We start from the raw sequence: 97,745 nt of genomic DNA, 5'->3' as shown, positions 1-97,745 counted from the left end.
GGATCTGGAGGGGTTGTTCGATCCGGATCCGGAGGTGGTGGGGAAGTCGTATACGCGTCATGGGGGGTTCGTGTATGACGCGGGTGAGTTCGATGCGGCGTTCTTCGGGATGAGTCCGCGGAGTGCGTTGGCGACGGATCCGCAGCATCGGTTGTTCTTGGAGTCGTGCTGGGAGGCGTTGGAGCGGGCGGGGATCGATCCGGTGACGCTGCGGGGCAGCCGTACCGGCGTCTACGCCGGCAGTATGTACGAGCACTACTCCACCCGATTCCTGCACAAGGCGCCGGAGTCGGTCGAAGGCACTCTGTTCACCTCCAGCGCGTCCAGCGTCCTGGCGGGCCGCGTCTCCTACACTCTCGGCCTGGAGGGCCCGGCCCTCACCACCGACACCGCCTGCTCCTCCTCTCTGGTCGCGCTGCACCTGGCGGTGCAGGCCCTGCGACGCGGCGAGTGCTCGATGGCCCTGGCGGGCGGCGTGTCGGTGATGGCGACCCCCGCGCCGTTCGTGGAGTTCTCGCGCCAGCGCGCGCTGGCCCCCGACGGCCGCTGCAAGTCCTTCTCCTCGACCGCCGATGGTGCGGCGTGGGCGGAGGGTGTCGGGGTGCTGGTGCTGGAGCGGTTGTCGGAGGCGCGGCGCAACGGCCGGCGGATCCTGGCGGTGGTGCGGGGTTCGGCGGTGAACCAGGACGGCGCCTCCAACGGGATGACGGCGCCGAGCGGTCCGGCCCAGGAGCGGGTGATCCGTCAGGCGCTGGCCGACGCGTTGCTGGATACGCGGGACGTCGACGTCGTGGAGGCGCACGGCACCGGCACGACGTTGGGCGACCCGATCGAGGCGCAGGCGTTGCTGGCCACGTACGGGCGTGGACGTCCGGCTGAGCGGCCGGTGTGGCTGGGCTCGCTGAAGTCGAACATCGGTCACACCCAGGCAGCAGCAGGGGTGGCCGGTGTGATCAAGATGGTGAAAGCGCTGGAGCACCGGACGATGCCGCCGACGCTGCACGTCAAGGAGCCGACCCCGCACGTGGACTGGGAGTCCGGTGGGGTGCGGCTGCTGACCCAGGCGGTGGAGGTGCCGGGCGAGCGTCCGTTGCGGGCCGGGGTCTCCTCGTTCGGGGTCAGCGGTACGAACGCGCACGTGATCCTGGAGGGCGCGCCGGCCGAGCCGGAGGTGCCGGCCGGCGATGGTCCGCTCGTGTGGCCGGTGTCCGCCAGGTCGGCGGAGTCACTGCGGGCACAGGCCGCGCGGCTGGTCGCGTACGCGGAAAGCGCTTCTGACCGGGACCTGCCAGGCGCGGGCCGGGCGCTGGCCCGGCGCGCGAGCTTCGAGCACCGAGCCGTGATCGTGGCCGGGGACCGGCGGGAGTTGCTGGCGGGGCTGGCCGCGCTGGCGGAAGGCGGGTCCGACGCCGCGGTGGTGAGCGGGGTCGCGGCGCCCAACGTCCAGCCGGTGTTCGTGTTCCCCGGTCAGGGCTCGCAGTGGGCGGGCATGGCCGTGGACCTGCTGGACGAGGACGAGACGTTCCGGGCCGCCCTCCGCCGCTGCGAGGAGGCGCTGCGCCCGCACACCGGCTGGTCGGTCGAGGACGTGCTGCGCGGCGCGCCCGGCGCGCGGTCCCTGGACGGCACCGACGTGATCCAGCCCGTCCTGTTCGCGGTCATGGTCGCGCTGGCCGAGCTGTGGCGCTCCCTCGGCGTGCGGCCGTCCGCGGTGCTCGGCCACTCCCAGGGCGAGATCGCCGCCGCGTACGTCGCGGGCGCGCTCTCGCTGGAGGACGCCGCCAAGGTCGTGGCCCTGCGCAGCCAGGTGCTGACCCGGCTCGGCGGCACCGGCGGCATGCTCGCCGTGGCGCTGCCCGCGGCCAGGGCCCAGGAGCGGATCGAACCGTGGGCGGACCGGCTGTGGGTGGCCGTGCACAGCAGCCCCACCGGCTCGGTGGTGGCAGGAGAGGTCGCCGCCCTGGAGGAGTTCGCCGCCACGTGCGAGAACACCGTGCGGGTGCGCCGCATCGCGGTCGACTACGCCTCCCACACCCCGCACGTCGAGGCGCTGCGCGACGAGCTGATGGCCGCGCTGCGCGACGTGCGGCCGCGCGCCGCCGACGTCCGCTTCTGCTCCGCCCTCGCCGGCGCGTTCATCGACCCGGCCGAGCTGACCACCCGCTACTGGTACGACAACCTGCGCAACCCGGTACGGTTCGAGCAGGCCGTCAGTGCCGTCGCCGGAGCGGGCACCCCGCTGTTCGTCGAGGTCAGCCCGCATCCGGTGCTGGGCCCCGACACCGAGGCCATCTGCGAGGCCGCCGGCGTGCCCGCGGGCGTCTGCCACACGCTGCGGCGCGACACGGGCGACCGTCGCCGCTTCCTCACGGCGCTGGCCCACGCCTGGGTGCTCGGCGCCAAGGTCTCCTGGAGCGACGCGCTGCCCTCCGCGCCGCGTCCCCGCCACGAGCCGCCGACCTACGCCTTCGCCCGGCGCAGGTTCTGGCTCACCGGCGACCAGACCGGCCCCGTGTCCGGCGCGGGCATCGACGGCTCCCGCCACCCGCTGCTCGACGCCGTCGTGCCGGTGGCCGGGGACGGCTACGTGCTCACCGGCCGGATCTCCCTGCGCGGCGCTCCCTGGCTGGCGGGCCACGCGGTCGCGGGCCGCGTACTGCTTCCCGGCGCCGCCTTCGCCGACCTGGCCCTGGAAGCCGGCGCCCAGGCGGGCTGCGCCCGGCTCGACGAACTGGTCATCGAGGCTCCGCTGTTCCTTCCCGAGCAGGGCGCGGTCACCGTACAGATCACCGTCGACCCCCCGGACGCGGGACGGCGCCAGATCGCCGTCTACTCCCGCACCGGCGACGAGGACGACGCCTGGACCCGCCACGCCTCCGGTGTGCTCGCCGGGGACGTCCCGGGCCGTGGTGCGTGCGAGTGGGCCGGGGTGTGGCCACCCGTCGACGCGGTGGTGGTGGAGGTCGAGGGGGGTTACGAGCGGCTGGGGGAGCGGGGTTACGAGTACGGTGCGGCGTTCCAGGGGTTGCGGGCGTTGTGGCGTCGTGGTGAGGAGCTGTTCGCGGAGGTGGTGGCGCCGGAGGGCGTGGACGTGACCGGCTTCGGCGTCCATCCCGCCCTGCTGGACGCGTCCTTCCACCCCCTCGTGCTGGCCGTGGAGGACGACGAGTTGCGGCTGCCGTTCGCGTTCGGTGACGTCCGCCTGCACGCCTCCGAGTCCGCCGCGCTGCGCGTACGCCTCACGACCAGCGGCGAGGACGCCGTCGTCGAGGTGGCCGACACCGATGGCGCGCCGGTCCTGTCCATCGGCGCACTGCGCGCACGACCCGCCGACGTCCGCCCGTCCGCCTCGACCGGTCTGCCGCTGTACGGGGTGGAGTGGGCCGAGGTGGCTCCCTCCGTGCCGGGCTCGGTGGAGCCGGAGGTGGTGTGGTGTGTGAGCGGGTCGGCGGACGTTCCGGTGGCGGTGCGGGAGTTGACCTCGCGTGTGCTTGCGGCGGTGAAGGGTGCCGGGGCGTCGCCGGTCGTGTTCGCGACGCGGCCGGGGGATGTGGCCGGTTCGGCGGTGTGGGGGCTGGTGCGGTCGGCGCAGAGTGAGCAGCCGGGCCGGTTCGTGCTGGCGGAGGTGCCGGAGGGGTTCTCGGGCTGGGACGCGGTGCTGGCTTCGGGCGAGCCCCAGGTACGGGTGGTCGACGGCCGCATCCTGGCCCCTCGCCTGACCCGCCGCCCGACACCCACCACTTCCGCCACTCCCGATCAGACCTCCGCCCCAGCTTCCGACCAGACCCCTGTTCCAGCCTCCGACCAGGCCTCTGCGACGGCCTCCGGCCGGACGCCTGCGTCGGCCTCCGACCGGCTGCTCGCTGCGGCGTCCGCTGGGGTTTCTTCCGTGATGGCTGGTGCGGCGTCCGGCGGGGCTTCTTCCGTCAGGTCGGGTGCGGTGCTGGTGACCGGTGGCACCGGGGGACTTGGTGCTCTGGTGGCGCTGCGGCTGGTCGAACTGCACGGGGTGCGGGATCTGGTGCTGGTGTCGCGGCGTGGTCCTCGGGCCGAGGGCGCGACGGAGCTGGTGGCGAAGCTGGAAGGGGCCGGTGCCCGGGTGCGGGTGGTGGCCTGTGACGTGTCCGATCGTGCGCAGCTCGCTGACGTGGTGGCCTCGGCCGGGCCGCTGGCTGGTGTGGTGCACGCCGCCGGGGTGCTGGACGACGGCTTGGTCGAAGGGCTGACTCCCGAGCGAATCAGCGGGGTGCTGGGGCCGAAGGCGGACGCGGCCTGGTTCCTGCACGAGCTGACCCGTGATCTGGGGTTCTTCGTGCTGTTCTCCTCGCTCGCCGGGGTGCTGGGCAACGCAGGCCAGGGCAGCTACGCGGCGGCGAACGCCTTCCTGGACGGCTTGGCCGCCGCCAGGCGTGCGGCAGGGCTGCCGGCGGTGTCCGTGGCCTGGGGGCTCTGGGACGTGGAGTCCGGCATGACCGGCGCGATGGGGGCGACGGACAGGGCACGGCTGGCGCGTGCGGGGATCGCCCCGCTCGCGGTGGAGGAAGGGCTGGCGCTGTTCGACGCCGCCCTCGCGGACGCGGAGTCCGCGGTGGTGGCCGCCCGCTGGGATCCCGCCGGTCTGCGGGCGCGGGCGGAGAACGGTGAACTGCCCGGAATGCTGCGCGGCCTCGTACGCGTGCCGCGCCGTGCGGCGGGAGCCGGGGCCGGGAACGCGGGCCCGCTGGCGGCCCGGCTGCCGGCGCTGGGCAGGGACGAGGCGCTGCGACTGCTCACCGACACCGTACGAGACCACGTCGCGGCCGTGCTCGCCCACGGCGACCCGGCCCAGGTGGACGTGGACCAGGCGTTCAACCAGCTCGGCTTCGACTCACTGACGGCCGTCGAACTCCGCAACCGGCTCAACACCGACACCGGGCTGCGGCTGCCCGCGACGCTGGTCTTCGACCAGCCCACGGTCCGCTCGCTCTCGGCGTACCTGGCCGGAGTGCTCGTCCCGGCGCCGCCCTCGGCCGAGGACACCCTGCGCACCGCCCTGGAACGGGTCGACGACCTGCTGGCCGCGGCCAACGGCGAGGCGGAGAGCATGCGCGACCGGCTCGCCACCATCCTCCAGGGCGCGCTCACCAAGCTCGGCGGCGGCGGACAGCACGATGTCGGCGGCGTCATGGAGAAGATCGACTCCGCTTCCGACGAGGAGATCTTCGCCCTGATCGACAACGACCTGTGACCCATGACCACCTCGACCGGAAAGGCACGAAAGATGGGGACAGAGGACAAGCTCCGCGCCTACCTCAAGCGCGCCACGGTCGAGCTGGCCCAGGCGCGCGGCCGGCTCGCCGAGGCGGAGGAGCGCGCCCACGAGCCCATCGCGATCGTCGGCATGGCCTGCCGCTATCCCGGCGGCGGCGACACGGCCGAGGGCCTCTGGGAGCTGCTCAGCGAGGGCCGCAGCGCGGTGCGCGAGGTGCCGGCGAGCCGGTGGGACATCGACGACTACTACCACCCCGACCCGCGCACCCCCGGCGGCGTCTACACCAGGTACGGCACCTTCCTGGACGACATCACCGGCTGGGACGCCGAGTTCTTCGGCCTCTCGCCGCGCGAGGCGCTGCGCATGGACCCCCACCAGCGCCTGCTGCTGGAGCTGGTGTGGGAGGGCCTGGAGAACGCGGGCCTGTCGCCCGCGCGGCTGGCCGGCAGCCGCACCGGCGTGATGATCGGGCTCATGGACACCCTGCAGTACGGCCGGCTGCAGATCGAGAGGCAGGGCGGCGCCGCGCTCGCCGACCCCTACCTGGGCCAGGGCTCGGTGCCCAGCGTCGCCGCCGGGCGCATCGCGTACCAGCTCGACCTGAACGGCCCCACCCTCACGGTCGACACGGCCTGCTCGTCGTCGCTCATCGCGGTCCACCTGGCCTCCGAGAGCCTGCGCAGGGGCGAGTGCGACCTGGCCGTCGCCGCGGGCGCCTCGCTGACCATGCACCCGTCCCTCTACATCCAGGCGTGCGCGGGCCTGATGATGTGCTCCGACGGCCGGTGCAAGACCTTCGACGAGAGCGCCGACGGCTACGTCATGGGCGAGGGCGGCGGCCTGGTCGTGCTGGAGCGGCTGTCCAGCGCCGTCGCCGCGGGCCGCCGCATCCACGCCGTGCTGCGCGGCTCGGCGGTCAACCAGGACGGGCGCAGCAACGGGCTCACCGCCCCGAGCCGGCGCGCGCAGGCCGACGTGATCGGCCGCGCGCTCGCCGCCGCCCGCGTCTCACCGGACGACGTCGCCTACGTGGAGGCGCACGGCTCCGGCACCCGACTCGGGGACGCCATCGAGCTGTCCGCGCTGCACGACGTCTTCGGCCGTCGCTCGCCCGACCGGCCGCTGCGCGTCGGCGCGATCAAGACCAACATCGGGCACACCCAGGCCGCGGCGGGAGTCGCCGGTCTCATCAAGTCAGTGCTGATCCTGAAAAATGGGCAGATTCCGCCCAGCCTGCACCTGACCAACCCGGCCGCCGCCTTCCCCGAGAACGGCGCCATCCGCCCGGTCACCGGCCTGGAGCCGTTGCCGCAGGGGGACGGGCCGGCCCTGGCCGGAGTCAGCTCGTTCGGGCTGTCCGGCACGAACGCCCACCTGATCGTGGAGAAGGCGCCCCCGCCCGCCCCGCCGGAGACACCGGCGCGCGACACCGTCCACCTCCTGCCGCTGTCGGCCGGCAGCGCCGCCGCGCTGCGCGAGCAGGCCACCCGGCTGGCGGACTGGGTGAGCGCCCACCCCGGTGCGACCGTGCCCGACCTCGCCCACACGCTGCAGACCGGCCGGGCCGAGCTGGACCACCGCCGCGCCCTGGTCTGCGCCGACCTGGACGACGCCGTACGCGGGCTGCGCGCCGCAGCCGACAGCGGCGGGGGCCACCGGGTGAAGGGCCGGCCCCGCGTCGCGTTCCTGCTTCCCGGGGTCGGCGACCAGTACGCGGGACTCGGCCGGGAGCTGTACGCCAAGGAGCCGGTGTACGCCGAGGCGGTGGACAACTGCGTCGAGCTGGTCCTGCGCCGCTCGGGCACGGACCTGCGGCCCCTGTTCCTCGCTGAGACCTCGGCCGCCCCCGGCGATCTCGCCGCCCTGCTCGGCCGCACCGGCGAGGCGCCCGAGGCTCCCGGCCCCCTGGACCACGCCGAGGTGGCCCACCCCTTCCTCTTCACCGCCGAGTACGCGCTGGCGCGGCTGCTCGGGCACTGGGGCGTCACCCCGGACCTGCTCATCGGCTACAGCCTCGGCGAGTACGTGGCCGCGTGCCTGGCGGGGGTCTTCACCCTGGAGGACGCGCTGCACGTCGTGCTCGAACGGGCGCACCTGATCAACGCCGTGCCCGCCGGGCGGATGATCGCCGTCGCCGCGCCCGAGGAGCGCATCGTCCCCGTGCTCGTGAGCGGCGGGATCGACGTGGACGTCGCCGCGGGCAACGGGCCGTCGATGACCGTGCTGAGCGGGAGCCCCGCCGAGATCGAGGCGGCGTCTGCCGCCCTGGCCGGGGAGGGCATCGCCTGCCGGGCGCTGCGCTCCGCCCACGCCTTCCACTCCAGGCTGCTGCAGCCGGCCAGGGAGAAGCTCGCCGCGGTGCTCGACACCGTGCCGAGGCGGGCGCCGGCCGTCCCCGTCGTCTCCAACCTCACCGGCCTGCCGCTCACCGCCGAGCAGGCCACAGGCACCTCCTACTGGGCCGACCAGCTCGTCAGCACAGTCCGCTTCGCCGACGGCGTGCGCCACTGCGTGGACCAGGACGTGGACGCGTTCGTCGAACTGGGGCCCGGCCAGACGCTCGGCGGGCTGGTCAGGCAGAACCTGGCCGGCGGCTCCGGCGTCGCCGTGCTCGGCACCCTGCCGCCCCGCTGGACCGGCGGCGCTCCCCGCGACCCCCACGACGAACTGCTCCGGACCTGCGCCCGGCTCTGGGAGCTCGGCGCCGAGGTCACCTGGGAACGCACCCGCGCCGACGCGGGCCGCGTGCTCAGCCTGCCCACCTACCCCTTCCAGCGCACCCGCTTCTGGCCGGAGCAGATCACCCCAGTCGCCACCAGCCGCAACGGCGTCCCGCCCGCCGGGCCGGACGCCGCTCACGGGGCTCCCGCTGAGTTGGATGCCGCCCGAGGTCCCGCCACTGGCTCGGACGCCGATCGGTACGCCGGGTCCGCTGGGCCGGACGTCGACCTGGACACCGCGTCCGGTGGGGCGGACGACCGGCGCGACGGGGCCGAGCCCGCGGACTACACCTTCGTCCCCTCCTGGCGGCAGGATCCGGTCCGGGAAGCGCCCGCGGCCGGTCTGGACCTGACCGGTCCGCTCGTCGTGTTCGCCGACTCCGGCGGTGTGGGCTCGGCGCTCGCCGACCTGGCCGGCGCCTCCGTGGTCGAGGTGGTCGCGGGCGACGGGCCGCCGCGCCGCGAAGGCCGCCGCCTGACCCTCGACCCCGCCGTCCCCGCCCACTACGGGGCCGTCTTCGCCGACCTGCCGTCCGACGGACCCGTGCACGTCGCGTACCTGTGGAGCCTGGACGCCGGGACCGGCGGCCTCCCCGGCGACGAGGAGCTGAGGGCAGCCGTCGCCCACGGCTTCGACAGCCTCATGCTGACCATCCAGGCACTCGGCGACCTGCCCGCCGAGCGGGAGGTGCGGCTGCTGACGGTGACCGGCGGCGCCGCCGAGATCCTCGGCGGCGACATCCCGGCTCCCCACCAAGCCCTGGCCCACGGCCTCGGCCGCGCGGCCAGGCACGAGTACCCCGCCCTGACCTGGCGAGGCCTCGACCTCGACCCCGAAACCGTCGGCACACCCGCCCACGGACCGGCCCCGGAAGCCGGCACGGCGGCGGGGCAGGTCGCTCGTGAGCTGCTTCGCGAGTGGGACTCCGGCGCGGCGGACGACGATCCGGTGGCCGGGTGGCGGCGCGGGCGGCGCTGGGTGCGGGCGTGGGCCGAGGTCACCGCAGAGCCGTCGGCGTCCCCGGTGTGGCGGGCCGACGGCTCGTACCTGATCACGGGCGGGACGCGCGGGCTGGGCATGGCGCTCGCCAAGCATCTCGTCCGCGCGGGCGTACGGCGGCTCGCCCTGGTCGGCCGCACCCCGCTGGACCGCGAAGCCGGCGGCGAGCGGGCGGAGGGCGTACAGCGGACCCTGCGTGACGTAGCCGAACTGGAGGCCAGCGGGGCGGAGGTGCTGCTGCTCACCGCCGACGCCGGGGTGCCCGAGCAGCTCAGGGAGGCGCTGCGGCGCGGCCGGGAGCGGTTCGGCTCACTGACCGGCGTGATCCACGCCGCCGGGCTGCCCGCCGCCGGCCTGCTGAGCCGGCGCACCGTCGCCGAGGCAGGCCGGGTGCTCGCGCCCAAGGTGCTGGCCATGGGGCCGCTGGCCGAGCTGGTCGGCCCCACGACCCCCGCCGCCGAACGGCCGGAACTGCTCGTGCTGTACTCCTCCGCGGTCACCGCGTTCGGCGGCATCGGCGAGGGCGACTACTGCGCCGCCAACACCGTCCTCGACGCGTACGGGGACGCGCTGGCCGCCACAGCCCCGTCGACCAGGGTCGTGTCGGTCGCCTGGGGCCCCTGGCAGCACGACGTGTGGCAGTCGGAGAACCTCAAGTCGGCGGGCGGGCTGGCCAACCGGGTGGCCGCCTACCGCGCCCGGTACGGCTTCGCCGAGGACGCCGGCTGCGCCCTGCTGGACCGGATCGTGGCAGGCGGCCACGGCAACGTGATGGCGGTGCGACAGCCGCTGCGCGAGGTGCTGGCCGCCTGGACGGGCATGCTCGACCTGGACGACCTGGTCGGCGCCGCCTCCGCCGTACCCGAAGGGGAGCGGTTCCCGCGCCCGCAGCTGCGCACCGACTTCGCCGCGCCGCGCACCGCCGCGGAGGCCGAGATGGCCGAGCTGTGGGGCGCCTACCTGGGCATCGACGGCGTCGGCGTGCACGACCCGTTCTTCGACCTCGGCGGAAACTCGCTGGTCGGCATGGCCATGGTGCTCGCGATCGAGCAGCGGCTGGGGCGCCCGGTGCCGCCCGCGCTGCTGTTCGAGCACCCGACCATCGCGGAGTTCGCCGCCGCGCTCGACGGCGGCGGGGGCCGCCAGGAATCGCTCACCACGAGTTCGGCACGGGGGCAGCGGCGGCGCCGGGCCCGTTCCAGTAACCGGAAATGAGGCCGGAAATGAGGTCCGCAGACGTGATCGACGACATCGAGGCCGAGAGCTCCGGTACCGACATCGCCATCGTCGGCATGTCGGGCCGCTTCCCGGGGGCGTCCGACGTCGCCGAGCTGTGGTCCGCCATCCGGGCCGGCGTGTCCGGGATCACCCGCTTCACCGACGACGAGCTGCGCGCCGCCGGCGTCCCCGACGACCTGCTGGCCGACCCCGCGTACGTGAAGGCCGCGCCGGTGATCGAGGACGTCGAGCTGTTCGACGCGGCCTTCTTCGGGTTCAGCCCGAAGGAGGCGCAGATCCTCGACCCGCAGCACCGGCTGTTCCTGGAGCACAGCCACGCGGCCCTGGAGGACGCGGGCTGCGACCCCCGGCGCTTCGACGGCTCGATCGGGGTCTTCGGCGGCTGCGCGCACAGCTCGTACATGCAGAACAACCTGCTGCCCAGCGGCATCGGCGCGGTCATGGGCGACCTCGCGCTCGGGCTCGCCAACGACAAGGACTCGCTGACCACCCGCGTGGCGCACACGCTGGGGCTGTCCGGTCCGACCTACGGCGTGCAGAGCTACTGCTCGACGTCGCTGGTTGCCGTCTGCGCCGCCGCCACCAGCCTGGCCGGCTTCGAGTGCGACCTCGCCCTGGCCGGAGGCGTCGCGGTCAGCGTGCCGCAGCGCGTCGGCTACCTCTACCAGCAGGGCGGCATCTCCCCGCCGGACGGCGAGTGCCGCGCCTTCGACGCGACCGGACTCGGCGCCCCGCTCGGCAGCGGCGTCGGCGTGGTCGCGCTGCGCAGGCTGGAGGACGCGCTCGCCGACGGCGACCAGATCTACGCCGTCATGCGCGGCTGGGCGGTCAACAACGACGCCGGTCGCAAGGCCGGGTTCACCGCGCCCGGCGTGCAGGGCCAGGCCGCCGTGATGGCCGAGGCGCTGGCGAGCGCCGACCTGACGGCCGCCGACATCGACTACGTCGAGGCGCACGGCACCGGCACGGCGCTCGGCGACGCCGCCGAGCTGGCCGCGCTCCAGCAGGTCTTCCACGGGCAGTCGCTGCTGATCGGCTCGGTCAAGACCAATCTCGGCCACCTCGACCGGGCCGCCGGGGTCACCAACCTGATCAAGGCGGCGCTCGCGCTGCGCAACGACGAGATCCCCCCGACACTCAACCTCACCGAGCCCAACCAGCAGCTCGGCGCCGGTGACGCCCGGCTGGAGGTGGTCACCCGGCGGCGCGCCTGGCCGCGCGAGTCGGGACACATCCGCCGGGCCGGGGTGAGCGCGTTCGGCATCGGCGGCACCAACGCGCACGTCGTGCTGGAGGAGGCGCCGCTGGTCCCGAGGACGGAGGAGGAGCCGCGCCCCGAGCCGCTGGTGTGGTCGGCCCGCACGGCCGCCGCCGCCGACGAGATGACCGAACGCCTCGCCGCGCACCTCGCCGGGCCGCTCGGCGGGACGCGCCTCGCCGACGTGGCCCACACGCTGCAGAGCGGGCGGCAGGTCTTCGGCCACCGCAGGATGCTGGTGGCCTCGTCCACCGCCGAGGCCGCCGAAGGCCTCCGCGACGGGGCGGTGCTGGGCCGGACGGAGAGCCGCGCCGACCGGCCCGTCGCCTTCCTCATCGCCGGGACCGGCGAGCAGTACCCGGGCATGGCCGCCGAGCTGTACCGCACCGAGCCCGTCTTCCGTAAGGCGCTCGACGAGTGCCGCACCGTCCTGCGGGGCCTGATGGGCGGGACCGACCCGCTCGCCGAGATGCTGGCCCCGCGCGCCGAGGCCGGCGGTCTGGGCGCGCTGCTCGGCCGCGGCCCGGCCGCCGCGGCGACCCCGACCGCCGTGCTCCAGCCCGCGCTGTTCGCGGTCGAGTACGCGCTCGCCACCCTCGTGCAGTCGTGGGGCGTCCGGCCCGCCATCCTGGCCGGCTACAGCCTCGGGGAGTACGTCGCCGCGTGCCTGGCCGGGGTGCTGTCGCCGGAGTCGGCGCTGGCCCTGGTGGCGCACCGCGCGCGGCTCATCGGCGCGCTGCCCGAAGGCTCGATGAGCGCCGTCCCGCTGTCGGCCGCCGAGGCCCGCGAGCGCCTGGCGCGGGCCGGGATCGCCGGCGTGGACGTCGCCGCCGTGAGCGGTCCCGAGCTGACCGTGCTGGCGGGCGAACCGCACGCCATGGCGGCCGTGCGGGCCCTGCTGGAGGCCGACGCGGTGCCGTGCCGGCCGCTGGCCACCACGCACGCCTTCCACTCGGCCATGATGGAGCCTCTCCGCGAGCCGCTCACGGCGTGGATCGCGGAGAACGTGACGCTGCGCGCGCCGCGCGTGCCGTACGTGTCCAACGTGACCGGCACCCTGGCCACCGCCGAGCAGGTCACCGACCCTGCCTACTGGGCCGAGCACATGTGCGCGCCGGTCCAGTTCGACGCCGTGCTGGCCACCCTGCTGCGGGAGGAGGACGAGGCGGCGCTGCTGGAGATCGGGCCCGGCCAGTCGCTCGGCGCGATGGCCCGGGGGCACCGCGACTGCGCCCGCGAGCGCTGGCCGCTGGTCGTCGGCACGCTGCCGGGAGCCCAGGACCCGCGCCCGGCCACCGCCGTGCTGGCCGAGGCCGTGGGGCGGCTCTGGCTGGCGGGCGTGCCGGTCGACTGGGCCGGCTACCGTCAGGACCGGCCGGTCGCCAAGGTCGGCCTCCCCACCTACCCCTTCCAGCGCCTCCGCTACTGGGTCGACCCACCCGCTGCCGACCGCCCCGCCACCCCGCACACCGTCGTCCCTGGTGCCGCCACACGCACCGCCGCCGATCCCGCCTCGGGCGTCCTTGGTGTTTCCTCCGGCACCGCGTCGGGCGTCCTCTCCGGTGCCGCTTCGGGCGTCGTCAGAGGTGCTGTCTCCGGCGATGGGTCCGAGCCGCATGTGCGGTTGATGGCCGCGCGGTGGACGGCCGCGCCGGAGTCGCCGCCCCCGTCCGTGCCGGTTGCCCGCTGCGTGCTGCTGGCGGGCCGCGCCGAGGTGGCCGGGGTTCTGGCCCGTACGCTCGACGCCGACGGGCTCGACGTGGTGACCGTCACCTCGTCGGACGCCTTCGCCGAGACGCCGGACGGTTACGCCATTGACCCCGGGTCGGCGGCCTGCCATGCCGAGCTGGCGGGACGGCTGGCCGATGGCGCCCCCACCGTCCTGGTGGACCTGCGCATCCTCGACAGGGAAGATCCCTCCGCCGACGGCCGCGACGAGCTGCCGCCCCTGGCCCGCCTGCTCGACGCCTGGGGCGACTCCGGCGGCGGGGCCCGGATCATCCTGGCCACCTCGGGCGGCCAGGCCGTCACGGAGGGCGAGGTGCCCCACCCCGCCCAGGCCGCCGCCGCTGCCCTGCCGATGGTCGGCAACCAGGAGTACCTGAACCTCGACTGCGCCGCCGTGGACCTCGACCCGGCGGCGTCCCCCGCCGAGCTCGCCGCCGCCCTCGCCGCCGAGATCCGCCGCCCCTCCGGCGAGGTCTTCACCGCCTACCGCGACGGCCACCGCCTGATCCGCACCTTCACCCCCGAGATCCCCGCCCAGGCTCCGGAAGTCCCCGCCCAGGCTTTCGGAGAGCCCGGGCAGGCGGCCGCGCGGTCGACTGGGCCCGCTACAGCGCCCTCGCGCGCAGCCGCGGAGGTCGGCGCGGGGTTCGCGTCGGAGCCCAGCCAGGGCGGGTTCACGGTTCGCCGGGGTGGGGCGTATCTGATCACCGGTGGGCTCGGGGACGTGGGGTTGCTCGTGGCCGAGCACCTGGTCCGGGCCGGTGCGGGGAGGCTGATTCTGACGAGCCGGGGCGGGGTGCCCGAGGAGGACGGCGACCCCCGCCGGGAGGGGGTGCGCCGGTTGCGGGAGCTGGGCGCCGAGGTGCTCACCCCGCTGGTCGACGTGACGGACGCCGCCGCCATGCGCGCGATACTCGACGGCGACGTGCGGGTGGACGGCGTGGTGCACGCCGCCGCCGACACCGGCCAGGACACCTTCCGCCCGCTGCGCGACCTGGACGCCGAAGCCGTCGAGCGGCACTTCGCCGCCAAGGTGGGCGGCGCGCTGGTCCTGGAGCGGGTGCTGGACGAGCTGCCCGCCGACCGGGCGCCCGGCTTCTGCCTGCTGTTCTCGTCCACCTCCGCCGTGCTGGGCGGCATCGCCTTCGCGAGCTACGCGGCCGCCAACGCCGCGCTGACCGCGATCGGCCGCCGCAACCACTCCCGCCGCACCCGATGGCTGAGCGCCGCCTGGGACACCTGGTCGGTCACCCTCGGCCGGGTGGAAGGCGGCCTCGGCGCGGCGATGGCCGCCCACTCCATGACCGCCGAGCAGGCGCTCGCCGCCTTCGACGAGCTGCTGGCCGCCGCCCGGCCCAGCCTCGTGGTGGCCGCGGGCGGCCTGGACGACCGGCTGCCGCACGCCATGCCCGCCGACTTCGCCGGCCCGGAAACGGGTGCGGGGAGCGGCGACCGGTTTCCCCGCCCGGAACTGCCCCAGCCCTACACTCCGCCGCTGTCCCCGGTGGAACGCGACCTGGCCGGCCTGTGGTCGGAGGTGCTCGGCGTCGAGCCGGTGGGCACCCGGGACAACTTCTTCGACCTGGGCGGCAATTCGCTGGTCGCGCTCCAGATGCTCGCGCTGGTGAAGAAGCGGTTCGGCGTCGCGGTGCCGACCGTCTCGCTGTTCGAGGCGCCGACCGTGGCCACCCTGGCGGCGATCCTCGACGAGCGCGGCGCGAACAAGCCGGCCGCCGCCCGGCCCGCGCTCCGCGTCGCCGAGGCGCCTCCCCGCGACGCGGGCGAGCCCGCCGACGACCGGCGGATCGCGATCGTCGGCATGGCCGGCCGCTTCCCGGGCGCGTCCGACGTCGGCCAGTTCTGGCGCAACCTGCGCGAAGGCGTCGAGTCCATCACGTTCTTCTCCGAGGAGGAACTGCTCGCCGCCGGGGCCGACCCGGAGCAGATCAAGGACCCGGCGTACGTGCCCGCCCGGCCGGTGCTGGACGACATCAGCGGCTTCGACGCGTCCTTCTTCGGCATGAGCCCCCGGATGGCCGCGATCAACGATCCGCAGCAGCGCGCCTTCCTGGAGGTGTGCTGGGAGGCGCTGGAGCAGGCCGGGTACGCCGCGCCCGAGCACCGGGGCCGCGTCGGCGTGTTCGGCGGCGCCAACATCAGCACCTACCTGCTGCGGATGACCGACCACCTGCTCGGCGGCGGCCAGCAGGAGGTCAGCGACTTCGAGGTCATCATGGGCAACGACAAGGACGCCCTGACCACGACCGTCTCGTACCTGCTCGACCTGTACGGCCCGAGCGTGGCCGTACAGACCTTCTGCTCCACCTCACTGGTCGCCGCCCACCTGGCGGTGCGGAGCCTGCGCGACGGCGAGTGCGAGCTGGCGCTGGCGGGCGGCGTCTCGATCCGGGTGCCCGACCGGGTGGGCCACCTGTTCGGCCCCGGCGGGCAGGAGTCGCCGGACGGGCACGTGCGCGCCTTCGACGCCCGCGCCAGGGGCAGCATGTTCGGCGACGGCGCGGCGGCCGTGCTGCTCAAGCGGCTGCCCGACGCGGTGCGCGACGGCGACCACATCTGGGCGGTGATCCGCGGCTCCGCCATGAACAACGACGGCGCGCTCAAGGTCGGCTACACCGCGCCCAGCGTCGTCGGCCAGGCCCGGGTGATCGCCGACGCGATGGCCGACGCGGGCGTCACCGGCGAGGACATCAGCTACGTCGAGGCGCACGGCACGGCCACCGAGCTGGGCGACCCGATCGAGGTGGCCGCGCTGACCCGCGCCTTCGGCCCCACCAGGGACAAGGGGTACTGCCCCATCGGGTCGGTGAAGACCAACGTCGGGCACCTGGACCGGGCGGCCGGCGCGAGCGGCCTGATCAAGACGTCGCTCGCGGCCCGCGAGGGCGTGATCCCGCCCAGCCTGCACTACACCAGCCCCAACCCTGACATCGACTTCGACGACAGCCCGTTCTACGTCAACGCCGAGCTGTCCCCGTGGCGCACCCGCGACGGACGCCCGCGCATCGCGGGCCTCAACTCCCTGGGCATGGGAGGCACCAACGTGCACATGGTCATCGAGGAGCCGCCCCGCCGGCCCGATCCGGGGCCGTCGGCCCGCCGCTACCAGGTGCTGCCCGTCTCGGCCCGCAACGCCCCCGCGGCCGACGCCGCGGTGCGGCGGCTCGGCGAGCACCTGGCCGCCGAGCCGGGTGCGCGGCTGGCCGACGTGGCCTACACGCTCCAGGCCGGGCGCAAGACGTTCGAGCACCGGCGGGCGCTGGTCGCCGCCGACGGCGCCGCCGCCGCGGCCGTCCTCACCGGGTCGCGCCGGGAAGGACTGCTGGGCCGGGTGGAGACCGTGCAGGGCCGCCGGACGGGCTTCCTGCTGGCGGGTGTCGGCGAGCAGTACCCCGGCCTGGCCGGTGACCTCTACCGGCACGAACCCGCCTTCCGCGCCGCGCTGGACGAGTGCCTGGCGCTGCTGGAGAACCACCTCGGCGACGCCGGCCTCGCCGACCTCCTGACCGGCGACCGCGAGGCGGGCGCCGACCTGGCCACCTTGCTCGGCCGTACGCCCACCGGCGGGGCAAGCCCGAACGGCGCGCTCACGAACCGGTCGCCGGCCGGCGGGGAGGGCTCGAACGGCACGTTCGGGGATCGGGCGTCCGCTGGTAGGGAAGGGCGGAACGCGGCGCTGCAGCGCACTGAAGTGGTGCAGCCCGCGCTGTTCGCCGTCGAGTACGCGTTGGCGCGCACCCTGATGTCCTGGGGTCTGCAGCCCGCGATCATGCTGGGTTACAGCCTCGGCGAGTACGTCGCCGCCTGCCTCGCGGGAGTCCTGTCGCTGCCCGACGCCATCGCCCTGGTGACGCACCGGGCGCGGCTGATCTCGGGGCTGCCGCCGGGCGCCATGCTGGCGGTGTCGCTCCCGGCGGACGCCGTGCGCCGGCGTTTCCGGCTGGAGGAGCGCGGGCTCGACGTCGGCGCCGTGAACGGCCCAGGGACGGTCGTCGTCGCCGGGCCGGTGGACGCGGTCGAGTCGCTGGCCGCGGACCTGCGGAGGGCCGGGATCGCGTGCCGCCCGCTGGAGACCACCCACGCGTTCCACTCCCGCATGCTGGAGCCGCTGGGCGACGAGCTGACCCAGTGGATCAAGGCCGAGGTCACGCTCAACCCGCCCGCTCTCCCGTACGTCTCGAACGTGACCGGCGCCCTGGCCGACGCCGAGCTGGTGTGCGACCCCGGTTACTGGGCCAGGCACATGTGCGCGACCGTACGGTTCCAGGACGGGATCGAGACGCTGCTGGCCGAGCCGGAGCTCGCCCTGGTCGAGATCGGCCCCGGACAGTCGCTGGGCGCGCTGGTGCGCGCGGGTGGCTGCCCGGCGGAGCGCTGGCCCCTGATCACCCACACGCTGCCCGCCGCGAGCGACGCCAGGCCGGGCGACGAGGCGCTGGCGGACTGCCTCGCCCGGCTCTGGCTCGGCGGCGTCACCGTCGACTGGGACGCCTATCACGGGCGCGTCGAGGGCGCCGACCTCGCGGGGCTGCCCGGGCGGATCCCGCTGCCCACGTATCCGTTCCAGCGGCAGCGCTACTGGATCGACCCGCCCGCCCGGCGTGAGATCGACCGGGGGGCGGCCGAGCCTGAGGACCTGTTCGAGGCCATCACCAGCCTGCCCAAGCTGCCCGAGGACGAGTGGCTCTACCTGCCCGTGTGGCGGCAGACGGCGCCGCCCGCCCCGGTGGAGCGGACGCCCGGCTCGTGGCTGGTCTTCACCCGCGACGGGCTCGCCGACGAGGTGCTGGCGGCCCTGCGCGGGACCGGCGCCGCCGTCACGCCGGTCCGCCCGGGCGAGGCGTACGCGGCCACCGCCGACGGCCACACGGTCAGGCCGGGCCACGTCGCCGACATGCTCGCCGTACTGCGCGACCTGCGCACCGCAGGACGGCCCCTGGAGCGGGTCCTGCACCTGTGGAACCTGGAGCCTGCGACGCACGAGCCCGGCGTCCAGGACACCGGCGTCCGCGACACCGACATTGCGTACGGTCTGCACACGCTTGTCGCGCTTGCCCGGGCGGCCGGTGAGTCCGGTATCGGTGAATGGTCGCTCGACGTGGCCGTATCCGGGACCCAGCAGGTGCTGGGCCAGGAGGTGGCCCATCCCGCCGGCGCCACGCTGCTCGGGCCGTCCCTGGTGATCCCGCTGGAGTACCCAGGAGTGACCACCCGCCTGATTGACCTCCCGGCGGGCCCGTCCGCGCGTGACCTCAGCGGTCTGGCCGCCGAGCTGGCCCGCCCGCAGGAGGACCGCACGGTGGCGCTGCGCCACGGCCGCCGCTACGTCCCCGACTACGCCCGCATGCCCGCCCCGCCGCTCCCCGCCGGCCCGGCCGCCGACGTCACCGGGCTGCGCCGGGGAGGCGTCTACCTGATCACCGGCGGGCTGGGCGGCATCGCGCTCGGCCTGGCCGGGCACCTGGCCCGTGACTACGGGGCCAAGCTCGTGCTGCTGGCCAGGCGCGGCCTGCCACCGCGAGCCGACTGGCCCGCCGTCCTGTCCGGCGAACGCCCCGCGGACGAGGTCACCCGGGACAGGGTGCGGCAGGTGACCGAGCTGGTCGCGCTGGGAGCGGAGGTCGAGGTCGTCACCGGCGACGCCGCGAGCGCCCGGGACGTGCGCCGGGCCGTCGAGGCGGCGACCGAGCGCTTCGGCGTGCTGCACGGCGTGCTGCACGCCGCCGGCGTCCCGGCCATGGGACTGATGCAGTTCAAACGGCCCGAAGAGCTGGACGAGGTGCTCGCCCCCAAGATCGGCGGAACGCTGGCGCTGGCCGAGGCGCTGCGCGTCGGCCGGCCGGACGAGGTCGAGCTGGACCTCCTGGTGCTGTTCTCCTCCATCACCTCCGCCACCGGCGGCGGCCCCGGCCAGGTGGACTACTGCGCCGCCAACGCCTTCCTGGACGGCTACGCCTGCCGTCTCGCCGCGACCGGGCGCCGGGTGGTGTCCGTCGGCTGGGGCGAGTGGACGTGGAACGCCTGGGAGGCCGGGCTCGACGGGTACGAGGAGGCGCTGCGCGACTTCTTCAGGAAGAACCGGGCCCGCGTCGGGATCGGGTTCGCCGACGGCTGGCGTTCGCTGCTGCGGGCGCTGGCGACCGGCGAGCCGCGGGTCGTCGTGTCCACGCAGGACTTCCCCACGCTGGTGTCCGGCAGTTCCCGCTTCACCCTGGAGGCGGTCACCTCTCCCGCCATCGGCGGCGGCGGCGAGCGCCATCCCCGGCCCGAGCTGGTCACGTCCTACCAGGAGCCCGACGGGGCCACCGAGGAGGCCATCGCCGCGATCTGGGGCGAGTCGCTCCGGCTCGACCAGGTCGGCGTGCTGGACAACTACTTCGAACTGGGCGGCAACTCGCTGCTCGGCGTCGCCATCGTGGCCGCGGTCCGGCGCGCGTTCGAGCTGCCGGAGCTGCCGCCGCACATCCTCTACGAGGCGCCGACCGTGGCCGCGCTGAGCCGCACCGTCGACGCGCTCGTCTCGGGCGCGGCCACGGCCGCCTCCGACGGCGGCAGCCAGGTGCGGGCCCAGCTGCGGCGTTCGGGCCTGGAGGCCTCGGCCGCCCGCAGACGCCGCTGACCACCGGACCCAAGGAGCGAAACGATGAGCAGAACGGAGATGACATGACTGTGACCGGGGTGATCGGCGCCGGCGTCATGGGAGTCGGCGTCGCCCAGAACCTCGCCGCGACGGGGCACGACGTCGTGCTCGTCGACAAGGACGAGAAGACGCTCGCCGCCGCGCTGGCGGCCATCACGCGCAACACCCGGATGAGCCGCCTCATGGGCGGTCCCGCCCTGGACCCCGACGAGGTGCTGTCCAGGATCACCACCGCCGTCGGCGCCGCCGGCGCGGCCAAGGCGGAGATCGTCATCGAGAACGTGACGGAGAACTGGGACGTCAAGCGGGAGGTGTACGAGACGCTCGACGCCGAGTGCGGCCCCGGCACCGTCTTCGTGGTCAACACCTCCGCCATCCCGATCACCAAGGTCGCCGCCGTCACCGGCCGCCCCGACAGGGTGATCGGCGTGCACTTCATGAACCCGGTGCCGGCCAAGCCGGTCGTGGAGCTGATCCCCGGCTTCCACACCTCGCCGGAGACGATCGAGCGCACCGAGAACCTGCTGCGCGCCATGGGCAAGAAGGCCGTGCGCGTCAAGGACTCGTCCGGCTTCGTCTCCAACCGGGTGCTCATGCTCACCGTGAACGAGGCGGCCTACCTGGTGCACGAGGGCGTGGCGGACGCCGCGTCGGTGGACGAGGTGTTCCGCGGCTGCTTCGGCCACCCCATGGGACCGCTGGAGACCGCCGACCTGATCGGCGTCGACACGATCCTCTACAGCGTCGAGGTGCTCTACGAGCACTACGCCGACAGCAAGTACCGCCCCTGCCCGCTGCTGAAGCAGATGACGGACGCGGGGCTGCACGGCCGCAAGTCCGGCAGGGGTTTCTACACGTACGCGTCAACGAACTGAAAGGGAGCCATATCCATGTCTGCTACCGCGAAGGACCAGATCCTCGCCTTCGTCCGCGAGCGTTACCCGCAGGCGGAGATCGACGCATCGCAGGACATCTTCGCCCTCGGCTTCGTCAACTCGCTGTTCGCGATGGAGCTGGTGATGTTCGTGGAGAAGACCTTCGAGCTCACCATCCCCAACGAGGAGCTGCGGATCGACAACTTCCGCACCGCCGAGTCGATGGCGAGCCTGGTGGCCAAGCTCTCGGCCGACCTGGCCGCCGCGTGACGCTCACCGACCCGGCGCCGGCCCTCGGGACGGGCGCCGGGCAGGTCACCGACCGCCGTTCGGCCCGCGCGTTCGTCGACACGCACGTCGTCCCGTACGCCGACGCGTACGACCGGGTGGGCCGCGTCCCCGAGGAGCTCATCGAACGGGTCGCCGAGGCGGGCCTGTGGGCGCCCTTCCTGCCGGCCGGCTCGGGCGGCGCCGGGATGGACATGGTCACGCTGGGGGAGGTGCACGAGGAGGTGGGGCGCGGCTGCTCCTCGCTGCGCAGCCTCCTCACCGTCCACACCATGGTGGCGTGGACGGTGCAGCGGTGGGGCACCGCCGCCCAGCGCGAACGGTGGACGCCCGCACTCGGCAGCGGCGACGTGCTCGGCGCGTTCTGCCTGTCGGAACCCGGCGCCGGCAGCGACACCTCGGCGATCACCACGACCGCCGTCGAGTCCGGCGGCGGCTGGGTGCTCAACGGGGTCAAGAAGTGGACCACGGGCGGCCAGCGGGCGGACCTGTTCCTGGTGTTCGCCCGCACGGCCGCCAGCATCGGCGCCTTCCTGGTGAGCAGGGACGCGCCGGGGGTCCGGGTCAAGCCCATCGACGACATGCTCGGCACCCGCGCCTCGATGCTGGCGGAGATCTCCTTCGACGACGTCGTGCTCGGGCCGGACGCGCTGCTCGGCCCGAGCGGCTTCACCGCCGGCATGGTGCTCACCGGCACCCTCGACCTGGGCCGCTACAGCGTGGCCGCGGGGTCGGTGGGCATCCTCCAGGCGTGCCTGGAGGCGTCCTCCGCGTACGCCGCGCACCGCAGGGTTGGCGGCTCGGCGCTGCGGGAGCTGCCGCTGATCCAGGCCAAGCTGTCCGACATGGTGACCGACGCGCGGGCGGCCAGGCTGCTGCTCGCCGAGGCCGGCCGCCTGAAGGACGCCGGCGACTCGGCGACGCTCATGGCCACCTGGATCGCGAAGTACTTCGCCTCCACGGCCGCCGTCCGGCACGCGGCCGAGGCCGTGCAGATCCACGGCGCCAACGGGTGCAGCCCGGACTTCCCGGTGGCGCGCCTGTACCGCGACGCCAAGGTGATGGAGATCATCGAGGGCAGCAACGAGATCCAGCGGATCACCATCGCCGGCCAGGCGGAAAGGGAGAAGACGACATGTCCGTGACAACCGCGGCCACCGCCGCGGCCCCGCTCCCGGAGAAGCCGAAACAGGGCCGCATCAAGTGCATCGTGTGGGACCTCGACAACACCCTGTGGAACGGGGTGCTCCTGGAGGACGGCGACGTCACCGTACGGCCCGCCGTCGTCGAGCGGATCCACGAGCTGGACCGCATGGGCATCCTGCACTCCGTCGCCAGCAAGAACGACAGGGACGCGGCCATGGAGAAGCTGCGTGCCCTCGGGCTGGAGGAGATGTTCCTCTATCCGCAGATCAACTGGAACCCGAAGTCCGACTCCATCCGGCACATCGCCAAGGCGCTCAACCTCGGCCTGGACGCCTTCGCGTTCGTCGACGACCAGGAGTTCGAGCGCGCCGAGGTGGCCCACGGGGTCCCCGAGGTGACCTGCGTGGACATCCTGGAGCTCGACGAGGCGCTGGCGCGGCCGGAGTTCCGGCCGCGCTTCGTCACCGACGAGTCGGCGTTGCGGCGCGGGATGTACCGCAGCCAGATCGCCAGGGACGAGCTCGAAGGCGATTTCGTCGGCACGAACGAGGAGTTCCTGGCCGGCCTGGAGATGTCCTTCACCATCGCGCCCGCCAGAAGGGAGGACCTGCAGCGGGCCGAGGAGCTGACGGTGCGCACCAACCAGCTGAACTCCACCGGGCGCACCTACTCCTACGAGGAGCTGGACGCGCTGCGGGAGTCGCCGGACCACCTGCTCCTGGTGGCCTCGCTCACCGACAGGTTCGGCGGCTACGGCAAGATCGGCCTGGCCCTGGTGGAGAAGGGCGAGGACGCCTGGTGGCTGCGCATGATGCTGATGTCGTGCCGGGTGATGTCGCGCGGGGTCGGCATGGTGCTGCTCAACCACATCCTCCGGCTGGCGGTGGACGCGGGCGTGGCCGTACGGGCCGACTTCGTGGAGACCGGCCGCAACCGCATGATGCAGATCACGTACGCGTTCGCCGGGTTCGGCGAGGTCAGCAGGGACGGCGCGCACGTCGTGCTGGAGGCCGACCTGACCGCGGTGCAGCCGCCGCCCGCGTACGTGAGAGTCGAGATCGTCGAGTGAGGGACCGAGATGACCGTCTATGACGAGACGACCGACGGCCTGCTGACCAGCTGGCTGCCGTTCCGCGCCCTGACCGGCGCGGAGCCCGGCGCGCTGCCGCTCTACTGCCTGCCGCACGCGGGCGGCTCGGCGTCGGCGTTCCGGCTGTGGCAGCGCGAGCTGCCGGGGATCGCGGTCCAGCCGGTGCAGCCGCCCGGACGGGAGAGCCGGCACAAGGAGCCGCCCTACCTGCGGATGGAGCCGCTGGTCTCCGACCTGGCCGACGCGGTGCTGGCCGACGTCGACCTGTCGGCGGCGGGCCACAGGTACGCCCTGTACGGGCACAGCCTGGGCGCCATCGTGGCCTTCGAACTGGTCAGGGAGATCAGGCGGCGCGGCGGTCCGCAGCCCGTGCACCTGTTCGTCTCCGGCTCCGACGCCCCGCACGTCACCTACGAGGGCGGGCCGCCGGTGCGCGAGATGACCAGGGCGCAGGTGGTCGCGCTGCTGCGCAAGCTGGGCGGCACGCCGGAGTGGCTGCTGGCCGACCCGGGGGCGCTGGAGATGATCCTGCCCGCCGTGCAGGCCGACTTCACCGTCAAGGAGACCTACCGCTACACGGACGAACCGCCGCTGGCCGTGCCCATCACGGCGATGCCGAGCGGCGCCGACCCGCGGGTCGCGCCGGCGAAGGTGGCGGCCTGGCGGGACCAGACCGCGGACGAGTTCGCCCTGCACCCCTTCGACGGCGGCCACTTCGCGGTCTTCGAACAGGCGGCCCGCACCCGCGGCATCGTGGCGGAGGCACTGCGACCGTGGGTGTGAAGGCGCACCGGGTCGGTCCGGACGGAGGCGCTGCGGCCGTGGGTGCCACGGCTTGGCAGGTCGGTTCGGACGGAGGCGTCGCGGCGGTGGGTGCCACGGCTTGGCGGGCCGGTCCGGACGGAGGCGGCGCGGCCGCGGGCGCGCGGGTCCGGCGGGTCGGTTCGGATGGAGGCGCTGCGGCCGTGGGTGCCACGGCTTGGCAGGCCAGTCTGGACGGAGGCGCTGCGGCCGTGGGTGCCACGGCTTGGCAGGTCGGCCCGGACGGAGGTGTCGCGGCCGGTGGTGCTCGGGTCTGGCAGGCCGGTTCGGGCGGAGATGGCGCGGTGGGCGCGCGGGTCTGGCGGGTCAACGTGGACCGTCCGGAGCGGCCGGGATGGTGGCACTGCCTGTCCGCCGCCGAGCGTGAGAAGGCCGCGGCGCTGGCCGAGCCGCTCGCGCGGCGGCGGTACGTGGCCGCGCACGCGGCCCTGCGCGCGGTCCTTGGCGAGCTGTGCGGCGTGCCCGCCGCACAGCTCGCCTTCGGCACCGACGCGTCGGGCCGCCCGTGCCTGCGGAGCTCGGAGGGAGGGTCCGACTTCAATCTGAAGGGCTCGGGGGAAGGGCCCGACTTCAACCTGGAGGGCTGGGGGGAAGTGCCGGACTTCAACCTGTCCCACTCCGGGGAAGTGCCGGACTTCAATCTGTCCCACTCCGGGGAGTGGGCGCTGATCGCGGTGGCGGCGCCGGGCGGCCGGGTGGGGGTCGACGTGGAGCGCGTCCGGGACGACTTCGACCATCTGGAGATGGCGCGGCGGATGTACCAGCCCGAGGAGGCCGCCCAGGTGTGCGCGGCCGGGCCCGGCGCGAGCCTGGCGGAGTACTTCCGGCTGTGGACGGCCAAGGAGGCGTACGTCAAGGCGAGCGGGGCCGGGCTGGCCGGGCTGCGCGACGTCCTCGTGCGCCCGGAAGCCGGCACGTGCGCCGAGAGCCGGGGAGGGAGCGCGCTCTCGCGTTCCCTCCCCGGCTCCCAGGTTCCCGTCCGCTGGCTGGACGTCGCTCCCGGCTACGCCGCGGCGCTGGTCACGACCGCTTCGACACCGGCACCACGTACCGGCTGAAGACCAGGTCGCGCAGCACGTCGTCGCCGCCCTCCACGATCGAGACGTACCTCATGTCGCGCAGCAGCTTGCCGATCACCGCTTCGTGGGTGTAGCCGAGGCCGCCGAACATCTCCGACGCCGCCGAGGCGATCTGCCACCCGGTCTGGCCGCAGAACATCTTCGTGGTGAGCGCCGACTTCAGCGTGCCCACCCGCATGAACTCCTCGCCGGCGTCGGGCCGGGCCGCGATGGCGTCGTAGGCGCGGGCCGCGGCCAGGCACTGGTTGGTCATGACCTCGATCTGCATCTCGAACTGGCCGAGCCGGCCGGCGAACACCGCGTTCGCCGTCAGCGGGGCGCCCTTCACCGACTTGGACTTGCCGTACTCCATGCACACGTCGCGGATGCGGCGGGCGATGCCCAGCGCGGTCGTGGCGATCAGGATGCGGCTGGCGTTCAGGCCGATCTCCAGCAGGCGCAGCCCGTTCCCGCGCAGGACGTTGCCCGCCGGGACCCGGACGCCGGACAGCGACACCTGGTAGGTCGCCGAGGAGCGCAGCCCGATCACGTCCCAGCGCTTCTCCACGGTCACGCCGGGCGCGTCGCCCGGCACCAGCACCGCCAGGTAACCGGACGGGTCGTCGGCGGCGCGGGCGATCACCACGAGGAACCGCGCGAAGGCGGTGTTGGTGGAGAACGCCTTCTGGCCGTCCAGCACCACGGTGTCGCCCTCGCGCCGCGCGGTCGTGCCGATCCTGGCCAGCTCGCTGCCGGCCGCGTGCTCGCTGCCCAGCGTGGCGGCGAAGCCGCCGCCGGCCAGCCCGCCGAGGTGTTCCTTGCGCAGTTCTTCGCTGCCGTACCACTGCACCATGCTCGTGGTGAGCACCGGGATGAACAGGGTGAACGCCACCCCGGCGTCGGCGTAGGCCAGCTCGGAGGTGATCCTGACGCTCTCCTCCAGGCCGAGGCCGAGCCCGCCGTACTCCTCGGGCAGCCACCAGCCGGCCAGCCCGGTGCCGCCGAACCGCTCGTACAGCGGCAGCGGCGCCTCGGCCAGCGAGTCGAGGTAGGCGTCCTTGCCGGTCAGCTCCCGCCGTACGAAGCCCTGCAGGGCCCGGAGGTGGTCGGGACGGTTCATCGCCTGGTCACTCCTCTTCGTCGCGGGCGTCGAGCAGCTCGGCCAGCTGCCGCACGGTCGGGCACTCCAGGAGCCCGGTCACCGGCACCGACGCGTTCAGCGTCTTGCGGATGCGGGTCGTCAGCTCGATCGCCAGCAGGGAGTGCCCGCCCAGCTCGAAGAAGTTGTCCAGGGCCCCGATCGGCTCGATGGCGAGCACCCGCGACCAGATCTCGGCGAGCGTGGCCTCGGTGCCCTCCCGCGGCTCGACGTAGGGGTTGTTCAGCTCGGGGCGCGGGTGGCGCTCCTGGTCGTCGAGGTCCTCGCCGGCCTCGTGGATGTCGCCGGTGACCCACTGCGCGATCCTGCTGTCCAGCGAGCCGGTGGAGATGACCAGGTGCCCGACGCGGTCGGCGGCCGACAGCGCCCGTTCGAAGACGTCCACGCCCTCGGCGGGGGCCATCGCGAAGTCGATGACCGCGCCGCTGTGCCCCTCGACCCGGTCAGGGTCGATGTTCCAGGTGTCCCAGTCGACCGTGACCCACCGCGCCCCGCCCGCGGTGCGGGTGGCGCGGACGTACGCGTCCAGCGCGGCGTTGGCGGCCGCGTACGGCGCGAGCGTCATCCCGCCGAGCACCGCCGCGATCGACGACAGCGTGATCCGGCGGTCCTGGCAGTGGTCGCCGAGCACCTTCTGCAGCACGTGGAACCCGTTCACCTTGGCGGCCAGGTGGGCGTCGCACTGCCGCCGGTCCATGAGGTGGGCGAAGTTGAAGTACGCCCCGTCCTGCACGCCCGCGCCGTGCACCGCCACGTCGATGCCGCCGAAACGCTCGACGGCCCGCTCGACGACGGCCCGCATCGCGTCCTCGTCGGCCACGTCGGCCGAGACGGCGAGCACGGTGGCGCCGCGTTCCTCCAGGTCCCTGATGTTGCGGATGTGCCGGGCCGTCCGGTCGCCCGGCGGCGCCGAGGCCAGGTGGTCGTCCCATCCTTCCCTGGGCGGCAGTTCGCTGCGGGCGGTGAGGACCAGGCGGCAGCCGTACGCGCTCGCCAGGTGCCGGGACAGGACCAGGCCGACGTCGCCGAGGCCGCCGGTGATGAGCACCGTGTCGCCGTCGCGGAACGGCCGCCGGTCCGGCTCGGGCGCCTCGATCGGGTACTGCTCGTAGTGCCGCACCCAGGTGTCGTCGCCGCGGATCGCGACCGGTCCCTCGTACGGGCAGACCGCCGCGGCCAGGATGCGGGCCGCGGCCGCCGCCGGGTCGAGGCCGCCGCCCACGTCCACGGCGCGGCAGCGCAGCCGGGGGTTCTCCTGGGCGAGGCTGGGCGCGAGCGCCCCCAGCGTGGCGTGCTCGGGGTGGCGCAGGTCGGCCCCGGCCACGCTCACCGCCTCGGGGGTTAGCAGGACCAGCTCGGCGCGGGGGGCCGAGCCGGTGTTGTCGATCAGCTCCCTGGCCAGCGCCAGCACCGAGGAGAAGCCGCGCCGCTGCTCGGCGGCGAAGTGCGCCACCGGGTCGTCGTCCGGTCCCGCCTCCTCGGCGGCCAGGCTGAACCCGTGCACGATCGCGCGCGGGGCGGCCACCAGCGAGTACATCAGCTCGGCGATGTCGTCGGCGGTGCCGATCCTGACGGTGAAGTCGCCCGCGTCGTCCTGCTCGAACCGGTCGCCAGGACGCACCGTCGTCACCTCGGCCCCGGCCTCGACCAGCCGTCCGACCAGCGCCTCGCCGTGCGGGTCGGCCGCGAACACCAGCCACGGGCCCGCCTCGCGCAGCCGCTCGTCCAGGCCCGCGACGGACAGCGGCCGCTGCCGCCAGCCGGGCAGGTACGTCCACCGCGCCCGGTCGAACGTCTTCCCGGTGCCCACCTGGGCCTGCGCCTGGTCCTTCGGCGGGTTCACCCAGTACCGGCGGCGCTGGAACGGATAGGTCGGCAGCTCGACCCGCCGCCCGGCCCCGCCGTGCAGCTTGACCCAGTCGACGGCGGCACCGGCCTGCCAGAGCCGCGCCACGGCGCCGAGCACCCACCCGGCCGCACCCACCCCGTCACCAGTCCTGTAGCCCGCCCCGTCACTTGCTCCGCCGCCCGCCCAGTCGCCGGGCGCGACGGTGACCGTCTCGGCCGCGTCCTCGTCGTCGGTCACGTTCACGCCGATCCCGCGCAGCCCTTCGGCCAGCGCGGCCAGCGCCGCCTCGCGTCCCGGCTCCCGCGGCCCGCCCTGGGGAGAACCCGGGCGCAGCACCGCGCCGGCCGCCGCGTGCAGCTCGGCCCACCACTCCTCCGGTACGCCGGAGTCCGGCGCGACCAGCCGCACCCGGGGGTTGCGCCGCTGGGTCTTGCCGTCGATCCAGCGTTCCGGGTCGCCGAGCGCGGCGACGGCGTCCTCGCGATCCCGGCACACCACGGCGCGCCGCCGCGCGAAGCCGCCGCGCGAGACCTGGAGGGTGAACGCCACGTCCGCGAGGTCCTCGCCGTCACCGGTGCCGAGGTGGTCGCGGAGCCGCTCGGTGAGCGCGGTCAGCGCGCCGTCGTCGGCGGCGGAGAACACCAGCAGGTGAGGGCCCGGCCGGGGAGGCCGCGCCGGCCGGAGCGGCGCCTGCTCCAGCACCACGTGCGCGTTGGTGCCGCCGAGCCCGAACGAGCTGACCCCGGCGCGGCGCGGGTGCGGGCCCGCGGGCCAGGGCCGGTGCTCCTTCAGCACGGTGAAGCGGTCGTGCGCGGTGGCCAGCGCCGGGTTCGGCGTCTCGTAGCCGGGGGTGCCGGGCAGCAGCTCGTGCTTGAGACTGAGCGCCGCCCGCATCAGCCCGGTGACGCCGGAGGCGCGATCCAGGTGGCCCAGGCTCGGCTTGACCGACCCCAGCACGCACGGCGTCTCGCCGGCCTGGGTGAACACCCGGTTCATCGCCGCCAGCTCGATGGAGTCGCCCAGCATGGTGCCCGTCGCGTGGCACTCGACGTAGCCGACGGTCTCGGGCTTGACCCCGGCCACGCCCAGCGCCGACTCGATCACCTCGGCCTGCCCGTCCACCCCGGGCGCCGTGTAGCCGGCCCGCAGCCGGCCGTCGTTGTTGGACGCCGAGCCGAGGATCACCGCGTGGATGACGTCGCCGTCCGCGAGCGCGTCGGACATGCGCTTGAGCGCGACCGCGCCCGCGCCGCTGCCCATCACGGTGCCGCTCGCCTCGGCGTCGAAGCTGCGCACCCGCCCGTCGGGCGACATGATGCCGCCCTGCTCGTACAGGTAGCCGGACGGCTGGGGGAGCGGCGTGAACGCGCCGCCCGCCACCGCGACGTCGCACTCGTACGTCAGCAGGCTCTGGCAGGCCAGGTGCACCGAGACCAGCGAGGTGGAGCAGAACGTCTGCACCGACACGGCCGGCCCGCGCAGGCCCAGCTTGTAGGAGACCAGCGAGGCCAGCGAGTCGCGCTCGTTGCCGATCGCCGCCAGCAGCGCCCCGCCCGGCTGGGCGGACAGGTGGCGGATGTTCTGCACGATGTAGTCGGGGAAGCCGCAGCCGCCGAACACCGCGACCTGGCCGGGCACGTCGGTGGGGCAGTAGCCCGCGCTCTCCAGGGCCTCCCACGAGCACTCCAGGAACAACCGGTGCTGCGGGTCCATCATCTCGGCCTCGCGCGGGTTCACCCCGAAGACGGTGGCGTCGAAGGTGTCCAGGCCCTCCAGCGGGCCGCCGACGCGGACGTAGCGCGGGTCGGCCAGCATCCCCGGCTCGACCCCGGCGTCCCGCAGCTCCTCGTCGGTGATCGTACGCAGGCCCTTGACTCCGGCGAGCAGGTTGCGCCACAGGCCGGCGACGTCCGCGGCGCCGGGGAAGCGGCCGGACATGCCGATCAGCGCGACCGCGGAGTCGTAGTCGGTTTCAGTCATGAGGTCCTTCCGCTCCTGAGCATGTTGCGTCGCTGGGCGATGCGGGATCGCTGCTGTTCACGCTCCTCCGCCGGCGGTTCCCCGGACTCCTGGCCCGCGCGGGCCGCCTCGGCGAGCGAGGCGATGGTGGGCGCCTGGTAGAGGATGTGCGGAGGCAGGTACGACAGCTCCAGCGCCCGCCTGACCTCGGCGATGATCTCCATCCCGAGCAGCGAGTTGCCGCCCAGCTCGAAGAAGTTGTCGTGCACGCCGACCTGCTCCAGGCCGAGCGCCTCGGACCAGACACCGGCGATGGTCTCCTCGGTGGGCGACTGCGGCTCCACGTACGCCGTCGACAGGTCGGGTCTCGGGTGCCGCCCGAAGGCGTCCCTGATCTTCTTGACCGTCGCCTGGTGGCTCTCGATGGACGACTTGCGGCTCATCGCCACCATCGGGGCGAAGTCCTGCGTGGAGGCCACCACGTGCCGTTCGCCGCTGGCCAGCACCCGCAGCAGCGTCTGCCAGCCCTGGTCGAAGGTGAGGCCGAAGTTCTCGCGGTACCACTCGAAGTACTGCTTGGAGCCCTCGTCGTAGTTGTCCAGGCCGTCGGTCCAGCCGTTCCAGGTCCACTCGCACCAGTCGATCGAGGTGACCGCCACGCCGGGCAGGGTCCCGGCCAGGGCGAAGGAGTCCAGGAAGGCGTTGGCCGCGCAGTAGTCGACCTGGCCGGCGCCGCCGCCGGTGGCCGAGGTGGTGGAGGAGAACAGCGCCAGGAAGTCCACCGGCACCTCGCGCAGCACCCGCGCCAGGGCGAGGGTGCCGCCGACCTTGGGTGCCAGCACCCGCTCCATGTCGGCGACGGTCTTGAACTGCATGAGCCCGACCGCGGGCACCCCGGCGCAGTGCAGCACGCCGTTCAGCTCGCCGAACCGCTCGATCGCGGCGCCGACCGCGCGGCGCACGTCCTCGACCTTGGACACGTCGCCGGCGGCGGTGAGCACCTCGACGCCGGACGCCTCCAGACGGCGCAGGCCCTCCAGGCGCCTGCGGACCTCGCCCGCGGTGCTCTCCGCGCTCAGGATGGCGTCCCACTGCTCGCGTGGCGGCACCGGCGTGCGGCCGAGCAGCACCAGCCGCGCCTGGTACTGCTCGGCCAGCCGTTCGGCCATCGCCAGCCCGATGCCGCCGAGACCGCCGGTCACCAGGTAGACGCCGCCGCGCCGGACGCTCGCCGCCGGGGCGGCCGCCTCGATCACCGAGGCGTCCAGCGCCTCGTAGTCGGGGATCCAGCGGTGGCCGCCGCGCAGCGCGACGACCTGGTCCTCGGGCTCGGCCCGCAGTTCGGCCAGCAGAGCGGCGCCGCCGCCGGCGTCGAGGTCGATCAGCCGGGTCCGCACCCTCGGGTACTCCACCGGGATCAGCCGGGTCGGGCCTAGCAGGGTGCCGCGCTCGGCGTGCACCGCCTCGCCCGCGTGCACCCGGTGGCTGCCCGCCGTGACGATGTCCAGCGACCATCCGGGCAGGCCGAGGTCACCGGCCGCGCGGGCCAGCGCCACCAGCGTGTACAGGCCGCGCCGCAGGCACTCCTCGGCCGGCGGGTCCTCGGGGGGCGGCGCGGCGTCGTCCGCCGTCCACAGGTGCACGACCCGCTCGGGGAACCAGTCGCGGCCCGCCAGCTCGCGCAGCGCCGTCAGGGTGTCGTCCGGTGAGCCGGGGCGCAGCCGGAAGCCGTCGGGGCCGCTCTCGTAGCGCTCGCCCGGCCGCACCAGCACGACCTCGCGGCCCTGCGCCGCCAGGTGGGCCAGCAGCGGCGCGGCCAGCGTGTCGGCGAACCCCTCGTCGGTGTAGACCAGCCAGCGGGCGGCCTCCTCGGCGCGGGCCGGCCGCGTCGTGGTCTGTCGCCAGGTGGGCAGGTGGATCCAGCGGGTGTCGGGCAGCCTCGGGTACGCCTTGGCGATGCTCGTCGGATCGCTCTCGTCGAACGCGGGAGTCCCGCTCGCCAGCGCGCTCTCGTCGATGTCGAGCCAGTACTCCTGGTGCTCGAACGGGTAGGTCGGCAGCGGCACCCGGCCGGGCGACCAGCCCGCGTCGTCGTGCAGCGCGGCCCAGTCGACGGGCACGCCGGTCAGCCAGAGCTTGCCGACGGCGGTGGCCAGCGCCGCGCCGGCGTCCTGCGGGTCGTTGGCGGCCGGCAGGGTGGTCACGATCAGCGGCCACTGGGCGCGGTCGCAGCCGGGGTGGCCGCGCGTCAGCGCGCCCAGCGACTGCCCGGGGCCGATCTCGGCGAGCGCCAGGTCGGCGCCGAGCACGTGGCCGAGCCCCTGGCCGAACTCGACCGTCTCGCACATGTGCCTGGCCCAGTAGCCGGGGTCGCCCACCAGCTCCGCGGTGGCGAGCTCGCCGGTGACGTTGCTGACGTAGGGCAGCTCGGGCGCGCGCAGCGTCACGTTCTCCTTGATCCAGGCGGTCAGCTCCTCGGCGAGCGGAGCCAGCATCCGGGAGTGGTACGCGTGCGTGGTCTCCAGCCTGCGGTGGCCGATCCGCGCCTCCAGCAGCAGCGTGGCCGCCGCCTCCACGGTCTCGGCCGGGCCCGCGAGCACCACCTGCGAGCCGGTGCGCACCGCCACGTCCAGGTCGCGCATGATCGGCTCGCCCAGCACGACGCGCAGCCGGCGCTCGTCGGCGGAGATCGCGAGCATCGCGCCCTCGGGCTGCGAGGCGATCAGCCTGGCCCGGTGGGCGACCAGCCGCACCGCGTCGGGCAGGGACATGACACCCGCCAGGCAGGCGGCGACGTACTCGCCGAGGCTGTAGCCGATCATGATCTCCGGCGTCAGCCCCCAGCGGATCAGCTGCCGCGCCAGCGCGTACTCCGCGACGAAGATGGCCGGCTGGACCAGATGGGCGTCCGTCGTGGACGCCGGCGCGGGAGCGGCCCTGCCCAGCAGCCCGGCCAGGTCGCCGGCCGCCCGGTCGCGCTCGGCGGGCACGAACACGTCGGACAGCTGCGCGGCCTCGGTGAACCCGAGCACGGCCAGGCACTCGTCCACGTCGGCGCGGAAGGCGGGCTCCTCGGCGTACAGGGAGGCCACCATGCCGGGGTACTGCTCGCCCACCCCGGCGATCAGGAAGCCCACCTTCCTGCCCGTCGTCGCGTCGTTGCGCCCCAGCGGCCCGGCCGGGTCGGCGAGCCGCCCGGCGGCCTCGCCGGTGGAGCCGGCGACCACGAACCGGCGGTGGTTGAAGACCTTGCGGCCGACCTGCAGCGTGTACGCGACGTCGCCGAGGTCGTCCGGCGCGTCCGCCAGCCGCCCGGCGAGCCTGGCGCACGCCTGCTCGGCGGCGGCGGCGGACCGCGCCGACAGCGGCAGGATCTGCCAGCGGCGCGACCGGGTGGTGCGCTCGGCGGGCAGGGGCGCCTCGGTGACGATGGCGTGCGCGTTGGTGCCGCCCATGCCGAGCGAGCTGATGCCGGCGATGCGCGGCCGGTCGGGGGTGCGCCGCCAGGGCGTGGTGCCGGCGGTGACCCGGAACGGGCTGTCGCCGAAGTCGATCTCGGGGTTCGGGGAGCGGTAGTGCAGGGTGCCGGGGATCAGCTCGTTCCGCAGCGACTGGACGACCTTGATCAGGCCGGTCACGCCGGACGCCCTGTCGAGGTGGCCGACGTTGGGCTTGATCGAGCCGAGCACGCAGTACTGCTTCTCCTTCGTCGGCCCGAAGGCCCTGGTCAGCGCCGCGACCTCCATGGGGTCGCCGACCTCGGTCGCGGTGCCGTGCGCCTCGACGTAGGAGATGTCGGACGGGTCCACGCCCGCCTTGGCGAGGGCGGCGGAGACGCAGCGGCGCTGGCCGTCGATGCTGGGCGCCAGGTAGCTGAACTTCATCGCGCCGTCGTTGTTGATGGCCGAGGCGCGGATCACGGCGAGCACGGTGTCGCGGTCGGCCACCGCGTCCGACAGCCGCTTCAGCGCCACGACCGCCGCTCCGTCGCCGAACATGCTGCCCCGGCCCTCGGCGTCGAAGGTCCGCACGTGCCCGTCGGGCGACTCCTGCCCGCCTTCCTCCCACAGGTAGCCGGTGCGGTCGGGGATGCGCACGGACACGCCCCCGGCCAGCGCCATGTCGCACTCGCCGCGGCGCAGGCTCTCGCTCGCCAGGTGCACCGCCACCAGGGACGTGGAGCAGAACGTCTGCACGGTGACGCTCGGCCCGCCGAGGTCCAGCCGGAAGGAGACGTTCGTGGCCAGCGAGTCCTTGTCGTTGCCGATCATCAGGGCGGAGGTGTCGATGCCCATCGCGAAGGCCCGCAGGCGGGTGAGCAGGTAGCCGCTGATGTTCATGCCGGCGAAGACGCCCACGGTGCCGCGGCCCTCGGGGGCGGCGTAGCCCGCCGACTCCAGCGCCTCCCACACGCATTCCAGGAAGATGCGCTGCTGCGGGTCGGCCAGGGTCGCCTCGCGCGGGTTGTAGCCGAAGAACCCGGCGTCGAAGCCCCGCACGTCGTCGAGGACGGGCCGTAGCCGGACGTAGTTGGGTTGCTGGTAGACCGCGGCGTCGACCCCGGCGGCGGAGAGCTCCTCGTCGGTGAACCGGGTGAAGGACTCCACACCTGTGCTGATGTTGCGCCAGAACGTCTCGACGTCGGACGCGCCGGGGAAGCGGCCGGCCATGCCGACGATCGCCACGTCTCCCGCGCCCGGTGGTCGGTGCTCATCCATTCGACGTGCCCCTCTTCACTGAAGTCGCCATTGCTTACTCGCCTCAGATCAGCCCGCCGCGGCCCCAGCCGCGGGCCAGCCGCCGGGCCGCGAACGCGCCCGCCGCCAGGCCGATCGCCAGCAGGATCGCGGCGGACGGCAGCATGCCCGCCAGGTCGCCGCGCACCGCGGCCTGCATCAGGTTCAGTGCCCAGTAGCCGGGCGAGGCGGGCGCCACGAGCTGCGCCCACTCGGGCATCAGGCTCAGCGGCACCAGGGCGCCGCCCAGGGAGCTGAGCGTCAGCGCGCCCACGTCGCAGATCACGCTGAGCTCGCCGTGGCTGCGCACGATCGCGGCGAGCAGCGCGCCGAGCGCGAGCAGCGCGAAGGCCCAGATCAGGATCGCCGCCAGCACGTAGTGCGGCGCGCTGGGCACGGGCAGCCCGATGACCAGGCACCCGTACGTCAGCAGCAGCACCTGCTGCACCACCATGATCGCGAAGATCGGCAGGATCTTGCCCACCAGCAGCTCGGCGGCCGCGGCCCGGCTCACGCGCAGCCTGTCCCAGGTGCGCCAGGTGCGCTCGGACAGGATGGCGTTGCCGGCCAGCGAGATCGCGAACACCGAGAACATCACCATGAGTCCGGTGGACACCTGGGTGGCGCCCCCGTCGACCGCCCGCACGTACAGGGGCTTGAGCACCAGCATGAGGACCATCGGCATGACCACGTAGCTGATCGCCTGGCCCGGGTCGCGCAGCCGGATGATCGTGTTGTGCCTGGCCATCGCGGAGATCCGGTAGAGCGCGTCGAACGCGCCCGCCGGGCGCGGCACGCTGTCAACAAGCATCGTGGACCGCCAGGGATCTGTAGAGGTCGTCGAGGGACGGGTGGCGCACGTCGACCGAGCTGATCGGGCGGTCGAGGCGGCCGAGCAGCTCGATCAGCGTCGCCGTGGGCTCGGTGGTGGAGACGGAGATCTCCTCCTCGTCCTCCAGCGTCACCCGGACCTCGCCCGGCAGGTCCTTGGCCAGGTCCTCGTAGGTGCCCCTGGCGATGACCCGGCCGTTCTGCGCGACCGCGATCGTCGCCTGCAGCTCGGTCAGCTCGGGGAGGTAGTGGGTGGTGTAGACGACCGCCGCGCCCTCGCCGGCGCGCTGCTTGACCACGTCGAGCATGGCCTGCCGCGTCTCCAGGTCGGCGCCCGCGGTCGGCTCGTCGAGCAGCAGCAGGGCCGGCCGGTGCACGAGCGCGGTCGCGGCCTGGGTGCGCCGCTGCTGGCCGCCGGAGAGCTTCCCGGTCCGCCTGTCCATGATCTCCGAGAGCCGCAGGATGCCGGCGAGGTCGTCGATGGCCGCGCTCAGCGCCGCCGGCCTCAGCCCGGCGAGCCTGCCGAACAGCTCCAGGTGCTCGCGCACCGTGACGGAGGGATAGAGGGCGATGTGCTGGGGTGCGACGCCGACCTGGCCGCGCGTGGCGGACGGCGGTTTACCGTCAATGGTCACGTGACCGCTGTCGGGGCGGATCAAATCGGAGACGATTTCCACAAAGGTCGTCTTGCCCGCACCATTGTGCCCGACCAGTCCCACGATTTCACCGGCTGCCACATTCAGTGTGAATCCGTCGAGGGCTTGCACCGTGCCGTACCGCTTGACGAGATCGGTTACCACCAGCAATGTGTCACCTCCTCAGATGCCACACCATTAGGATTTGAATAATCCGATATACGCGATCGCCGGATGTTCCCTCTCACGATAGCCACGAACGCGGGCATGGTCGGTGGCAACAAGTTGCCGCAAAAAGCGGTCAACGGCCGTCGATTCCGGCCCGGCATCCTTACTGACTAATCTGACAAATATGCGTGTGGGCACCCTGATCGCATCCGGGCACGACTGCCTCGTCTTCGAGGCGGGCGCGGGCAAGGTCGTCAAGCGTTCCAGGCACGGACGCAGCCTGGAGCAGGAGGCGTCGATCATGCGCCACGCCCGCAGGAACGGGATCCCGACGCCCGAGGTCTTCGACGCCGACGGGCCCGACCTGCTGATGGAGCGCCTGGAGGGCCCGAGCCTGAGGGAGACGGCGCTGCGGCGCCCCGACCGCCTCGCGTCGTACGGCCGGCTCCTCGCCGAGCTGCTGCGCACGGTGGCGCGGGTGCGCGCGCCCGGCTGGCTCCAGGGCGCCGGGGGCTGCCCCGGCAACCGGCTGCTCCACCTGGACCTGCATCCCGCCAACGTCATCGTCACCGCCGCCGGGCCGCGCATCGTCGACTGGGCCAACGCCGCCAGGGGAGCGCCCGGCGCCGACGTCGCCTGCACCTGGCTCATCCTCGCCACCACCGCTGTGCCCGAGGCGCCGGTGCCGAACTGGCAGGAGATCATGCTCGGCGCGTTCCTGGACGCCGTCGACGTCGCCGCCGCGCGGCCGTACCTGCGCGTGACCGCCGCCCGATGGCGCGCGGACCGCGCCATCGAGCCGGCGGAGCAGGCCGAGATCGACGCCTTCCTGTCCGGCGGGAAGCTCTGGGCCGAGGGAGGCAACAGGATGAACGAGCAGCCAGGGGCGCCCGCCCGCTACGAGAAGGTCCGGGGCACGTGATCGTGGAACCGCGCCCGGCCTCACCCGCCGACGGGGAGACCGCATCCCCCGCGCGCCGGAGCGAGCTCGACTCGATCCGCGTGCTGGTGGTCGTCGGGCTGGTGTTCTTCCACGCGGCGCTGGTCTTCGACGCCTCCGACGACTTCTACGTACGCAACGCCGAGACCACCGGGGCGTCCATCGTCGTCTCCGCCCTCGGGGTGGTGTGGGCGATGCCGATCCTCTTCCTCATCGCGGGCTTCGGCGCCTGGCACTCGCTGCGCCGCCGCGGTCCGGCGGGCTTCACCGCCGAGCGGCTGCTGCGGCTGGGTGTGCCGCTGGTCTTCGGCACGCTCACGATCGTGCCGGTGCCGCAGTGGCTGAGGCTGCGCGCCGATCCCGGCTACCACGAGTCCTACCTGGCCTTCCTGCCGCGCTTCTTCGAGGCCCGGTTCGACCTGGCCGAGTTCCCCTTCGTGCTGCAGGGCGAGCACTTCGAGACCGGGCACCTGTGGTTCATGCTGCTGCTGCTCGTGTTCGCCCTCATGCTCGCGGCCGTGGCGCGCTGGTTCCCCGCCGGCCGGGCCCGCGCGATCGGCGACCGGCTCGCCGCCGTCGCCGCCGGGCGTCGCGGCGCGCTGCTGGCGGCCGCGGTGCCGGTGTCGCTGCTCAGCGCGCTGGCCGGGCTGGAGCAGGAGTACGCCGGGTGGAGCCGCTGGGCGTACCTGCTGTTCTTCTGCTACGGCTTCGTGCTCGCGGCCGACGACCGCTTCCGCGCCGCGATCCGCCGCGACGCGCCGCTGGCCGCCGCCGTCGGCCTGGCGCTGCCCGTGGCCGGCCTGCCCATGTTCCTGCTCGCCGGCGGCGACCCCTTCACCGACCTGACCCCCATGGCCGCCGTCGCGCGTGCCATGTACGGCGCGGCGGGCTGGTGCCTGCTGGTCGGCATCCTCGGCCTGCTCGACCGCCGCGCCGCCGCCCGGCCCCCCGCCACGCGCCCGCGGGGCGGGGCCCGCCGCCGCGTCTACGCCTATCTGGCGGCGGGCGTGCTTCCTCTGTACGTGCTGCACCAGCCCATCGTGGTCGCGGTCGCGTACGGGGTGGTCAGGCTGGACGCGCCGATCGCCGTCAAGTATCCGCTGATCGTGGCCGCGTCCCTGGTCCTCACGGTCGCCGCCTACGACCTCCTGGTACGGCGCACCCGGGTCACCCGTTTCCTGTTCGGCATGCGCGACGGACGCTGACCCCGATCACCTTTTGTCGGGTGTTCACCTGACACGCCGGCATTCGCGCAGTCCGTAGGCTCTGCTGCGGTGCGGGGGTTGACGGCGGAGCGTGCCCGCCGGCCGAGAGACCGTCCGAACCGCTCAGCCGCTGGACGATTCGCGAAAGGTCCCGATGTCCACCCCATACCCGCCCTCCTACGGACAGGGCCCCGGTGCGCAGGGTATGCCCGGTGGGCCTCACGGACACCCCGGCGGTTTCCCGCCGGCCGGAGCAGGGGGACCGGGCGGCGGCCCCGGGGGACGGCACGCCGGGCCGGGAGGACCGGGCGGCGCGCCGGGGGGACGGCACGGCGGGCCGGGGGGATGGCACGGGGGACCGGCCGGGCCGGGCGGGGCCGGTGGGGGGTGGCGGCCTCCGCCGCCCAGAGGGGGCGGGAAGGGCCCGCTGATCGCCGTACTCGCCGGGCTGGCTGTGATCATGCTGATCGGCGCGGTGGTCGGCGGCTGGCTGCTCCTCCGTCCAGACGACGGCGGACGGCCACCCGGCGCCTTCGAGCGCGAGGACCGCCTCCCGACCCTGAAGCGCAAGCCGACGCCGTCGGTCGCGCCGGTGAAGCTGCGGGCGATCACCGGCGATCAGCTCTGCGCGGCCGTGCCGGACGCCTTCCGCAAGAGCCTGGTCACCGACGGCAGGTACGGCGGGAAGGACGCGTCCACCGGGGCGGCCACCGAGAGCGAGAAGCGGGCGGCCTGCTCGTGGAGCGACAACAAGATGGACGTCGGCGGCGGCGTCCTCGGCCACCGCAGCCTGAGCATCTCGGTGGAAGCCCGGAGCGGCGAGCGTGAGAACGCCGTCGAGCGGGCCAAGCGCCGGTTCGCCGACGACAAGAAGGCGCACGAGCGGCGGGTCAACGTCCGGGACGGCAAGCGGGTCGACGGCAGGACGTCCGGCTCCGCGTTCGGCGAGCTCACGCAGTTGCAGTACGGCGACGAGTCGTACAGCCAGAGTTCGATCGGCCACAGCGGGCTCAAGGCCGCCGTCCACATCCGGCAGGGTCCCTGGCTGATCAAGGTCGAGTACGGCGGCAGCAACAGGAGCGGCGCCAAGTACCCCACGGGCGACGAGGTGCGGGCCGCGGCGAACAAGGTCGCCGAGCACGTCACCGCCGAGATGGCCAAGGACGCCGGCAAGGTGAGGATCGACGGGCCGTGCGGGATCCTCACGGTCAAGAACGTCGAGTCGGCGTTCTTCCCCGCGGTCTCAGGACCGTCCGTCGGCACCAACGACGGCAGGATCAAGCAGACGGCCTGCACCTGGAACATCCGCGAGCAGGTCAAGCACGAGCCGGGTCAGGAGTACACCGCCCGTGGCGGCGAGCTGACCGCCCGCGTGGTCGACTGGGGCGGCGGCGACACCGGATCGGCCTTCCAGTTCGACCGCGACGCCAAGAAGTACGACCGCTACCGAGCCCAGGGCGGCATCGGCAACGAGGTGACCCACACGACCTTCGAGGCCCGCGAGGAGATCTCCGGCCTCGGCGAGAAGGCGTTCGCCGTGGAGTCGGCCACCACCAGGCCGAAGGAGCCGGACCGCAAGCCCACGCGGGAGATCCTGGTCAAGGTGCTGTCCGGCGAGAAGACGATCGAGTTCACCTTCAGGGGTACGACGACCGGCGGGGGCGTCGTCGAGGCCCCGGGCTACCAGGAGCCGGTCTTCGACCCGGCCGCCGCGCGCAAGGCCGTGATGGAGGTGGCCAAGCCTTTCGTCGACGGCGTGAAGTGACCGCCGGCGCGGGCCGTGCCGGTCGCGCGCTGGATAGGCGCCGCGGTCCGTGGCCCGGTCAGGGCTCCGGCCATGAGGCCGTACCCGCCTGCGGCGGACTGTCGGGCACGCGTCACGGCCAGTAAGGGGCGGAGCGGCGGGCGGCGGAGACGACGGTGGCGCCGTCGAGTTCGGTGAAGGTCAGGCCGATGCCGCCGAGCGGCCATTCGACGGCGAACTCGAAGGGCTCGGCCGGGGGCAGCGGCCACAGCCACAGGGCCATGGAGTTGCCGGCGAGGTCATGCCCGCCGCGCATGGCGCCGCCGACGGGGAGCCAGGAGAGCAGGGGGCCGGCGGGCGGGCCCTGTCCGGGCAGGATGTGCCCGTTCGCCTCGATGGTGGTGGCCTTGGCGCCGCCGGGGTAGCGGACGCCGAACCGCAGCAGCCGGTCGGGCAGCCGGTCGCCCGCCGACCTGATGCGGGCGAAGGGGTAGAGGGACATCTGGAGGTCCCAGAAGACCTCGGGGGAGAGGTCGCCCTGCCGCAGCACCACCTCGACGTTCAGCAGGCAGCCGGTGGAGAACGCGCGGATCGTCGAGAGCGCGACGGCGACGTTCGGGCCGCGGGCGAGCACCCGGTCGGCCGTCGTCGCGGCGCCCAGCTCTGTCCCGGGCGGCGCGGACCAGGCGGGGAGTGCCGGGCGCGGCGGGCTCGTCAGTTCCTCCCGCGCCGGTGGCGGCTCGAAGAACATCTCCTGATCGTACGCGCCGGGCCGCGAAAGGCCTAATATGTAAACGCAGTCGTTTGCGTATACATATTGGAGGGTTCCGATGAAGACGCTGGGCAAGATCGCGCTCGCGGTGCTCGGGCTGCTGATGGCCGCCGTGTGGCTGGTCATCCTGCGGCTGAAGGACGTGCCGCCGGTCGCGCTCGTCACGTACGGGGCCGTGCTCGTCGCGTTCCTCGGCGGCGTGCTGTGGCCGGGGCGGCTCGGGCGGCGGCGGGCGCTGCTGTTCCTCGGCGTCCCGGCCGGGCTGGGCACGCTGGCCCTGTACTTCGCGGTCGTGTTCTACGTCACCGACGCGCCGGTGCTGCTCGGAGCCGTGGCCGTGGCGTGCCTGCTGGCCGCGCTGGCAGGCGGGGTCCGGCGCGGGCGCGGCGGGGCGGGGCCGTCGAGGCGCGCACTGCTGACGGGCGGGGCCGGGATCCTGCTGGGCGCGCTGGCCGGGCTGTCCACCGGCCCGGTCGCCCGCCACCGGAGCGAGATCGAGGCCAGGTGGCGGCGCGAGACGCAGGCGGCGCTGCGCGCGCCCGGGGGGCGGCGGCCCGTCGCCGACGGCCGGGTGCGGGTGTTCCCGCTGCACGTCGGCGACACGGTCGTGCCGTACGGCCAGTTCTACGGCGGACTCGACGGGTGGGAGGGGCTCCCCGGTTACGTCCGCACGCTGGTGGACAAGGCGCAGATCACGGTGCCGGTCCACGCGTACCTGATCGATCACCCGCGACACGGGCTGATGCTGGTCGACACGGGCGTCAACGGGGCGCAGGCCCACGATCATGACGGGTACTATCGGCACAACCTCGCCTCGCGCCTGCTGACCGAGCGGAACGAATACCGGCTGACCCCCGAGCAGGACCTGCGGGTGCGGGTGGCCCGCCTCGGCTACGACCTCAAGGACGTCACCACCGTGTTCCTCACCCACGTGCACGAGGACCACGCCGGCGGTCTCCGTCACCTGGCGCACGCCCGCGTCGTGCTGGACCGCCGCGACTGGGAGCAGGGCACGCTCTACGCGCACACGTTCGAGGAGGTCCAGGACGCCCTGGTGTTCCCCGCGTACGGGTCCGGGCCCTTCCACGCCTTCCCCGAGAGCCACGACCACTTCGGCGACGGCAGCGTCGTCCTGCTGCCCACGCCCGGTCACTCGCCCGGCCACCTGTGCGTGGCGCTGCGCATGGACGGCGGCACCGCGCTGTTCCTGGGCGACACCCTCTACACGCTGCCGCACCTGGCGGTCGGCCAGGTGCGGCAGATGACGGTCGGCGGGCAGGCCACCGCCGACCAGCTAAAGGCCGCCGAGCGGGTGCGGCGCACGCTGGCCGCCGACCCCGCCATGGCGCCGCTGTTCGCGCACGACAACACGGCCTACCAGACCGAGGCGGTCGCCACCGCCTTCCGCGAGGGGCTGCCGGAAGCGGACGGGTTCCGGCGGCTGCGCGACCACCTCGGCGGCGTGCTCACCCCCGACTGGCGGCTGCGGCCGGGGCACGCCCCGGCCTTCGCGCCGGGCGAGGGCGTGGGGCGGGTGGAGTTCCGGTGACGGGCGGCGGTCGCCCCCGCGGCAGGCCGCGCGACCCGGGGGCCGACGACCTGATCATGAAGGCGGCGCTGGAGCTGTTCGCCGAGCGCGGCCTGGAGGGCGCGAACTTCGAGCAGATCGCCAAGCGCGCCGGCGTGGCCAAGGTGACCGTCTACCGGCGCTGGTCGTCCAAGGAGGAGCTGCTCGTCCAGGCGATCGAGCGGGCCCGCACGGTCGCGCCCGAGGAGGAGATCTGGGCCGGCGCCGACGTCCCCGAGCAGGACGGGCGGCTGATGGACTCGTGGGCGACCACGTTCGGCGACGCCCGCTTCCGCGCCGTGCTGGCCCAGCTCATCGGGTCGAGCGTGACGCATCCTTCGCTGCTGGAGACATACCGCGAGACCTACATCGAGCCGCGGCGGCGGCTCGTCCTGGAGACGCTGGAGCGCGCCCGGCGCGACGGGCGGCTGGCCGCCGGCGCCGACGTGGAGGCGGCCGTCGACATGGTGGTGGGCGCGGCCATGTACCGCATGCTCGTCGGCCCCCGCGACGACGACACCCGCCGCTACCTGGAGCGCGTCATCCGCCAGGCCGGTCTGGCGCCCGGGGATCAGTAGCGGCGGCGCCCGCCGAACGTCTTGCCGAGGCGGAAGCCGCCCGGCAGGCGGAGGGTGACGTGACGGCGGCCGTCCGGCGAGGTGGACACGCGGATGCGGCGGTTGCCGACGCTGTGCCCGACGCCGCGCCGCGACAGGTTCACCCGGAAGGGTCCCACCTTGATCGACTTACGGTAGTGCCAGCCCATGTCTCTCCTCCGGCTCCGGATCGTCTATCGGAAGAACGACCGGGGAGCCGGTGAGGGTTCCCGTCAGTCGGCCACCGGGAGCCAGACGCGCATGGTGGCGGGGCCGCGGTTGCCCCAGCGGTGGTACGGGATCAGCCGCAGCGCCGCCGCCGGGCCGCCGTTCCATCCGTGGGGACGGTCGCGGTACGGCCACGGCCCCGCCGGGGAGGCGCCGAGCACCGCCTCGGTCTCCAGCTCGACCACCTCGCCGCGGGCGTGCTCGGTCAGCGGGGCGCCCGGCCGGACGGCCACCTCGGCGAGCGGCGGCTCGTCCCCGACGGACTCGGCGCAGTACACCAGCGGCCCCCGTTCGACGGTGACGCAGCCGCGCAGGGCGTCGATCCGCCGGTCGGGGTAGGTCCAGCGGGGTTCCATCGGCAGCTCCAGCACGAGCGCGTCACCGGCCCGCCACTCCCTCTCCACGTCCGCGTACCCGGGCGCGACGGCGCGGGTCTCGTGGTCCTGGTACGTGAGCGTGGCCGAGGAGGCCCAGGCCGGGACGCGCAGCGAGATCCGGCCCGCCCCGCCCTCCAGCACCCGTACGGTCACCGTGCCGTCCCACGGATAGCCGGTCTCCACCCGCAGCCGCAGGTCACCGTGGCTGATCTCGCCCGGCGTGTACTGGTGGATCCGCACCCCGTCCGCGCCGGACGTCGCCAGGTAGGCGGGCAGCGAGGCCAGCGTGCGGGCGACGTTGTTGGGGCAGCAGGACACGTCGAACCAGGGGGAGCGCAGCCCGCCCTCGGCGGCGTGGTTGACGCCGTCGTGCGGCACCGCGGGCACCCGCACCTGCAGGGGGTTGGCGTAGAAGAACGACCGGCCGTCCAGCGCGACGCCGGTGGCGAGCATGTTGTACAGCGTCCGCTCGGTGAGGTCGGCGTAGCGGACGTCGCCGGTGGCCAGCAGCAGACGGTGCGCCAGCATGATCGAGGCGATGCTCGCGCAGGTCTCGTTGTAGGCCCGGTCCGGCGGCAGCTCGTAGTCCTCGCCGAACGACTCGTCCTGGTGCCGCGACCCCATGCCGCCGGTCAGGTGGGTGCGGCGGGCGACCGTACGCTCCCACTGCGCCTCGACGGCCTTCAGCAACTCCTCGTCGCCGGTCTCGACGGCCACGTCCACCACGCCCGAGGCCAGGTAGAGCGCCCGCACGACGTGCCCGCGGAACACCTGCGCCTGCCGGACCGGCACGTCGTCCTGGAAGTAGCCGCGGCCGAACGGGATGTCGGCGAGGGCGGGCAGGCCGCGCCGCTCCACGAAGCGCCGGGCCATCTCCAGGTAGCGCTCGACCCCGGTCACCCGGTAGAGCTCGACGAGCGCCATCTCGATCACGGGGTGCCCGCAGGTCTCCGTGCCCTCCATGAACCGGCGGCAGACGTGGTCGGCGGCCCGCGTCGCCACCCGCGTCAGCCGGTCCTCGCCGTGCATGCGCAGCCTGGCGACGCCGGCCTGGATGAGGTGGCCGTAACAGTAGAGCTCGTGGCCCCACTCCAGGTCGGTGTAGCGGCTGCCCGACCAGCGGGTGTTGATGTAGCCGTCGCCTTCCTGGACCCGGGCCACGGTCTCGGCCAGCTCGGGCAGGTCCGGATGGTCCGCCCAGGCCATGGCCTCCAGCAGCTTGTAGATCTCCGAGTCGCTGAACTCCCGGCCCCGCCGCGGGCCTTCGCCGCGGAAGTTGCCGATCCAGCCTTCGCGTTCCTCCCACTCCCTGCAGTGCGCGATGGTGACCTCGCGGTTGAGCGCCACCCGGTCGCCCCAGAAACCGGGCGAGATCCGTACCGCGTCGAGGCCGAGGGGAGACAGCACGCCCGAGGAGGGCAGGACAGGGTTAGCCACGCAGAGCTCCTGACATGAATCCGCGCACGTAGTGGCGCTGCAGCACGATGAACAGGATGAGACAGGGGACGGCCATGACCATGACGCCGGCCTGGAGCATGCCGTAGTCGATCGCGCCCATGGTGCGCGAGGTCATGCTGACCACGGCCACCGGCAGGGTGAACGAGGCGCCGTCGTTGAGCAGGATGAGCGGCGCGAAGAAGTCGTTCCACGAGGCGAGGAACGCGAACAGGCCCACGGTGATCAGCGCCGGCCGCACGGCGTGCAGCAGGATCCTGGTGAACGCCAGGAACGTGCCGCACCCGTCCACCAGCGCCGCCTCCTCCAGCTCGCGCGGGATCGCCTCGAACGCGTTGCGCATCATGAACAGCGCGAACGGGAGCTGGAACATGACGAACACCAGCGAGAGCCCGACCAGCGAGTTCTGCAGCCCGAGATAGCCGAGCAGCACGTACAGCGGGATGAGGATCGTCGCGTACGGCACCATGAGGATGGCCAGCGTGGCCAGGAACAGCAGGTTCTTGCCGGGGAAGTCGAAGCGGGCGAAGGCGTAGCCGCCCAGCGCCGACACGACCAGCGTGCCGCCGACGGTCATGACGGCGACGAGCACGCTGTTGGCGGCGTAGGTGCCGACGCCCTCGCCGTAGGCGGCCATCTCGACGTAGTTGGACGGTTCCTCCAGCGAGGCGTAGCCGCTCCACAGCAGCGGGAACAGGAACAGCACCGCCAGCGCCGACAAGGTCGTGTAGTACCTCATCTGAGCCTCCGCATCATCAGGACGTTCAGCCCGACCAGCGCGACCAGCAGCACCACCGACATGGCCGCGGCGCCGCCGAGGTCGAAGCGGAAGAACGCGGCGCGGTAGATCACCATCACCATCGACACGGTGCTGTTGTCCGGGCCGCCGTTGGTGAAGATGAAGAACTGGTCGAAGGCGAGCAGGGAGCCGGTGATGCTGAGGATCAGCATCAGCGCGAGCGTCGGGCGCAGCAGCGGCAGCGTGATGCGGGTGAAGATCTGCCACCGGTTGGCGCCGTCGCTCCTGGCCGCCTCGTACACCTCGGTCGGGATCGCCTGCAGACCGGTCAGCAGGATCAGCATGTTGAACCCGGCGAAGCGCCACAGCACCAGCGCGATCGTGGAGAACAGCGCCATGTTCGGGGTGCCGGTCCACTTGACCGGCTCGTCGGTGACGCCCAGCGCGCGCAGCATCGGGTCGATCGGGCCGAAGTCGGCGTTCAGCATGCCGTAGAACAGCAGCGAGGTGGCGGCGAAGCCGACCGCGCCCGGCAGGAAGAACGCGGTGCGGAAGAACCCGACCCCCGGCCTGCTCTCCTGCACGAGCAGCGCCAGGCCGAGCGCGACCGCCGACAGCAGCACCGTGATGATCACGGTGTACTTGAGCGTGAAGAAGACCGAGTCCACGAAGAGCGCGTTGTCGGCGATCTTCGTGTAGTTGTCCGGCGCGTTGAACGTCGCCTGCCCCAGCAGGGGCCAGCGGTTCAGCGACATCCACAGCACCAGCAGCAGCGGCGCGATGAACAGGACGGCCACGATGACGGCGGTGGGCATGGCGTACAGCCAGCCCTGGGCCTTGCGGCCGCGCCACCATGAGACGGGCGGCGCGCCGTGCCCCGCCCGTCCCCTGGGCCCGCGGACGGTCAACGTCATTGCTGCAGGGACTTCGTGACCTCGGCGTTCAGCTCGCCCGCCTTGGCGGCGTCACCGAACACCGCCTCGCGGGCCAGCCGCAGCCACGGCCCCTGCGGGTCGTTGAACGTCTGCCCGAAACGCAGCGCGTACGGCGTCTCGCCCTTGCCGACCAGCGAGTTGATCAGCACCACGCGCGGGTCCTCGGCCGAGTACTTGTTGTCGGCCAGGTCGGTACGCGCGACCACGTCCTTGTTCTTGGCCATGACCTCGACCTGCGCCTCGTCCGAGACGGTCCAGGACAGGAACTCCCAGGCCGCGTCGGCGTTCTGCGAGGTGGAGGAGATGCCGATCGAGTCGCCGCCGACGAAGGTGGACTCGCCGCCGTCGGGGCCGGCGATCGCGGTGACGCCGATCTTCATGTCCGCCGGCATCGTGCCGAGCGTGGTCGAGGGCATCGGCATGACGCCGATCTCGCCCTTCGGGAAGAAGCCGGTCCAGGTCGGGCCCTGCTCCTCCTTGGTGGTGGGGCCGGTGGCGCCCTTCTCGTGCAGCTCCCGGTAGATCCTGAAGACGTCGGTCATCGCCGGCTGGTCGTTGAGCGACTCGGTGCCCTCCGCGTTCATCACCTGGGCGCCGGCCGCCCAGACCGAGGGCCAGAAGGTGAACACGTAGCAGCCGCCGCAGTTGCCGCCGAAGAACGTGCCGTGCACCTTGCCGTCCTTGCCGAGCTTCTCCTGGACGGTGGTGGCGTGCTGGGCGAACTCCTTGAGCGTCTTCGGCCCCTGCTCGGGGTCCAGCCCCGCCTTCTCGTACAGGTCCTTGTTCCAGAACCAGACCGAAAGGTCGAGCGTGTGCGGCAGCGTGTACTGGCGGCCGTCCTGGGTGCCGAGCTTCATGTGGGACGGGGCCAGGCCGTCCTTGAACGGCAGGGCGGCGATCCGGTCGGTGATGTCCAGGAACAGGCCCTGCGAGGTGTAGTTCGGCACGAAGATGACGTCGGCGGCGAACACGTCGGGCAGCTGCTTGGCGCCCGCGGCGGCGGCGATGCGCGGCTGGTAGTTGTCCGTCGGGATGACCGTCAGCTTCACCTGGTTCTTGTGGCTGCTGTTGTACGCCTTGACCAGCCGCTCGCTCTGCGCCTGGGTGGCGGCTCTGGTCCACATGGTGATCGTCACGGGCTCGTCGGCGGGCTGCTGTCCGCCTCCGCCTCCACCCCCGCCACAGGCGGCGGTGAGCGTTAACAACGCGAGGGTGGCCATTCCGGCCAGCCGTCGTCTCATGGTGACTCCTTCGGTCCCCGCGGACTAAAAGGTTTTCGGAAACGTAGAAGAAACCTCAGGCCATGTCAACGGTGTTAGGGTCTTATCTAGCTGATCGGTGAGAGAAAAGGGTTTCGAGAGATGGCGGTTAGGCGGGCGACCATCAACGACGTGGCCTCGCTGGCGGGGGTGTCGGTCGCCACGGCGTCCAAGGCGCTCAACGGGCGGCAGGACGTGCGGGCCTCCACCCGGCAGCGGGTGCTGGCGGCCGCGGAGGAGCTGGCGTTCCAGCCGAGCCCGCTCGCGCGCGGGCTGTTGTCCGGACAGACCCGCACGGTGGGGCTGCTCACCTCCGACAGCGCCGGCCGGTTCAGCATCCCGGTGCTGCTCGGCGCGGAGGACGCGTTCGGCGCGGGGGAGATGGCGGTGCTGCTGTGCGACGCCCGCGGCGACGCGATCAGGGAGCAGCACCACCTGCGGGCGCTGCTGTCGCGGCGCGTCGACGGGCTGATCGTGGTGGGGGAGAGCACCGACCCGCGGCCCTCGGTGAGCAAGGACCTGCCGGTGCCGGTCGTGTACGCGTACGGGCCGTCGGAGGATCCGTCGGACGTCTCGTTCGTGCCCGACGACGTGGGCGGGGCGATGCTCGCGGTGCGCCACCTGCTCGCGCTCGGGCGGCGCCGGATCGCGCACGTCACCGGGCCGGTCGACTACAAGGCCGCGGGCGACCGCGCCGAAGGGCTGGCCGCGGCGCTCGGCGAGGCCGGGGTGGCGCAGGCCGGGGAGACGCTGTGGGGCACGTGGTCGCAGCGGTGGGGGCGGCACGCCGCCGAGATGCTGCTGACGGCGGGCCCCGAGATCGACGCGGTCTTCTGCGGCAGCGACCAGATCGCGGCCGGGTTCGTGGAGGCGGCCCGCGAGCTGGGGCGGCGGGTGCCCGACGACCTCGCGGTGGTCGGCTACGACAACTGGGAGGTGCTGGCCGCCGAGACCCGGCCGCCGCTGACGACCGTCGACCCCAGCCTGGAGCGGCTGGGGCGCACGGCGGCCCAGCACCTGTTCGCGGCGATCGGCGGCAAGGCGACGCCGGGGGTCCACAAGATGGACTGCAAGCTCGTCATCAGGGATTCCACCGCCCGGATGTGAGAGGGCGGCCCGGGCGTGTGCCCCCGCCCGGGCCGCCCGGTTCACCGGTCCCCGCCCAGCCTGATGAAGGTGACCGAGTGGGCCGGGAAGTCGTAGGCGAACGAGCGGGAGAAGCCCGTCACCCGTTGCTCCACCGGCGCGATCCGGTCCGGGTCGGCGATGGAGTTGACGTCCGAGGGCGAGCCGGTCAGCGAGGTGACCGTGGCCGTGCGCCCGACGCGCGCCCGGCCCAGGTCCACCGTGCCGCGCACGGCGGTGTCCTGCGCGTTGACGGCCTTGATCACCAGGTCGCCCGACTTCGCGTCCTTCGAGACCACCTGGTAGAGCGGCTCCACTACGGCGTGGTCGGTGAACTCGTTCACCTTCTGCCCGTCCAGCCAGAGCGTGATCTTCCGGCCGGACACCTCCACCTTCAGCCGGTAGTCGCGCCCGGTCTCGATCGTGGTGGCGGAGGTCGCGATCGACGCCTTGGCGCCGTTAACCGCCTTCTCCACCGCCGACTGGGTGTTGTTCCAGCCGCCGAGGTTCCACCAGTAGAAGTTTCCGCTGTCGCGGACCCCGAACATCACCAGGAAGCCCTCCGCCCCGCCGATCTTGCGGGCGGTCAGCTCCATCGTGTAGTTCGACCAGTCCGCCGACCCGGCGGTGGACCGGGCGTCCTCCACGAGCGCCGTCTGCGCGTACGCCCCATCTTGGACGGCCCAGGTGCCGGCGCCGGGCCGCCACCGGGCGGAGCCAGCGGCGAAGTCGTCCTCCAGCAGGACGGTCCCGTCGGCCGCCGTGACCTTGACGTCGTCGTACCGGACTGAGGTGTTCCAGGAGCCCAGCCCGACCGCGCCGGAGATGTCCTCGACGGGCCGGTTCGTACCCTCGAACGCGCTCGGCAGCACGGTGTCGCCGACGTTTGTGGAGAACAGCTTCTGCACGTGGTAGCTGGGCGACCCGTACGCCTCGTCGTTGTCGAACCAGATGAGGTCCGGCGTCCAGTCCACGTAGTCGACGTTGGCCAGCAGCGGCGCGTACGCTGCCAGCTCCACCACGTCGGCGTTGCGCTCGATGCCGGTCAGGTAGGACGCCTCGGACAGCGCGTTGAAGAACGTGTTGCCGCGCGAGGCGTACTCGCCGACGAACACCTTCGGCCCCTCGCGGTCGTAGGAGTCGTAGCGCCGGTTGTTGGTCAGGAACCAGTCGGGGTTGTTGTAGTAGTGCTCGTCGACGAGGTCGGCCTTCTGGTCGCGGGCGAACTGCCACATCCGGTCGAACCAGGCGCCCTGCGAGGTCTGCCCTGAGTTACTGATGATCTTAATATCCGGATATTTGGCCTTTATCGCGTTCGCGAACTTCGGGTAGTTGTCGAAGAACTCCGGATAGATCTCCTCGTTGCCCAGCCCGATGTAGTCCAGCCCGAACGGCTTGGGATGCCCCAGCTCGGCCCGCTTCTTCCCCCAGGGGGAGGTGACCGGCCCGTTGGCGAACTCGATCAGGTCCAGCGTGTCCTGGACCCAGCGGTCCAGCTTGGCCGGGTCGGTCAGCGGCCGGTTCTCGCCGCAGCCGTTCACGCCCACCGACAGCACCGGCAGCGCCTCGGCCCCGAGGTCCTCGGCGAACTGGAAGTACTCGTAGAAGCCGATCCCGTAGCTCTGGTTGTAGCCCCAGAAGTTGAAGTTCGCCGGCCGCTCCTCGACCGGGCCGATCGTCTCCTTCCACTGGTAGATGCGCCGCCGGTCCTGGTTCTCGCTGTACGGGTCGTACGTGCCGACATTGGTCACGCAGCCGCCCGGGAAGCGCAGGAAGCGCGGCTCCAGGTCGGCGATCAGCCGGGCCAGGTCCTCCCGCATGCCGTTCGGCCGGTTCTTGAACGTCTCACGCGGGAACAGCGAGACCATGTCGAGATCGGTCCTGCCCTCCGGGGCCAGCAGCACGAGCCGGCCGGCGTCGGTGGTGCCGGTCGCCCTGAACGAGGTCTCGTACTTGGTCCAGCCGCCCGCCCGCACCTTGACGGCCGCCTTCCCGTACGCGTCCGAACCGCTCTCGACGGTCACCGTCACCGTGCCGGGGGTGTCGCGGCGGGCCCAGAACGACAGGTCGTAGCGCGCGCCCCGCTTCAGCGGCAGGCCGGTGTTGAAGCCCGCGTTCAGCACCCCGGCCGGGCCGCCGGTCACCTCCAGGCGCAGGTAGTTGCGGTTGGCGGGGTTGAGCGGCCGCTCGCCGGAGACCGCCGCTGCGGCGGTGCCGCCGCGCTCGACCTCGCTCCACGCGGTCAGGCCGTGGTAGCTCGGCTCGTCGACCCGGTCGAACTCGAACGAGCGGTTCTGCACCAGCTCGGCGTAGAGCCCGCCGTCGGCGGCGTGGTTGATGTCCTCGTAGAAGACCCCGTACAGGTCGCGGCCGACCTTCTTGCCCTTTGCCCCGGTGTCGACCGTCAGCTCGCCGGTGGTGTAGCCCTCGACGCGGAACTTGCCGGGGCTGGGACCGGCCACTCCGCCGCCTCGGCCGAGCGCGAGGCCGTTCGCGCCGGGAGCGGCCACGAGTTTGCCTCCGCTGACGGCGAGGTGGCGGTCGCCGGAGGTGATCGTGACCTTGCCGCCGCCCGCGTCGGTGAGCTGGAAGGCCGATCCGGTGGCGCCCAGGCGGACCCGGCTGCCCAAGACCTCCAGGTACTTCCCGGTGTCCGCGTCCTTGAGCTGCCCGCCCGGCTCGGCCGTCAGCGCGAGACTGGTCATCGGAGGTTTCGCCGTCGCCCGCACGGCGCCGGAGGCGTCGGCCGACAGGTACGGGTCCTCGCCCGCGTGCCGGAGCGTGAACGTGCCCTCGGGCGCCACCGGCCGGCCCTGCGCCGCCTTGACCGCGAAGTAGTCGAAGTCGGCCGCCATCGAGGTGCCGTTCTGCGCGGCCAGCGCGAACAGGCCGACCTGCCTGACGTCGATGTCCGCCGTCACCCGTGAGGCCTCCTGCCAGGTGGCGCCGTCCCAGGTGGACGAGACGAACTCGGCGCCGGTCCTGGTCAGCTTGACGATCTCGGCGGAGGAGCCGGGCCGGGCCGAGAAGGCCGCGGTGAAGGCCGCGCCGACCTCGGTGTCGGTCTCGATCACCTGCCCGCCGGCGGAGCCCACGTGGGCCAGCCCGGTCCGCACGTAGTTGTCCCAGTCCTGCCAGGCCAGGATGCCGGCGCTCTGGAAGTCGAGCGCGACCGGCGCGCGGACGCTCGTGACCACCTCGAAGTCGCCGGCGGGGATGTCCATGAGGAAGAGGTTCCTGGCCGTGTTCGTGCCCTGGTAGGTGTCGCCGGGCAGGGCGTGCACGCGCAGCGAGCCGGGCTGCTCGGTGAGCGACCACCGGCTGTCGTCGCGGGAAAGCACGGTCCAGTCGGGGCCGAGCGCGCCGGCGTCGAACTGGTCGACGGCCGCGCCGTCCGGGACCGGTTCCGCCGCCCGCGCGTGCGCCGGCGCGGTGAGCAGCCCCGCCACGAGCATGACGGCCAAGGCGAGTCGGGTCACATGGAGCTCCTCGGGGGGTGAGGTTTGTTAACGCTAACAACCAAGGTTTAGCGTTAACAATGAGCAACAGCGCTTAGTTAAGGGCGCGTCCGGCGGCCCGTCAAGAGTCCGCCGCGTAACGCGACCGTAATCGAAACGATCCTTGACGGACCGGCTTGTTAACGTTCACAGTCGTCCCAAGCCCGAAAGGAGCACGGCCGTGGGAGTTGACCGAGGACGCCGCCCGCCGGTGATGGCGGACGTGGCCAAGGAGGCCGGCGTCTCCCACCAGACGGTCTCGCGCGTCCTCAACGACCATCCCAACGTGCGCACCGAGACCCGGACCCGGGTGCTGGAGGCGATCGACAAGCTGGGCTACCGCCGCAACCTCGTCGCCCGCGCGCTGGTCACCAAGCACTCCAGGACCCTGGGCGTGGTGAGCTTCGACACCACGCTCTACGGGCCGGCCAGCACGGTGTACGGCATCGAGCAGGCGGCCAGGGCGGCCGGTTACTTCATCAGCATCGTCAGCCTCAAGTCCATCGACAAGACCGGCGTCCGCGACGCCCTCGACTACCTGGCCGACCAGGGCGTCGACGGCATCGTGGTGGTCGCGCCGCAGCGGTCGGCCGCCCAGGCGCTGGCCGACCTGCCGCTCGACATCCCGGTGGTCGCGGTCGAGGGCGGCGAGGCCGGCGAGGTGCCGGTCGTCTGCGTGGACCAGGTCGAGGGCGGCAGGCTCGCCACCCAGCACCTGCTGGACCTGGGCCACGAGACCGTCTGGCACGTGCGCGGGCCGGGCGACTGGCTGGAGGCCGAGGGACGGGTCGCCGGCTGGCGGTCCGCGCTCGAACGGGCCGGCCGGGAGGCGCCCGAGCCGCTGGCCGGTGACTGGAGCCCCCGCTCCGGCTACGAGGCCGGGCGCAGCCTGGCCAGCATGGCCGGCGTCACGGCGGTCTTCGTGGCCAACGACCAGATGGCGCTGGGCGTGCTGCGGGCCTTCACGGAGAAGGGGGTGAGAGTGCCCGGCCAGGTGAGCGTCGTCGGCTTCGACGACATCCCCGAGTCGGCGTTCTTCTCGCCCCCGCTCACCACCATCAGGCAGGATTTCGGCGCGGTCGGGCGGCACAGCATCGGGGTGCTGCTGCGGCAGATCGAGGCCGGCGGGCCGCAGGCAAGCGGGCGGCTCGTCGTCCCACCCATGTTCGTCCCCCGCGTCAGCACGGCCGGGCGCTGAGCCCGGCCACTTGCAGGACGGCGCTCGCACGCCCCAGGTGTTAGCGCTCACAACTCAGAAAGGACACCCCCCACGTGTTGAAGAGGATCTCGATGCTGGTCGTCGCCGGGCTCGCCGCGGCGACCCTGGCGGGATGCGGCTCCGAAAGCGGCGGCGGCTCCGAAGCGGGAGGAGGCGGCGGCGACGCGATCGTCATGGGCTTCTCCCAGGTCGGCGCGGAGAGCGGCTGGCGGACCGCGAACACCAAGTCCGTCCAGGACTCGGCCAAGGAAGCCGGCATCACGCTCAAGTTCTCCGACGCCCAGCAGAAGCAGGAGAACCAGATCAAGGCGATCCGCTCCTACATCCAGCAGAAGGTGGACGTCATCGCCTTCTCGCCGGTCGTCGAGTCCGGCTGGGACACCGTGCTCAAGGAGGCCCAGGGCGCCAACATCCCGGTCATCCTGACCGACCGGGCCGTCGACTCGGCGGACACCTCCCTGTACAAGACCTTCCTCGGCTCCGACTTCGTCGAGGAGGGCAAGAAGGCCGGCCAGTGGCTGGTGGAGGAGTACAAGGACGCCTCCGACACCGTCAACATCGTCGAGCTGCAGGGCACGACCGGCTCGGCCCCGGCCAACGACCGCAAGTCGGGCTTCGCCGAGGTCATCGGCGCCGACCCGAAGTTCAAGATCATCGCTTCGCAGACCGGCGACTTCACCAGGGCCAAGGGCAAGGAGGTCATGGAGGCCTTCCTGAAGGCGCATCCGGACATCGACGTGCTCTACGCGCACAATGACGACATGGGCCTGGGTGCGATCGAGGCGATCGAGGGCGCGGGCAAGGTGCCCGGCAAGGACATCAAGATCATCACGGTCGACGCCGTCAAGGACGGGATGCAGGCGCTCGCCGACGGGAAGATCAACTACATCGTGGAGTGCTCGCCGCTGCTCGGCCCGCAGCTGATGGACCTGGCCAAGAAGGTCGTCGCCGGCGAGAGCGTACCCGCCCGCGTGGTGACGGAGGAGACCACCTTCACCCAGGAGCAGGCCAAGGAGGCCCTGCCCAGCCGGCAGTACTGATCGCTGACGACCGGGCCGGCCGCGTGGCCGGCCCGGTCGGGAAGGGAGGGGGCGCCGGATGGACGCACCCGCGCCGATCCTGCGGATGAGCGGGATCGGCAAAGAGTTCCCGGGCGTGCGCGCCCTCGACCGCGTGGACCTGCGGCTGCTGCCCGGCGAGGTGCACGCGCTCATGGGCGAGAACGGCGCGGGCAAGTCCACCCTGATCAAGGTGCTGACCGGCGTGCACACCGCCGACGAGGGCGCCGTCGAGCTGGCCGGGAATCCCGTCGCCTTCGGCAGCCCGCTGGAGGCCAGGCAGGCCGGGATCAGCACCGTCTACCAGGAGGTCAACCTCTGCACGAACCTGTCGGTGGCCGAGAACATCCTCATCGGCCGCGAGCCGCGCCGCTTCGGGCGCATCGACTGGCAGCGGATGCGGGCCCGCGCCCGGGAGTTGCTGGCGCGGATGGACCTGGACCTGGACGTCTCGGCGCCGCTGTCGTCGTACTCGCTGGCCATCCAGCAGATGGTGGCCATCGCCCGCGCGCTCGACGTCGAGGCCCGCGTGCTCATCCTGGACGAGCCCACCTCCAGCCTGGACGCCGACGAGGTGGGCCAGCTCTTCCAGGTGATGCGCAGGCTCAAGGACGAGGGCATCGCCATCCTGTTCGTCACGCACTTCCTGGACCAGGTGTACGAGATCTCCGACCGGATGACGATCCTGCGCAACGGGCGGCTGGTGGGGGAGTACCTCACCCGCGAGCTCAGCCAGGTCGAGCTGGTCGCCAAGATGATCGGCCAGGAGCTGGAGGCGCTCGACAAGCTGCACGGCGAGGCGAGGAGCTTCGCCACGCCGCTGGTCGAGGCCCGCGATCTGGGCCGGCCGGGCGCGATCGAGCCGTTCACGCTGACCATCCACGAGGGCCAGGTGGTCGGGCTCGCCGGGCTGCTCGGCTCCGGCCGCACCGAGGTGGCCCGGCTGCTGTTCGGCGCCGACCACGCCGCCGGGCAGCTCTCGATCGGCGGCGAGCCGGTCACACTGCGCACGCCCAGGGCCGCGATGGGCCACAAGATCGCCTTCTGCTCGGAGAACCGCAAGCGCGACGGCCTCATCGAGGACCTCACCGTCCGCGAGAACATCGTCCTCGCCCTTCAGGCCACCCGCGGCTGGACCAGGCCGGTGCCCCGCGAGCAGCAGGACGAGCTGGTGGACAAGTACGTCAAGGCGCTGCGGATCAGCCCGCCCAACCCGGAGATCCCGGTGCGCAACCTCAGCGGCGGCAACCAGCAGAAGGTGCTGCTGGCCCGCTGGCTGATCCTTGAGCCGCGGCTGCTCATCCTCGACGAGCCCACCCGCGGCATCGACGTGGGCGCCAAGACGGAGATCCAGCGGCTGGTCGCCGAGCTGTCCGGTGGCGGCGTGGCGGTGCTGTTCATCTCCGCCGAGCTGGAGGAGGTGCTGAGGCTCAGCCACAAGGTCGCGGTGCTGCGCGACCGCCGGATGATCGCCGAGCTGCCCAACGACGACGAGCTGACCAAGGACGTGATCATGGAGACCATCGCGAGCGGAGGCAGGACCTGATGCGCCGTCTGCTCTGGCCGATCCTGGTCCTGGCCGCGCTGTTACTGGTCAACCTGATCTTCACGCCGGGCTTCTTCTCCATCCAGCTCCGCGAGGGCCACCTGTACGGGAGCCTCATCGACATCCTGCGGTTCGGCGCGCCGCTGATCCTGGTGTCGCTGGGCATGACGCTGGTCATCGCGACCGGCGGCATCGACCTGTCGGTCGGCTCGATCGTGGCCATCTCGGGGGCGCTCGCCTGCCTGCAGATCAGCCAGGACCAGGGCCTGTTCGCGGCCGTGGCGCTGGCGCTCGGCCTGTGCACGCTGCTCGGCGCCTGGAACGGGTTCCTGGTCGCGGCGGTCGGCATCCAGCCGATCATCGCCACCCTGATCCTCATGGTGGCCGGGCGCGGCCTGGCCCAGCTCATCACCGACGGGCAGATCATCACCGTCAACGACCCCGCCTTCAAGCTCATCGGCGGCGGCTACCTGCTGACGGTGCCGTTCGGCATCCTCATCGTGATCGCCGTGCTGGCGATCACCGCGTTCCTCACCCGGCGGCTGGCCCTCGGCATGCTCATCGAGTCGGTCGGCGGCAACGCGGAGGCGAGCCGGCTGGCCGGCATCCGGGCGCGCGGGATCATCGTCATGGTGTACGCGTTCGCCGCCCTGTGCGCTGGCGTGGCCGGCCTCATGATCAGCTCGAACGTGTCCAGCGCCGACGGCAACAACGCCGGCCTGTGGATCGAGCTGGACGCCATCCTGGCCGTGGTGATCGGCGGCACGTCGCTGGCCGGCGGCCGGTTCTCGCTCGGCGGCACGGTGATCGGCGCGCTGATCATCCAGACGCTGACCACGACGATCTACTCCATCGGCGTGCCGCCGGAGACCACGCTGCTGTTCAAGGCGCTCGTGGTGACCGCGGTCTGCCTGATCCAGTCGCAGGCCTTCCGCGACAAGGTGTTCCACCGGCGCGGCCGGGCCGCTCCACCCCGCCCCGTGACCGAGGAGAAAGTACGGGTGAGCACATGACGACGCTCAGCCTCGGCGGGGGCAGGACGATCCCCGCCAAGTACGTGCCGGTGCTGGTGACGGCCTGCCTGTTCGTCGCCATGTTCGTGGCGGGCGGCATCCGCTACGAGGGGTTCGCCACCGGGCAGATCGTGCTGAACGTCTTCATCGACAACGCCTTCCTGCTGATCGTGGCGGTCGGGATGACGTTCGTGATCCTCACCGGCGGCATCGACCTGTCGGTGGGCTCGGTGGTGGCGCTGTCGACGATGATCGCGGCGAGCCTGATGACCGGGCCGGGCTGGCCGCCGTACGTGGTGGTGCCGCTGGTGCTGCTCGTCGGCTCGGCACTGGGCCTGGTGATGGGCTACCTGATCCACGCCTTCGACATCCAGCCGTTCATCGTCACGCTGGCCGGGATGTTCCTGGCCAGGGGGCTGTGCTACACGATCGGCACCGAGTCCATCCCGATCACCGACCCCACGTTCACCGCGTTCGCGCAGACCAGGATCGACCTGGTCGCCGACATGTGGATCTCGCCGAGTGTGATCATCGCGGCGGTGGTGGTGCTGGTGGCCGCGTACGTGCTGCACTACACGCGGCTGGGCCGGGCGGTCTACGCCACCGGCGGCAGCGAGCAGTCGGCGCTGCTCATGGGCCTGCCCGTGGGCCGCACGAAGGTGGCGGTCTACACGATCTCCGGCTTCTGCTCGGCGCTCGGCGGCGTGGTGCTGTCGTTCTACATGCTCTCCGGGTACGGGCTGCACGCGGTCGGCATGGAGCTGGACGCGATCGCGGCGGTGGTCATCGGCGGCACCCTGCTCACGGGCGGAACCGGCTTCCTGCTGGGCACCGTGCTGGGTGTGCTGGTGCTCGGCCTCATCCAGACCGTCCTCAGTTTCGAGGGCACGCTGAGCTCCTGGTGGACCAAGATCGTCATCGGCATGCTGCTGTTCGCCTTCATCCTGCTGCAGCGGTTGTTCTCGGCCCGAACACGGTCCTGACCTGCGAGGAGCGTGCATGTGAACGTTACCAGGAGGTTACGCTCAGATGTTGACACCATGGTTGTTAGCGATAACAATCCTGGTCAACGGATGCGAGTTTTGTTCTGGTTCATCCCCCCTTGTGGTGAACCGTTTCGTTCATGGGCAGCCTTGGCGACTCGCGCTGCCGTGATCTTTCAAGCGAGGAGACACACACGATGAGGTTGGGACGGATCGGAGGCGTGGTCACCGCGATCGCGCTCGCCGCCACCATGACGGCCTGCGGCTCCAGCCAGAAGACCGTCGACGCCGAGGCGTCCTCCGGCGCGGCCGACGGCAACGCCGGCGCGCTGGTCGGCGTCACCATGCCGACCAAGTCGTCGGAGCGGTGGATCCACGACGGCGACAACGTCAAGAAGCAGCTTGAGGCGCTCGGCTACCAGGTCGACCTGCAGTACGCCGAGAACGACATCCCCACCCAGGCCAACCAGATCGAGAACCAGATCACCAAGGGCGCCAAGCTCCTGATCGTGGCCTCGATCGACGGCACGGCGCTCACCTCCCAGCTCCAGCAGGCGGCGGACAACAGCATCCCGGTCATCGCCTACGACCGGCTGATCCGTAACAGCCCGAACGTCGACTACTACGCCACCTTCGACAACTTCAAGGTCGGCGTCCAGCAGGCCACCTCCCTGCTCCAGGGCCTCGGCGTGGACAAGGGCGAGAAGGGCCCGTTCAACGTCGAGCTGTTCGGCGGCTCGCCCGACGACAACAACGCCACGTTCTTCTGGAACGGCGCCATGTCGATCCTCCAGCCGAAGATCGACGACGGCACTCTCGTGGTGAAGAGCGGCCAGACCGACTTCAAGACCGCCGCGATCCTCCGCTGGGACCCGGCCACCGCGCAGCGGCGCATGGAGGACATCCTCACCAAGACCTACACCGGCGACACCAAGGTCGACGGCGTGCTCTCCCCGTACGACGGCCTGTCCATCGGCATCCTGTCGGCGCTCAAGAGCAGCGGCTACGGCACCAGCGGCCAGCCCTACCCGGTCGTGACCGGCCAGGACGCCGAGCTCGCCTCGGTCAAGTCGATCATCGCCGACGAGCAGTACTCGACGATCTTCAAGGACACCCGCAAGCTCGCCGAGACCACCGTCAAGATGGCCGACGCCGTGCTCAAGGGCCAGAAGCCCGAGGTGAACAACGAGAAGGACTACGACAACGGCAACAAGGTCGTTCCCTCGTACCTGCTCGAGCCGGTGATCGTCGACAAGACCAACTACGAAGAGATCATCATCGGCGGCGACTACTACACCGAGGACCAGCTCAAGTAGGCGCCGGCGCTCCGGGGGACGGCCCGTCCCCCGGAGCCCCTGACCGAGGGGCTTCGACCATGACCGATCACATTCTGCGGATGACCGGGATCACCAAGACGTTTCCCGGCGTCAAGGCGCTCCAGGACGTCAACCTGTCCGTGCGGCGCGGCGAGATCCACGCCATCTGCGGCGAGAACGGCGCCGGCAAGTCGACGCTGATGAAGGTGCTGTCCGGCGTCTACCCGCACGGCACGTACGAGGGAGACATCCACTTCGACGGGGAGCGGTGCGCGTTCGGCGGCATCCGCGACAGCGAGCACGCCGGCATCGTCATCATCCACCAGGAGCTGGCGCTCAGCCCGCAGCTGTCGATCGCCGAGAACGTCTTCCTCGGCAACGAGCGCGCCAAGCGCGGCGTCATCGACTGGAACCGCACCAACTACGAGGCCGGCCTGCTGATGAAGCGGGTGGGCCTGCGGGAGAACCCGACCACCGTCGTCTCCGACATCGGCGTCGGCAAGCAGCAGCTCGTGGAGATCGCCAAGGCGCTGTCGAAGGAGGTGAAGCTGCTCATCCTCGACGAGCCCACCGCGGCGCTCAACGACGACGACTCCGCGCACCTGCTCGACCTGCTGCGCGGGCTGCGCGACGAGGGCATCACCTGCGTGATCATCTCCCACAAGCTGAACGAGGTCACCGCGATCGCCGACTCCGTCACGATCATCCGCGACGGCCGCACCATCGAGACGCTCGACATGGCCGCCGACGAGGTGACCGAGGACCGGATCATCTCCGGGATGGTCGGCCGCGCCCTCGACAACCGCTTCCCCCCGCACGAGCCGAAGATCGGCGAGGAGGCGCTGCGCATCGAGGACTGGACCGTCCACAGCCCCAGCCAGCCCGGCCGCAAGGTCGTCGACGGCGCCTCGCTCACGCTGCGCCGCGGGGAGATCGTCGGACTGGCCGGCCTCATGGGCGCCGGGCGCACCGAGCTGGCGATGAGCGTCTTCGGCCGCACGTACGGGGTCAACATCTCCGGCAAGATCTTCAAGAACGGCCGGCCGGTCGAGATCCGCACCGTGCAGGACGCGATCAGGCACGGCCTGGCCTACGCCACCGAGGACCGCAAGCGGTACGGGCTCAACCTCATCGAGGACATCAAGCGCAACGTCTCCGCCGCCGGCCTGAGCGGGCTGTCCCGGCGCGGCTGGGTGAACGAGCACGAGGAGTACGCGGTCGCCGAGCGCTTCCACAAGAGCATGAATATCAAGGCGCCCAGCGTGTCGAGCGTCGTCGGCAAGCTGAGCGGCGGCAACCAGCAGAAGGTCGTGCTCTCCAAGTGGATCCTCACCGAGCCCGACGTGCTCATCCTCGACGAGCCCACCCGGGGCATCGACGTCGGCGCCAAGTACGAGATCTACACGATCATCAACCGGCTGGCCGACGAGGGCAAGGCGGTGCTGGTGATCTCCTCGGAGCTGCCGGAGCTGCTGGGCCTGTGCGACCGCGTCTACGCGCTCTCCGAGGGGCGCATCACCGGTGAGCTGCCGCGAGGGGAAGCCACGCAGGAACGCCTCATGCAACTGATGACCCAAGCAACGACCACGGGACAGGAGTAGGTCCAGATGAGCAGCACCACGCCCGCCGCCGTGGCGGCCGGCGCCACGGGCGGCGAACCGGAAGAGCCGAAGCGGCCCGGCCGCGTCTCTCTGGGCGGACTCTCGCTCAACCTGCGGTCGAGCGGCATCTACATCGCGTTCGCGCTGATCGTCGCGCTGTTCTCGGTCCTCACCGACGGCGCGCTCCTCACGCCGCAGAACATCTCGAACATCATCGTCCAGAACTCCTACATCCTGATCCTCGCCATCGGGATGATCCTGGTCATCATCGCCGGGCACATCGACCTGTCGGTCGGCTCGGTGGTGGCGGTCACCGGCGCGATCTCGGCCGTGCTCATGGTCAACATGGGCGTGCCATGGCCGCTGGCCCTGCTGATCACGATCGCGGCGGGCGCCCTCATCGGGGCCTGGCAGGGCTACTGGGTGGCCTACTTCGGCATCCCGGCGTTCATCGTGACGCTGGCGGGCATGCTGCTGTTCCGCGCGCTCACCCTGACCGTGCTCGGCAACCAGGGCATCGGCCCGTTCCCCGACCAGGTCCGCACCCTGGCCAACGGGTTCACCAGCGGCTATCTCGGCAACGTCGGGCTCGGCCCGCTGGGCGGCGCCGACCTGTTCAGCCTGCTGGTCGCGCTGGTCGCCATCGCGGGCATGGTCGTCTCGCAGTGGCGCACCCGGACGGCCAGGGCGGGTTACGGGCAGGCCGTGGAGCCGTTCGCGGTGTTCGTGGTCAAGATGGCCGCGGGGGCCGCGCTCATCCTGTTCCTGGTCGTGCAGCTCGCCCGGTTCAAGAACCTGCCCTGGGTGCTGGTGCTGCTCGCGGTGCTGGTGCTGGGCTACTCGCTGCTGGCCAACAAGACCGTGTTCGGCCGGCAGATCTACGCGATCGGCGGCAACCTGCAGGCCGCGGTCATGTCCGGCGTCAAGGTCAAGAAGGTCGTCTTCTGGATCTTCGTCAACATGGGCGTGCTGGCGGCCATCGCCGGCGTCATCTTCGCCGGCCGGCTCAACCAGGCGGGACCCACCGCGGGCAACATGTTCGAGCTCGACGCGATCGCCGCGGCCTTCATCGGCGGCGCGGCCGTCCAGGGCGGCGTCGGCAAGGTGGTCGGGGCCATCACCGGCGGTCTCATCATGGCCGTGATCAACAACGGCATGTCCTTGATCGGCTCGCCGAGTGAGCGGGTCATGCTCGTCAAGGGCCTCGTGCTGCTGGCCGCCGTCGCCTTCGACGTGTGGACCAAGCGCCGCGCGGGCGCCGCCGCCTGATCGTCCGCCCGCTCGTCCGTACCGCTGGAAAGGAGAGACCGTGGTAGCGCCATCCAAGCGCCGCCCTCCGGTGATGGCCGACGTGGCCAGGGAGGCCGGCGTGTCGCACCAGACGGTCTCCCGGGTGCTCAACGACCATCCCAACGTCCGGCCCGACACCAGGGCCCGGGTGGAGGAGGCGATCACCAGGCTCGGCTACCGCCGCAACCTGGCCGCCCGCGCCCTGGTCACCAAGCGGTCGCGGATGCTCGGCGTGGTCAGCTTCGACACCACGCTCTACGGACCGGCCAGCACGATCTACGGCATCGAGCAGGCGGCCAGGACGGCCGGCTACTTCGTGAGCATCGTGAGCCTGAAGACGCTCGACGTCGACAGCGTCCGCGACGCCATCGACTACCTGTCCGAGCAGGGCGTGGACGGGGTCGTGGTGGTGGCGCCGCGGCGCTCGGCGGGCCCGGCGCTGGAGAGCCTGCCGTCGGGCACCCCGGCGGTGGCGGTCGAGGGCACCCTGCGCGGCGACGTCTCGGTGGTCTGCATCGACCAGGCCGAGGGCGCCAGGCTCGCCACCCGGCACCTGCTGGAGCTGGGCCACCGGACCGTCCACCACGTCACCGGCCCGCCCGACTGGCTGGAGACCGAGGGGCGGCTGGAGGGCTGGCGGGCCGCGCTGGAGGAGGCGGGCCGGCCGGTGCCCGAGCCGCTGCCCGGCGACTGGAGCCCGCACGCCGGCTACGCGGCCGGCCGGATCCTGGCCGCGATGGACGGCGTCACCGCCGTCTTCGCGGCCAACGACCAGATGGCGCTGGGCGTGCTGCGCGCGCTCTCCGAGGAAGGAGTGAAGGTACCCGACCAGATCAGCGTCGTGGGCTTCGACGACATCCCCGAGTCGGCGTTCTTCTCGCCCCCGCTCACCACGGTCAGGCAGGACTTCGACCAGGTGGGCAGGCACTGCATCGAGGTGCTGCTCCGGCAGCTCGACGCGGGGGCGGGCACGTGTGAGCGCCTCGTCGTGCCGCCCGGTTTCGTCGTCAGGTCCAGCACGGCTGCCGCCGCGCGGGTGCCGTGATATATGCCGTGTTATATCGCAAGGCCCCGTACGAATCCCCTGGAGATCAGTGTGAACGCTAACAAGTTCGTGGTCGGAGTGGACTTCGGCACGCTGTCCGGGCGTGCCGTCGTCGTCCGCGTGTCCGACGGCGCTGAGCTCGGCAGCGCCGTCCACGAGTACGCGCACGGCGTCATCGAGCGGGAGCTGCCCGGCTCCGGCGTGCGGCTCGGCCCCGACTGGGCGCTGCAGTCGCCGCAGGACTGGATCGACGTGCTCCGCGTGGCCGTGCCCGGCGCCCTCGCCGCGGCGGGCGTCCAGGCCGACGACGTGATCGGCATCGGCACCGACTTCACCGCTTGCACCGTGCTGCCCGCCACCGCCGACGGCACCCCCCTCTGCTTCCACACTCCCGAACGGCCGCACGCCTGGCCCAAGCTGTGGAAGCACCATGCCGCCCAGGCGCACGCAGACCGGATCAACGAGCTGGCGGCCCGGCGCGGGGAGAGCTGGCTGCCCCGGTACGGCGGCAAGATCTCCTCCGAGTGGGAGTTCGCCAAGGCGCTGCAGGTCCTGGAGGAGGACCCGGAGACGTACGCCGCGGCCGACCGGTGGATCGAGGCCGCCGACTGGATCATCTGGCAGCTCACCGGGGTGGAGAGCCGCAACATCTGCACCGCCGGATACAAGGGGATATTTCAGGACGACGGCTACCCGTCCGAGGAGTTCCTCGCCGAGCTGAACCCCGGCTTCTCCGGCTTCGCCGCCAAGCTCGCCACCGGACAGGTCGGCGAGAAGACCGGCGGCGTCACGCTCGCCCCGCTCGGCGGCCTCGCCGGCCCCCTGTCCGCCGAGGCGGCCGCCTGGACCGGCCTGCCCGAGGGCATCGCCGTCGCCGTGGGCAACGTCGACGCGCACGTCACCGCGGCCGCCGCCGACGCCGTCAGGCCCGGCCAGATGGTCGCCATCATGGGCACCTCCACCTGCCACATCATGCCCAGCGACCGGCTCGCCGAGGTGCCCGGCATGTGCGGCGTCGTACGCGACGGCATCGTGCCCGGCCTGTGGGGGTACGAGGCCGGCCAGTCGGCCGTGGGCGACATCTTCGCCTGGTTCGCCGACGCCCACGTCCCCGCCGGGTACGCGGAGGCGGCGGCGGCCCAGGGCATGAACGCGCACGAGTACCTGACCTCGCTGGCCGAGCAGCAGGCCGTCGGACAGCACGGCCTGGTCGCGCTCGACTGGTTCGGCGGCAACCGCTCCGTGCTCGTCGACCACAACCTGTCCGGCGTCATCGTCGGCCAGACCCTCGCCACCCGGCCCGAGGACGTCTACCGGGCGCTCATCGAGTCCACCGCGTTCGGCGCCCGCATGATCGTGGAGACCTTCGAACAGGCCGGAGTCCCGGTCGAGGAGTTCGTCGTGGCCGGCGGCCTGCTGAAGAACCGCTTCCTCATGCAGGTCTACGCCGACGTGCTGCGCCGCCCGCTGTCGGCCATCGGCTCCGACCAGGGCCCGGCGCTCGGCTCGGCCATCCACGCCGCCGTCGCGGCCGGGGTCTACGCCGACATCGAGAAGGCCGCCGCCGCCATGGGCAAGCGCACCGAGGCCGCGTACGTGCCCGACCAGACCAGGGCCGACGCCTACGACCGGCTGTACGCCGAATACCGCAACCTGCACGACCACTTCGGAGACGGACGCATGCTGCACACCCTGCGCGCCATCAGGAACGAGGCCGCCTCATGAGGACCACGGTCGCCTCCCTGCACGCGGAACTGGTCCGCTACGGCCTCGTCGCCTGGACCGCCGGGAACGTCTCCGGCCGCGTTCCCGGCGAGGACCTGTTCGTCATCAAGCCCTCCGGCGTCTCCTACGACGAGCTGACCCCGGAGAGCATGGTCGTCTGCGACCTCGACGGCAACCTCGTCGAGGGCGACCACGCGCCGTCCAGCGACACCGCCGCGCACGCGTACGTCTACCGCCACATGCCGCACGTCGGCGGCGTCGTGCACACCCACTCCACCTACGCCTCGGCGTGGGCGGCCAGGGGCGAGCCGATCCCGTGCGTGCTGACCGCGATGGCCGACGAGTTCGGCGGCGACATCCCGGTGGGACCGTTCGCGCTGATCGGCGACGACTCCATCGGCCAGGGCATCGTGGCCACGCTCGACGGCCACCGCTCGCCCGCCGTGCTCATGCGGAACCACGGCGTCTTCACCATCGGCAAGGACCCCAAGGCGGCGGTGAAGGCGGCGGTGATGTGCGAGGACGTCGCCCGCACCGTCCACGTCGCCAGGCAGCTCGGCGAGCCTCTGCCGATCAAGCCGGAGCACATCGACCGCCTGTACGACCGCTACCAGAACGTCTACGGACAGAGGAGTCCACGTTGAACATCTGGTTTCTGACCGGCAGCCAGGGGCTGTACGGGGAAGACACGCTGCGGCAGGTGGCCGAGCAGTCGCGGCGCATCGCCGAGGCGCTGCCGGTGCCCGTGCAGTGGAAGCCGGTCCTGACCGACGCGGCCGCCATCCGGCGCGTGATGCTGGAGGCGAACGCCGACGACACCTGCGCCGGCGTGATCGCGTGGATGCACACGTTCTCCCCGGCGAAGATGTGGATCGCCGGCCTGGACGCGCTCCGCAAGCCGCTGCTCCACCTGCACACGCAGGCCAACGTGGAGCTGCCGTGGGCGAGCATCGACATGGACTTCATGAACCTCAACCAGGCCGCGCACGGCGACCGCGAGTTCGGGTACGCCCAGACCCGGCTCGGGGTGGCCCGCAAGACCGTGGCCGGGCACGTCAGCGACCCGGCCGTGGCCGAGCGCGTCCTGTCCTGGGTGCGCGCGGCCTCCGGCCTGGCCGAGCTGCGCACGCTCAAGCTGGCCAGGTTCGGCGACAACATGCGCGACGTGGCCGTCACCGAGGGCGACAAGGTGGAGGCCCAGCTCCGCTTCGGCGTCTCGGTCAACACCTACGGGGTGAACGACCTGGTCGAGGCCGTCGACGCGGCCGCCGACGCCGACGTCGACAAGCTGATCAAGGAGTACGAGGAGCTCTACCGGGTGGCGCCCGAGCTGCTCGGCGAACGGCGCGAGTCGCTGCGCTACGCGGCCAGGATCGAGCTGGGCCTGCGCCACTTCCTGGAGAGCGGCGGCTTCAAGGCGTTCACCACCAACTTCGAGGACCTCGGCGGGCTGCGCCAGCTGCCCGGCCTGGCGGTGCAGCGGCTCATGGCCGACGGCTACGGCTTCGGCGGCGAGGGCGACTGGAAGACGTCCGTGCTGCTGCGCACCCTCAAGGCGATGGCGCCCGGCGGCACCTCGTTCATGGAGGACTACACCTACCACCTGACGCCGGGCGAGGAGCTCATCCTCGGCGCCCACATGCTGGAGGTCTGCCCGACGATCGCCTCCGGCACCCCGTCGTGCGAGATCCACCCGCTGGGCATCGGCGGCCGGGAGGACCCGGTCCGGCTCGTGTTCGACGCCACGCCCGGGCCGGGCGTCGTGGTCGGCCTGGCGGACATGGGGGACCGGTTCCGGCTGGTGGCCAACGAGATCGACCTGGTCGCGCCGCCGCAGCCGCTGCCCGCGCTGCCGGTCGCCCGCGCGGTCTGGCAGCCCCGCCCGAACCTGCGCACCTCGGCCGAGGCCTGGCTCACCGCCGGCGCCCCGCACCACACGGTGCTGTCCACGGCCGTCGGGGTCGAGGAGCTGACGGACCTGTCCGAGATGCTCGGCGTCGAGCTCCTCGTCATCGACGCCGACACCACCCCGCGCCAGTTCGCCAAGGAGATCCGCTGGAACCAGGCGTACTACCGCCTGGCCCAGGGGTTCTGACGTCTTTCCTCCGGCCACCGCTTCCCGGGGCGGTGGCCGCGTCAGGCTGATCCCGTCCGCTCCGGGGCCGCCCGTGCCTCGGGGGCCGGGCGGCCGGGGAGCAGGGGGGCCGCCGCCAGGATCACGACGACCATCGCGAGGGCGAACCAGAAGACGCCGCGCAGCCCGCGTTGCGGATCGCCCGCGGTCTGCACGATGAGCGTGACCACCGCGATGCCCAGCGCCGCGCCGAGCTGGTTCAGCATGTACAGCACGGCGCTGCCCTGCGGGATCAGCGGCGCGGGCAGCAGCCGGTAGAGCGAGCCCATCGTCGGAGCGCCGACGAAGCCCAGCCCGAGCCCCATGGCGCAGCCCGCGAGCACCGGCCACGCCCACCCGGTCTCGGGACCGACCCGGGTGAAGGCCAGCCCGCTGAGCGCCGCCACCGCCGCGCCGCCCAGCGCCAGGCCGCGCGCGCCGAGCCGGTCCGACAGCCGTCCGGCCAGCGGCATCGCCACCGCGGCGCCCGCGCCGACCGGCGCCACCAGCAGCCCGGCGGCCAGCGCGCCCACCCCGTGCACCTGCCGGAAGAACAGCGGCAGCGCGAACAGCGTGGCGAACGTGGCCAGCCCGACCAGCCCCATGACCAACACGGCGGCGCTGAAGGAGCGCCGGGCGAACAGCCGCGGGTCGATCAGCGGCTGTCCACGGCGCGCGTGCAGGCCGTACCCCGCCAGCAGGGCCGTGCCGGCCGCGAGCGGGACGAGCACCTGCCACACCCCGAACGCGGCCTGCTCGGCCGCCTGCGACAGCGCCAGCATGAGCGCCGCGAACCCGGGCGCGAGCAGCACCACGCCGGTCACGTCCAGCCGGGTACGCCGCCCCGCCGGCGGGGCGTCGGCCGGGATCACCCGTAGCGCCAGCAGGTAGGCCACCATCCCGACCGGCACGTTCAGCAGGAACATCCACTGCCAGGAGAACGCCTGCAGCAGCGCGCCGCCGGCCAGCGGCCCGAGCACCGGACCCAGCGACAGCACCACGCCCATCAGCCCCATCACCTGCCCAGCCCGCCGCGGCCCCGCCGCGCGGGCGAGCAGCACGAGCACCAGCGGGTCGAGCACTCCCGCGCCCAGCCCCTGGACCGCACGGAAGGCGATGAGAGCGCCGGTGTCCCAGGCCAGCCCCGCGCCGAGCGACCCGGCGAGGAACACCAGCAGCCCGAACAGCCACAGCCGCCGCGCGCCGAACCGCTCGACGGCCCACGAGGTGACCGGGATGGCGGCGGTCACGGCCAGCAGGAACCCGGTCGACACCCAGCCGACCGCGCTGAGCGACGTGCCGAACGCGGCGGCCAGGGTGTCGATCCCGACGGCGACCATCGTGCTGTTGAGAATGCCGAGCATCCCGCCCAGCAGGACGACCGCGACCAATCGCGACAAATTTGAACTCACTGGTTCAATCTAACAGCCTAGTCAGTAACACTGAACCCATGAGTTCAGTACGCACCTAGAATGACGTCATGCCCACCACCCGTGGCCGCATCGACAAGCGGCAGGCCATCCTCGACGCCGCGATCACCGTCTTCGCCCGTCGCGGCTACGACCAGGCCTGCGTCCAGGAGATCGCCGACGAGGCCGGGGTCGCCAAGCCCACCGTCTACAACCACCTCACCGACAAGGCCACCCTGTTCCGCGAGGCGATGACGGCCGCCGCCGGCACCGCCGTCGCCCGCCACCTGGCCACCCTGGACCGCCTCACCGACCCCGGCGACGACCTCCGCCCGGTCCTCCGGGAAGTGGCGCTCGACCTGCTCCGCTGCCACTGCGACGACCGCTCCCGCGCCGTCCGCCGCCTCCTCCACGCCGAGCTGGCACGCTTCCCCGACCTGCTCTCCCTCGTACGAGGCCCCTCCGGCCACCGCGTCACCGAAGCCCTCGCCGACCGCCTCGCCCGCCTGACCCTCGCGGGCCGCCTGCGCCCGGCCGACCCCTCGACGGCGGCCGAGCAGCTCCTCGCCCTCCTCACCGGCCCCGCCGACCTGCACTGGCCCCTGGAAACCCCCTCGGACGACGACCTCGCCCGCATCGCGGACGCGGCCGTCGACACCTTCCTCCGCGCCTTCGCCCCACAGTGATCAGCCATCCGCGGGCATGAGAAAACCCGGCCCACAAGGAGCCAGGTGGCACACACCCTCAGCCCGCGACGAGCTCGCCTTCTGCCGCCGGGCCGGTGGCGTCCGAGCCGATCAGTTCTCCGTCTTGCCGAGGACGGCCAGGATCTGCCTGAGATGAGACTCCATGCTGTCGAAGCGGGTGTCCATGCGATCGAGGCGGGTGTCTATGCGGTCGAGTCGCTCATCTACTCCGTCCAAACGGGTGTCTATGCGGTCGAGGCGGGCATCGACACTGTCGAGGCGGGTATCCATGCGGTCGAGGCGGGCATCGACGCCGTCGAGGCGGGTATCCATGCGGTCGAGGCGGGTGTCGACGCCGTCGAGGCGGGAATCCAGGTCGGAGAAGCGGTGCTCGAACTTCTCGGTCAGCCGCTGCTCCACCCCCTGCAGATCCTTGCGCGTGGGGAGCGTGGCGTGGCCGGCCATGATCTCGCCGAAGACCGGCTCGGTGTAGTCAAGGATCTCCTTACGGATCGTGCTCGGGAGTTGCTTGACGGCGGTCTTGAGTTCGGCGACGTCGGTCCCGGTGGCGAACACGCGCAATTCCAATCTCTTGACGCGGTCGGCGAGGTGCATACGGTGCCGGGGGGATGACATACGGTAACCATAAGGGTCGGCCACACCGCTGAGCAGCGCAATCACCGTCCACACTCAAAGGGCAAGCCCTCGAACCATAGCCTGCGGGAGATCCGCCTGCGATGCGCCCGTCGCGGGGTCGGTCCAAGGCGCCGGAGAAGCAGGTGTATGTGAGCGCCGGGCACGGGGCGATGCGGCTGTGGGCGTGGGTTGCGAGCGCTAACGTGGGGCCGGTCCTTTGTCATGTCATTGAGTCAGGAGGAGCGCATGTCCCCCCGAACCCTCCAAACGAGAGCCGCCTTAGCTGGTTGTGCCTTGATGTCTCTCACTCTGTCCGCCTGTGGTGCCCCGACCGTTTCGTCTTCTGACATCTGCGGTGAGGCGCGTCCGCTGCTCACGCTGGTGGCCAACAGCGGGCCGCAAGGCTACGCGGCGCGGATGGATGAGTGGCACAAGGTCCTCGACATGGCGAAGAACGCGGAAAACCCAGCGCTTGGCGAGTTCGCGCGGCTCGCCGACGAGCGGTCGCGCAACGACTCGAACTATTACTCGCCCCTGAACCAGATCATGCGCGTCTCCTGCGGGGGTGTGGAGCCCGACATGGACAAGGCCTGACGCTCGCCCGCTGGGCTGCTGCGAGAAGTCAGGACTCGCGGGCAGCCGGGCCGGTCCAGCGGCGGTAGGCGTCCGGGTCGACGTTGCCGCCGCACACGATGGTGACCACGTGCCGGCCGGCGAAGCGGTCACGGTCTTCGAGGATCGCCGCGATGCCGAGCGCGGCCGACGGTTCGACGACGAGGCCGGCATGGTCGAGGAGCAGCCGCATGCCGGCGATGATCGACGTCTCCTGGACGAGGACGGCGTCGTCGGCGACCTGGAGGAGGTCGTCCAGGACGGCCGCGATCGGCAGCCGGCCGGCGACGCCGTCGGCGATGGTGTCGGTCGTCTCGGTGGTGACGACGCGCCGCTGCCGCCAGGAGAGGGTCATCGCCGGCGCGCCCGCGGGCTGGACGCAGATCACCTCGACGCCGGGGGCCAGGTCCTTCACCACGTGGCCCACGCCGGTGGCCAGCGCCCCGCCGCCGAGGGCGATGAGCACGGCGTCGAACGACGGCGCGGCGCCGGCCAGCTCCAGGCCGATGGTCGCCGCGCCCTCGCAGGTCTCGATGTCCAGGCTGTCCTCGACCAGCCGGATCCCCTCGTACCGCGCGATGCCGGCCGCCCGCTCACGAGCCAGGTCGAAGTCACCGTCCACCAGCTCCAGCCTGGCGTCCAGCGCGCGGATCCGATCAAGCTTGGCGGCGGGCGCGAAGCGGGACGCCACGACGGTGACGTCCAACCCCCGGCCGCGACCGGACCAGGCGAGGGCCTGGCCGAGGTTGCCCGCGCTGGCGCACACCACGGCTCGCGAGCCGCCGGCGGCGAGCGCGCTCGTCACGAGTTCGGTGCCGCGGGCCTTGAAGCTCCGGACCGGGTTCGCCGTTTCGAGCTTGACGCTCACCGCGCACCCGAGGCCGGGCTCCAGCGCCTCGCAGCGGTAGAGCGGAGTGTCGAGGAAGATCGGGTCGATCATCTCGCGGGCCGCCCGGATCCGGGCGGTGTCGAGGCGCGTCTCAGGCATGGCACAGCAGCGTAGCGCCGCCGGAGAGGATCACTTCCCGGCGATCCCGGCCTGGATGCCGTCGAGAAGCCAGGTCAGGCCGAGGGCGAAGCCGGTGTCCCAGTCGGCCTCCGCGACGTGCGGCCCGTGGGCGGCGAGGGCGGGGTAGCTCTCCTGATGGGCGCGCAGGTGCTCCTGAGCCGCCTGCCGCGCCTCCTGCCCCGCGCCGGTGGGCCAGGTGGCCTGCATCAGCCCGGAGCCGATGACGTAGTTGGACAGCCCGTACGCGGCGGCCGTGAGGTGGGGTTCGACGGCCCCGGCCCTCAGGAGGGTCGCGTACAGGAACTCGCTGCGGGCCAGCACGTTGGGCCCCAGCATCGGACGGCTCAGCAGCGCCGCCGACCAGGGATGCCGCAGCAGGACCGCGCGCCATCCGTCGATCAGTGCGGTGATGTCGGCGCGCCACCCCCGGCTTTCCGCCGGGATCAGGACCTCGGCGAAGATCATGTCGAGGGCGAGGTCGAGGACGTCGTCCTTGGTCTTCACGTGCCAGTAGAGCGTGGTCGAGCCGGTGCCGAGCCGTTCGGCCAGCCGGCGCATGGTCAGCCGGTCGGCGCCTTCGGCGTCCAGGAGCGTCACGGCCTCCTCGACGATCCGATCCCGGCTGAGCGGCGGGGCGTCGCGTCCCTTCCGCGCGGACGGGCGCAGCCACACGTCCCCCGCGGTCCCTGATCGGCGGGCTCCCGAATCTGCCTTGCTGATGTCCACGTACGTGAGTCTAGTATGGCGATCGGGCACCGGATCATTGATCCAGTGACCGGAACAGTGATCCGGTGAAGGAGGGACCGTGGCAGGACACGTCGAGGTGGACGGGCTGACCTACGTGCTGCCGGACGGGCGGCTGCTCCTGCACGAGGTGTCCTTCCGCGTCGGGGACGGCGTCAAGGCCGCCCTGGTGGGACCGAACGGTGCGGGCAAGACCACCCTGCTGAAGCTGATCGCCGGAGATCTGCGACCGGCCGACGGCCGGGTGGTCTCCTCAGGAGGGCTGGGGGTGATGCGGCAGTTCATCGGCGACATCCGAGACGACCGGAGCGTGCGCGACCTGTTGCTGTCGGTGGCGCCGGAGCGGGTCCGCGACGCCGCCGAGGCCCTGGCGCGGGCGGAGGAGGCGATCGCCGCCCGCGACGACGAGGCGTCGCAGCTGGCCTACGCGCAGGCCGTCGCCGACTACGCCGACGTCGGCGGCTACGACATGGAGGTCGTCTGGGACGTCTGCACCACCGAGGCCATGGGCCTGCCCTGCGACGCGGTCAGGGACCGCCCGGTGACCACCCTGTCGGGAGGCGAGCAGAAACGCCTCGCCCTGGAGGCCCTGCTCCGCGGCCCGGACGAGGTCCTGCTGCTGGACGAGCCGGACAACTATCTGGACGTGCCCGCCAAGCAGTGGCTCGAAGGCCGGTTGCGGGCCACGGACAAGACCGTGTTGCTCGTCTCCCACGACCGCCGGCTCCTGGCCGAGGCGGCCGACCGGATCGTGACCGTGGAGGACCGCGGCGTCTGGGTCCACGGCGGTGGCTTCGCCGCCTACGCCGAAGCGCGTGAGCAGCGCATCAACCGGCTGGAAGAGCGGCGCCGCCGCTGGGACGAGGAGCACGCCAAGCTCAGGCGGATGGTGCACACCCTGCGGCAGACCGCGGCCAACAACGACGCGCTGGCCTCGGCCTACCGCGCCGCGCGCACCCGGCTGAGCCGCTTCGAGGAGTCCGGCCCGCCCCAGCGCCCGCCCAGGGCGCAGAACGTGCGGATCCGCCTGCGCGGCGGCCGCACCGGCAAGCGCGCCGTCATCTGCGAGAACCTGGAGCTCGTCGGCCTGATGCGGCCGTTCGACACCGAGATCTGGTACGGCGAGCGGGTCGGGATCCTCGGCTCCAACGGCTCGGGCAAGTCCACGTTCCTGGAGCTGCTGGAGCAGGCCGCCGACGGCGCGGCGCCCGCGGTGCGGCACAGCGGCTCCGCGCGGCTGGGTGCGCGGGTGGTCCCGGGGCGGTTCGTGCAGACCCACGCCCGGCCGGACCTGCACGGCCGCACCCCGGTCGAGCTGGTCACGACCGGTCACGCGTGCACGCTGAACGAGGCGATGGCCGCTCTGGCCCGCTACGAGCTCGCGCCCGCCGCCGGCCAGCTGTTCGAGACCCTCTCGGGCGGCCAGCAGGCCCGGCTGCAGATCCTGCTGCTGGAGCTGTCCGGCGCCACCCTGCTGTTGCTGGACGAGCCCACCGACAACCTCGACCTGGCCAGCGCGGAAGCCCTGCAGCAGGGTCTGGAATCCTTCTCCGGCACTGTGCTGGCCGTCACCCACGACCGCTGGTTCGCCGCCGATCTCGACCGTTTCCTGATCTTCGGCGCTGACGGGACCGTGCACGAGAGCGCCGAGCCGGTCTGGCACGAGCGGCAGGCCCGAAAATGACTACCTGTGTGAGGTGGAGCTATGGGGATTCGAACCCCAGACCTCTTCCATGCCATGGAAGCGCGCTACCAACTGCGCCATAGCCCCTCGCATCGCTGCGTGCCCCAGTGTATCGGACCCTAAGACCTCTCTCGTACCGCTTTATTCACCGGCCAGGCCGCCGAGGATCACCTCGGCGTGCGTCCACAGCAGCGCCCCGCCCACCCCCGCGACGAGGTGCCGCCGCGCCCCGGGGATGCGCCCGGCCAGCGTCGCCCCCTGGTCGGGCGAGTGCCCGTGGTCCAGCTCGCCGTACCAGAGCTCGGCCGGTACGGTGACGCGCCCGAGGTCGAACGGCCACCGTCCCATGGCCAGCAGCGTGTCGCGGGCGTAGCCGGCGGGCCCCTGCTGGAACGCCTCCGCCATGGCCCTGCGGTAGGCCCGTTCGAAGGCCGGGTCCTCGTACACGGCCCGGTCCTCGGGAGGGCTGCCGGGCACGATCATGTCCCACAGCGCGTCGGGGGTGAACCGGGAGAAGAACTCCTCGGCGGCCACGGGGTCGCCGGTCACCGAGTCGACGAGGCCGCGCAGCTCGGGCGGCAGCCCGTCGCGGAACTCGGGCGCGGCCACCTCGTCGGAGCCGGACACGATCGTGACCCGGGAGGCGACGCCGGCCGCGGCGCAGGCCAGCGCGAACGGCGCGCCCTGGGAGAACCCGACGACCGGGATGCCGTCGAGCCCGGAGGCGCGCACGTCGCGGGGCCAGTCCGCGAGGGTGCGGCCCGGGCTGGGATCGGAGGCGCCGAGCCCGGGACGGTCGAGCGAGACGAGCCGGATGCCGAGCCGGTCGACCGTCCCCGCGCCGAAGCCGAGTGTCCGGCTGGTGCCCGCCCCGGGGCAGAAGAGCACGGGCCGGCCGTCGTGCGGCCCCCACTCGGCCCAGCCGAGCCTGCGGCCGTCGGGGAGGGTCGTCTGCCCGAGCCTGGCGGGCGGTTCGACTTTCACGCTCACCCTCTCAAGATGCCCAGACGGCCACAATCCTCGCAATCGGTTATCGCACCTCGCCCGCCTTGCCGATGAGCCCGGCCAGCTCGGTGACCATCGGGTCCTCGGAGGACCGCGCCAGGCGGGCGGCGTGCTCGCCGAGCGCGGGCAGGTCCATGCCGAACGCCTCGCCGTCGCGCATCTGGAGGGCGAAGGCCGCGGCGACCACGTCCACCTGGAGCCGCAGCGGCGCGCCGGACCACAGCTCGCCGGCGAGGGCGCCCACATCGACGGAGTCGGCGGCCTCGGCGGGCCGGCGGGTGTCGGGGTCCTGCCAGCGCACGGTGGCGGTGGCGAGATGGCCTTCGGCGCCGGGCCTGAGCTTGAGCGCGTACAGGGCGGTGACGGAGTGGCCGGGCCCGACCTCGCCGCCGTCGGCGCTGTCGTCGCGGAACTCCTCCGCCTTCAGCGCCCGGTTCTCGTAGCCGACGAGGTGATGCTCCTCGACCACGTCCGGGTTGAACTCGACCTGGGCCTTGGCGTCGCGGGCGCGCAGTTCGAGGGTGGCGGGCAGCCGGGAGACGAACGCCCTCTCGGCCTCCTCGGGGCTCGACACGTAGATGGCGGCGCCGTCACCGTTGTCGGCCAGCTGCTCCATCAGCTCGTCGCCGTACTCGCGGCCGACGCCGACGGTGAGCAGCGTGATCTCCTCGGCGGCGCTCTCCCCGACCCGGTCGAGGATGCCCTGCCAGGCGGTGCTGCCCTGGTTGGCGAGGCCGTCGGAGAGCAGGATGACCCGGTTCGTGGCGGCGGGCCGGAAGGCGCGCGAGGCTTCCTCGTACCCGAGGACGAGCCCGGACTCGAGATTGGTGCCGCCCTGCACGGTGAGCCGGTCGACGGCGGCGTGCAGGTCGGCCCGGGCGGCGAGCGGCGTCATGGCGGCGAGCAGCTGGGCCGTGTCGCTGAAGGCCACGACGGCGACCTGGTCGCCGGGGGTGAGCTGGTCGAGCAGCGTGCGCAGGGCCTGCTGGACGAGGTCGAGCCGGCCGGGCTCGGCCATGGAGCCGGAGACGTCGATGACGAAGGTGAGGTTGGCCGGCCTGCGGGCCTGGGTGGTGGAGCCGCGCGTCTGCAGGCCGACCCGGAGCACGGCCCGGTCGCGGCCGGGGAGCCGGGCGCCGTCGGTGTGCACGGTGAAGCCGTTGTCGGGCGGTTCGGCGTAGTCCTGGCGGAAGGAGTTGACGAACTCCTCGGGCCGGATCTGGCCGGGTTCCGGCCGGCGCCCCTCCCGCAGGGTGCGGCGCGCGTAGGAGTACGAGGCGGTGTCGACGTCCAGCGCGAACGTGGAGATCCTGGCGCTGGTGGTCTCCGACAGCTCCGGGCGCATGGGCGCCGGGTTCTCCTGGGCGGCGGGCGCGTCCCCGGCCGAGCCGCCGCACGCGGTGAGCGTCAGCAGCGCCGCGAGTCCGATCGCCGCCAGCGAACGTTTCTTCATGTGCGTCACCTCCACGCCCTATGACGGGTCTGGGGAGCGGCCGGCCGGGCCGGTGACGCAAGCGAGCGCAAACCGCGACTCTTACGTGATCGATTGTCACGAAGTAGTCGTTTCCTGTAGGCATGGGTGCCGTGCGTATCTATGTGGGTCTGGCCGCCAAGGGCCGTGAGGTTCCGGCCAGGGTCCTGGAGAAGATCCGTTCCGTCGCCGAGACGGCCTTCCCGGTCCCGCCGGAGGTGATCCGCGGCAGCGAATGGCACGGCCGCGGCGTGTCCCTGTTCGGGTGGACGAACGAGCCGGACGACTCGCGGCGGCCGCCGCTGCTGACGGAGTCGGGCGGGCGGGTGCTCGGGCTGAACGGTCATCTGGCCGACCCGGACGACGCCGGCCGGCTGATCGGCGATCCGCTGGGCGAGGGGATCGGCGGCTGCTTCTCCGCCTGGGTGGCGGGCGACGGCGTGCTGTCCGCGGCGACCGCGATCAACCGGGTCTGCCCGGTGTTCTACGCCGAGACGCCCGAGCTGCACGTCGTCGGCAGCCGGGCCCTGCTCGTGCACCTGGCGGCCCAGCAGGGCGACCGGGTGGAGCACGACGTGCTCGCCCTGCAGACGATGGTCCGCCAGGGGTTCTTCCTGTCGGACGAGACCCCGTACCGGGGGGTGACGGCGCTGCGCCCGAGCACGCGGCTGGACGTGCGGGACGGGCGGCGCGTCATCACCGAGACGCCGCTGCCGGTGGCGGCGCCCGCGCCGACGTCGGAGCGGGGCAAGCGGAAGGCGATCGGCGAGCTGGCCGAGGCGCTGCTGGCCACCGTCGCCCCGCTGCGCGGGCTGGGCGAGCCGGTGAACCTGGCGCTGACCGGCGGGCGCGACACCCGCATTCTCGGGGCGCTGCTGTACGCCGCGAAGGTGCCGTTCCGGGTGACCACGAACGGGCTCGACGCGCACCCGGACGTGATCCTGGCCCGGCAGATCGCCGGCCGGCTCGGCGTCGAGCACACGGTGATCGCGCCGCCGCAGACGGCCGGGCAGGACGCGGTGCTGGTGGAGCACCCGCTGGACCGGGTCTGGGAGACGCTGCGCACCTGCGAGGGCATGACGTCCGCGTACGAGTCGATCGTCGGTTACCTGCCCTACTCCGGCAAGCCGACCATGTCCGGGCAGAGCGGCGAGACGCTCCGGGCGGGCAGCCTGAACCTGCTGCAGAGCGACCTGAGCGACAAGGCGCTGCTGCGCCGCATCACCACCACGTTCGGCAAGGACGACAAGCTGTTCACCGACGAGGCGAACGAGCACGCCCGCGAGCTGGCCCGGCCGTGGCTGGCCAGGAAGGACCGGCTGGAGGCGCTGGACCACATCTACGTCTGGTACAAGGTGGGCCGCTGGCAGGCCAGCGCCCGCGCGGGGTCGCTGCGCCGCGGCGACCCGGTCCGGCCGTTCCTGGACAACCGCGTGGTACGGGCCGCGCTGGGGCTGGATCAGGCCTGGCGGCTGTCCGAAGAGGTGATCTACGCGCTGATCCTGCGGTTCGCGCCCCAGCTGCGTGACGTGCCGATCGAGGGCAAGCCGTGGCGGTTCGCCGCGGCGCTGGAGAGCCGGCCGTCGCACTGGTGGCGGCGGGCGCCGCGGCCCCCGGCGCACATGCCGACGCTCCGCACGGGCGGCGGCTGGAGCTGGCGGACCAGCCCCGGCCCGGTGCTGACGGACGTGCTGCGGCAGCAGGTGCTGGGCAGTCTGGACGCGCTGGCGCCGATCGTGCGGCCGGACGAGGTGCGCGCCCTGTTCGCCGACCCGGTGGTCAAGAAGCCGGCCCTGGCCTGGCACCTGTACACGGTGAGCGCGCTGCTGACCGGCGTCTACCCGGGCAAGCGGCCGGAGGGGCTGGAGCGGATCCCGGTGTCGAAGCCGTCCTGATCACCAGTGCAGCAGGAGCAGTTCGGCGGAGAAGCCCGGCCCGAGCGCCAGCAGCACGGCCGGCTGGTCCTTGCGCCCGCGCGTCTCCTGCAGCACGTGCAGCACCGACACCGACGACAGGTTGCCGTGCTCGCGCAGCGACCGCCAGGTGACCTCCAGCGCCTCCGGTGACAGCTCCAGCGCCCCGGCCAGCCTGTCGATCACCTTGGGGCCGCCGGGGTGGCAGATCCAGGTGCCGACCTGGCCGGGGGTGAGGCCGTTGTCGGCGAGGAAGGCCACGACGTCCCCGGCCAGCACCTGGTCCACGAACTCGGGCAGCCCGGCGTCGAGCACGATGCGGAAGCCGTGCTCGCCGACCTCCCAGCCCATCAGGTGCTCGGTGCCGGGGTACAGCTTGCTCCGGGTGGCCACCACCTCGCGTCCGTCGCCGTGCCCGGCGGCCACGACGGCCGCGGCGCCGTCGCCGAACAGGCCGCTGGCTATCAGGTTCGCGACCGAGGTGTCGTCACGCTGCACGGTGAGCGAGCACAGCTCCACGCAGACGAGCAGCGCCACCTGGTCCGGCCAGCCGCGCAGGTAGTCGTGCAGCCGCGACAGCCCGGCCGCCCCGGCGGCGCAGCCCAGCCCGAACACCGGCACCCGCTTGACGTCCTCGCGCAGCCCCGCGCGCTGGGCCAGCCGGGCGTCGAGCGACGGCGCGGCGAGCCCGGTGGTGGAGCAGAACACCAGGAGGTCGACCTTCCCCGGCGGCAGCCCGGCCTTGTCCAGCGCGCCGGCGATCGCCCGCTCACCCAGGTCGAGCGCGATCTCCACGTAGGCGTCGTTGGCCCGGCCGAACGATTCGAGCTTGGCGTAGTCGTCCAGCGGCAGCGCCAGGTTGCGGCCGGTCACGCCGGTGGCGGTGTGGAAGCGCTTGAGCAGCCCCTCGTCGGCCGCCGTGAGCCGGGCGAACGCCTCGGTGATCTCCTCCTGCTCGTACCGGTGGTCCGGCAGGACGGTCCGTACCCCCCAGATGTACATGCCTGGTTTCTGCCGCTGAGAACCGCTGGCTAACATTTCGCCTGGTCACGGCCTCGTGGTGGCCCGCGGTCCCGGCTCCAGCACCTCGTACGCGTCGCGCGCCCACGCGGTGAGCACGGGACGCGTCTCCGCGGGGTCCACGATGTCCTCCACCAGGAACGCCTCGGCGGTGCGGAACGGCGACCTGACCGCCTCCAGCCGCGCCGCGATCTCCGCCTTCATGGCCTCCGCGTCCGGCCCGGCCTCCGCCAGCAGCCGCTTGAACGCCACCTCCAGCCCGCCCTCGATCGGCAGCGACCCCCAGTCGCCCGACGGCCAGGCGACGCGCAGGCCGTAGCGGTGGTGCGGCCGGTGCGCGGCCCCCGCCACCCCGAACACCCGCCGCACCAGCACCGACGCCCACGGCACCGTCGACTGGTAGACGGCGGCGAGCGCGCGGGCGCCGTGCCTGATGGTCGCGGCCCGCTCGGCGGCGCCCCCGATCACGAACCCCGGCTGGTCGACCAGGTGCACGACCGGCAGGTGGAAGGTCTCGGCGAAGTCCAGGAACCGGGTCGTCTTGTCCGCGCCCTGGGCGGTCATCCCGCCGCCGTAGAAGCGCGGGTCGCTCGCGAGCACCGCCACCGGCCTCCCGGACAGCCGGGCCAGCGCGGTGATCGTGGAGCGCGCGTGGCGGCGGCCGAGCTCCAGCACGCTGCCCTCGTCGAACACGGTGTCCATGATCGCGCGCATGTCGTACGGCTTGCGCCGGTCACGCGGGACGGCGGCGCGCAGCTCGGGCGAGACGCGGCCGGGGTCGTCGGCGCAGCCGGCGACCGGCGGGAGCCGCCAGGCGCTGCGCGGCAGGTAGCCGAGCACCCGCCGGGTCAGCGCGAACGCCTCCTGCTCGGAGCCGGCCACCAGGTCGACGGTGCCGGCGGCGGCCACGGTGCGCCAGCCGCCCAGCTCCTCCTTGCCCAGGCTCTCGCCCATCCCCGCCTCGACCACGGCAGGGCCGGCCACGAACACCTGGGACAGCTCCTTGACCATGATCGAGACGTGGGAGGTGACCAGCCGGGCGGCGCCCAGCCCGGCCACCGGGCCGAGGGCGAGCGCGACCACCGGGATCCGCCCCAGGTTGGCGACCACCTGGTCCCAGCCCGGGTTGTACGGGACGTACGTGCGGCCGTACTCCTCCAGCTGCTTGACGCTGCCGCCGCCGCCCGTGCCGTCGATCAGCCGGACGAGCGGCACCCGCATCTCGCCCGCCATCCGCTCGGCCAGGATCTGCTTCTCGTGGATGGCGGCGTCCGCCGCGCCGCCGCGCACGGTGAAGTCGTCGGCGGACACCACGACGCGGTGACCGTCGATCTCGGCGCGACCGATGATCACGTTCGACGGGGTGAAGCTCTCCAGCCGGCCTTCCGCGTACTCGGCGCGCCCGGCCAGCGCGCCCACCTCCTGCCAGGAGTCGGTGAGCGCGGCCAGCCGCTCCCGGACGGTCAGCCGGCCGGTGGCGTGCTGACGGGCGACGCGCTCCTCGCCGCCCATGCGCGCGGCCAGTTCCTTGCGGTGCTTCAGCTCGGCGAGCTCCGGGTCCCACACGACGCCCTCCATCCGTACCGGCTGGTCGGTAGGTTAGTGGGCGGGACCCTCCAAGGTGTAGTCGAACACGTAGGAGTGCGCGCCGTCCTCGGTGATCTCGATGTCCATCTCGCCGCGCAGGCCGCGCAGCTCGCCGGTGGCGGAGTCGGGCACGACCGAGATCCGCAACGACTGCGTGCCCCTGTCGCTGGCGGCGTTGTGCTGCACGACGAAGCTGCCCGCCCGGCCGTTGAGCGTGCCCTCGATGCGCTCCACGGCCACGTACGCCTTCGACTCCTCCACCGGGGTCGTCACCACCGTCAGGTGGACGGTGCTGGTGGCGGTGAGGCCGCCGTGGAAGGTCTTGGTCATCGTGACGCGGCCGAGTGAGACGTCGTCGTGCTGCTCGAACGGCTGCTCGGCGTGCCAGTCGGAGGTCTCGAAGGGCCCTTTGACAATCATGCTTCCATCGTGCCGCGCTTACCTGCCAGCTTCCGTCAGGTATCCAGCAGTGTCCGGGTGAAAGTGTTGCCGAACGTGCCGTCCGGGTCGTACCGGCGCACCAGCTCACGGAACCGGTCAGGGACCGCCGGGCGGCGGGTGAACAGCTTGCCCCAGTGCGGCCTGGGGTCGAACGGCGCCAGCACGTCCTCCACCAGCTTGATCACCGGCAGCACCGCCTCCGGGTTCTTCACCCAGGTGAAGTGGAACGCCACGCTGTCGCGCCCGCACGAGGGACTCAGCCACAGGTCGTCGGCCGCGACCGTGCGCACCTCCGAGATCTGCAGCACCGGCCGGATCCGGTCGCCGGCCGCGCGCAGCTCGCCCAGCGCGGCGGCGGCGTGCGAGCGCTCCAGCAGCCACTCCGACTGCAGCTCGTCCCCGGCGCTGCTGGGCGGCGCGTCCGCGCGGAAGTGCGGCAGCCGCTCGTGCCACGGGCCCGGCACGCCGAGCTGTACGGTGCAGCTCTCGGCGGGCATGCCGGGCACGGGATGCCGCGGGCCGTCCGCCGGCCGGGTGCCGTGCCAGTCGTCGCCGGGCGGCTCGCCGCGGGTCTTGATCCAGGCCCGCGTGTCGCGGTAGTCGGTGAACAGGCTGACGCTGTAGCCGTCGGCCATGACCTCGTCGAACGGGGCGTCGTCCGGCACGCCCTCGCGCACGTACTGGCGCAGCTCGAACGCCGGCACCAGGTCCAGGGTGAGCGCGGACACCACGCCGAGCGCGCCGAGCGCGACCACCGCGCCGGGGAAGTCGTCGTGGCCGCGTTCGAGGGTGACCACCGAGCCGTCGGCGGTGACCAGCTCCAGGCCGCGGACGGCGGCCGACAGGCTCGGGTTGCCCACCCCGGAGCCGTGGGTGCCGGTCGCGACCGAGCCCGCCACCGAGATGTGCGGCAGCGACGCCAGGTTGGCCAGCGCGAACCCGCGCGCGTGCAGCTCGGGGGCGAGCCGCGCGTACGTGGTGGCCGCGCCGACCCGCACCCGCGCCGCCGCGCCGTCGATCTCGATCAGGGGCGGCATCCGGTCGAGCCGCACCAGCTCACCGGGGGAGTCGGCGACGTCGTTGAAGGAGTGGCCGCTGCCGAGCGCGCGCACCCGCCGGGCGGCGGCGACCAGGCTCCGGAGCTCGTCGAGTGAGGTGGGGTGGTGGATCCGGGATGCCGTGAAGGCGGTGTTTCCCGCCCAGTTGGTCAGCGTCACCGCCCCACTTTGGCACAACCCCTCATGCATCGGACGGCCGTGGGGATGGTGAGGGACATGGAACTGTTTCCCGCGATCCCGCTGGCCGCATGGCAGGACACCAAGGCCACGCTGCACCGCTTCGCCCAGATCGTCGGCAAGATCCGCCTCGCGGCCGGGATCCGGCGCAACCACTGGTGGCACGTGCCGTTCCACCTGACCGGGCGGGGCATCACCACCCGCCCGACGGGACGGGCCGACGGCGGGCCGATCTTCACCATCGACTTCGACTTCGTCGCCCATCAGCTGGTCGTCGCCACGATCGACGGCCGGGCGGTGACGTTCCCCCTCTACGGCCAGTCCGTGGCGTCGTTCTACGACGAGGTCATGCGGGCACTCGGGGACCTGGACGCGCCGGTCGACGTCGACATTCCGCAGCCGTTCGACCTGCCCGACTCCGGCCGGCCGTTCGCCGAGGACACCGAGCACGCGGCCTACGACCCCGTCCACGCGACGCGTTACTGGCAGGTGCTCAGCCAGGTCAACCTGGTGCTGGAGGAGTTCGCCTCCGGTTACTCGGGCAAGATCAGCCCGGTCCACCACTTCTGGCACACCTTCGACATCGCCTCCACGAGGTTCTCCGACCGGGTGATCGACCAGCCTTCCGGCAACGACCCGGTGACCCGCGAGGCGTACTCCCGCGAGGTGATCAGCTCCGGCTTCTGGTTCGGCGACGACACCTTCCCGCAACCGGCCTTCTACTCCTACACCGCGCCGGAGCCCGCCGGGCTGGCCGGCCAACCGCTGCTCCCCGGGACCGCGGAGTGGGTCGAGCAGCGCGGGAGCCACCTGGCCATTCTGCGCTACGACGACGCCAGGGCCGAGCCCTCCCCGCGCGAGGCCGTCCTGGCCTTCTACCAGAGCGCCTACGAGGCCGGGGCGCGGCTCGCGGGCTGGGACGTCGGAGCCGTCGCCTGCCCCGGCGGGGTCACGGACCCGGTCGCCTCGTCCTGACCGCCGCGGGCGCGCTGTCGCGCGGCGGCGGAGGTCAGCTCAGCTGGATCGTGACGGCGCCGCCCAGGAGCAGGGCCAGGCCGAGCAGGCGGGAGGCGTCCATCGGCCGCCTGGGCATGCGGAACAGGCCGTAGTGGTCGATGACGGCGGAGGTCAGCTGCTGGCCGGTGACCGTCAGGGCGATCGTCACCGCCGCGCCGATGGCGGGCAGGAGCAGGAACGTCCCCGTCACGTACGCGGCCGCGCACGCCCCGCCCAGCCACCCCCACCAGGGCATCGCCCGCAGCCCCGCGAGGCGCGGGCGGGGCGTGCGGCGGGTGGCGGTCAGCACCAGCAGGAGAGCCGCGATGGTGAGCGTGGCGACGGTGAAGCTGACGGCGGCGACGGTGAGCGGCTCGTCCAGGCCGGCCCGGAGCCTGGCGTTGACGGCTCCCTGCACGGGGAGCGCCGCGCCGGCGACGAGCCCGAGGGCGAGCCAGCCGGGCCGCGTCCGGGTCCTGCCGGGGACGCCGCCGCCCAGGCCGCGGACGATGACGGTGATGCCCGCCAGCACCGCGAGGGCGCCCGCGACGATCCCGGCGTCCGGTTCCTCACGCGCCAGCCCGAGGAGTCCGAACGAGTCCAGCCCGAGCGAGGCGAACATCTGGCCGGTGACGAACAGGCCGGCGGTCACCAGGGCGCCGAGCCGGGGGAACAGCAGGATGCCGCTGGTGATGTAGAGCGGGCTGGCCAGGCCGCCGAGCAGGTGCCAGACCGGGACGTCGGCCGTCCGGGCGAGCACGCCGAGGGCGCCGGTGGCCAGCGCGAGGACGGCCAGCAGGCCGGTCGCGACGCCCAGTTGCAGGGTCGAGGCGCCGTAGGGCGTGCCCACGGCCCGGTTGAGCTGCAGGTTCGCCGACGCCTGGACGGCGAGGAGGCAACCGGCCAGCAACGCGGCACCCAGAAGAGCGGTCTCCATGAGACTCCTCCACGAGACAGAAGCGGACGACGTGTCCACTTGACTGGCTCATGCAACTGGACGCCCTGTCCGGTTATTCCCTACTGGCGGCGGAACGTGTGCCGGTAGGCCAGGGGCGCCACGCCGACCACCGCGTGCAGGTGCTGGCGCAGCGAGACGGCGGTGCCGAAGCCGGCGCGCCTGGCCACCTCCTCCACGCCGAGGTCGGTGGTCTCCAGCAGGTGACGGGCGTGCTCGACCCGCTGCCTGGAAAGCCAGCGCGCCGGGCTCATGCCGGTCTCCTCGCGGAAGCGCCTGGTGAACGTGCGCACGCTCATGCTGGCGTGCGCCGCCAGGGCCTCCAGGTCGAGCGGCGCGTCCAGGTGGGCCAGCATCCAGGTGCGGGTGGCGGCGGTGCCGTTGCCGGTGGCGGGCGGCAGCGGGCGCTCGATGTACTGGGCCTGGCCGCCTTCCCGCCAGGGGGGCATCACGCAGCGGCGGGCCGCCCTGTTGGCCACCTCGCTCCCGTGGTCGCGCCTGATCACGTGCAGGCAGAGGTCGAGCCCGGCAGCGACGCCGGCCGAGGTGAGCACGTCGCCGTCGTCGATGAACAGCACGTCCGGGTCCAGCTTCACCCGGGGGAACAGCCTGGCGAAGCGGGCCGCGTTGCGCCAGTGGGTGGTGGCCGGGCGGCCGTCGAGCAGCCCGGCGGCGGCCAGCACGAACGCGCCCGTGCAGATCGACATCACCCGGGGCCGCCCCTGGAGCGCCTCGCGCAACTCGCCGGGGATGACGCCCTCCCGCAGGGCGGGCCCGCCGTGCACGCCGGGCACCAGCACCGTGTCGGCGGTGTCGAGCACGTCCAGGTCGTGGTCGGGGTGCACGCTGTAGCCGGCCGAGCAGCGCGCGGGGGCGCGGCCCGGCGAGCAGGTCACCACCTCGTACAGGGGCTCGCCCGACGCCGACTCGGCCGTGCTGAACACCTGTCCTGGCACTCCCAGGTCGAGCGGCGCGAACTGGTCGAGCACGACGACGGCGATCCGGTGCGGCATGGCCGGATTCTTTCACATATTGGCCTTCGGGCCACTCGTGCCCAGAAACCGCGATAAATCAGGATTGGCGGATGACCCTGACCACCCCCGCCAGGCGCGTCCGCGTGCACCGGGCCTGGTTCGTCGCGGCCGTCGCCTTCGTGGCGATCCTGGGCGCCGCCGGCTTCCGCGCCACCCCCGGCGTGCTGATCAACCCGCTCCGGGAGGAGTTCGGCTGGAGCACGGGCACGATCTCCCTGGCCGTCTCCGTCAACCTCGTGCTCTACGGCCTGATGGCGCCGTTCGCCGCCGCGCTCATGGACCGCTTCGGCATGCGCCGGGTGGTCGCCCTCGCCCTGCTGCTCGTCGCCGCCGGCAGCGGGCTCACCGTGTGGATGACCGCGAGCTGGCACCTGTTGCTGCTGTGGGGGGTGTTCGTCGGGCTCGGCACCGGGTCGATGGCCCTGGTGTTCGCGGCCACGCTGACCGACCGGTGGTTCGTGCGGCACCGCGGCCTGGTCACCGGCCTGCTGACGGCCGCCGGGGCGACCGGGCAGCTCGTCTTCCTGCCCGTGCTGGCCCAGCTCGCCCAGGGGCCGGGCTGGAGAGTGGCCTCGCTGACGGTGGCCGGCTCGGCGCTGGCCGTGGTGCCGTTCGTCTGGTGGCTGCTGCGCGACCGCCCGGAGGAGGTCGGCACGACGGCGCTCGGCGCCGACCCGGACGCGCCCCGTACCCCACCGGCCCCGGCCGCGAACGCGGCGGTGCGCGCGCTGACCGTGCTGCGGTCGGCGGCGCGTACCCGTCCCTTCTGGTATCTCGCGGGCGGGTTCGCCATCTGCGGGGCGAGCACGAACGGGCTGGTCGGCACCCACTTCATCCCGGCCGCGCACGACCACGGGATGGCCGAGCCGACCGCCGCCGGACTGCTCGCGGTGATCGGGGTCTTCGACATCGTGGGGACCGTCTTGTCGGGCTGGCTGAGCGACCGGATCGACCCCCGGGTGCTGCTCGGCGTCTACTACGCGCTGCGCGGGCTGTCGCTGATGGTGCTGCCTGCCCTGTTCGCGGCCACCCCCGAGCCCAGCATGCTGGTGTTCATCGTCTTCTACGGGCTCGACTGGGTGGCGACCGTGCCGCCGACGGTGGCGCTGTGCCGCAGCCTGTACGGCGCGGACGGGCCCGTGGTGTTCGGCTGGGTGTTCGCCTCCCACCAGGTCGGGGCCGCCGTGGCCGCCGTCGGCGCCGGGCTCGCCCGCGACCAGCTGGGCCACTACGACGTGGCCTGGTACGCGGCCGGGGCGCTGTGCCTGCTCGCCGCCGGGATGTCGGTGGCGATCCGGCATGCTGGGAAGCGATGAACGACTCAGAAGAGATGGTCCTGCCCCTGGTGGTGCGGATTGAACGTGCCGGCCCGCCCGAGCGCGCCGACGCCCTTGAGGCCGCCGCCATGGCGGTGCTCTCCCTGCTCGACGACCCGGGGGAGTGGGCCGGAGAGCTGCGCGCCTGGCAGGCGGGCCGGATCCGCAAGGTGGTGCGGCGGGCCAGGGGCGCGGAGTGGCGGCGGGCCGTCGCGCTGCCCGGCCGCACGATCGAGCACCGCACCGCCGAGGTGCGCGTGCACCCGCCCGTCCCGCTCGACGCCTGGCCCAGGGACCTGGCGAGGCTGCAGGTGTCGGGCACCGAGCTGTCCGACACCGGCGAGCCGGGCCCGGCCACTCTGCCGGTCCTGTGGGAGAACCCCGCCCTGCGCATGTCCGCGGGCAAGGCCATGGCGCAGGCGGGGCACGCCGCCCAGCTCGCCTGGTGGGCCAGCGACGCCGCCGGACGCGCCGCCTGGCGGGCGCGGGGTCTCACGGTGTCCGTGCGCACCGCCCGGCCCGCCGTCTTCTCGGCGAAGGTGGACGAGGGGCTGCCGGTGGTGCGCGACGCCGGGTTCACCGAGATCGAGCCCGGCTCGTGCACCTTCGTGGCCGACGCGCCCTGGCTCGGCGGAGACCGGATCGGACCCCGAGTCCCACCTGTTACACCAACCTGAGATGACACTTCGGTAGCAATCGCCCGCAGATGGGTCGGTTTTGTCGTACGCTCCGGTTCGTGCTCGATGGGGTTGATGAGACCAGAGGTTCCCGCGTGAGAACCGAAGACCGCCCGGGAATCCCTGCCTCGCCGCCCAGACGCTCCCGCATCGGAGACATCCGGATGGGGGCGATCTACCGGGGACTCGCCGTGGTCGCGGCGGTGGCGGTCGCCGCCGTCGGGGTGGTCCTGGCGCTTCCCTCGCGGCCGGACGAGACCGGCGCCCGGCCGGTCGCCGCGCCATCGGCCGTACCCGTCTCGTCCGGCCCGCCCACCGCCGAACCCTCCGTCGGCGCCACTGTGGGCGCCACCGCCGAAGCCACCGCGGGCGCCACCGTCGAGGCCACCGCGGGGCCGACCGCGGAGGCCACCGTCGAGCCCGCCTCGGGCGTCTCGGGCGACGATCCGGCGCCGCGCCCCACTCCCACCCCCGGCACGTCGCTCGCGCCCGGCTACACCGCGATGGAGGCCCTGTACGCGGACGAGCGCCTGCCCCGCCTGCCCGCCAAGGTCAAGCGGCTGAAGCTGCCCCGCGCCGGCAAGAGCGTCATCAAGGACAAGCGCACCGGCCTCGCCGTGCCCAACCTGCCCAAGCCCTGGAAGTCGTACGGACCCGCCCCGTTCACCAGCCGGCAGGTGCTGCCCAAGCCGAGCAAGGGCCCGCGCGGCATGCTGGTCAGCTGCCCGGTGCCGATCGAGGCGCAGAAGTCCGACCGCGACACCGCCCTGCTGGCCGCCCGGTGGACGCTCAACCACCACCCCGAGGGCTCCAAGATCCGCTGGCTCGGCTCACAGCGGATCAAGGACGGCTGGACGCTGCTCTACCAGGTCACGTACGGCAAGCGCAGCTCCCGCGCGGCCGTGATGGTCGTGGACGGCGGAATGAGCAAGCCGGGACTGGTGTTCATCACAGTGCCGGACACGCAACGCAACAGGTGGCGCGACATTCCTCACGCGATCGCCGGGGTGCGCGTCCTACGCTGAGATCATGAAGGGCGGCGATTTTGGGGAGTGACGACGCCGTGGAACGCTCTGGGGCGCCGCGATCATCGGAGAACGGCAAGACCAAGCGACCGTGGCGGGCCGAAGGGCTCCCCGGCACCCCCGGAGGCCGCCCCAAGATCAACTGGTGGCGGTTCGTGGCCACCCTGCTGGCCGTCTACGCCGTGTTCTTCCTGGTGTCGTCGTTCTTCGACAGCGGCGAGAGGGAGACGATCTCCTACACCCAGTTCACCCAGCAGGTGACCGCCAAGAACGTCAAGGAGATCTACGCCACCGGCCTGTCGGTGGAGGGCCAGCTCAAGTCGGCGGCCAACGACCCCGACAGCGGCAACCAGTCCTACACCGAGTTCCGCACCGAGATCCCCACCTTCGCCGACACCGACCAGCTCTCCCAGCAGCTGCAGACCGCCGCGGTGGAGATCAGGGCCGAGCCGCTCAGCACGGGCCGGGGCTTCTTCCTCAACCTGCTGCTGGCGTTCTTCCCCGTGCTGCTCCTGGCCGGCCTGTGGATCTGGATCATGCGGCGCGGCGCGGGCATGATGGGCGGCGGAGTCGGCGGCCTCGGCAAGTCGAAGGCCGCCAAGCCGGTCGAGGCGGGCAAGGTGCGCGTCACGTTCGACGACGTGGCCGGCATCGACGAGGTGGAGAACGAACTCGTCGAGATCGTCGACTACCTCAAGGACCCGGCCAAGTACCGCAGGCTCGGCGCCAAGCTGCCCAAGGGCGTGCTGCTCGCCGGCCCGCCGGGCACCGGCAAGACGCTGCTGGCCAGGGCCGTGGCCGGTGAGGCGAACGTGCCGTTCTTCTCGGCCAGCGCCTCCGAGTTCATCGAGATGATCGTCGGCGTCGGCGCCTCCCGCGTACGCGACCTGTTCGAGGAGGCGCGCAAGGTCGCGCCGTCGATCGTGTTCATCGACGAGATCGACGCCATCGGGCGCGCCCGCGGCGGCGCGGGCGGCATCGGCGGCCACGACGAGCGCGAGCAGACGCTCAACCAGATCCTCACCGAGATGGACGGCTTCTCCGGCGTCGAGGGCGTCATCGTCATCGGCGCCACCAACCGGCCCGAGGTCCTCGACCAGGCGCTGCTGCGCCCCGGCCGGTTCGACCGTACGGTGCAGGTCGGGCTGCCCGACGCGGCCGGCCGCGCGGCGATACTCGGCGTGCACACCCGGGGCGTGCCGCTGGAGGCGGACGTAAGCGCCGACCGGATCGCCAAGACCACGCCCGGCATGACCGGCGCCGACCTGGCCAACCTCGTCAACGAGGCGGCGCTGCTCGCCGCCAAGCGCGGCAAGGAGAAGGTCGGCACGGCCGACTTCGCCGACGCGCTGGAGAAGCTGCAGCTCGGCGCCGCCCGCAGCATCGTCATGCCGGAGGAGGAGCGGGTCAGGACCGCCTACCACGAGGCCGGTCACGCCCTGCTCGGCATGCTGCTGCCGGGCGCCGACCCGGTCAGGAAGATCTCCATCATCCCGCGCGGCCGGGCGCTCGGCGTCACCCTCTCCACGCCCGAGACCGACCGCTACGCCTACGACGAGCGCTACCTGCGCGGCCGCATCACGGGCGCGCTCGGCGGCATGGCGGCCGAGGACGTGATCTACGGCGTCATCACCACCGGCGCCGAGAGCGACCTCGAACAGGTCACCATGATCGCCCGTGGCATGGTGGGCCGCTGGGGCATGTCGCAGAAGGTCGGCCCGCTCACGATCCTTTCCAACGACGGCCAGCAGCCGCAGGCCTCGCCCGCCACGCTCGCCATCGTGGACGAGGAGGCGCGGCGGATCGTGGACGAGTGCTACGACGACGCCGTCCGCATCCTGCGCGAGAACCGAGCCAAGCTCGAAGGCATCGTGGCCGCCCTCCTGGAGCACGAGACGCTCGACGAGGACAGCGCCTACACCGCCGCCGGGCTGCGGGAGCCCGTCCTCGACGCCGAGCCGGGGGAGTTGGCCAAAAGTTAGGACGCCCCCGGACTTAACCGGGGGCCGGGCGGGGAAGGTCTCCCGGACGAGGATCAGGGGGACTGCCGTGAGACTGACCGACCGGCTGCTCGCCGAACTCGGCGATCCCGGCCTGGAGCAGATCGGCGGGATGCTGGCGACCGACGCCGGCAGGGCCCGCGACGCGATCGCGGCCGCCTCCGGGATGATCGTCGGTGGCATGGCCCGCGACGCCGAGCACCCTGACGGAGCCGAGGCCCTGCGCGCCGCGCTCGACGAGCACACCGACGCCGACCCGTTCAACGGGGACGTCGCCTCCCTGGCCCGTGACGGCCAGAACATCCTCGCGCACGTGCTCGGCGGCCAGGGCACCGAGACCGTCGCGTACGGGCTGGCCCGGCTGTCCGGCCTCGACCCGGGCGCCGTCATGCGGCTGCTGGCGCTGCTCGCGCCCATGGTGATGTCCCTGCTCGCCATCCGGGCGGGGGAGCTCGACATGACCACCGAGGAGATGGCCGCCGAGCTGGCCCGCGAGCGCGCCACCCTGCCCGACGAGCTGGCCGCCCTCCTCGCCGACGCCTTCGGCGACCTGCCCGAGCCGCACACCACCAGGGGCGCGCGGGGCCCCGCCTGGTGACGGGTAAGCTGGTCCGGTGATCGTTCTGGCCTCAGCGTCCGCCGCCCGCCTGGCCCTGCTGCGCAATGCGGGCCTCGACCCCAAAGTGATCGTGAGCGGGGTCGACGAAGACGCGTTCAGCGCTCACACCCCCGCCGCGCTCAGCCTCGTCCTGGCCAAGGCCAAGGCCGAGGCGGTCGCCGCCGGGCTGGGCGACGGCCTGGTCATCGGCTGCGACTCCATCCTGGAGCTCGACGGCCGCCCCTACGGCAAGCCCGCCACCCAGGAGGAGGCGCTCGACCGCTGGCGGATCATGCGCGGCCGCACCGGGCGGCTCGTCACCGGCCACTGCGTGATCGACGTGGCGGCGGGCAGGCAGGTCGCCGAGACCGCGACCACCGTCGTCCACTTCGGCAGCCCCTCCGAGGAGGAGATCGCCGCCTACGTCGGCACCGGCGAGCCGCTCAGTCTCGCCGGCGCGTTCAGCATCGAAGGGCGCGGCGGCTGGTTCGTCGAGGGCATCGAGGGCGACCACGGCACCGTGCTGGGCATCTCGCTGCCGCTGCTGCGCGAGCTTTTCGACGAGCTTGGTTACGCGGTCACCTCGTTCTGGCGCTAGCCTGCCGGACATGCGATCGCTGCGCGACTTCGGCTCCGGTGTCGGCTTTTTCCTGCGAGGCGTGGGCTGGGTGGCGAGGAACGGCCGGTGGTGGCTGTTCGGGCTCATCCCGGCGGTGATCGCGTTCGCCGTCTACGTGGTGGCGCTGATCCTGCTCGGCACCAACGCGCTGAGCCTCGCCGAGTTCATGACCCCGTTCGCCGACTCGTGGTCCTGGGCCCAGGCGTTCCGGGTGACGGTCGCGATCGCGCTGTTCCTCGGCGGGCTGGCGCTGGCGGTGGTGACCTTCGCGGCGATCACCCTCACCATCGGGGAGCCGTTCTACGAGAAGCTCTCCGCCAAGGTCGACGGCGTCGAGGAGGCCGACGGGCAGCCCTGGTGGCGCACCCTGCCGCGGTCCGTCAAGGACAGCCTCGTGACGCTGATGTTCGTGCTGATGTTCACCGTGCCGCTGTTCTTCCTCGGCTTCGTGCCCGTGCTCGGGCAGACCGTGGTGCCGGTGCTCGGGGCGGCCGTCTCGGGCTTCTTCCTGACGGTCGAGCTGAGCACGCTCGGCATGGAGCGGCGCGGGCTGCTCCGCAAGGACCGCTTCCGCCTGCTGCGCGGCAACCTGCCCGTGGCGCTCGGCTTCGGCGTGGCCGTGTTCCTGCTCTTCATGGTGCCGCTGGTGGCGGTCGTGGCGATGCCGGCGGCGGTCGCGGGCGCCGCACTCATGGTACGGGAGCGCCTCGCGCCGTAGTCCACAGGCGGCGCCGCTCGTCCGCAGAACCGGTTGGCGGCGCTTTCCCCGTAGATCCACAGGCGTTCGGTCGCGGTGCTGCTTGTCCACAGAACCTGTTATCGGCGCTTTCCCCGGGCCGGGCGCGCGGCACGCTCTGTGCCCATGACGACCGACATCTCCGCCACCTGCCTCACCCTCACCAGCCCGGCCGACATCCTCGCCGCCGTGCCCTATCTCGTCGGCTTCCACCCGGCCGACAGCCTCATCGTGGTCGGCCTGGCCCAGAGCCGGGCCAAGGTGGCCGCCCGCTGGAACGTCCCCATGCCGCCGGGCACCCTCGCCCCCCTGACCGCGCTGTTCCAACGGGAGGAGGTGTCCCAGGTGGTCGTCGTCGGCTACGGCCCGGGAGAGGCCGTCACCCCGGCCGTCGACGAGGCCACCGCGATCGCCGCCGGGGCGGGCGTCGAGGTGGCGGAAGCGCTACGCGCCCACGACGGCCGCTACTGGTCCTACGTGTGCGACAGCGCCACCTGCTGCCCGCCGGAAGGCACCCCGTACGACCCGCGGAGCAGCCGCGTGGCCGCCGAGGCCACCGTCCGCGGCCTCGTCGCCCTCCCCGACCGCCAGACCCTCCAACGCACCATCGCCCCGGCCACCGGCCCCGTACGTCTCGCGATGCGCCGAGCGACAGCCGACGCGATCCACACCCTGCGCACAGCCCTCACCACGACCTCCGGCGGCGCGGTCTCCGCTGTTCATCCTGTCTCTGATGGCGCGGTCTCCGCTGAGGCTGGCGCTTACGGCGTCGGGGCTGGGGCCGTCTCCGACGTCGCCGACTCGGGGCCGGGCTCCGCTGTGTCCGGCGTATCTGGCGGTGCGGTCTCTGCCGTTCATCCTGTTTCTGGTGGCGCAGTCTCCGCTGAGGCTGGCGCTTACGGCGTCGGGGCTGGGGCCGTCTCCGACGTCGCCGTTCCCGAGTCCGCCTCCGGCGTGCCCCGTGTTTCTGGTGGCGCCGTCTCTGCCTCTGATGAATTCGCCGGGGTGTTCGTGGCCGAAGGGCTCGCACGGGTCCGGGCGGCTCTGGCGCGTGCTGCCGCTGGTGACCGGCTCGATGACGCCGAGGCCGCGAGGCTGGGCCTCGCCCTCGCGGTCATCAGGGTTCGGGACGAAGCCTGGACTCTGATGGACGACTCCCACATCGGCCTGTGGAAGGACCTCACGCGTCGGCTGGAGCCCGCCTTCATTCCTCCGGTGGCGTCCCTTCTGGCCATGGCAGGGTGGCGGGCCGGTGACAGCATTCTGGCCACGATCGCTTTGGAGCGGGCCCTGGCGATCGATCCTCATTACTCGATGGCCAACCTGCTCATGCACGCCCTGCAACACCTGCTGCCGCCGGCGGTCCTCGATGGCCGGATGCCCGCCCCTGACGAACTCGACGCCGCGATGGGGGAACCCAGGGCGTCCTGGCTCCAGCCCCTCCTCGCCCTGATCGAGCACCATCCCGAGCCAGACGCGCTCCACGCGGACGATCTCGGCCCGTCCGCCTTCCCTAGTGACACGTGGCCCAGTACTGGTACTCCGGACCTCGCGGATGAGAAGACCACATGACGGTGCCGCAGGGTTGCGTCCTCGCCGAGTGAAATGACGCAGGGTGGTGCTCTCGCCGGTCGAGGTCATTGGGGGGTGTCTCAGCGAGTCCCGGGTAGTCCGGCGATGTCTACGCGTCGTGCGGGGTGTGCCTGTTCGCGTAGTTCGCGGGATGGTTCATCAGCCTGTCCGCGTGGTTCGGGATGTCTACCCCAGCAGCGTCGTGCGGGTGTGCCTGCCTGAGTGGTTCGCGAGGTGGTGTCTCAGCCTCTCCCAGGTGGTTCGGGCGATGTCTACGCCCTTCAGGATCGTGCCGGGAGATGTCTACACCTGTCAGGATCGTGCCGGGCAATGTATACGCCTGTCAGGATCGTGCCGGGTGATGCCTCAGCCTGTCTGGGTGCCCCGCCGAGTGGGATCAACGATCTCATCGTGCGTGACCTACCTGGGCGAACAGGGCTGTGCGGGTGAAGGATCGCACCGCCCTAGTGGACGCTACCAGCCAGAGTGGGTCTTAAAGGACGGTGGGGGTTGGGTCTTCTAGGACGGTGGGGCGAGTGTTTTCGCTGAGGCGGCCAGGGTGGTGGCTCAGACGGCGGGGTGCCAGTTCGGGTGGGCGACCGAGGTGGGGTGTCTTCGTCCGGCTGGGTGGCGGCGGGCCGGCAGGTCGGGGTGCCATGCTCTCGTCGCGGCGGGCGGCGCTAATGCTGCTCACCCCTTCGCGCGAGCAGAACTGCTCCCCCTTCGTGCGGGTAGTGCTGCTCGCACCCTTCGCGTGGACGGCGCTGGTTGCTCTCTTCGCGCGGACGGCGCTGCTCGCTGCCTTTCGCGTTGGGCGGCGCTAGTGCTGCTCGCTCCCTCCGCGTGGACGGCGCTGGTTGCTCTCTTCGCGCCGGGTGGTGCTGCTTGCTCCCTCAGCGCAGGGTGGCGCTAGAGTTGCTCGCCTCCTTCGCGCTTGCGGCGCTCGTTGTAGCTGCGCATGCGCTGTGGATAGCCGGTCAGCTGCACGTCATACACCGGCAGCGCCAGGTCACGGGCCACCTTGTGGATCACCGCGGGTGATCCGACCCTGCGCCGGGTCCACTCGCCGTCGTCGGCTACTGCGACCGCGGTGGTGTCCGTCGCGAAGGTCTCGGGCTCGACGTAGAACTCGACGCCGCGCCGCGACTTGGCGAAGGCGATGAGCGCTTCGATGTCGGCGTCGGTGGCCTCGCGATCGAACTTCGCGATCTTTTTGCCACGCAGCCGCCGGAGGCCGTAGCGATCTCGCCATCTCATGAGTCCTTTTTATACCGTCAAACGCTTCGGCGCGTCGGGGAAGATCTCGGGGATACATCCGGGATTCTCCCGATGCCCACGACCACCCCCGGTCGAGCAGTATGGGAAGAGACCGTTCGTATCCCGTAGGGAGAGGCATGGCTGTGATGACTGGGGTACCCACACCCTCGAGGCCGGGACAGGTGCCGCAGACTGAGCTGCGCGTCACCGACCAGGATCGGGAGCACGTCGTGGAGCACGTCAAGGCCGCCTACGCCGAAGGCCGCTTCGACAAGATCGAGTTCGACGACCGGCTGGAGCGCGCCATGACGGCGCGTACGCACGGCGACCTCATGCCGATCATGAGGGAGCTCTACGGCCCCAACGGCGTGCCCCGTTTCGCCGCGCCGCAGGCGCCCGCGCCCCGCTTCACGGCCGAGCCCGAGAGCAACGAGCGACTCGGCGCCTCGGCGGCCCACCTGCTGACCCTGGTCGGGTTCCCGATCATCGGGCCGCTCATCCTGATGCTGACGGCCGGCAAGACCTCGCCGTACATCCGGCGTCACGCGGTCGAGGCGCTCAACTTCCAGCTCACGATCACGGGGGCGTCCATCCTGCTCCCTATCACGATCATCGGTCTGGTGCTGGTGCCGGTCATCTGGGTGGTCGGCGTCGTCCTGTCCATCGTGGCGGGCGTCTCGGCCCTGTCGGGCGGCGACTACCGCTACCCGATGACGATCCGCCTGGTGAAGTGACCACCGTCGAAACGCCCGGCGAACGACCACGGACCCGCCTTCACGCGAAGGCGGGTTTTCCCTTTCCCGGCCGAGGCGCGCGGACGCGGTGTCACCGGACACCGACAGGCTGGAGGCCCCGTCCTTCAGGGCGGGGAGGAAAGCCGGAACGGCCGGACACTGCGGTCTCCCGGTTTTGTCGGTGGTGGTCGGTAGTTTGATCGGCGTGTCCCGCTACCGGCTCCAGCCGTCGCCTGCCCAGGAGGCAGGGTTGCTGGAGCACTGCGGGCACGCCCGGTATGTGTGGAATCTCGCAGTTGAGCAGCACATGCTCTGGAAGCCGGGCCGCAGGAGCGCGCCGGGGTTCGCCGAACAGTGCCGCCAGTTGACCGAGGCGCGGGCAGCGTTCGCGTGGTTGCGCACCGGGTCGATCATCATTCAGCAGCAGGCTCTGAAGGACTTCGCGCAAGCCATGGCGCACTACTTCGGCGGAACCCACAGGCGTCCGGCATGGCGCAGGCGCGGGCGGGGTGAGGGGTTCCGGATCGTCGCCGTCAAAGCGGGTGACGTGCGCCGCCTGTCCCGGCACGTGGGCGAGGTGAAGGTCCCGAAGGTGGGCTGGATCCGTTTCCGCTGGTCCCGCGCCGTCCCTGACGGGGTGAAGTCGTACCGCGTCACCCGCGACCGCGCCGGGCGGTGGCATGTGGCGTTCGCCGCCATCCCCGATCCCGTCCCGGCGCCGGGTACGGGCGAGGTCGTCGGCGTGGACCGGGGTGTGGCCGTGTCGGCCGCTTTGTCCACCGGAGAGATGCTGAACGCTCCCGGGCTGCGCGACACGGAGAAGGCGCGACTGCGGCGGCTGCTGCGCAAGCTCGCCAGGGCCACGCGCGGATCGAACCGGCGCGCCAAGGTCAAGGCCGCCATCGCCCGCGTGAAGGCGCGCGAGAGCGACCGGCGCAAGGACTGGGTGGAGAAGG

At 72.5% G+C, this 97,745-nt stretch carries 67 protein-coding genes and 1 tRNA gene; 42 read left to right on the top strand and 26 right to left on the bottom strand.

Annotated elements, in window-relative coordinates; all coding sequences use genetic code 11:
* Nucleotides 1-13: 13 nt before the first annotated feature.
* The 9 genes from ABD999_RS40535 to ABD999_RS40495 all read left to right on the top strand — a co-directional run bounded on the left by ABD999_RS40535 (nucleotide 14) and on the right by ABD999_RS40495 (nucleotide 25,133).
* Nucleotides 14-5,227 carry a type I polyketide synthase gene (locus tag ABD999_RS40535; RefSeq protein WP_345483187.1) on the top strand — a complete coding sequence of 1,738 codons (5,214 nt, stop codon included), beginning with the start codon at nucleotides 14-16 and terminating at the stop codon, nucleotides 5,225-5,227.
* Between the two features lie 33 nt (nucleotides 5,228-5,260).
* The gene (locus ABD999_RS40530; protein ID WP_271279997.1) at nucleotides 5,261-10,186 is read left to right on the top strand and encodes a type I polyketide synthase; all 4,926 of its coding nucleotides are present in this window, start codon (nucleotides 5,261-5,263) and stop codon (nucleotides 10,184-10,186) included.
* Nucleotides 10,187-10,194: 8 nt separating this feature from the next.
* Nucleotides 10,195-19,833: a type I polyketide synthase gene (locus ABD999_RS40525; protein ID WP_345483186.1), complete on the top strand. Its 9,639-nt coding sequence runs from the start codon at nucleotides 10,195-10,197 to the stop codon at nucleotides 19,831-19,833.
* Nucleotides 19,834-19,877: 44 nt separating this feature from the next.
* Nucleotides 19,878-20,729 carry a 3-hydroxyacyl-CoA dehydrogenase family protein gene (locus tag ABD999_RS40520; protein ID WP_271279923.1) on the top strand — a complete coding sequence of 284 codons (852 nt, stop codon included), beginning with the start codon at nucleotides 19,878-19,880 and terminating at the stop codon, nucleotides 20,727-20,729.
* A gap of 15 nt (nucleotides 20,730-20,744) precedes the next feature.
* Nucleotides 20,745-20,999: an acyl carrier protein gene (locus tag ABD999_RS40515; protein ID WP_148030049.1), complete on the top strand. Its 255-nt coding sequence runs from the start codon at nucleotides 20,745-20,747 to the stop codon at nucleotides 20,997-20,999.
* A complete protein-coding gene (locus ABD999_RS40510; protein ID WP_271279922.1) occupies nucleotides 20,996-22,162 on the top strand; it encodes an acyl-CoA dehydrogenase family protein in 1,167 nt (388 codons plus the stop codon). The genes ABD999_RS40515 and ABD999_RS40510 overlap by 4 nt, the downstream gene beginning before the upstream one ends.
* On the top strand, nucleotides 22,153-23,232 hold the full coding sequence (locus tag ABD999_RS40505) for an HAD-IIIC family phosphatase (RefSeq protein WP_148030051.1): 1,080 nt from the start codon (nucleotides 22,153-22,155) through the stop codon (nucleotides 23,230-23,232). The genes ABD999_RS40510 and ABD999_RS40505 overlap by 10 nt, the downstream gene beginning before the upstream one ends.
* A gap of 9 nt (nucleotides 23,233-23,241) precedes the next feature.
* Nucleotides 23,242-24,036: a thioesterase II family protein gene (locus ABD999_RS40500; RefSeq protein ID WP_219547797.1), complete on the top strand. Its 795-nt coding sequence runs from the start codon at nucleotides 23,242-23,244 to the stop codon at nucleotides 24,034-24,036.
* 230 nt (nucleotides 24,037-24,266) lie between these two features.
* On the top strand, nucleotides 24,267-25,133 hold the full coding sequence (locus tag ABD999_RS40495) for a 4'-phosphopantetheinyl transferase family protein (RefSeq protein WP_345483184.1): 867 nt from the start codon (nucleotides 24,267-24,269) through the stop codon (nucleotides 25,131-25,133).
* Here ABD999_RS40495 and ABD999_RS40490 read toward each other — a convergent pair.
* Genes ABD999_RS40490 through ABD999_RS40470 form a run of 5 tightly spaced genes read right to left on the bottom strand, consistent with a single transcriptional unit; the run spans nucleotide 25,096 to nucleotide 36,434 of the window.
* Nucleotides 25,096-26,253: an acyl-CoA dehydrogenase family protein gene (locus tag ABD999_RS40490; protein ID WP_219547799.1), complete on the bottom strand. Its 1,158-nt coding sequence runs from the start codon at nucleotides 26,251-26,253 to the stop codon at nucleotides 25,096-25,098. The two genes, ABD999_RS40495 and ABD999_RS40490, sit on opposite strands and share 38 nt — an antisense overlap.
* A 7-nt stretch (nucleotides 26,254-26,260) precedes the next feature.
* Nucleotides 26,261-30,121 carry an SDR family NAD(P)-dependent oxidoreductase gene (locus ABD999_RS40485; protein WP_271279843.1) on the bottom strand — a complete coding sequence of 1,287 codons (3,861 nt, stop codon included), beginning with the start codon at nucleotides 30,119-30,121 and terminating at the stop codon, nucleotides 26,261-26,263.
* A complete protein-coding gene (locus ABD999_RS40480; RefSeq protein WP_271279842.1) occupies nucleotides 30,118-34,818 on the bottom strand; it encodes a type I polyketide synthase in 4,701 nt (1,566 codons plus the stop codon). Before ABD999_RS40480 ends, ABD999_RS40485 begins: the two co-directional genes overlap by 4 nt.
* 43 nt (nucleotides 34,819-34,861) lie before the next feature.
* Nucleotides 34,862-35,647, bottom strand: coding sequence for an ABC transporter permease (locus tag ABD999_RS40475; protein WP_148030057.1), 786 nt, complete (start codon nucleotides 35,645-35,647; stop codon nucleotides 34,862-34,864).
* Entirely contained in the window at nucleotides 35,637-36,434 is a 798-nt protein-coding gene (locus tag ABD999_RS40470) for an ABC transporter ATP-binding protein (protein WP_261808843.1), read from the bottom strand. The genes ABD999_RS40475 and ABD999_RS40470 overlap by 11 nt, the downstream gene beginning before the upstream one ends.
* A 220-nt stretch (nucleotides 36,435-36,654) precedes the next feature.
* Between ABD999_RS40470 and ABD999_RS40465 the strand changes: the two genes are divergently transcribed.
* The 3 genes from ABD999_RS40465 (at nucleotide 36,655) to ABD999_RS40455 (ending at nucleotide 40,380) form a co-directional block, all read left to right on the top strand.
* A complete protein-coding gene (locus ABD999_RS40465) occupies nucleotides 36,655-37,392 on the top strand; it encodes a phosphotransferase (RefSeq protein WP_148030059.1) in 738 nt (245 codons plus the stop codon).
* The gene (locus ABD999_RS40460) at nucleotides 37,389-38,615 is read left to right on the top strand and encodes an acyltransferase family protein (protein ID WP_345483183.1); all 1,227 of its coding nucleotides are present in this window, start codon (nucleotides 37,389-37,391) and stop codon (nucleotides 38,613-38,615) included. Before ABD999_RS40465 ends, ABD999_RS40460 begins: the two co-directional genes overlap by 4 nt.
* Before the next feature lie 460 nt (nucleotides 38,616-39,075).
* The gene (locus tag ABD999_RS40455; protein WP_345483182.1) at nucleotides 39,076-40,380 is read left to right on the top strand and encodes a hypothetical protein; all 1,305 of its coding nucleotides are present in this window, start codon (nucleotides 39,076-39,078) and stop codon (nucleotides 40,378-40,380) included.
* Nucleotides 40,381-40,492: 112 nt separating this feature from the next.
* Here the strand turns inward: ABD999_RS40455 and ABD999_RS40450 are convergent, their stop codons facing one another.
* A complete protein-coding gene (locus ABD999_RS40450; protein ID WP_271280121.1) occupies nucleotides 40,493-41,110 on the bottom strand; it encodes a hypothetical protein in 618 nt (205 codons plus the stop codon).
* A 79-nt stretch (nucleotides 41,111-41,189) separates the two neighbouring features.
* Here ABD999_RS40450 and ABD999_RS40445 point away from each other — a divergent pair, with 79 nt between their 5' ends.
* Both ABD999_RS40445 and ABD999_RS40440 read left to right on the top strand, forming a co-directional pair.
* Complete coding sequence (locus ABD999_RS40445; RefSeq protein WP_271280120.1) at nucleotides 41,190-42,680, top strand: N-acyl homoserine lactonase family protein; 1,491 nt, start codon at nucleotides 41,190-41,192, stop codon at nucleotides 42,678-42,680.
* Nucleotides 42,677-43,276, top strand: a complete 600-nt coding sequence (locus ABD999_RS40440; protein ID WP_261808377.1) for a TetR/AcrR family transcriptional regulator — start codon at nucleotides 42,677-42,679, stop codon at nucleotides 43,274-43,276. The genes ABD999_RS40445 and ABD999_RS40440 overlap by 4 nt, the downstream gene beginning before the upstream one ends.
* Here ABD999_RS40440 and ABD999_RS40435 read toward each other — a convergent pair.
* The 5 genes from ABD999_RS40435 to ABD999_RS40415 form a co-directional block, all read right to left on the bottom strand.
* Complete coding sequence (locus ABD999_RS40435) at nucleotides 43,270-43,464, bottom strand: DUF4236 domain-containing protein (protein WP_148030064.1); 195 nt, start codon at nucleotides 43,462-43,464, stop codon at nucleotides 43,270-43,272. The two genes, ABD999_RS40440 and ABD999_RS40435, sit on opposite strands and share 7 nt — an antisense overlap.
* Nucleotides 43,465-43,527: 63 nt before the next feature.
* Nucleotides 43,528-45,336 (bottom strand): glycoside hydrolase family 127 protein, encoded by a 1,809-nt coding sequence (locus tag ABD999_RS40430; RefSeq protein ID WP_271280119.1) that lies wholly within the window; start codon nucleotides 45,334-45,336, stop codon nucleotides 43,528-43,530.
* Nucleotides 45,329-46,093, bottom strand: coding sequence for a carbohydrate ABC transporter permease (locus tag ABD999_RS40425; protein WP_148030066.1), 765 nt, complete (start codon nucleotides 46,091-46,093; stop codon nucleotides 45,329-45,331). Before ABD999_RS40425 ends, ABD999_RS40430 begins: the two co-directional genes overlap by 8 nt.
* Nucleotides 46,090-47,007 carry a carbohydrate ABC transporter permease gene (locus ABD999_RS40420; RefSeq protein ID WP_271280118.1) on the bottom strand — a complete coding sequence of 306 codons (918 nt, stop codon included), beginning with the start codon at nucleotides 47,005-47,007 and terminating at the stop codon, nucleotides 46,090-46,092. Before ABD999_RS40420 ends, ABD999_RS40425 begins: the two co-directional genes overlap by 4 nt.
* Nucleotides 47,004-48,269: an ABC transporter substrate-binding protein gene (locus ABD999_RS40415; RefSeq protein WP_271280117.1), complete on the bottom strand. Its 1,266-nt coding sequence runs from the start codon at nucleotides 48,267-48,269 to the stop codon at nucleotides 47,004-47,006. Before ABD999_RS40415 ends, ABD999_RS40420 begins: the two co-directional genes overlap by 4 nt.
* A gap of 120 nt (nucleotides 48,270-48,389) precedes the next feature.
* Here ABD999_RS40415 and ABD999_RS40410 point away from each other — a divergent pair, with 120 nt between their 5' ends.
* Nucleotides 48,390-49,394, top strand: a complete 1,005-nt coding sequence (locus ABD999_RS40410; protein ID WP_148030069.1) for a LacI family DNA-binding transcriptional regulator — start codon at nucleotides 48,390-48,392, stop codon at nucleotides 49,392-49,394.
* A gap of 41 nt (nucleotides 49,395-49,435) precedes the next feature.
* Here ABD999_RS40410 and ABD999_RS40405 read toward each other — a convergent pair whose 3' ends face one another.
* Nucleotides 49,436-52,891 carry an alpha-L-arabinofuranosidase C-terminal domain-containing protein gene (locus tag ABD999_RS40405; protein ID WP_345483180.1) on the bottom strand — a complete coding sequence of 1,152 codons (3,456 nt, stop codon included), beginning with the start codon at nucleotides 52,889-52,891 and terminating at the stop codon, nucleotides 49,436-49,438.
* 232 nt (nucleotides 52,892-53,123) lie between these two features.
* Here ABD999_RS40405 and ABD999_RS40400 point away from each other — a divergent pair, with 232 nt between their 5' ends.
* The 12 genes from ABD999_RS40400 to araA all read left to right on the top strand — a co-directional run bounded on the left by ABD999_RS40400 (nucleotide 53,124) and on the right by araA (nucleotide 67,800).
* Complete coding sequence (locus tag ABD999_RS40400) at nucleotides 53,124-54,107, top strand: LacI family DNA-binding transcriptional regulator (protein WP_148034373.1); 984 nt, start codon at nucleotides 53,124-53,126, stop codon at nucleotides 54,105-54,107.
* A gap of 74 nt (nucleotides 54,108-54,181) precedes the next feature.
* A complete protein-coding gene (locus ABD999_RS40395; RefSeq protein WP_271277125.1) occupies nucleotides 54,182-55,168 on the top strand; it encodes an ABC transporter substrate-binding protein in 987 nt (328 codons plus the stop codon).
* Between the two features lie 58 nt (nucleotides 55,169-55,226).
* Complete coding sequence (locus ABD999_RS40390) at nucleotides 55,227-56,732, top strand: sugar ABC transporter ATP-binding protein (RefSeq protein ID WP_271277124.1); 1,506 nt, start codon at nucleotides 55,227-55,229, stop codon at nucleotides 56,730-56,732.
* On the top strand, nucleotides 56,732-57,745 hold the full coding sequence (locus ABD999_RS40385; RefSeq protein ID WP_148030073.1) for an ABC transporter permease: 1,014 nt from the start codon (nucleotides 56,732-56,734) through the stop codon (nucleotides 57,743-57,745). The genes ABD999_RS40390 and ABD999_RS40385 overlap by 1 nt, the downstream gene beginning before the upstream one ends.
* Nucleotides 57,742-58,728: a galactofuranose ABC transporter, permease protein YjfF gene (gene yjfF, locus ABD999_RS40380; RefSeq protein ID WP_148030074.1), complete on the top strand. Its 987-nt coding sequence runs from the start codon at nucleotides 57,742-57,744 to the stop codon at nucleotides 58,726-58,728. Before ABD999_RS40385 ends, yjfF begins: the two co-directional genes overlap by 4 nt.
* Before the next feature lie 197 nt (nucleotides 58,729-58,925).
* Nucleotides 58,926-60,044 (top strand): multiple monosaccharide ABC transporter substrate-binding protein, encoded by a 1,119-nt coding sequence (gene chvE, locus ABD999_RS40375; RefSeq protein WP_271277123.1) that lies wholly within the window; start codon nucleotides 58,926-58,928, stop codon nucleotides 60,042-60,044.
* Between the two features lie 59 nt (nucleotides 60,045-60,103).
* Nucleotides 60,104-61,645, top strand: a complete 1,542-nt coding sequence (mmsA, locus tag ABD999_RS40370; protein ID WP_271277122.1) for a multiple monosaccharide ABC transporter ATP-binding protein — start codon at nucleotides 60,104-60,106, stop codon at nucleotides 61,643-61,645.
* A gap of 6 nt (nucleotides 61,646-61,651) precedes the next feature.
* Nucleotides 61,652-62,914: a multiple monosaccharide ABC transporter permease gene (gene mmsB / locus ABD999_RS40365; protein WP_222708857.1), complete on the top strand. Its 1,263-nt coding sequence runs from the start codon at nucleotides 61,652-61,654 to the stop codon at nucleotides 62,912-62,914.
* 73 nt (nucleotides 62,915-62,987) lie between these two features.
* On the top strand, nucleotides 62,988-63,980 hold the full coding sequence (locus ABD999_RS40360; protein ID WP_271277128.1) for a LacI family DNA-binding transcriptional regulator: 993 nt from the start codon (nucleotides 62,988-62,990) through the stop codon (nucleotides 63,978-63,980).
* 69 nt (nucleotides 63,981-64,049) lie between these two features.
* Nucleotides 64,050-65,705 carry a ribulokinase gene (gene araB / locus ABD999_RS40355; protein WP_271277127.1) on the top strand — a complete coding sequence of 552 codons (1,656 nt, stop codon included), beginning with the start codon at nucleotides 64,050-64,052 and terminating at the stop codon, nucleotides 65,703-65,705.
* Complete coding sequence (locus ABD999_RS40350) at nucleotides 65,702-66,349, top strand: L-ribulose-5-phosphate 4-epimerase (RefSeq protein ID WP_148030078.1); 648 nt, start codon at nucleotides 65,702-65,704, stop codon at nucleotides 66,347-66,349. Before araB ends, ABD999_RS40350 begins: the two co-directional genes overlap by 4 nt.
* Nucleotides 66,346-67,800, top strand: coding sequence for an L-arabinose isomerase (gene araA, locus ABD999_RS40345; RefSeq protein ID WP_148030079.1), 1,455 nt, complete (start codon nucleotides 66,346-66,348; stop codon nucleotides 67,798-67,800). Before ABD999_RS40350 ends, araA begins: the two co-directional genes overlap by 4 nt.
* 41 nt (nucleotides 67,801-67,841) lie before the next feature.
* On the opposite strand, the gene ABD999_RS40340 is transcribed toward araA, so the two are convergent.
* The gene (locus ABD999_RS40340) at nucleotides 67,842-69,218 is read right to left on the bottom strand and encodes a DHA2 family efflux MFS transporter permease subunit (protein ID WP_271277121.1); all 1,377 of its coding nucleotides are present in this window, start codon (nucleotides 69,216-69,218) and stop codon (nucleotides 67,842-67,844) included.
* Nucleotides 69,219-69,298: 80 nt separating this feature from the next.
* On the opposite strand from ABD999_RS40340, the gene ABD999_RS40335 reads away from it, so the two are divergent.
* Nucleotides 69,299-69,913, top strand: a complete 615-nt coding sequence (locus tag ABD999_RS40335) for a TetR/AcrR family transcriptional regulator (RefSeq protein WP_271277120.1) — start codon at nucleotides 69,299-69,301, stop codon at nucleotides 69,911-69,913.
* Nucleotides 69,914-70,024: 111 nt separating this feature from the next.
* On the opposite strand, the gene ABD999_RS40330 is transcribed toward ABD999_RS40335, so the two are convergent.
* Nucleotides 70,025-70,594, bottom strand: coding sequence for a hypothetical protein (locus tag ABD999_RS40330; RefSeq protein ID WP_271277119.1), 570 nt, complete (start codon nucleotides 70,592-70,594; stop codon nucleotides 70,025-70,027).
* 252 nt (nucleotides 70,595-70,846) lie between these two features.
* On the opposite strand from ABD999_RS40330, the gene ABD999_RS40325 reads away from it, so the two are divergent.
* Entirely contained in the window at nucleotides 70,847-71,143 is a 297-nt protein-coding gene (locus tag ABD999_RS40325; protein WP_271277118.1) for a hypothetical protein, read from the top strand.
* A gap of 28 nt (nucleotides 71,144-71,171) precedes the next feature.
* Here ABD999_RS40325 and ABD999_RS40320 read toward each other — a convergent pair whose 3' ends face one another.
* Entirely contained in the window at nucleotides 71,172-72,149 is a 978-nt protein-coding gene (locus ABD999_RS40320; RefSeq protein WP_271277117.1) for a threonine ammonia-lyase, read from the bottom strand.
* A 30-nt stretch (nucleotides 72,150-72,179) separates the two neighbouring features.
* Nucleotides 72,180-72,896: a TetR/AcrR family transcriptional regulator gene (locus ABD999_RS40315; RefSeq protein ID WP_271277116.1), complete on the bottom strand. Its 717-nt coding sequence runs from the start codon at nucleotides 72,894-72,896 to the stop codon at nucleotides 72,180-72,182.
* 79 nt (nucleotides 72,897-72,975) lie between these two features.
* Here ABD999_RS40315 and ABD999_RS40310 point away from each other — a divergent pair, with 79 nt between their 5' ends.
* Complete coding sequence (locus ABD999_RS40310; RefSeq protein WP_271277115.1) at nucleotides 72,976-74,598, top strand: ABC-F family ATP-binding cassette domain-containing protein; 1,623 nt, start codon at nucleotides 72,976-72,978, stop codon at nucleotides 74,596-74,598.
* Nucleotides 74,599-74,612: 14 nt separating this feature from the next.
* Here ABD999_RS40310 and ABD999_RS40305 read toward each other — a convergent pair.
* The 3 genes from ABD999_RS40305 to ABD999_RS40295 form a co-directional block, all read right to left on the bottom strand.
* Nucleotides 74,613-74,685: transfer RNA gene (locus tag ABD999_RS40305), tRNA-Ala, on the bottom strand.
* 54 nt (nucleotides 74,686-74,739) lie between these two features.
* Nucleotides 74,740-75,588: an alpha/beta fold hydrolase gene (locus ABD999_RS40300; RefSeq protein WP_222708858.1), complete on the bottom strand. Its 849-nt coding sequence runs from the start codon at nucleotides 75,586-75,588 to the stop codon at nucleotides 74,740-74,742.
* A 40-nt stretch (nucleotides 75,589-75,628) separates the two neighbouring features.
* Nucleotides 75,629-77,056, bottom strand: coding sequence for a vWA domain-containing protein (locus tag ABD999_RS40295; protein ID WP_271277114.1), 1,428 nt, complete (start codon nucleotides 77,054-77,056; stop codon nucleotides 75,629-75,631).
* A 122-nt stretch (nucleotides 77,057-77,178) separates the two neighbouring features.
* Between ABD999_RS40295 and ABD999_RS40290 the strand changes: the two genes are divergently transcribed.
* A complete protein-coding gene (locus tag ABD999_RS40290) occupies nucleotides 77,179-78,969 on the top strand; it encodes an asparagine synthetase B family protein (RefSeq protein ID WP_148030085.1) in 1,791 nt (596 codons plus the stop codon).
* Here ABD999_RS40290 and ABD999_RS40285 read toward each other — a convergent pair whose 3' ends face one another.
* The 4 genes from ABD999_RS40285 to ABD999_RS40270 are packed head-to-tail and all read right to left on the bottom strand — an operon-like array spanning nucleotide 78,970 to nucleotide 83,282.
* Entirely contained in the window at nucleotides 78,970-80,025 is a 1,056-nt protein-coding gene (locus ABD999_RS40285; RefSeq protein ID WP_271277113.1) for a type III polyketide synthase, read from the bottom strand.
* 9 nt (nucleotides 80,026-80,034) lie between these two features.
* Nucleotides 80,035-81,573 (bottom strand): acyl-CoA carboxylase subunit beta, encoded by a 1,539-nt coding sequence (locus ABD999_RS40280; protein WP_271277112.1) that lies wholly within the window; start codon nucleotides 81,571-81,573, stop codon nucleotides 80,035-80,037.
* A gap of 33 nt (nucleotides 81,574-81,606) precedes the next feature.
* Nucleotides 81,607-82,014: a DUF3224 domain-containing protein gene (locus ABD999_RS40275; protein ID WP_148030088.1), complete on the bottom strand. Its 408-nt coding sequence runs from the start codon at nucleotides 82,012-82,014 to the stop codon at nucleotides 81,607-81,609.
* Nucleotides 82,015-82,049: 35 nt separating this feature from the next.
* Nucleotides 82,050-83,282, bottom strand: a complete 1,233-nt coding sequence (locus ABD999_RS40270; protein WP_148030089.1) for an FAD-binding protein — start codon at nucleotides 83,280-83,282, stop codon at nucleotides 82,050-82,052.
* A gap of 27 nt (nucleotides 83,283-83,309) precedes the next feature.
* On the opposite strand from ABD999_RS40270, the gene ABD999_RS40265 reads away from it, so the two are divergent.
* The gene (locus ABD999_RS40265; RefSeq protein ID WP_271277111.1) at nucleotides 83,310-84,245 is read left to right on the top strand and encodes a DUF5996 family protein; all 936 of its coding nucleotides are present in this window, start codon (nucleotides 83,310-83,312) and stop codon (nucleotides 84,243-84,245) included.
* Between the two features lie 34 nt (nucleotides 84,246-84,279).
* Here ABD999_RS40265 and ABD999_RS40260 read toward each other — a convergent pair whose 3' ends face one another.
* On the bottom strand, nucleotides 84,280-85,203 hold the full coding sequence (locus ABD999_RS40260) for a DMT family transporter (protein ID WP_271277110.1): 924 nt from the start codon (nucleotides 85,201-85,203) through the stop codon (nucleotides 84,280-84,282).
* An 80-nt stretch (nucleotides 85,204-85,283) separates the two neighbouring features.
* Nucleotides 85,284-86,234 (bottom strand): GlxA family transcriptional regulator, encoded by a 951-nt coding sequence (locus ABD999_RS40255; protein WP_148030092.1) that lies wholly within the window; start codon nucleotides 86,232-86,234, stop codon nucleotides 85,284-85,286.
* A gap of 71 nt (nucleotides 86,235-86,305) precedes the next feature.
* On the opposite strand from ABD999_RS40255, the gene ABD999_RS40250 reads away from it, so the two are divergent.
* The 8 genes from ABD999_RS40250 to ABD999_RS40215 all read left to right on the top strand — a co-directional run bounded on the left by ABD999_RS40250 (nucleotide 86,306) and on the right by ABD999_RS40215 (nucleotide 94,798).
* Nucleotides 86,306-87,571 (top strand): MFS transporter, encoded by a 1,266-nt coding sequence (locus ABD999_RS40250; RefSeq protein WP_148030093.1) that lies wholly within the window; start codon nucleotides 86,306-86,308, stop codon nucleotides 87,569-87,571.
* Nucleotides 87,568-88,248, top strand: coding sequence for a peptidyl-tRNA hydrolase (locus ABD999_RS40245; protein ID WP_271277109.1), 681 nt, complete (start codon nucleotides 87,568-87,570; stop codon nucleotides 88,246-88,248). The genes ABD999_RS40250 and ABD999_RS40245 overlap by 4 nt, the downstream gene beginning before the upstream one ends.
* Before the next feature lie 164 nt (nucleotides 88,249-88,412).
* Nucleotides 88,413-89,273 (top strand): hypothetical protein, encoded by an 861-nt coding sequence (locus ABD999_RS40240; protein ID WP_271277108.1) that lies wholly within the window; start codon nucleotides 88,413-88,415, stop codon nucleotides 89,271-89,273.
* A gap of 38 nt (nucleotides 89,274-89,311) precedes the next feature.
* The gene (ftsH, locus tag ABD999_RS40235) at nucleotides 89,312-91,255 is read left to right on the top strand and encodes an ATP-dependent zinc metalloprotease FtsH (protein WP_148030096.1); all 1,944 of its coding nucleotides are present in this window, start codon (nucleotides 89,312-89,314) and stop codon (nucleotides 91,253-91,255) included.
* Nucleotides 91,256-91,322: 67 nt separating this feature from the next.
* Complete coding sequence (locus ABD999_RS40230; protein ID WP_187281024.1) at nucleotides 91,323-91,871, top strand: DUF937 domain-containing protein; 549 nt, start codon at nucleotides 91,323-91,325, stop codon at nucleotides 91,869-91,871.
* Nucleotides 91,872-91,887: 16 nt separating this feature from the next.
* Complete coding sequence (locus ABD999_RS40225) at nucleotides 91,888-92,469, top strand: Maf family protein (RefSeq protein ID WP_271277107.1); 582 nt, start codon at nucleotides 91,888-91,890, stop codon at nucleotides 92,467-92,469.
* Between the two features lie 10 nt (nucleotides 92,470-92,479).
* Nucleotides 92,480-93,208, top strand: a complete 729-nt coding sequence (locus ABD999_RS40220; RefSeq protein ID WP_187281025.1) for an EI24 domain-containing protein — start codon at nucleotides 92,480-92,482, stop codon at nucleotides 93,206-93,208.
* Nucleotides 93,209-93,352: 144 nt separating this feature from the next.
* Entirely contained in the window at nucleotides 93,353-94,798 is a 1,446-nt protein-coding gene (locus tag ABD999_RS40215) for a DUF4192 domain-containing protein (protein ID WP_271277106.1), read from the top strand.
* A gap of 909 nt (nucleotides 94,799-95,707) precedes the next feature.
* Here ABD999_RS40215 and ABD999_RS40210 read toward each other — a convergent pair.
* A complete protein-coding gene (locus ABD999_RS40210; RefSeq protein WP_148030100.1) occupies nucleotides 95,708-96,055 on the bottom strand; it encodes a hypothetical protein in 348 nt (115 codons plus the stop codon).
* 182 nt (nucleotides 96,056-96,237) lie between these two features.
* Here ABD999_RS40210 and ABD999_RS40205 point away from each other — a divergent pair, with 182 nt between their 5' ends.
* Nucleotides 96,238-96,789 carry a DUF1707 and DUF4870 domain-containing protein gene (locus tag ABD999_RS40205; RefSeq protein ID WP_261808380.1) on the top strand — a complete coding sequence of 184 codons (552 nt, stop codon included), beginning with the start codon at nucleotides 96,238-96,240 and terminating at the stop codon, nucleotides 96,787-96,789.
* 205 nt (nucleotides 96,790-96,994) lie between these two features.
* Nucleotides 96,995-97,745, top strand: a 751-nt coding sequence (locus ABD999_RS40200; protein ID WP_345483176.1) for an RNA-guided endonuclease InsQ/TnpB family protein, incomplete at its 3' end; no start/stop codon positions are given.

This window comes from Nonomuraea ferruginea (assembly GCF_039540635.1).
GTDB classification, from domain to species: Bacteria; Actinomycetota; Actinomycetes; order Streptosporangiales; family Streptosporangiaceae; genus Nonomuraea; species Nonomuraea ferruginea.
The sequence above is the reverse complement of the archived record's forward strand: the minus strand, read 5'-3'. Positions and strand labels throughout refer to the sequence as shown.

What these genes read in the sequence shown, in the direction of transcription:
- ABD999_RS40530 (WP_271279997.1), top strand. Translation starts at nt 5,261, where the DNA reads ATGGGGACAGAGGACAAGCTCCGCGCCTACCTCAAGCGCGCCACGGTC.
- ABD999_RS40525 (WP_345483186.1), top strand. Translation starts at nt 10,195, where the DNA reads ATGAGGTCCGCAGACGTGATCGACGACATCGAGGCCGAGAGCTCCGGT.
- ABD999_RS40520 (WP_271279923.1), top strand. Translation starts at nt 19,878, where the DNA reads ATGACTGTGACCGGGGTGATCGGCGCCGGCGTCATGGGAGTCGGCGTC.
- ABD999_RS40515 (WP_148030049.1), top strand. Translation starts at nt 20,745, where the DNA reads ATGTCTGCTACCGCGAAGGACCAGATCCTCGCCTTCGTCCGCGAGCGT.
- ABD999_RS40505 (WP_148030051.1), top strand. Translation starts at nt 22,153, where the DNA reads ATGTCCGTGACAACCGCGGCCACCGCCGCGGCCCCGCTCCCGGAGAAG.
- ABD999_RS40500 (WP_219547797.1), top strand. Translation starts at nt 23,242, where the DNA reads ATGACCGTCTATGACGAGACGACCGACGGCCTGCTGACCAGCTGGCTG.
- ABD999_RS40490 (WP_219547799.1), bottom strand. Translation starts at nt 26,253, where the DNA reads ATGAACCGTCCCGACCACCTCCGGGCCCTGCAGGGCTTCGTACGGCGG.
- ABD999_RS40485 (WP_271279843.1), bottom strand. Translation starts at nt 30,121, where the DNA reads ATGACTGAAACCGACTACGACTCCGCGGTCGCGCTGATCGGCATGTCC.
- ABD999_RS40480 (WP_271279842.1), bottom strand. Translation starts at nt 34,818, where the DNA reads ATGGATGAGCACCGACCACCGGGCGCGGGAGACGTGGCGATCGTCGGC.
- ABD999_RS40475 (WP_148030057.1), bottom strand. Translation starts at nt 35,647, where the DNA reads ATGCTTGTTGACAGCGTGCCGCGCCCGGCGGGCGCGTTCGACGCGCTC.
- ABD999_RS40465 (WP_148030059.1), top strand. Translation starts at nt 36,655, where the DNA reads ATGCGTGTGGGCACCCTGATCGCATCCGGGCACGACTGCCTCGTCTTC.
- ABD999_RS40455 (WP_345483182.1), top strand. Translation starts at nt 39,076, where the DNA reads ATGCTGATCGGCGCGGTGGTCGGCGGCTGGCTGCTCCTCCGTCCAGAC.
- ABD999_RS40450 (WP_271280121.1), bottom strand. Translation starts at nt 41,110, where the DNA reads ATGTTCTTCGAGCCGCCACCGGCGCGGGAGGAACTGACGAGCCCGCCG.
- ABD999_RS40445 (WP_271280120.1), top strand. Translation starts at nt 41,190, where the DNA reads ATGAAGACGCTGGGCAAGATCGCGCTCGCGGTGCTCGGGCTGCTGATG.
- ABD999_RS40435 (WP_148030064.1), bottom strand. Translation starts at nt 43,464, where the DNA reads ATGGGCTGGCACTACCGTAAGTCGATCAAGGTGGGACCCTTCCGGGTG.
- ABD999_RS40425 (WP_148030066.1), bottom strand. Translation starts at nt 46,093, where the DNA reads ATGAGGTACTACACGACCTTGTCGGCGCTGGCGGTGCTGTTCCTGTTC.
- ABD999_RS40420 (WP_271280118.1), bottom strand. Translation starts at nt 47,007, where the DNA reads ATGACGTTGACCGTCCGCGGGCCCAGGGGACGGGCGGGGCACGGCGCG.
- ABD999_RS40415 (WP_271280117.1), bottom strand. Translation starts at nt 48,269, where the DNA reads ATGAGACGACGGCTGGCCGGAATGGCCACCCTCGCGTTGTTAACGCTC.
- ABD999_RS40410 (WP_148030069.1), top strand. Translation starts at nt 48,390, where the DNA reads ATGGCGGTTAGGCGGGCGACCATCAACGACGTGGCCTCGCTGGCGGGG.
- ABD999_RS40400 (WP_148034373.1), top strand. Translation starts at nt 53,124, where the DNA reads ATGGCGGACGTGGCCAAGGAGGCCGGCGTCTCCCACCAGACGGTCTCG.
- ABD999_RS40390 (WP_271277124.1), top strand. Translation starts at nt 55,227, where the DNA reads ATGGACGCACCCGCGCCGATCCTGCGGATGAGCGGGATCGGCAAAGAG.
- ABD999_RS40385 (WP_148030073.1), top strand. Translation starts at nt 56,732, where the DNA reads ATGCGCCGTCTGCTCTGGCCGATCCTGGTCCTGGCCGCGCTGTTACTG.
- yjfF (WP_148030074.1), top strand. Translation starts at nt 57,742, where the DNA reads ATGACGACGCTCAGCCTCGGCGGGGGCAGGACGATCCCCGCCAAGTAC.
- chvE (WP_271277123.1), top strand. Translation starts at nt 58,926, where the DNA reads ATGAGGTTGGGACGGATCGGAGGCGTGGTCACCGCGATCGCGCTCGCC.
- mmsA (WP_271277122.1), top strand. Translation starts at nt 60,104, where the DNA reads ATGACCGATCACATTCTGCGGATGACCGGGATCACCAAGACGTTTCCC.
- mmsB (WP_222708857.1), top strand. Translation starts at nt 61,652, where the DNA reads ATGAGCAGCACCACGCCCGCCGCCGTGGCGGCCGGCGCCACGGGCGGC.
- ABD999_RS40360 (WP_271277128.1), top strand. Translation starts at nt 62,988, where the DNA reads ATGGCCGACGTGGCCAGGGAGGCCGGCGTGTCGCACCAGACGGTCTCC.
- ABD999_RS40350 (WP_148030078.1), top strand. Translation starts at nt 65,702, where the DNA reads ATGAGGACCACGGTCGCCTCCCTGCACGCGGAACTGGTCCGCTACGGC.
- ABD999_RS40335 (WP_271277120.1), top strand. Translation starts at nt 69,299, where the DNA reads ATGCCCACCACCCGTGGCCGCATCGACAAGCGGCAGGCCATCCTCGAC.
- ABD999_RS40325 (WP_271277118.1), top strand. Translation starts at nt 70,847, where the DNA reads ATGTCTCTCACTCTGTCCGCCTGTGGTGCCCCGACCGTTTCGTCTTCT.
- ABD999_RS40320 (WP_271277117.1), bottom strand. Translation starts at nt 72,149, where the DNA reads ATGCCTGAGACGCGCCTCGACACCGCCCGGATCCGGGCGGCCCGCGAG.
- ABD999_RS40295 (WP_271277114.1), bottom strand. Translation starts at nt 77,056, where the DNA reads ATGAAGAAACGTTCGCTGGCGGCGATCGGACTCGCGGCGCTGCTGACG.
- ABD999_RS40290 (WP_148030085.1), top strand. Translation starts at nt 77,179, where the DNA reads ATGGGTGCCGTGCGTATCTATGTGGGTCTGGCCGCCAAGGGCCGTGAG.
- ABD999_RS40285 (WP_271277113.1), bottom strand. Translation starts at nt 80,025, where the DNA reads ATGTTAGCCAGCGGTTCTCAGCGGCAGAAACCAGGCATGTACATCTGG.
- ABD999_RS40275 (WP_148030088.1), bottom strand. Translation starts at nt 82,014, where the DNA reads ATGATTGTCAAAGGGCCCTTCGAGACCTCCGACTGGCACGCCGAGCAG.
- ABD999_RS40270 (WP_148030089.1), bottom strand. Translation starts at nt 83,282, where the DNA reads ATGCATGAGGGGTTGTGCCAAAGTGGGGCGGTGACGCTGACCAACTGG.
- ABD999_RS40265 (WP_271277111.1), top strand. Translation starts at nt 83,310, where the DNA reads ATGGAACTGTTTCCCGCGATCCCGCTGGCCGCATGGCAGGACACCAAG.
- ABD999_RS40260 (WP_271277110.1), bottom strand. Translation starts at nt 85,203, where the DNA reads ATGGAGACCGCTCTTCTGGGTGCCGCGTTGCTGGCCGGTTGCCTCCTC.
- ABD999_RS40255 (WP_148030092.1), bottom strand. Translation starts at nt 86,234, where the DNA reads ATGCCGCACCGGATCGCCGTCGTCGTGCTCGACCAGTTCGCGCCGCTC.
- ABD999_RS40250 (WP_148030093.1), top strand. Translation starts at nt 86,306, where the DNA reads ATGACCCTGACCACCCCCGCCAGGCGCGTCCGCGTGCACCGGGCCTGG.
- ABD999_RS40245 (WP_271277109.1), top strand. Translation starts at nt 87,568, where the DNA reads ATGAACGACTCAGAAGAGATGGTCCTGCCCCTGGTGGTGCGGATTGAA.
- ABD999_RS40240 (WP_271277108.1), top strand. Translation starts at nt 88,413, where the DNA reads ATGGGGGCGATCTACCGGGGACTCGCCGTGGTCGCGGCGGTGGCGGTC.
- ABD999_RS40220 (WP_187281025.1), top strand. Translation starts at nt 92,480, where the DNA reads ATGCGATCGCTGCGCGACTTCGGCTCCGGTGTCGGCTTTTTCCTGCGA.
- ABD999_RS40215 (WP_271277106.1), top strand. Translation starts at nt 93,353, where the DNA reads ATGACGACCGACATCTCCGCCACCTGCCTCACCCTCACCAGCCCGGCC.
- ABD999_RS40210 (WP_148030100.1), bottom strand. Translation starts at nt 96,055, where the DNA reads ATGAGATGGCGAGATCGCTACGGCCTCCGGCGGCTGCGTGGCAAAAAG.